Raw genomic sequence first — 115,343 nt, forward strand, 5'->3', positions numbered from 1 at the left:
AGAGCAAATTCCATAATAATTTAAAATTAAATTTATTATGGAATTTATTCAATAATTTTGATAATAACTGTCCGTAAGTCAGGATTTTGGATTCATAAATCCTGCTGCAGTGTCAAAATTAAATACTATTGCCTTAAAGGATGGAGAACTTCTAGCTGTTCTTCCACAAGAACATTCATTAGCAAAAGAAAGTTCAGTCACATTGAAACAGCTTGCAACTGAATCTTTTATTCTATTGGAAGAAGGGGCTCTCAATGAAGCTTTAGATGCTTTTCATGAACAAGATCTTCATCCAAATATCAAAATGTGTATTCATGATGATTATTCTATTCTTTCCATGATTGAAGAAGGCTTAGGAATAAGTATTTTGCCTGAATTAGTTCTAAGACGAGTGAGCTATGATATAGCTAAAGTTCCAATTAACCCACCTGTGACACGTACCATAGGAATTGCTTATAATAATCTAAAAACAATTCCTATAGCAAGTAGGTATTTTATTAATTACTTAAAGGAACATATTCCTGATTAATTATAGAGAATCAATTCTATATGGAGTTGGTTCTCCTTCTTATTTTTTCTAGAAAAAAGTTTGTGATAAATCCTGTTAATATAAAAATAATCATATAAACTTTTGATATTGACATATATAGTTCAACTATATATAATACAAATATACAGTTAGGCTATATATTTGAGCTTTATAGTAAAGGAGTAAAAAAATAAATGAAAAGAAATAAAAATTTACCACTTACAGAAACAGTTTATTATATTCTTTTATCTCTATTAGAACCAGCACATGGATATTTAATCATGCAAAAGGTTGAAGAATTAAGTGACGGAAAAGTAAGAATAGCAGCAGGAACATTATATGGTGCTATTGAAAATTTGCTAAAATTAAAATTTATTGAACCTGTTGAAAGTAACGATAGTAGACGAAAGGTTTATATTATAACGGATGAGGGAAAGAAGATATTACTTCTTGATTTTGAAAGAATGAAACATATAATTAATATTACTACGAATAATTTGAAATAGATTGGAGGGTAAATATGAAAAAATTTAGATTTTATATAAATTTTAATAAAGAAGAAAAATGGTTAAATGAAATGGGAAAATTAGGTTGGGAATTGAGTGATAAAAATATAAACTATGAATTTAGTAAAACTTCACCTCAAAATACTGTTATAAAAATTGATTATAGAAATTTTAAGTCAGATAATTACTTTCAAGATTATATTTTAATGTTTAAAGATTTCGGATGGGGACATATTGCTGGGAAAAAAAATTCTGGAAAGCAATATTTTAAAAAAATAGATGATAAAGCAGGAGCGGATATTTTTTCTGATGTGAATTCTAAAGCAGAACGTTATAAGAAATTATCTAATATGTGGTTAACATTAGCAATGTGTTATGTTCCAATATTCATAAGCCTGATTACAACAAAAGTTATTAATGTAGCTGCATTTTTAAATCCTAAATTATTTTATTATACGTCTGGATTATGGGAAAAAACAGGTGAACACTTTTGGAAAGCATTTTTATTTGAAACACCTTTTGTAATTATGAGAGGATTTTTCTGGTTGTTTTTTCCTTTGATAATTATCTTATATAGTCTTTTTGCATTAAAAGCACAAAAGTATTATAAAAAGACCAATATCAGAAATTGACTATAAGAATTATTGGATAATTACTATTCATAAAACTAGAAATATTAAAAAAAGATGTACTAAAAGAATTATCAATTGCTAATGATACATTGAACTGTACCATAAATAAATGAAGTTTTTAACCTTAACCATCTAAATTACTTGGTTAAGGTTATTTTTTATAGGTGAGAATTACTTTGTAAGACTGATCTTTAAGCAATAGTAATTTTTTATATGACAAAAAACAATTACAGGTCGGAGTAACTAAGATGAAATATCTTTTAACTACAAAGTATATATCCAGATAAACAAAATTAAAAGAGATGTTTAATTAATAAAAAGTAAGCGCATAGTATTAAAGTGATATTTAGGAGAAGATATATATATAATTTAAATAATGGTAACCAATTTCTTTACCAATGAACAAAAAGATTATCTATTTGCTATAATGGTTTAAATAAATGAACGAAAGGCAGGAAATGTACTCATGAAAGAGCATATTATTCAAGTAGATAAAAATCTTTGTATTGGTTGTGAGCTTTGTAAAGGTGATTGTCCAGTAAATAATATTATCATTAAAGAAAAAAAGGCAGTAATTAAAAATCAGGAGTGTATTAAGTGTGGACATTGTGAAGCAATTTGCCCTAAAGGTGCTGTTACTTTAACTGGATTTAGTGAAAAAACAATGGATATTACAGATAAATCTACACTAAATCAAAAAGATTTATTAATAGCACTTAAAACAAGAAGAACTATTCGTCAATTTAAAAATAGCGAAGTTCCTTTGGAAATTATACAGCAAATTATTGAGGCAGGACGAGTAACTCCAAGTGCTAAAAATGCTCAAAATGTATCATATATTGTTTTAAGTAAAGATAAAGAGAAGTATGAAGAAGTTGCAGTGAAATTTTTTAGAAAAATTCAAGGTTTTGCAAAACTTTGGATGAAGGCTGCAAGAGAAGTTGTAATTGATGATAATTTCTTTTTTAAGAAAGCACCAATTGCAATTATGGTAGTAACTAAAGATAAAGTTAGTGGTTCTCTTGCAGCAAGTAATATGGCTTTAATGGCAGAATCTTATGGTTTAGGAGTATTGTATAGTGGATTTTTTACAAGTGTAGCAAACTATTCAAAAAAATTGCGTAAAATTTTAAACTTGAAATATAGTGATCATGTAGTAACAACTTTAGTAATTGGGTACCCAAATGTGAAATATAGAAGAACAACTAAAAAAGAGGAAGCTATGATTAGATATTTATAAATATTAGGAGAGAAAGTATGAAAAATGAATGTAATGAACGATTAGAGGAGATAGCATCAAAATTTAAAATGTGCGGTGAAGCTATTTATGCTATAGGAGATGAAACTAGACAATTAATTTTACTTACTCTTTTAGAAAGTGATTTTAATGGAATCAGAGTAGGCGAAATTTCAAAGAAAACTCATCTTTCTAGACCCGCTGTTTCTCATCATCTGCAAATATTAAAAAGAGCAGAAATTGTAAATGTCCGCAAAGAAGGGACAAAAAATTATTATTATCTTGATTCAAATGAATCTCAATGGAAAAATATAAGAGAACTAATAAACCTTATATTTATAGGCATACAACATATTAGTGCAGATGATAAAAGAAAAGAGGAATAAGCTTTTTAAAATAATCAAAGAGTAAGCACCTGTATTAATTATAGATGCTTCTTTGATTATCGATTAATATATAATTCTATAATGTACAACTATTTTGGTTATTTTTAGGATTTCCTGAATAATTAAATAATGGAGAACTTAATTCAAATTCAAAAGATTCTCTATTAACTATTCCAAGTACCTTGTTACTATCATATAATTTTAATAAAAAATCAGCCATTTGTTTACTAGTATGATAAGTAGCAAAAGACTTCTCATAATCATATTTTTGTACATTATTAGCTATTTTCCCGAAGTTTGTCTTTGTAGCTGCTGGTGCAAGTACTTTTGCTTGTAGTTTTGCATTACAAGCTTTTAACTCTCTTGCTAAGCCTTCAGTAAATATACTTACAAAAAATTTACTTGCACAATATGTAACAGCATTTGGTACAATAATATATCCACCACTAGAAGAAATATTTATAAGTTGTGTATTATCAATATTTTTATAATCATGTACAAATAGTGAGGATAATACTACTAAAGCTTCTATATTTAATCTAAGCATGGTTTCAACTTTTTCTAAATTTTGATTAGCCACACTAGAATAATTACCAAAACCTGCATTATTAACCAATGTTTCAATACAATAGGGTTTCAATTCTTCATAAAGTTTATGTACATTTGATATTACAGATAAATCAACACATTTAATTATTACATCTAATGATGGACTTTCCTGTAAAATTTCTTCTTTTAATTTTTCTAAATTTTCTTTACTACGTGCAACTATAATCAAATTCTTACCACGTTTTGCAAAAACCTTTGCAGTTTCATATCCTATTCCAGAACTTGAACCTGTAATAACTGTATATTTTTGTTTTTTATTCATTTGAACCACTCCCATTTTTATGATATATTGGAATTATATAATCTGGAGTTGACTCTAGGTCAAGTTCTAATTTTAATCCTTAAAAGGAGAATTAAAAATGAATTATTCAATAGGAGAATTTTCAAAGCTTACTAATTTAAGCATAGATACATTACGTTACTATGAAAAAGAAGGCTTAATTACCCCAGAACGTAAAAAAAATGGTAGACGTTATTATAGTGAAAAAGATGTAACATGGATAGCATTTATAAAAAGATTAAAAGAAACTAAAATGCCTATCAAGGAAATTCAAAAGTATGCAAAATTACGAGCTATTGGGAACTCTACTATGTCTGAAAGAATGGATATACTTATAAAGCATAAAACTGTATTAAAAGAAGAAATTACTAAAGCTAACGAAAATCTTCAAAAATTAAATGAAAAAATTGATTTTTATAAATCAGCAATAGATTTTAGTGTATAAAGGAAGGAAAGCTATGAAAAAATATTTAAAAATGCATCCTAAGAACCGAATTAACTCTGTACAAATAAAGTGATGAAGCGTTGTACAGAGAATAGAAGAAAGATTCATCAAAAATTATTATGCCTGGAATAAATCAGGTTTTATTTTGATACTTTTTTGATTGGATATTTTGATATGAAACTTTGTTCATCGTTTTATCGAAGTAGTTATCATAATATTATCAAAGGAGAATAGAATGTTTAGATTAAAAAAACCAATTATTACAATGGAAACAATAAGAGCAATGGAGGATATGTCTTATTTCACTCATGCACTTATATTTGATGATTTACTTATTATTGCACAAAAAGAAACGAATTGCTTTGTTTTAAAAACAACGGATGGATTAATTGTAATAGATGCTATATGGCCGTGTGAAGAGGCATTTAATGCAATTGTTTTTGCAATTAAAGATGTGGGATGGAAACCTGAAGATATAAAAAAACTAGTATTAACTCATGGACATGTAGACCATACAGGATGTGGGAAATGGATTGTAAATGCTTTTCATGCTAAAACATATTTATCAAAAAGAGATGATATCTTTTGGCAGACTGAACCTGCAAAAAAGAATCGACCTGAAACATGGAAAGACTATACAATTGATGTTTATGTGAAAGATGGTGATACAATCACTCTTGGTGATAAAACAATTTATGTTTATGATACTCCAGGACATACACCAGGTGGCCTTAGCTTTATATTTAATGTAACGGAAAACAAGAAGATATATCAGGCTGCTTTATGGGGAGGCTCTAATCCTCCAGCAAATCTACAAGATATTATTCTTTACATGAAGTCATTAGATTACTTCATGGAACAATGTGAAAATAAAAATGTAGAGATAGCACTTAGTAATCATACAGGATTAGATAATGGAATGGAACGTATTGTATATTCACAAAAAAGAATGAGTTATATGCCAAATATTTATTTAATTGGACAGAGCGGATTTCGTAGATATTGTCAGTTATTTCGTAACTTATGTTATGAAAAATTAGAAATGATGAAATAGATCTTATTTAGAAGAACCGTACTATAAATAAGTATATTTTAGCCTTAGACATTTATATAACTTGTCTAAGGCTATTTTTATAAGTGAAAATGGTATATAACAAGTAACGGAGGTTTTTACTAAAATTAGATATTGAAAGATATGAGTTAATTTTATATTGATTTTTACAATGCATATTTATGACCGCCTATATGTAGCTTAAATAGCTAATTATAAGCGGTTATGTTTTTATAATAGTAATTTTATATTTAAAAAATTATATAAAATAAAAAAGTATCGAAAAAGTAAACAGTTTAAAATTAGTTTAAAATAAGATGATAAAATAAATTAGGGTGGTGTTTGATATGATTAAAATATTAATAGTAGAAGATGATAAAAATATAAATAAGTTAATACAATCATTATTAAAAAATGAGAATTATGAAATAGTAACAGCTTTTGATGGTGATGAAGCTTTGAAAAAAATAGATAACGAAAAAGTGGACATGGTTATTACAGATATTATGATGCCGAATATGGATGGATGGGAATTATGCAAGGAGATTAGAGAGTTTAGCAACATGCCAATTTTAATGTTAACTGTGTTGGGGGAAACAAGTCAGAAAGTAAAAGGGTTTGAAATTGGTGCTGATGATTATTTAACAAAACCATTTGAACCACTAGAACTTGTAGTACGGGTAAAATCATTGTTAAAGAGGTATCATTTAAATGAGTCACAATCAATAAATATAGGTAATATTTCTATTGATAAAAAGAATTTTATCCTTAGAGTAGGTAATCAAAACATTACATTGCCATTAAAGGAATTTGAGTTGTTATTTACACTTGCTAGTATGCCAGGAAAGACATTTTCTAGGGATTTATTAATAGAAAATATTTGGGGTTATGATTTTGATGGTAATGAAAGAACTTTAGATGTGCATATTGGGAGACTTCGTGATAGATTTCCTCAAGATGTTTCAGGCGTGAAAATAACAACTATAAGAGGATTAGGTTATAGATTGGAGGAAGTAGATTGTGAAGGATGATAAAGATAGGTTAGCACACCATATTAGAAATACAATTGGAATAATAGTATCTATTATTATTGGATTTTTTGTAATATATAAGATTTTTAATATTAAGGTTAATTTTTATATTATCACGTTAAATATACTAAGTTGTTTTTTAGGAATTGCAATATATTTAGTAGGAATTTATATAATTTATAAACGTGTTGGGCATTCAAAAGATAACTTTAAAATGGTATTTAATGCGCTGGATAGAATATCTAATGGAGATTTTGGGGTTTTTATAGAAAGTGAAAAGTATGAAAATAATCCTCATAATCATTTAATGAAGGAGCTGGCTGAAAAAGTAAATAGTATGGTAAAGCAACTAAGCAATATGGAAATGATGCGTCAAGATTTTGTGTCTAATGTATCTCATGAAATACAATCTCCACTTACGTCTATACAAGGGTTTGCTGTATTATTACAAAATGACAGGTTATCACCTGAAGAAAAGAAATCATATCTTGGAATTATTCAAATGGAATCTAAGAGATTATCTAAGTTAAGTGATAATTTATTAAAGTTATCTGCTTTGGATTGTGAGACAAAGGAATTACAAATCAAAAGTTATGATTTAAGTAAACAACTTAGAAATATTATTTTATCTTTAGAACCTCAATGGTTAGATAAGAACATTGAATTTGTAATAGAATTTTCAGACGTTACTATAAATGCTGATGAAGAGCTTATGAGTGAGGTTTGGATCAATCTGCTAAATAATAGTATCAAATTCACTCCTTATGGAAGCAAAATTTATGTATCAATTAAAAAAGAACCAGATGGTATTGATGTAATAATTAAGGACAGTGGTATTGGTATAAGTGAAGAAGAACAAAAATGCATATTTGAACGTTTTTATATGATAGATAAATCTAGAAAAAGAGAACTTGGAGGAAATGGATTAGGCCTTTCTATTGTTAAAAAAATAGTTGATCTTCACAAAGGAAATATAAAAGTTCAAAGTGATATAAATAAAGGAGCAACATTTATTATATCACTTCCCATAGAAAATTAAATTGGCGTTAAAACTGTGTTTAATCCTGTAACTTTTACAAGATTAAAATACAGTTTTTTATTTTGCTAATAAAATATAAAAATTTAAATACAGTTTAAATTGGTGCGCTAAAATAAATTTGCTTAAGACAACAAGAAAATTGGAAATATAAATATTGGATTTATTAAACAATTATGAAAGAAGTAAGGAAGGAGTATGGTTTAAAAAAATAAGAAGAAATAAGATCTTTTTAGAACTGTGTATCTTATGCATCTATTAAAACTATTTTAAAACATGTTTGATATGAATGGCAAAATGAAAGGATTGATATAAATGAATATAAAAAATAAAAATATTAAAATAATGAGTGAGGAAAAAGTATCTAAAGCTTTATTAAAACTTGGAGTACCTATAATCGTAGGTATGCTTATAACTGCATTTAATAGTGTGGTAGATGCTATGTTTGTAGGCGGACTTGGAACTAGTCAGATGGCAGCAGTTTCAGTAACATTTCCTATAACACAATTAATTACTTCAGTAGGATTGATTTTTGGATGTGGTGCAGCTCCATATATTTCTAGACTTTTAGGAGAAAAAAATTTTAATAAAGCAAATAAAACAGCATCAATAGCGCTTTTTAATAGTTTATTTTGGGGAGTAATTACTATAATATTGACACTGGTTTTTCTAGATAAAATATTAATATTATTTGGAGCCACCAATACAATGTTGCCATATGCAAGAGAGTTCTCCACTATATTTATCCTTGGATCAATTTTAAATATAGTAAATGTAACAATGAGTAATATTGCCAGTGCTGAAGGTTCTACAAAAATAAGTATGACAGCAATGATTATAAGTGCAGTATTAAATATAATTTTAGAACCTATCTTTATATACACTTTTTTACTCGGAATAAGGGGGGCAGCTATTGCTACTGTAGTGGCACAAAGCATTACAACAATTCTTTATATATGGTACGTTTTAAGTAATAAAAGCATCACCAAAATATCTTTTAAACATATTTCATTTGACAAAGTAATATATTCTCAAATGATGAAGGTTGGAATAATTAATTTTATTTTTATGTTACTATCTAGTACAGCTATGGGATTAATAAATGCATCAGCGAGCCATTATGGAGATTATGCAGTAGCTGCAATGGGAATTGTAACTAGAATAATTACATTTGTATCTTATGGTGTTTTTGGGTACTCAAAAGGATTTCAAGCTATGGTGGGATATAATTACGGTGCAAAAAATTATCGCAGATTTAAAGAAACGATTAGTGAATCTTTAAAAATGACTACAGGTTTTTGCGTGATGGCAACAGCTATACTAATTATTTTTTCTAAGTCTATTATTTCAATATTTAGTAATGATGCTAATGTTATCAATATAGGTAGCAGCGCATTAAGGGCAAATAGCATTATGTTTATTTTCTTTGGTTTTCAATCTATTTATACAACATTATTTGTAGCTGTTGGAAAAATGAAAGAAGCTGCAATATTAAGTATTACAAGACAAGGAATCTTCTTTATACCTACTATATTTATTCTGCCAATAATAATAGGTTTAAATGGAATAATTTTTACGCAAGGGATTGCAGATTTGTTAACTCTAATATTAACAGTAACATTAGTTAATAAGCTAAAAAAAGATAGTACTATTTTCATAGGAAAAATTGATGATACTAATGAGGAAAAAACAAGTTTAAAATTAGATGGAAACATAAAGATTAATAATGTTTATGTAAAATAATAACATTTTTGTTTTTAAGTCATACACATAATTTATATTTCAAGTTAATTATATGTATGACTTAAAAATTTATTTAGAAAACGTAGTTAAATATTAATTTCTAATTTAGAATTATATCAATTTGTGTAAAATATATATAAGAATAAAATAGAAAAAATCTCATTTAAAGATTAATTGGCTCAAATCATAGTATAATTTGAGCCATCTTTCTATTTGTTAGTATAATCCAGAACTTATTAGCCTCTTTTTAATTTGAGGTCCAATAAGTGATGCAATTATTATTTTTACTATATCTCCTGGAATAAATGGAAGTACACCAATTGTTAATGCTTTATTGAATCCTATATGTGCTTCATATGCTAACCATGTTGTTCCAAATATATATGTTACAATTGTGCCTAATACCATTCCTAAGAAACACATATAAATCTTGTTTGAGAATTTATCAATGAAAATACCACTGATAAATGCCATAAAAATAAATCCAATTAAATATCCACCTGTTGGTCCAAATAATTTAGCCACTCCTCCAGAAAACCCTGAAAATACCGGTAGTCCTACAAGACCTATGAAAAGATAAACTATATAACTAAGCGTTGCTCTTTTTCGCCCTAGTGCATATACCGCAAAATAAATTACAAGATTAGTTAATGAAATTGGCACTATTCCAATAGGTAGTGATAGTGGTCCTAATATACAAGTAACCGCAGTCATAAATCCAATCAATGTCAATTGACGAGTATTGATTTTTTTTGTTTTTTCCATAATTGATTCTCCTTCTATTTTTGAATATCAAAACCAAGTTTTGTAAGCATAATTTTATCTTGTTCAGTGTTATTTCCTATCTTGTTAAACGTCTTCCATTTATAATTTCTTCAATTAATTTTTCCATATTAGTTCACCACCATGTAAAATTGTAAAAATAAACTTTAAATTAGTATATAATCTATAATTTTAATTGTCAACTTGAATTTATAATTTGGTTTACAATAAAATTATTTAAAGATTATATAGCTTGTTTGCTTTGTAAAAGGAATATATTCTTTGAATAAAAAAAGCTACACAAGTATTACAACTTTGTGTAGCTTTTACGTTATTTATCAATTTGAATAGAAATTTTCAACAAATATTGATTTGGGTTACTTACTGAAAGATAATAGAGTTGATCTTCTTCGTAGGCATTTCCAATGATTTCGTAGCCGTTTTGTTCAATATATTCTTTAAGTTTTCGGTAAGCATCCGGAAGTGTTTCATAAGCACCCTTGTGAAATAACACAGCATAAGTTCCCGCGGGTTTTATAAATAGATATTCACTATTTGTCTTATGATCTATTTTGCTGCAAAAGTACTTTCTCTCAAATAGGCCTTGCTTAAGGTTTTTCAAAAGTACGATTTCACCAATTGGAAATTCATTATAACAATAATTTTTGCGACAGTATGAAATATGTTCTTGTATTTTCATATGGAAAGCTTTTTCGTCTGTATAACTAACTTCTGGTGCGTCTATAACAATATAATACTCCTCATTACAATATTCAATTTGAACTTCATCGCAATTAACTGACAGTGCATGTTCTGTAGTAGCTATGGTATTTTTGATGAGCTTTTTTATTTGATTAAGGCGTTTTTGCTCTTTTTTTAATTGAATTTGTTTTGTTTTTAGAATAGATAAAAAATTAGTTGTATTCTGTTTTTCCATATAGCTTTTAATTTCTTTCAGAGGTGTACCAACCTCTTTAAGTGATTGTATAATATCAAAGGTTGTAAGCTGCTTTGTTGAATAATACCGATACCCATTTTCTGCAACAATTTCTGGCTTTAAAATGCCTAGTTCATCGTAGTAGAATAGGGTGTCTTTTTTTACACCACATAAAGCAGCAAACTCTCCTGCTTTGAAAAAAATTTTTGACATCTTTTTATTCTCCTATTGACTATTGGGTAACCCCATACTTTATAATAGGACTGTTGACATTAAAAGGCAAGGTATTATCATGGCGCCAATGAAATTTCACGGATAAGATGATTTTAATGGTAACTTTTTTAATATAATAATAGTTTGAAAAGAAGAGGTTAATTTTATATGAAACAAGATATGTTAGTTAAACAAAAATATTTAAAAAAAGGAGGAATTATTGCGCTTATTACTGTGCTGAGTATGGCTCCTATGTTTTCAGTTGATATGTATCTGCCTGCACTTCCATATATGAATGCTTATTTTGCAGCTTCTGATTCAGTAATGAATTTAACGCTTGTAGGCTTTTATATTTTTATGGCTTTAGGACTTTTAATTTTTGGACCTTTTAGTGACAAGCATGGTCGTAAACCTATTTTAATTATAAGTTTGTTTTTATATGTAGTTTTTAGTGGTCTTTGTGCTATCTCTACAAATATTTGGCAACTGATATTTTTTAGAATTATTGAATCTATTGGTGCTGGTGGTATGTTAGCAATTTCAATTGTTCTGATTAAAGATTCTTTTAAGGGAAAAGCTATGGGTACCATACTTGCAGTTGTTACGTCTATTTCTATAATTGCTCCTATGGTTGCACCTATTCTAGGAGCATTTATATTGCAGTGTTTTAATTGGAGAGCAATTTTTGTAGCTTATGCGATTATAGGAATTATATGCTTAATAGCTTCATTTCTACTATCTGAAACATTGTCTGCTTCCAAAAGATTAGATGGAAAGTTAATAAATACAATGGGAAGACTTGTAGTTGTAGGAAAGAATAAGGGATTTACATATTTATTGATTATTGCATCCTTGTTTGCAGCACCTTATATGGCTTATGTTGCCGTATCTTCATATGTTTATATTGATTTTTTTGGACTATCTGCAACTGCCTATAGCTATATCTATGGTATAAATGCGGCAGTTTCAGTTTTAGGACCACTTATCTATATAAAGATAAATGGAAAAGTTGATCCAAAAAAAATTACATGGTTGTGTTTTGTACTAGCTGTTTTTAGTGGAATGGCGCTTATTATTTTAGGACGTCTTTCACCTGTATTATTTCTATTTTCATTTATTCCATTTGCTTTTGTAGAAAGCATTATGAAAGTATTTAGTACGGATATCTTACTAAATCAACAGGAAGGAGATAGTGGATCAGCATCTTCTCTAATTAATTTTACACAAACAATATTAGGAAGTATTGGTATGGTCATGGGTGCTTTACCTTGGTCTAACTATATAAGTGGACTTGGAATATGTGTCTTAGGCTTCATCATAATTGGTATAATTAGCTGGATTGCATTACTAAAGTCCAATATCTATATAAAAGGTTTAAAAGAAATTCAAAATAGAAAATATTATGAGAAAAGTATATGTAATGAGCATAATCTTAAGGTAGAATAAAATTTCATAGCATAATGATAAGAAGTATCTAAAGGGGTACTTCTTATTTTTTATTGGTATTAATAAATGCTTCATAAACCAGGTGGACATCCTTTTTAATCACTAATGAATAACCAATTTTTTCTTTTGGCCATTAAGATCTATTAGAATTATGATAATATAAAAATATATCTATTAGGTTAAATAATACGCCATGTTTTAAATGAATATTGATATTGTAGTATAAGGGCGAACTGGCATTGGAATATCGACACGTCCTTAAAACATAGCCAAATAATAAAAATTAATTACACAAAGATATGTATAATAAAGGGGAAAACATTATGCAAGTAAATAGATTATTTGAAATTATATATATTCTTTTAGAGAAGAATATTGTAACTGCAAAAGAGTTAGCAGAAAGATTTGAAGTATCACAAAGAACTATTTATAGAGATATTGAAACACTGTCTACAGCAGGGATTCCAGTATATATGAGTAAAGGAAAAGGTGGGGGTATATCTATATTGCCAGACTTTATATTAAATAAAGCTATATTAACAGAAGAAGAAAAGTCAGAAATATTATCATCTATAAGAGCTGTTAATGCTGTAAGTTTTAGTGATCCAGAGCCTGAAAATGTTCTTAGAAAGTTAAATAATATATTAGGTGACAATGATACTGATTGGATAGAAGTTGATTTTTCAAATTGGGGAAATGCAGAAATGGAAAAAGAAACTTTTAATAATCTTAAATCTGCAATATTAAGTAAAAAAGTAGTAAAGTTTGATTATAGCAGTGGTAAAGGTGAAAATATTAGTAGGGAAGTATGTCCCTTAAAATTGTATTTTAAAGGTCAAAGTTGGTATATGTATGGATATTGTAGAATACGAAATGATTATAGATTTTTTAAATTAAGAAGGATAAAGGATTTATGTATTTCTAAAGAGAGTTTTAATATTAAAGCACCAAAAAATATAATGAAGGAAGATAATATTTTTAATGATGAATTTATCACTTTAAAAATGAGAATTTCTTCTAAAATGGCATATAGAGTGTATGATGAATTTGAAGATTTTAAAAAGTTAGATGATGGTAGTTTTATTGTTACTATTGAATATCCAAAAGGAGAATGGCTTTTTAGCTATATATCTTCATTTGGAGAAGAATGTGAAGTTTTGGAGCCACAAGAAATAAGAAAAGAAATTAAAAATAAAATTGAAAAAATGCTTTTAAATTATTCTTAATATGACATATAGTTGTCATATTAAGCCAAGTATAATAACCTTATCAAATATATGGAGGTTATAAATATGAAGTATGAAATTGTTAATTTAGAAGAAAAAATAGTGGTAGGAGTTAGTGCTGTTACAGGTAATGATGATCCTAATATGGGAAAAACTATTGGAGGCCTTTGGGAAAAATTGTATCAAGGTGGTATTAACGAAACAATAAAAAATAAGGTGAATGAATATGCTATAGGACTTTATTCAGATTATCAAGATAATAAGTATTTAGTTACAGCAGGAAATGAGGTATGTAAGGCTGAAAATGAGGGACTTACAATAAAGAAAATTCCTGCAGGGAAATATGCTAAGTTTTCTATTGAAGGACATATGGAAAGAGCAGTTGCAAAAGCTTGGGGTGAAATTTGGCAAATGGATTTAGATAGAAGCTATCAAGCAGATTTTGAAGAATATTTAAATTCAGATTTTGATAATGCTAAGATTGATATTTATGTTTCATTAAAGTAATTATTAAAAGATACAATTATTAGAAGGGAGTTACGATTATATGCATGATGTGATAGCAAAGGGGATACTATCTAGTAATAATGGAATGAATATTTATAGAGGATGTACTCATGGATGTATATATTGTGACTCCAGAAGTCTTTGTTATGGAATGGATCATATTTTTGAAGACATAGAGGTTAAGACTAATGGACCACAGCTATTAGAGGATGCACTTAAAAGAAAAAGAAAAAAATGCATGATTGGAACAGGTGCAATGAGTGATCCATATATTCATCTAGAAGAAAAGCTTCAAAATACAAGAAAATGTTTAGAGATAATTGATAAGTATGGATTTGGATTAGTAATACAAACTAAATCAAATAGAATATTAAGAGATTTGGACTTGCTAAAAAGTATAAATAATAAAGCAAAGTGTGTTGTGCAGATGACATTAACAACTTATGATGAAGAATTATGCAAAATTATTGAACCAAATGTTTCTACAACAAAAGAACGATTTGAAGTTTTAAAGATAATGAGGGATAACAAAATCCCAACAGTAGTTTGGCTAACTCCTATTTTGCCTTATATAAATGATACAGAGGAAAACATAAGAGGAATATTAGATTATTGTATAGAAGCTAAAGTTAAAGGGATTATAGTATTTAGTATTGGATTGACATTAAGAAATGGAAATAGGGAATATTATTATAAGAATTTAGATAAGCATTTTAAAGGTTTAAAAGAAAAATACATAAGACAATATGGAAATAGCTATGAAATAATAAGTAAGAATCATGAAAATTTAATGAAAATTATTAAAGAAACCTGTAAGAAGAATAATATTATTTGTGAGATAAGAGAGGTCTTTAGTTATATGAGAGCTTTTGAAGAAAAAAATAATGAAGTTCAAATAGGTTTTGATATATAGAAAAATAAACCAATGATATTAAAAGTGCCATTGGTTTATGTTATAATTTTTTTAAAGTTAAGAATGTGCATTAAGTAAAAGAAATGGCTTAAGAAGGAATATAGTCAAGCAAATTTATTTAATAGGGTTAGGTTAGGCACAATCAAAAATATAACTGAAAAAGAGGTATAAATTATGATAAAACCAATTGTAAAAGATATATTATTTTTAGGACAAAAATCAGAAGAGGCAACTAAAAATGATATAGTAGTAATTGATGATTTAATAGATACATTAAGAGCAAACTTAGAGCAGTGTGTGGGACTAGCTGGAAACATGATTGGAGTAAAAAAGCGTATATTGGTATTTGCTGTAGGCACCATTATTGTACCTATGATAAATCCAGTTATATTAAAGAAAGAAAAGCCTTATGAAACAGAAGAGAGTTGTTTATCTTTAATTGGCTTTAGAAAAACAAAGAGATATGAAATGATAGAGGTGGAGTATATTGATAGAAATTTTAAGAAGCAAAAGCAAGTGTTTACTGGATTTACAGCACAAATAATTCAACATGAAATGGATCATTTTGAAGGTATAATAATCTAATTAAAAAATTAAGAAGAAATCTTGTTTTTGTCATGTTTTGAAAAAAGATATCAAAAAGATGGGATTTCTTTTATGGACGTATATATTGCTATGGAATCGTAAAATTACTTAGCATTATTAATAGTGAAGAGTACCATAAACAAATGATGTTTTCTTTTAAAGTATTAATATTACTAGCTTTATATCATTTTTAGATATAAAAGAACTATATTATAAGTGAAGTATAAATATTGGGGTGAATAAGAGGGATTATGAATAAATTAGAGTTTTTAGGAAGAGGATCGGGTTATCATACTAAAGAAGGAAATACTGCTGCTTATATAAGAAAAAATGAAACTTTATTACTTATTGATTGTGGAGAAACTGTATTTAAAAGGATTTTAGAAAAAGAATTGGTTGAAGGAATTAAAGAAATACATGTGTTAATCACGCATATGCATTCAGATCATATAGGTTCATTAGGTGGATTTATAGGGTTTTGTCATTGGAAATATAAAATAGTAACTAAGGTTTATTTTAATGAAAAAGAAAAAATAAGTATATTTCTAGAACTTCTTGGATTAAAAGAAGGTGAAAGTTTTATTATAGATGATGCTAATAATAAGCAAATTGACTCATTAGGATTAAAATTTTCAGCATCAATAACTAAGCATGTTAAGAACTTAAATACTTATTCTTATAAACTAGAGTTTGATAATGGAAATGATATTTTTTATAGTGGAGACACATATGAAACAAATTTTGATTTAATTCCGTATTTAGAATCAGGAAATTTAATTTATCATGATACATGCCTTAATGATAATGAGGAAAATGTACACACGTCATTAAGGGTGTTAAGTAAAATTGTTCCTAAAAAATATAGAAATCAAGTTTATTGTATTCATATTGATGGAGAAAATTTTATTGTACAAGCTAAAAAACAAGGTTTTAATGTAGTAGATGTAGTCTAAGCTAGAGATATTAATATGAATTATAAGATAGATTTGCATACACATACTAATTTTTCAGATGGAGCATGCAGTCCAATGGAACTAATATAGGAGAATTAAGTTTAAATTAGTTCTTAAAGTTGATGATCCTAATTATAGTGCGTAGTGGAAGTATATTATACTTTTACTAAGGATGAATACCTTTGCAAAGGAGAACATTAATGGATATCGAAACAATTATAAACACATATGGGAAGTATGTTTTTAACTATGCTGTAAAATTATCTTGCAATCCTTCCGTTGCAGAAGATTTAGCACAAGAAACATTTATTAATGCATGGCAAAAAATTAATACTTTAGAAGATACAAATGCAATTAAAGCTTGGCTTAGAAAAATATGCTTTAATAATTTTCTAATGAAAGAAAGAAAAAATAAAAATTATAGTGAGTTACTTTATGAGGATATTAAGCTTCTTGAAAACGAAGGAGAGTCATTAAGAGATATTATCCCAAAACCTGAAGAGGAAGTAATTGTAGAAGAAACTATTCGTGAACTACAAAATGGTTGTTTTCTTGCGATGGTAAGACGTCTTACATTACATCAACGAATAGCATTTTCATTAATTGATATGTTTGGATTATCTTTAGATGAAGTTTCAGAAATAATAGGTATTTCCCAAAGTGCCACAAAGGGACTTAGATATCGTGCTCATATGAATTTAGACTCATTTTTTAGTAACCATTGTAATCTTCTAAATGTAAATAATCCTTGCAGCTGTAAAGCTTGGATAGAGTTTTCTAAAAACAGAGATAATTTGCAAAAGGAAGCTAATAAACACAAATTAATTGAAAAGTTGGATTACACAAAGTCAAATTATACTTTTAACAATGAAGTACGTAGTAAAATAAATTTTCTATATAAAAGCATGCCAGATAGAAAACCTTTAAAAGAATGGTATGAAGAAGTTATTAACGTAATAAATAAAATACCGCAAGTCATTCCAAAGAAATCCCAAACTGACTGAATACATTAGATTATTGGAGTTTAATTAATATAAATTATTAAAATTTTTATATAAAACGTGACTTTCCTTTTTTTATTGCATCTATATAAGTGAAAACAAATATTTTGTGTTATTAAGAGGAGGAATTGTTATGAATAACTATGAAAAAGCTGTAAAAGAATTAGCACCTTGTGGAAATGATTGTTCAAGGTGTGCTAATTATGAAGGTAGTAAGATTGTACTATTAAGTAAGGAGCTTAATGGAAATTTAGAGAACTTTGAGAATATGGTTGAAAAAATAAAAGGGTTTATGCCTATATTTAATCATTTTGAAGAATTTTTAGCTATCTTAAGGCATTTTTCAAATGGTAATTGTCCTGGATGTCGTTTTATTGATAAGTCTGAGTGTCAATGCAGTATAAATAAGTGTCATAAAAAAGAAAAAGTAAACTTTTGCTTCGAGTGTTCTAAATATCCTTGTAAACCAACAACGTATAATGAGTCTCTTACTAAAATATGGAGAGAAAATAATGATACTATGAAAAAAAGTGGTATTGATGATTTCTATATTGCTCAGAAACAAAAATCAAGATATTAAGTTATATATGTAAAATTTTAAAAACATATATTAGAGGATGCCCTATTCGATTTTAATAGATACTGTTATAAACATTTTGGTAAACTCAATTGCTATCACACTTTTATCTACTATAATTTTATGATAATATTTTTTTATAAATCCATATGGTAAAATTACTCTATAGGTTAGTAAAATATAGTTTATTACTTATGGATTAAATGTATAAGGGAGGAATATATATGAGAGATGTATCAATACTTGCTGTTGTCCAAGGCTCCGTGCAAAGATTGCATGAAAATATAGAACAAAATCTTGTTCGGGGCCTAATTTAGATTAATTTAGGCTAAAATATTTTTGTGCAAACTTTGCTTCATAATTTACAGACTAAATGTAGATAGGAGCAATAGTTATGAAATATGAAAAAGCACAAAATATATTGCCACAAGATATTATTGAATTAATACAACAATATATGGATGGCGGTTACTTATATATACCCAGGAAAAGTGAAAGCAAAAAATCTTGGGGTGAGAACAGTGGTATAAAAAGTAGTTTAAAGAAAAGAAATAATGAAATTTATAATAAATATAGCAGTGGAGTATCTGTTAAAGACCTTTCAAAGCAATTTTATCTTACTGAAGAGAGTATTAGAAGAATAATTAGAGGCGAAAAACAGTTAATATAATTTAAAAGGGTGTTTTTATATTATGTATTCATATGATATAAAAACACCCTTGTTAATTTATTAGTGTCAAAATAGACAAGTTTATTACAGAATCATTTATGAACTGGATAAAGTAGGGGAAATGGAACTATAATCTTACTGTATGATAATAGTAACAAACCCTATAGTAAAAGGAGCTGAGAAATATGAGGCAAGAACCTAATCCTAAAAAGATTTATCCTAGAACAAATGATTTTAGTACAGTTTACTTAAAAAATGTAATAACTAACTCAAATATTATCGTAGATGATTTTACAATGTACAACGATTTTAATAATGACCCAAAGGATTTTGAGAAGAAAAATGTTTTATATCATTATCCTTTTGTTAATAAAGATAAGCTTATTATAGGAAAATTCTGTTCTATTGCTTGTGGAACAAAATTTATTTTTAATAGTGCAAATCATACTCTAAAATCATTCTCATCATATCCATTTCCTATTTTTTATGAGGAATGGGATAGTACAATAAATGTTTGTGAAGCATGGGACAATAAGGGTGATATTATAATTGGAAATGATGTTTGGATTGGATTTGAAGCTGTTATTATGTCTGGGGTGCATATTGGTGATGGTGCAATTATTGGAACAAGAGCTTTAGTTACAAAAGATGTACCACCATATGCTATAGTTGGTGGGATTCCAGCCAAAATTATTAGGAAGCGTTTTGAAGATTCAGTTATAGAGAACTTACTTAAAATTCAGTGGTGGAATTGGAGTACTGAAAAAATATCCGAAAAGCTAACTGCTATTAAAAGCGGAGATATAGCAGCATTAAAATAATTTTATCCAATTCTATGTTGACAAATATACCATATACTACTATACTCTACAGTAGTATAATAAATGGTGGTGATTAAATTGTCTTCAATAAATTTAATAATACTTGGCTATTTGCAAAACAAAGAGAAAAGTGCCTATGAAATGGTTAAAGAATTTGATGTCTGGAATCTTACTAAGTGGCTGAAAATTAGTAATCCGTCAATTTATAAAAATATAATTAAATTATGTGATAATGGATATTTAAATTCAAGAACTGTTAAAGAAGGTGAAATGCCCGAAAAAACATTATATTCAGTGAACGAAAAAGGAAATGCATATTTCAATGAACTGATGGAAGAAAGTTCAAAACATATAGGATATTTTTATTTAGATTTTAATGCATTTTTAGTTAATATAGAGAATTTACCAAAAGAAAAAAGAATAGAATATCTTAAAAATTTCAAAAACAAGGCAGAAGAACGTAGAGCGTTTGTAGAGTCAACTTATAATCAAGAAAAACAGAACAATGAAAAACCTGGTTCTGAATTTCTTATATTAGATTTATATAACGAATTTTATAATATTCTACAAAAATGGTCTGAAAAAGTTTTTGATTATTATAATTAATAATTTAAGGCATATGAAAGAAAATAACGAGCCTAAGATGCGATGTGTATTTTGCGTCAGGAAAGGAAGCAAAATGGTTTAATAGCGAGCTATTAGGCCATTCTGCTGACGCAGCATGACACGAAATAGACTAGCATATTGACTTGTTATTTTTTGAATGTGCCTAATGTCTGTAATAAATCTTTATATTGCAAGACATTTTTTTGCCCAACTACTATACTTTATAGTAGTTTATTATACACTAATATATATTACATTATTATTTAGGAGGTTTGTCTTATGAACAAAAAACATCAAAACATTTCTTTTGTAGCTATTATTTTAGGATTTTTTATGGCATTATTAGATACAACTGTGGTAAATATCAGTTTGCCTAAAATGACCGAATACTTTAACACCACCATGGATCATATTTCTTGGGTAGTAAATGCCTATAATCTAGCTACTGCAGTTATCCTAGTAACTGCTTCAAGACTTTCAGATCAATTTGGCAGAAAAAAACTATTCATTGCAGGAGTATTTTTATTTACTATATCTTCACTGCTATGTGGTATTTCAAATTCCCTTCAAGCACTTATATTATTTAGAACACTTCAAGGACTAGCCGCAGCTTTTGTTGTGACTGTTGCAATGCCTCTTTCTATTGAAATATTTCCACCAGAAAAGAGAAAAACTATTATGGCACTTTGGGGCGCTTTTGCTGGTCTTGCTGCTGCAAGTGGGCCATCTATTGGTGGTATAATAACTCAATTTTTTAATTGGAGATACATTTTCTTTATTAATATACCTATAGGTTGTATTTGTATACTATTAACTATGAAATTTATAAAGGAATCTTATGATCCAACTGCAAGTAAAAGTATAGACTTTGGGGGAATTATAACAATCTCAATTGCTATGTTTTGCTTAACTTTCGCATTAATGAAGGCTAATGAAAAAGGCTGGACTTCAAGCTTCATCCTTTCTTTCTTTGCAGTTTCTGCTATATCCCTTATACTATTTGTTATTATTGAACTAAAAGTTAAGGAGCCCATGGTTCCTCTTAGTTTATTTAAATCTGTACCATTTACAAACGGCTCGATTACTCTATTCTTACTCGGACTTGGTATGATGTCTGGTACCTATTTGCTATCTTTTTTCCTAATTCAGGTTAAAGGATTGAATCAACTGTCAGCAGGACTTATTATTTCAACTATGTCATTAACTTCAATGTGTTTTTCATTATTAGCTCCTATTTTTACAAAAAAAATAGGCAGCAGATTTACTAGTGCATTGGGGATTCTTTTACTTTGTGTCTCTTGCTACTTAAATAGTTCTCTTACTCAAAATTCTTCAAATATAGATATTATTTTAAGATTAATTGTTGCGGGTTCTGGTACGGGCTTAAGTATGGCAACACTAATAGGTTCTGTAATGGCTAACGTTCCTGTAGATAAAATAGGAATAGCTTCTGGAATAAATAATATGACAAGAACACTTGGAACTGTACTTGGAGTTGCCTTATTTTTAACTATATTTACATCAAATATGATTACCCAGATGTATGATGCTAAAGACTCTGCTAAGCAAATAATACAAAATGACACTGTATTTGATGATAAAACCAAAATGCAGATGATTTCTTCTATCAAAACAGGTAGTGGTAAAAGCGTTAGTCTTTCAGAAACATTAAACACAATTGATAAAGAAGAAACTGTTGTGCTAGCTTCTTCTCCAGCAATTGATCAAGATAAAATCAAAGAAAGTTTTGAAGCTAAAAAGAAAGAAATAAAAAAAATAGTACCTAATATCCATGATACATTTTTGACCTATACTGTTAAAGCTTTTAGTTTTACATTTAAAATGAGCTCTATAATTCTTTTACCAGGTATACTTTTTGCATTATTTAGTGATAAAAAGAGAAATCCTGATATAAAGAAGGTGTTTGGTGAAAACATAAATAATTCTTCAGTAAACTAAAATGAAAATTTTATATAATACCAAGAAATTTAATCTTGCTAATTAACTTAGAAATAAAAAGATTATGTTTTAAAACTAATTTAATAATATAGAATACAGATTATTTCTAAAAATCTCCTTTATATATACTTCAAAAAGTGCGTGCAACTTCAGGGTGCGTGCATTTTTTAAAGAGCAAATATAAGTTGGTGTATTTCCCATTTTTTATCAGATACAATATAGATATCAATTGAAGAGGAGGATGAGAAAATGAGTTTTGGACAAAATTTACAGTTCCTTAGAAAAATGCATAAAGGGATGACACAAGAAGAATTAGCTGAAAAAATGGGAGTATCTTGGCAGACAATATCAAAATGGGAGATTGACTCTTCATTCCATGAAATGGAAAAGGCGATTGAACTGTGCAATTTATTTGCCTGTTCTTTGGATGAACTTTTACGTGGGAATATGAATTTAGATAACGAGGCATATACAAATATTCGTGTAGAAAATGTGCCTGCATTCCAATATATAAGATATGCAGTAATTAGTGCAGAGTCGGAAGATGATGCAAAAAATCATATTTGGAATTGGGCAGTTTCCTATGGAATAAAACAACCTAAAATAATTGGGTGGGATTTTCCGTTTGTGTCTCAAGAACAGCACAATGTATACCATATGCAGGGTGATTTAAACTATATTTATATATAATGAGCCTTTAAATTATGTTATGATTATTTAAATTTATTAGAAGGTTTAAATTTTAAAGGTTAAAGCACTATTCTTTGATGAGTACTTTATTTTTTTTGTTATTAGTTTATATATGAATAAAAAAATTATGTTCTTAAAAAATAGACAATATATTGACTATAATAAATTGAAGTGATAAACTTATATAGTCAATATATTGTCAAATAAATAAGATAATTATTAATTTATTAAATAAAAGGAGCTCTTTAATAAAAAAATAGAAAACAATATTATAGGGAGAATGTGATTATGAAAATAGAAATATCTGATATAGAAGCTCTTGTGGTTGAAAAAATAAAAATTAAAGTTATGAAATTAGGCTCAAATAGTAAATTAAGAATTAGCATGAAAATGGAATTACCATGGTGTAGGGGAGAGGAATATTCATCTTATGGAGTATTTATTTCTGATAAAAAAGGTGAAGTGGATTTAGATTTATCTAAGCCTGTAGAAGGTACTTATAAAGCTAATGATAGTATGGGATTAATTTATTCATTGAAAAAGTCTAGAACTGAAGGTAAAAACATTGCAGAAAATATTTCTATTGATGAACCAATAATTATGAATATGGTATTTGAATCTTCTGATGAAAGAAAAGAAATTAACTTAAAAAGGATGTTCAAGACAGAAGAGGTTATTGTGAAGCATATATGTGAAGATGAGTTTAGTGGGGAGCTATTTTATAAAGAAAAATCTAATAACAAAACAGTTTTAATGTTGGGTGGATCAAGTGGGGATGCACAGGCCTTGGCTCTTTTAGCAGCACCACTTGCCTCTAAAGGCTTTAATGTTCTTATGGTTCCATATTTTGCGTCAGAAGGATTGCCAGATAAATTAGAAAAAGTTTCACTAGAATACTTTGAAAAAATATTTAAATGGATTGAGAATAATGAAATTACTAAATCTAAAGAAATATTTTTACATGGAACATCAAAAGGTGGAGAATTGGCACTTTTACTTACTTCAAGATACAAACAAATTAAAAAAGTGGTTGCAGTAGAGCCTCATGCTTATTGCTTTCAAGCACTTAATGGAATGATGGTCGGAAATAATGTCTCATCATGGTCATATAAAGGAGAGTCAATTCCGTATATAGAAGTTGATAATAATATATTTTTTGAAGATCAAAAAAAGGCTATAGAAAAGGGGATTCCATTTGGATTTGCTAGTACTTACAAGAAAAGCATTGAAAGAGCAGTAAATAAAGAAGAAGCAAGAATAAAAGTAGAGAATTCTGAAGCAGATATTCTTATGATTACAGGAAAAGAAGATAATATATGGAATAGTTATGATGGTTGTTTAGAAATACTAGATAATCTAAAAAAGAGCAACTATAAAAACAATGTAGAATTACTAACATGTGATAAAATGGGTCATCCAATCCCAGTTCCATATATTATTCCCATAAGCGAAATCTTATCTATGAATATGATGGGGGGAGTATTTTCTTCAGGGGGAACTATAGAAGGTAATGCAGAAGGACAGTTTAAATCATGGGAAAGAACAATTGAATTTTTAATGGAGCCTTTATCACAAAAACTTAAAAAGTAAAAATGAGTATATTACAATAATCCAAGCATTATTGATATTTCCTCAGTAAAGTTATATAATCTATAGACAATGTATTGACTAAATGCAGAGTCTATAGATTTTAGTTTAAACTTTATGAAGGAGATTTTTAGTATGGATTATAGCAAAGAATTTTATTTATTACATATAATGCAACAGGCATTTTCAAGTCTTTATTCAGTTTCAAATAAACTTCAAATTGTAGGGGATCAGTATTGTGAACCATTAACATCAAGGCAATATATGGCAATGCTTGCAGTGCTTCATTTACCTAAAGATGAAACTACTCTTATTAATATTGCTAAGAAGTTAGGAACAACTAAACAAAATGTAACTCAATTAGTTAAAAATCTTGAAAAGAAAGGGTTTATATCTATCATACCTAGTAAAAAAGATAAGAGATCAGTTAATGTTTGTGTAACAGATATGGGAACGGACATGGTGGTTAAGTGTGGAAGAGATGGGACTATTAATTTCATGGCTGACATTTTTAAAGATTTTACTAAAGAGGAAATAGAAACTCTGTGGAAGCTATTGCTTAAATTATATCGTTTTGATGGTGTAGAAATGGATGGATTTGAAGAGAATGTTCAAATTTCTAATATTGATTTGGAAGAAGAAGTAAGATTGGGATTAGAAAAGTTTTTTAAGAGAAGAAGTGCTAAATAAACCAGCACATGAAATTTATAAAATATTAATAGAAACAGATTAAGAATAAACCTTATCATTTGATGCTAAATGATAAGGTTTATTTTAAATTGAATAACTTAGCATTAATGAGTATAGTTAGAATGTTAACTACTATAAATGAATATAAGAGAAAGCAAGATTTGTATAAAAGACAATCACCTCAAATATTAAATACACTTAAATTAAAGATGTAGCGATTATACAAAGTGCAGAATCAAGAAGGTATTTATACTTCGAATAAAAGGTTGCGTGAAATAATGGATAAGAAAATAGAACCAAGAGATAGAAGTGAAAGTGAGATAGCTGGGTATAGGGATGTATTAAATGCTATTCATAGTGCTTTTGATGCTATACCTATAAAATCGTCTGTATTGAAAATACTAAGGGCAGTAAGAGTGAAAGAATAGAAATGCCTATAGAAGGGAAGTTAGGGTATTTTAAATGAAATAAGAAATATATGTCCAGATGTAGGAGAAGCTACTATAAATAGAGTGTTTGAAAAATTGAAATTTGAAGGAAGAATAGAAGTTGTAGGTAAGGGAAGAAATTTTAAGTGGAAAAAACTATAAGGGAAAAGAAGTATATACTTAAAAAGATAATAAAAACCTCATTTGCAGTGGTTACGGAGAGCCATACCATAAATAATAGTGTATTTACAAAATATGTTATAATAAAATTTGAGTAATAGACAAATAATAAATTGGGAAATTTTAAAAAATAAGTTGAAATACATTTTAAAGCATTATATGATGAATTCAGGCATCGATGTACTCTATTAAAAAGAAGGTAAGTTATGGATATTAATATTGAAATAATACCATCATATAAAATTGCTTATATACGAAGAACAGGTCCTTACGGTTCAGATAATATTCAAATAATGGAACAATTAAAAAGTTGGGCTAAAGAAAAAAACTTATTTAATGAAAATTCAATTATATTAGGAATAGCCCAAGATAATCCTGAATTCACAGAACCTAAAGATTGTCGTTATGATACATGTTTAGTTGTTTCGGATGAATTCAAGGTTGATAATAAGTATATTAATTTTGGAAAAACTATTGGTGGAAAGTATTGCGTATTTAAAATAAGTCATACGGTAGATGCTATGCAAAAAGCATGGCTAGAGATATTTTCGGAGTTATCAAAAAGGAATTATGAATTTGATGATAGAAGGCCTATTCTTGAACGCTATGCAATGCAGATGATAAATAAGCATTATTGTGAAATTTGTGTACCAATATTGTAAAAAAATATTAAAACAAATTCTAATTTATATTATTGAGATTATAATAAATAATACATTTAAGTGCCGTAGTGTAATTAATAATTTAATTATCTATGGCACTTTTTAGTACAAAAATAATACAGAATTATATATGTACTTAGTATTACTTAATAATAAATGATAATATATAAATATATACGATATAAAGGAAGCGTGAAGTGATATGATAAGAAATTTGAAAAATAAAGATATAGATAAAGTAATGGATATATGGATAAAAAGTACCACAAAAGCTCATGATTTTATCTGTAAAGAATATTGGCAAAATAACTATAAAACTGTAAAGAATGTATACATACCTATGTCTGAAACTTTTGTATATGAGGATGAAGAAGGTATAAAAGGTTTTATAAGTATAATAAATAATGAATTTATAGGTGCCTTATTTGTTGATATAGATTTTCAAGGTAGAGGCGTAGGTAAAGAATTAATAAATTATGCAATAAATAAATATAAAAAGTTAAAATTAGCAGTATATAAAGAAAATAAAAAATCGGTAGAATTTTATATAAATAGAGGATTTAAAATAATAGAAGAACAGGTGAATGATGACTCAGGATATAATGAGTATATAATGGAAAAACTTTGTAAGAAGAGTTGAAAATATAGAAAGAATTATAACAAATAACTTATCATATAAAAAGTAATATGATAAGTTATTTGTTATTTATATGAAACATTAAATTTGTTTTTTCTATATTGAGAAGGTGTACATCCTATATTTTTATGGAATATCTCTGTAAAATAACTTGAACCAGTAAATCCGCATTGAAGTGCTATTTCAGTTACTGAAAGCGAAGGAATATTTAGCAATTCAATACTTTTTTCTAACCTATATTCTGTCAAATAAGAAATAGGAGTCTTCTGTAAAATAAGCTGAAAAATATCGCAGCAGCTACTACGACATACATTTCCTGCGGCAGCAATCTCATCTAAAGTAATTTTTCCCTGATAATTCTTCTGTATGTATCCTATCATATTATGCATAGCGTCTAATTTTTTATCATCAGTAGTTTTATGGGCAGAAATATTGTTTTTTATATTGTTATAAAGATTGTAACACAAAGAATGAAAAAGACTCATAATATGTAATTCAAAACCATCTTTTTCTTCATTGCATAATTTATAGATATCTTTCAAAATCTTAATTAGATTTCTTTGCCAAGAAATTTCTGGATGTAATATAAAAAATGGATGAGAAGTATCTGTGCATACTGGCAATACATAAGTTTCCTTAATTCTTGTAATATTAGAAAGAAGAGATGGTGGGATCAGGATACATATAAAGCTACAGTTAGAACCATCACCAGAATATCCATAATGCATCTGCTCGGAATTTATAAAAATCCCTTGTCCTTCTTCTAGTTCATAGCTTTTTCCATTTACTGAATACGACATTTTACCATTTAAGATTAGGGTAAATTCCCAGTCATTATGCCAATGATTAGCAGCAGTCATACCTGGATAGTCCGAAAGTAAAACTTGCTTTGCATAAACAGGAAAATCTAAAAAATTATAAGATATAACTTCTGAATTATCATTTAATAGTTTTATTTTTGACATAGTCTACCTTCTTAAATTTATGATTTTTAATCAATATACGATTGTTATAAAAATATAGCTTATTATTATATTTTTATTATATATTATGGAATATTATTATAATATAGTTAATATAAAAAAGCAATTTTAGATACTGTTATCGATACAAGGTATTGCAGGGGTTATCTCAGGAATGATCTATTCAGCAACTATGAGAAATGGAATAGCATTTTCATTAACATCCACAGTAATTTATAGTACTGTTCTAATCTTAATTACTATTTTTAAATATAAAGTACCTCAAGATGATTAGTAATTAAGAAATAATAAATTAATATATAAATAATTATAAAATATTTAAAAGCTAATTATAGAAATTAATATAAAGAAAAAGAAAAGGAGAATAGAATAATGAATCATAAAGAAAGAATGTTAGCAGGATTACCATATAAAGCTTGGTTAGATGGACTTAGTGAGGAAAGAACAAAAAATAAGTTAAAAATATATGAGTATAATTTACTTCGTCCAGATGAAGTAAATAGGATGGATGAATTGATTAAAGACATCTTAGGAAAAACTGGTGATAATGTTTTTATAGAACAACCTTTTCGCTGTGATTATGGCAAAAACATTGAGATTGGTAATAACTTTTTCGCTAATTATAATTGTATAATATTAGATGTAGGAAAGGTAGTGATAGGTGAAAATGTACAATTTGCACCAAATGTTTCTCTGTATACTGCAGGACATCCAATACATCCTGATTCACGAAATTCTGGATATGAATATGGCATTGGTATAACAATAGGAGATAATGTTTGGATTGGTGGAAATGTTGTTGTAAATCCTGGAGTTCATATTGGAAATAATGTTGTTATTGGAGCAGGAAGTGTAGTCACTAAAGACATTTCAGATAATGTGATAGCAGTAGGAAATCCATGTAAGGTAATCCGTGAGATTACAGAAGAAGATCGTAAATATTATTATAAAAATAACGAATTTGATGTTGACGATTACAATATTTAGTTATATTTCATAAATCAGCAGGTATGAATTAATATAAAAGTTCTATAAAAGATTATAAAGTGAACCACGTTATACTGGCGATTGTTATTATGAACGTTGCATTTTGGATCCAGATGGAAACAGAATAGAAATAACAGAATAAAACTAATACTTAAATTGATATTTAGTAAATGAATTTAAATCTATTATAGATGAAAACACCTTGCTTTCAATAAACCTTATCATTTTATATTAAATGATAAGGTTTATTTGTGTTTTAATATGTTATTTTAATAAAAAACATGATCATTTTAGTTAAAATTAGTATGTTTATGATAGAATGATGTGAAAGAGCAGAAATGGCTATAGAAGCGAATCTAAGCTATATTGGAAGGAGTAGTAAAATGCAAAATCAACTTTTAAAAGTATTAGAAGTAATAAAATTAGGAGAAAAACTAAAATTTGAGATGAGACATAGTTGGCTATCTAACGGCAGACAGGAAAGTGTGGCAGAACATACATGGATGGTTTCCCTAATGGCTCTTTTAATTGAGCCATATCTTACTCAAAAAGTAGATTCTTCTAGACTGTTAAAAATGATAATTATCCACGATTTAGTAGAAGCAGAAGCTGGAGACATACCCGCTTTTGATACCATGGATAATGATAAGTTGAAAAAATTAAAAGCTGAAAAAGAAATTAAAGCTATTGAAAATATTAGAGATACTCTTGGAAACGGCTTAGGAGAAGAAGTGTACAATCTATGGTTTGAGTTTGAGAATAAAAATACTTATGAAGCAAAAGTAGCCAATGCTATGGACAAACTTGAAGCACAGATACAGCACAATGAAGCAGACATTTCTACATGGATAGAAATTGAACATAAAATGAGCTTTTTAATGGATAAACATGTCCAGTTTGATTCAAATCTTAAAATATTCAAGGATTTAATTGAGCAGCAAGCAGAGAAAAAACTTAAGGATGCAGGTATAGATACAGAGAAAATCAAGATTAATATAAAATCTTAACTTTAATTACAATTAGATTAAAAACACTTTAGAGACTTAATATTGCTAAAGCTATTAATATTACTTAGTTTTATAAATCAAGAATTATATATTTTTCTATACATAAAAAATCCACTTCGTGCACTATACTCATAAAGTTATCCTCACATTTAACTACGTTATAATTTTCTATAGAATAAAAAATAGGACTTACTATAATAAAGTAAGTCCTTAATACAGCTTTTAAGAACATTTGGATTTAACTAATATATTATATCTGATATAACCAAACCATAATTGGCATTGTTATAATACATATAATAGTTGTAACTACATTTATAACACTAGCATATTCTCCATTCTTCTCATATATTTGAGTCATTTGTGTAACTGTTGATGCAGATGGTGTGATTGTTGCAAGTAGACTTATAAGCAAAATCATCTTCCCATTTGATAATAAATTTGCCATTTGGCTATATTTAAGTATAAGAAGAATTATAACAGGACATACTATCATCTTAAGAAAAGTAACTATGTAAATTCTATTATAAGCAAATATCTGTTTAAAACTCATATTTCCAATCAGCATTCCCACAACAATCATACAAATAGGACCAATCATAACACTTACTGATTCCATGGTTTTCGTTATAATATCAGGAAGTTGTAATCTTGTAATAAACAATAAAATTCCAAAGAAAATGGTAATCATATTAATATTTAAAAGAATCTTTTTTAAATCTACTTTTTGTTCTTCACAAAGCAACATTTTTCCATGAGTCCACAAAAGAATTAACTGCACAGATATAAAAGCACTAGAGTAAATAACCCATTCCTTTCCCAGTATAGACGTCACTATTGGAATGATCAGATTTCCAGCATTTGAATATATTATAGATGCCTTTTCAACTGCATCTAAGTGGAATATTTTTTCAAGTATTTTTACTAAAATTAATAATACAATATGAATTAGCACTGCTGCTATGAAAGCAAGAATCAATCCGTTACGTATGCTTTCTGTATATTTAACCTGAAAAGCATTGATAATCACGCAAGGCATTACCAGATAAAGAGCAACTATTGAAAGACTTTTGCTATCTTCTGCTTTCAATAAATGTGTTTTCACTAATACGAATCCCATAAGCATAACTAAAAAAAGTTGAGCTATCTGTTTCATTAATAATAAGCTAATCAAAATTTCACCTCCGTAATTTTAAGAGAAAAGTTATACTATAAATACAACCATTCACAATGAATTCTAATTTTATCCTAAGAAAAGCCTGTCCATAAACTGTAACAATTGAATTTAATTATACCATTATGTTACATTAAATTGAAATTAAGGCTATGTTTTAAGTGAATGTTGATATTTGTAGTATAAATAGAATTTTTATCATCAGATAAAGCTTGTTTTTGGCTGATGGTTAGAAGCCATTATCCATGAGTGTTTATTTGTTATGAAATTACAGATACTAGCTATTTTGGATAAAGCTAATGGACAGAAATTAACCAATAGTTAATTTTCATTATTAAAATATGAAGATACTTCAATTGTTTAAATTATATAGCTTTGATATCATTTAGTTAATTAAGCACTAAGTTATTAAATTTACAAACAAACGGAGGAGTTAAATTTATGAAAATAGGAGAGGTTATTAGAAAGTATAGAAAAAAGGAAAATCTTACTCAAGAGCAAGTTGCTAATTATTTAAATATAAGTACACCAGCAGTAAATAAGTGGGAGAATGGAATATCATATCCGGATATAACTATTTTACCTCCCCTTGCACGTGTTTTAAACATAGATATTAATACCTTATTAGCATTTAATGAGGTATTAACAGACAAAGAAATAAACGATTTTACAAAAGAAGTTAGTGAAAGGGTATCAAAGCATGGATACCAAAAAGCTTTTGAAAAAGGCAGTGAATTAATTAAGAGATATTTAAACTGCGATAAGTTAGTTATTAATATATCAACAGTATTAAGAATTCATTTAATTGTATCTGAAATTGAGGAAAAAGATAAATATGAAAGAAAAATTATTTCTTGGTTTGAACTCGTAGCAGAAAGTAGTAAAGAAAAGATAGCTTCTGAAGCAAAATTATCATTATCAGCAATTTACATAGAAAGAAAAGAATATGAAAAAGCTCAAGAACTATTAGATAGAATTCCAGAAATAGATGTTAATAAAAAATTTCAGCAAGCATTATTATTTGAAACTAGTGGGAAATTTGATGAGTCTTATGGTATTTATGAGGGAATGATATTAAAAAATTCTAATGAAATATTAAGTGTTTTATCTCTTATAATAAAGCAGTTGTGCAAAGAAAATAAATATAGTGAAGCAGAAGAATTCTCAGAGCGTGCCAAAAAACTTATTGAAGTATTTGATTTAGGTACATACAATAAATATTTATTAGATTTGTATTTAGTAATAGAAAATCAGGATAAAGAAAAAACTATAGAAACAATTATAAATATGGTGAACAAAGCAAGTAGCATGAATGATTTTATGAAGTCTAAATTATATACACATATGGAATTTAATAATAATCATAGTATAAGCAAAAATGAATATAAAAGAATTGTAAAAATGTCAATTAAAAAAGATAAAACTCTTGATTTTGTAAAAGATGATCCTAGGGTAAAATTTCTGTTAGAATAATAATAAATTTAATAAAAGGTGAACTTATCTTTTTCTAATGAATAAAACTATATTTAATATTACTGGAAATTTTTATTTCCAGTAATATTTTTATACTTTCAGTAAATGTTTAAATTATATTTTATATCATATAAATTAAGAGATTTCTTAGATTTTCAATCATTATCTTTACCATCTATCATAATGAACTCTGGATTTATTAAATCTATCTACTGATTCCTTTTGCTCATCTGGATATCCAACAGGTATTATTGATAAAGGGATTACACTATCTGGTAAATTTAAAAGTTTTTTTATTGGATCGATTCTATCTGCTATTGGATAAACTCCTAACCATACAGCACCTAACCCCTTATCTTCAGCAGCTAATAATATATTTTCTGTAGCGGCTGAGCAATCTTGTACCCAAAAGCCTTTAAATTTTTCTTTTGATTCATCTCCACAAACTACAATTGCTACATCTGCATTTAATAGCATTCTTGAATATGGATGTACCTCAGTTATTTTTCTCATAATCTCTTTATCTCTTAAAACTATGAATTCCCAGGGTTGTTCATTTCCAGCAGAAGGTGCTGCCATACCTGCTTTTAATAATTCTTCGATAATCTCATCATTTACATGTGTATCTTTATACTTTCTTATACTTTTCCTATTTAATATTGTATCCATTTTTAAATCCCCTCCTAATAGATTATGTTTTAAAATATCCCTATCCAAAACATATAAATTTTGTTATTTATGGTATTATTGTACAAAACAAAATTATAGATAACAAGTACTTATTATTTTATTCTTATTTAAAATTATAAATTTTATCATAAATTATATAATTTTTAGAGTGGTTTAATAATATTATTGTACTGTTTTTTAGTGTAATAAAGATAATATACTATTAAAGTAAAGTTGGTTTCATAAGCTATACAGCAGTATAAAAAATAATTTATTTTCAATTGCTAGGAGTTTGTATACAAGATGAAAATATTGTAATTTAAATACCCCTTATCATTATTAGAATTAATGATAAGGGGTATTTGTGTTTTGATAAAATGAGGTGAAGAAGTAGAAAATTCTATAGAAGGAAGATATATTATTTTATTAAAAATAAAATAACTATATGTTCAGATATAGTAGAAGCTACTATAAATAGAGTATTTAAAAATAACTTTTTACTTATTAGAAAGGTGTTTTAAAAACAATCTAAACTAAATCAAGGAATTATTATTTTCATACATTTTAATTTTCAGATAATCAAAAAATTCATCAAATGTATGAAATTCATTATTATATAAAGCATATGAAAAATTAAATTTTATTTTATAAGGTTTATTAGAGCGTTTATTGTAAAGATAAATGGTTTTATTCATATTAAAAATTAACATATCTAATTCATATTTATCTACAGAGTGTATTAATATCAAAAATTCATTTATATCTGTGCGTATTATAATACCTTTTTTTAAAAATGATTTTTTTAATAAACGTGCAGTATTTATCAACATTTCATCACCAATAGCATGTCCTAATTTATTATTTACAATTAATAAATTGATTAAATTTATTTTAATAGCAGCTAAATTTTGATTAGATTCCTTATTCTTATTTAATTTATTTATATATTTATAAAAGAATGTTTTGTTAAAAGTATCTGTTAAGGAATCTTTTTCAGCTAAATCTGATTGCATAAATAAATAAGATAAAGCTAGAAATATACTTATAAATGTCCATAATATTAGATAATTCGGAAAATTTATTTGTAGTATAGCAAGAAAGAAAATTATTATAATAAAGCTTTTAAAAAATATTAATAATTCAATAGGTAATATTCTATCTTTATTTTTTACTATATATGCTAATGTATAAATAAAATAAATACTACTAAGTATAAATGGACTTAAGAAAAACTTGCCTTGTACATATGAATAAGTGACAGTGTCTATATAAAAGAGTATTTTATATCTAAGATTTATTAAACAAATTATAATGTTAAAAAGTATTGGTATAAAGAATAATTTATTCAACATAATAGGACATTTGTAATCTTTATCAATCCAGAGCATAATGAACTTATATAGTAGATATGAAACTATTGGATATAAAGAAAAACTAAAAGTATTAATTAATTTATGTATAAAAAATAATTTGATAGGATAATAGTCTAAAAATACATTGAAAATTTCACAAAGTAATATAAATGAAGTTAATATTAGTAAGGTAAAAAACACTCTTCCAATATTTTCAATTCTATTCAACTTATTACGTGAATACATTATAAGAATCATAAGTATAAAAAAAGAAATTAAATTAACTTGTATGTGCAAAAGTAGATTCATACTTTGAAGCTCCTTTCATTATGCTTAAATCTATATGGTATAATTATATCATATATACAAAAATATCAAAATAATAATTAATTTGAATAAAACGTTAAAATTTACAATAAATTTGTAGAAATACATTAAAGTATTATATAAAAGTTTAGAAAATTAAAGTATTAAAAAGTTCTTAATTTAAATACAATATATACTAAGTAAATTTTTATTTGAATTTAAAGAGTAAGCTTTTAATATAGAAAGGAGAAAAATATGATAAAGCCTAAACCTTTAAAACCTGGGGATAAAATAGCATTAATAGCTCCTTCAAGTCCAACTACTGAAGAAAAAGTAATGTTATCAATTAAATCTATGGAAAACTTAGGTTTAAAAGTAGTAGTTGGTGAAAGTTGCAAATCACATTATGGGTATTTATCTGGAAGCGATGAAATTAGGGCAAGAGATATAAATTATATGTTTGCAGACAAATCAATATCAGGTATTTTTGCAATAAGAGGTGGATATGGAGCTGTACGACTTTTAGATAAGCTTGACTATAAAATGATTAAAAATAATCCCAAAGTATTCTCTGGATATAGTGATGTGACTGCTATTCATAATGTATTAAACCAAAAATGTGACTTTATAACTTTTCATGCACCTATGCCGGCAACTGAATTCTGTAAGGGATTAGATGAATATACTTTAGAGTATTTTAAAAAGAATATATTTAAATCAGAACCATTAGGAACTTTAAAAAATATTGAAGAAGTAAAAATGAAAACTTTATATAAAGGAATTGCAAATGGAAGATTAATAGGTGGAAATCTTTCAGTAATTTGTTCTACTATTGGAACAGAATATGAAATAGATACTAAAGGAAAAATTTTGTTTTTAGAAGATGTAGACGAATATTTATATAAAATCGATAGAATGATTCTACAATTGAAACAATCTAACAAATTTAAAGAAGCAAATGGAATTATTTTAGGTTCATGGAATGATTGTGTAGCACCAAAGGGTAAAGAAAGCTTAACATTAAAAGAAATTTTTGAAGAATTAATAGTACCAGAAAATAAACCTATTATTTATGATATATGTTGTGGTCATTCTTTGCCAACAATGACGCTTCCACTTGGTGCAAAAGTTAAAATGGATGCAAATAGACAGGAAATTAGAGTATTAGAATAAAAAAATATAAATTATATTACTTTATGAAGATTAATAAGGCAATTAATAAGCTGTGTATAGATAAAAAATATTTATATCAATATCCTAAGAATTATCTATTTAAGATATTCTTTTAAGTCTCAGATGAAGTTTAAATTTTATTTGAGACTTAAAAATTTTTATAATTAATTTTATTTGTATAGTTTGAAAAATACATAAGAATAGCACTAATACAAGTAGTTATTCCAATGATTAACCAAGCATCACTTAATCCTATGCTATTAATAAGTTTTCCCATGATAGTTGGACCCAATGTATAACCACTACCATAAATTAAAGGAAGTAAAGAGTTCATTCTTCCTCTATGAGATGAAGGAGTAAGATTATTTATAAAAGTACCGGAATTTGTAGCAATAAATACTTCGCCTATAGTCATAATTACTACAATTATAAAAAATGCAGAAAGCTTAGATATAAATGAACAACAACCAAATGATATAGCATATAAAATTCCACCAGTTGCAATTATAGATAATAGATTATATTTCTGAGTTAATACTGTAATTAGTGGGGTGAAAAGTAGTACTATAATTCCGTTACAACTTCCTAAAAATCCAAAATATTGGGCTCCATTATCACCAAAAAGAGTTTCTAATTGTATAGGAATAGCAAAGCCCCATTGAGAATAAGCAAATTGGAATATTAGCATTAATAAAGAATAACTTATTAATATTGGTCTTTTTAAAATAACTTTAAAGATAGAACCATGTTCAGCTTTTTCTAAAGTATAATTTTTTCTATAAGTTTCTTTAATAAAATATCTGATTAAGATAATTGAGATAAGAGTAGTGAATGCATCACCTATAAATAGTATTTTAAGATGATTTTTAAAAAGTAATCCTCCAACTAAAGGCCCAATAGCAAATCCTAAATTTAAGCCCATATAAATTAATGAAAAAGAAGCTTTTCTATTTTCTTTAGTTGTAATATCTCCAATAATTGAATCGTAAGCCGGATTTGCTATAGAATAAAAGCAAGATGCGCACATAATAAATTTTGCTAAAGTATATGAAGGATTTAAGAAACCACAAATAATAAAACAAAAAGCACCAAGAGTTTGAAAGATTAAAAGAACTTTTTTTCTACCAATAGTATCAACTAATTTACCACCCAGTAGCATACAAGGTGCTTGAAAAAAAGCTGTAAATGTTACAAAAAATCCAGCATCTTCTATAGAAAAACCTATTTTTTGAGTTAGAATTAAAGAAAGTAGAGGATATACAAAAGCACCCATACAATTTATCATTTTACAAATAAAAAGTATATATACTTCTACAGGTAGTCCACTATATGTATTTAATATAAGTTTTATTTTATTATCAATTAACTTCATAAAATCCCCCTATTTTTAAGAATTAATCATATTATTTGATAATATACTAAAAAATGTAATAGTTCAATATTAAAAAATGTGATTTTTATACTAATAAAATTTTGATATTTGAGCAAACTTATAGTATTAAAGGAAATTAAAAATAGTTTTTGAAAGGAGAAAATAATATGAATAAAGTAGGAAGCGGTATAAGAGAAAAAGTTAAAAAAGTAGCAAATGAACTAAAAGAAACAACTAAAGGAATAAAAATTAAAATGAAAGAGGAAGGACAAATAATAAAAGAACATGCGAATAATATAAAAAATTCATTATAATTAATAATAGGAAACATACAGAAATTATAATATTTAAAATTATAAAGAAAGTTCTTAGTATAGGGTTAAATTTAATTTCGGTCTTATACTAAGAACTTATTATTTTTCTATTTATTATTGCATGTAAAATAATAAGGATTATAGTAATTAAAAGATTTTAAATATCGATTAAGTACAATAAATATATTCATTTAGATATAAAAATACACATAATAGTATAATGTGTAAGAAAAAAGTAAATATTTTTATATAATTAGTGTATACCTATGGAATTGTCTTATGCCTCAATATAGAATATAATTAAATAATGATAAAGAATTTTAAGAGGTGTTATAATGATTAAGGTAACAGTTAATATAAATGGGATGGATTATAATTTAAAGGGAGATAAAAATGAACAATATTTAATTGATTTAGCAGAATTTGTGGATGGTAAAGTTAAAGAAATAATGGCTAAAAATTCTAGATTAAGTACAAGTGCAGCTACTGTTTTAGCCGCTGTAAATATAGCAGATGAATTATATGAATGTGATTTGAATCTACGTAATTCCGTAAATAAGAAGAAGACTTTAGAAAATGATAATTCTGAATTAATCAAAAAAGTAGATAAGCTTAATTTAGATCTTCAACAATGTTTATTAGAGAAATCTAAAATTCAAGAAGATTTAATAAATAAAGAACAATCTTTAAAAGAAAAATATGCAGGAATAGAAGAATCGTTTAATAAATTAAAAGAAGAATTGAATAAATTTAAGCAAGAAAATGAAATGCTTACTAATGAAAATGAAAAATTAGATAAAAATTTAAAAGAAATAAAAAATTCAAATAATATTTTAGATAAAGAACTTATAGATATTAAAGAGAAAAATAAAGTTCTTTATAAAAAGATAGAAGAACATATAAATCTTGAATTAAACTTAAAAGGTCAATTAGAGAAATCAAAAGAAAATGTTAAAAATGTAGAAAAGAAAGTTATTAATTTAAATAATGAAAATGAAGAATTAGGTAAAAAAATTAAAGAGTTAAATACAAAAACTATAGAGACAAGCTCAAAATTAGAAAATGTTATAAAGACGAAAAGAGCGTTAGAAGAAGAAAATCTAAAATTAAAAGGAAATACACATTCTTTAAAAGAACATACCTTAGTTTTACAAAAAAATATAGATGATTTAAAATTATCTTTATCTGATGAAAGAACTAAAAAAGAATTACTTCGAGATGAATATAAAAAATGTCAAGAAGAATTAGAACAAATAAATACTTATTATTATGAAACTGATAATGAACTTCAAAAATGTAAACAAAAGATTAAAGAATTTACTGTAACAAATGATGATTTAAATAAAAAAATAGAGATTGAAAATAATAAGAAGCAATCTTTAGAAAAAGAAATACAAAAATTAACTAATGAAATTAAATCTATAAAAGATAATAATATAAAGCTTATAAATAAAGATACTGAGAATAAACAAACTATTAATATAAAATATAAGGAAATTGAAGAACTAAAAGGTAATTTAGAAAATAAAAATAAATCATTAACAGAAATAAAAAATGTTTTAGAATTTAAAGAAAAATCATTTGTGAAGTTAAAAGAAGACTTAGAGATTAAAGAGAATTCTTTAAAAGATTTAAGTGATAAATTAAATAATAAAGATAAAATGCTAATTGAATTAAATAATAAGATAGATGATTTAACAAAACAAAGGACTACTCTTATTGGAAGAAGCAAAGATATAAATGATAAGCTTAGAACATCAAAATATAAAGTTATGGAATTACAAAACAAGTTATTAAATGTAGAAATAGAAGTGGCAACCTTAAAGAAAGAAGAGTTTGAAAGAAATAAGGTACAATTAGCACCACTTGCAAAGAAAAATAGATAATAAGAGCAATTTTGGTAATAACTATTAAAGGAAATTAAAAAACTGCTATTTTTTGATAGCAGTTTTTCCATGAGTGAAAGACTATATTTGCGGAAAATGTTCATATTGCAGTATAAAGCTCATAGACAGAATTCAAATAGGAAACTTGACTAATGCACATTTGTCAAGTACGTTATAGAAACAAAATATAAAATTGCACTCTGTGAAAGTTAGAAGAACCCAATATTAAATTTGGATTCTCATTTTTGACTTTACTTATAAAAAAAGAAAAACTTATAATTACAATAATACTTAGGAGGAATCTAATGAAAAAAATAGAATTATTAGCACCTGCGGGAAGCAAAGAAAGTTTAATTGCTGCTATAAATAGAGGAGCAGATGCTATATATCTTGGAGGAAATAAATTTTCAGCAAGAGCATATGCTTCAAACTTTGATAATGAGATGATGATGAAGGCAGTAGACTATGCTCATAGTTATGGTGTTAAAATATATGTTACTATTAATACATTATTAAAAGAAAATGAACTTAAAGAAGCTTTGAAATATGTTGGTTATCTTTATGAAATAGGGGTAGATGCCTTAATTATTCAGGATGTTGGACTTATAAATTTAATAAGAAGTATATATCCAGATTTTGAACTTCATGCTTCTACTCAAATGACAGTACATAATGGTGAAGGCGCATTATACTTCACTGAAAAAGGTTTATCAAGGATAGTATTATCAAGAGAACTTTCTTTAAATGAAATTAAATATATATCAAAAGACTTAGGAATAGAGACAGAAATATTTGTTCATGGTGCACTTTGTGTATGTTATTCAGGACAATGTTTAATGAGTTCTATGATTGGTGGAAGAAGTGGAAATAGAGGCAGATGTGCTCAACCATGTAGAATGCAGTATACTTTAATAGGAGAAAAAAGTGGCTCAAAAAAGGCTTATTTATTAAGTCCAAAAGATATGTGTTTAATTGATGATATCCAAGGTTTAGTAGAGAGTGGAACATCTTCTTTAAAAGTTGAAGGTAGGATGAAAAGAGCGGAATATGTTTCAGGAGTTGTAAACATATATAGAAAAGCTATTGATAAAGTAGTAGATAAAAAGAAGTTTGATTTAAATAAGGGAAGAAATGATTTATTTCAACTTTTTAATAGAGAAGGTTTTTCTAAGGCATATCTATATAAGAATGTAGGAAAAGATATGATGAGTTATAATTTTCCTAAAAATACTGGAATCCTAATAGGAAAAGCTTTAGACAAAGGTGAAGTATTATTAGATGGAAATGTAGCTATTGGAGACGGTATAAGATATGGAGAAGAAGGATTTGTATTGAGTAAAATATTACTTAATGGAAAAGAAGTAAAGGAAGCATTTAAAGGTGATAAAGTTAAACTAATTCCTAATGGATATAAAAAGGGAAATAGCATATACAAAATGTCTGATAAAAAGATGTATGATGAGTTAAAGGAACATATAAAGCTATATAAAAGAAAACTTTCACTTATAGGAGAGGTGGAATTTAAGGTTGGATTCCCTATACTTCTTAAAACAAATTTCAATGGAAAAGAATATGAAGTTTTAGGTGAAAATGTTGAAAAGGCTACTAATTCACCATTAAATATAGAGAGGGTAGAGGAAGCTTTAAAAAAATCAGGAGAAATTCCATATAAGTTTGATAAAATATTATTTAATGCGTTTGAAGATGGATTTATTAGAATATCTTCTTTGAATAATTTAAGAAGAGAATTATTCGAAAAGATTTTAAAAGAAGAAACATCTTCATTTAGACGAAAGAGAATTCAAGGATCCAAAGAAGATAAAAAGTTAAAGTTAGGAGAATGTTTAGGAAATATATATAGTTGTATTACTAAAGAGCAGTTAAAAGCGTTAATAGAAGATGATAATGTTAAAAATATAGCTTTAGATATTTCTTATGGTAAACATAAAGATGCTTTAAGTTTAGAAGATTTTAAAAATATAAAAGATAAGAATTTATATTTTATGACTCCTAATATAATAAAAGAAGAGTTTAATAATGTAGTTAAACAGATAGAAGAAGTTAGACCATATATAAAAGGGATAATAACCTCAAATGTAGGAATAATCAAGTTATATAGGGATAAATTATTTTTAATAGGAGATTATAAATTAAACATATTTAACAAAGAGGCATTAGATTTTTATCGTGAAGATATAGAGATGTTAACTTTAAGTTTAGAGTTAAATAGAAAAGAAATAAAAGAACTTATGAAAAATGTTGATTTTAATGCTGCAGTTGGTGTATATGGAAAAACTGAATTGATGGTAAGTGAATATTGTCCTATAGGAAGCACATTTGGAAATAAATCAAGCAAAAAACAATGTAATGGTGCTTGTATGAAAGATACATTTACTCTAGTAGATAGAAAAAATGAAGAATTTAAAGTATTAGGAGATAATAGTTGTAGAACTCATATTTTAAATTCATTACCATTAAATTTAGTTGAAGAAATTGATGAATTAGAAGGGTTTGGTATTTCAACATTTAGAATTGATTTTAAAGATGAAAGTTATGATGAAGTAAAAATAATTTTAGATGAAGTTAAAAATAATAAAAAAAGTGATAATAGAACTTATACTAAGGGTCATTATAGACGAGGTGTAGAATAGAGGAGAGAATTGGTAGATGAATGAAAGATCTTTAAGAGTTTTAGAATTTAATAAAGTTAAGGAAAAACTTAAAAAATATGCACATAGTAGTGTAGCAAAGAAAAAAATAGATGAATTAGAGCCTTTTGATAATGTGTATGAAATAAATAATAATTTAAATGAATCTAATGAGGCATTAGAAGTTCTAATGAAAAAAGGAACACCTCCTTTAGAAGGATTATTTGATGTTAATGAATCTCTTGAAAGAGCTAAAAAAGGTGGAACTTTGACTCCAGAACAACTATTAAAAGTTGGTGGAATGCTTAGAGCAACTAGAAAAATGAAAGAATTTTTTAAAAGAGAAGAACAAGAAGAAGCTTATGAAAGATTAGAAGATTTAGCTTATATTTTAGCCCCTGTTACTGATTTAGAAAATGAAATAGAAAAAGCTATAGTTTCAGAAGAGGAAATAAGTGATAAGGCTAGTACGACATTATACAATATAAGAAGAAGCCTTAAAGAAAAAAATTCTTCTGTTAGAGAAAAAATAACTTCGATTGTTAAAAGCAATGCAAAGTACTTACAAGATTCATTATATACTATGAGAGGGGATAGATATGTAATTCCTGTAAAAGCTGAATACAAGAGTGCAGTACCTGGTCTTGTTCACGATCAAAGTTCAACCGGTGCAACATTTTTTATAGAGCCTATGAGTTTAGTAAATTTAAATAATGAAATAAAAGAACTTATGTTAAAAGAAAAAGCAGAGATAGATAGAATTCTTACTGCATTATCATTAAAAGTTAAAGATCATTCAGATGAATGTGAAAGTAATTTTAAAGTACTTATTCAGTTTGATTTTATATTTGCAAAAGGTAAATATGCTTGTACGTTAAATGCAATAAAACCAAATGTAAGAGAGGATGGGATATTTAATATTATACTAGGAAGACATCCTTTAATTGAAGCAGATAAGGTTATTCCTTCAGATATATATTTAGGTGAAGAATTCAATACATTAATGATAACAGGACCGAATACAGGAGGAAAAACTGTTACATTAAAAACTGTAGGATTATTACATATAATGGCATTAAGTGGGCTTTTAATACCAGCAAAAGATAATTCATCAATAAGTTTTTTTAAAGAAGTATTTGCAGATATAGGTGATGAACAAAGTATAGAGCAAAGTCTTTCAACATTTTCATCACATTTAACTAATATTGTTAGAATTATAGAAAATGCTGATGATAAATCTTTAATATTATTTGATGAATTAGGAGCAGGAACTGACCCAGCAGAAGGTGCAGCGCTTGCTGTATCTATTTTAGAGACTTTAAGAAATAGAGGAGCAAAACTTATAGCTACAACTCACTATAGTGAGCTTAAAGCATATGCTTTAAAGACTCAAGGTGTTGAAAATGCTTCAGTGGAATTTGACATAAATACATTAAAACCTACATATAGGTTATTAATAGGTGTACCAGGAAAATCTAATGCATTTGAAATTTCTAGAAGATTAGGTTTAAATGATGAGGTGATCAAATCTGCAAAGGAATATATGTCTAATGAAAATTTACAGTTTGAAGATTTAATTAGAGAACTTCAAGAGAAAAGTATAATAGCTAAAAAGGAAGCTAGAGATGCAAAACTTATTAGAAGTGAAGCTGAAGAATTAAAAAGAAGTTATGAGCAAAAACTTGCAAAACTGGATCAAACTAGAGATAAAGTGTATATGGAAGCTAGAAGTGAAGCAAAAGAAATAGTTGCAAATGCGAAAGATGAAGCAGATGAAATATTAAAAGCAATGAGAGAACTTGAAAAGTTAGGGATATCAACTGGTGGAAGACAAAGATTAGAAGAAGAACGTAAAAAGTTAAAAGACAGTTTAGAAGAAAGAGAAAAGAAATTACATAGAATAAAAGAAGATAATGGAGAGTTAATAGAAAAAGTTACATTAGGAATGGAAGCATTTTTACCTTCACTAAATCAAACTGTTGTAATTATTTCTATGCCAGATTCTAAGGGCGAAGTACAAGTAGAAGCTGGAATTATGAAAATTTCAGTAAAACTTAAAGATTTAAGAAAAACTAAACAAACAAAAGCTGAAAAAGTTAAAAAGAAAAGAGAAGTAAAATTAAATCTTAGTAATGTTGAATCTAGAATAGATTTAAGAGGACTAGATGCGGAAGAAGCATGTTACAGGGTTGATAAGTACTTAGATGATGCTTATATGTCTAACCTTGGAGAGGTTACAATAGTTCACGGAAAAGGAACAGGGGTACTTAGAAAAGCTATAAATGACATGTTAAAGAGACATCCACATGTTAAAAACTATAGATTAGGTGGTTATGGAGAAGGTGGAGATGGAGCAACAATAGCAGAACTTAAATAAAATGCTATGTTTTAAATTTAAAATAGACTAACGTAAATATAGTTTCTATTAAAAATAGAGGTGATTTTAATGTATGTAATCAGTGCTTGCTTATGTGGAGTTAACTGTAAATATAATGGGAAAAATAATTTTGATGAAAGTTGTGCAAAGTTATTTAGACAGGGGAAAGCTATATTAGTATGTCCTGAACAGTTAGGTGGACTATGTACTCCAAGAACTCCTACTGAATTGCAAAATTTATCAAGCAACATATTAAATGGAAAAGGAAATGCTATTACAAGTGATGGAATTAATGTGACAAATCAATTTATAAAAGGAGCTTATGAAACTTTAAAAATTGCTAAGGATATAGGAGCAACAAAAGCTATATTAAAAGAAAATAGTCCATCATGTGGAGTAAATAATGTTTATGATGGAACGTTTCAAGGCAATAAAATTGAAGGAATGGGTATAACAGCATATTTATTAGAAAAAGAAGGAATAGAAGTATTTTCTGAAGAAGACTTAGAACCTAACAGGGATAAACTTATATACTTGGATGAATATAGTAAGCTTAAGAAGCATAAAAGAAAAATTCTTAAATTAAAAAATGAAAATGAAGAAGAATTTGGAACGTTAAATTTAACAGATAATTTAGGAGAATTTTCTGATTTACCAGAAAAGGTTCAAGATAATGTTAAAAAACTTATGATTTCACTAGCAGAAGATTTAATGGGATTCACAGATATTGATGAAATAGCAGAAGCAACAGGTCTTAGTATAGAAGAAGTTATGGAAATAAAAAATGATAATAAATAATAAAAACCATTTGTTTGAAAAATATTTTTTAGACAAATGGTTTTTTTATAGAAAACTTAAAAAATATGATTTGTTTGACATATTTTTTTTAATATGTTAAAAGAATATATGTAATAAAAAATTTGACAAATTAACATTTACTTTCGAGAAAAATTATGGGATTATTTTCAATTTTTTTCTATGAAATCGTATAAAATATTAAATAAGGTATTTTTTATTATTTATAAGTATTGTATAATGATATAGATATTGAGTGAAAAGTGGGAGGAATTTAGATGAATTACAAAGAGAAGTATAACTCATGGCTTAATTCAGACAGCATTAATGAGGAAACAAAAAATGAATTAAAAAATATAGCTGATGAAAAGGAAATAGAAGATAGATTTTATAAAGATTTAGATTTTGGTACTGGTGGTTTAAGAGGTGTAATAGGCGCTGGAAGTAATAGAATGAATATATATACTGTATCAAAAGCCACTCAAGGTTTTGCAAATTATTTAAATGAAAATTTTAATAAACCTTCAGTTGCAATAGCATATGATTCAAGAAATATGTCTAAAGAATTTGCTACAGCAGCAGCACTTACTTTATGTGCAAATAATATAAAAGTATTTTTATATGAAAGTTTAAGACCAACTCCAGTATTATCTTTTGCAACAAGAGAATTAAAATGTAATGGTGGTATTGTAGTAACTGCTTCACATAATCCAAAACAATACAATGGTTATAAAGTGTATGATGAATTCGGTGGACAAGTGACAGATGAGAAAGCAAAGAAAATAATTTCTTGTGTAAATTCTATTGAAGATTTTTCGCAAATTAAAAATATTAATGAAAAAGAAGCATTAGAAAGTGGACTGTTACAATATATAGGAGAAGATATAGATAAATTATATGTTGATAGGGTTAAAGGATTAACTATAAGAAAAGAATTGGTTGATAGTAAAGCTGATACTTTAAAAGTTATATATACTCCGATTCATGGTTCAGGAAATGTTCCAGTAAGAAGGGTATTAAAAGAATTAGGATATAGTAATGTAGAAGTTGTTAAAGAACAAGAGGCTCCAAATGGTAATTTTCCAACAGCATCTTATCCAAATCCAGAAAATCCAGATGTATTTGAATTAGCTTTAAAAATGGCTAATACTTCAAATCCGGATATTATATTTGGTACAGATCCAGACTGTGACAGAATAGGTGTAGTTGTTAAGGACAGTAATGGAGAATATAAGGTATTAACAGGTAATCAAACAGGGTTATTATTAACACATTATATATTAAGTTCTTTAAAAGAAACTAATAAATTACCAGACAATGGTACTGTGATAAAAACGATCGTAACTACAGAGGGTGCTAGAAGTATAGCAGAAGATTTCAATATAAAACTTATAGACGTATTAACTGGATTCAAATATATAGGTGAAAAGATTAGAGAATTTAAAGAATCAGGAGAAAGTACTTATTTATTTGGATTTGAAGAAAGTTATGGATATCTTGCTGGAGATTTTGTGCGTGATAAAGATGCTGTAATAGCTTCAATGCTAATCTGTGAAATGTGTTTATATTATAAAGAACAAGGAAAAAGCTTATATGATGCTTTAATTCAGTTATATGAAAAGTATGGATATTTCAGAGAAGCTCTTGTATCTTTAGAATTAGCTGGCAAGGAAGGTCAAGAAAAAATAGCATCATGTCTAGAAGCTATGAGAAATTCTGATATAGAACAAATTGGTAATGTAAAAGTAGTTACTAAGTTAGATTATAAGTTAAGCGTTGAGCAAAATATGTTAGATAAAACTCAAACTGAAATTAAATTACCTAAATCAAATGTATTAAAATTTATGCTTGAAGATGATTCGTATTTTGTAGTAAGACCATCAGGTACTGAACCAAAGATGAAAGTTTATTTAGCAATAAAGGGTAGTAGTTTAGATGGTGCAATAAAAGAAATAGCAGAGTTTAAAGAAAAAGTAATGAATTTAATAAATGATAAATTAAATTAATGATAAATTAATGAATTTAATTTATTTAAGAAAAGCTGTTTTAAATGATCAATTGACCATTTAAAACAGCTTTTAGTTAGTTATATTTTAAATAAATGTGTATATTATAGTAGAAAACTTATGGACAAAATTAAAATAGGAAACTTGACTTATATACATTCATCCAGTAAGTTCTATGTTGTTATGTATTGACAATATAAAATTATATGTTTTTAATATATAGTGGTATAATAATTTTTTAAGATAGACTATCATTAATTATGAAATAAGGATATAATTACAAGATGTTTAATAAGTTAATTTAGGTGGTGCAATAATAACTATGGATTATAAAACAATGTTTAAAGACAAATTAAGTAAAATTTTATTTTTGGAGATGGATAAAGAAGGATTTAAAAAGACTTTAAAAATCCCTGAATATGTTACATTTAATAATGATGATTTATATATGCCAATAAGTTCTGAGTATATTACTTCAAATGTGAATGATGAAATAAAAATGAAGAATTTACCAATATATTACTTTATTGAAGGCATGTTTATATCATTTGGGTGTGATGAAAAGTTAAGATATAATGAAGATTACGGGGTGGTATTAACATATATTCCTAATGCTGAAGAATGCGTTAAAAGCCTTATTGCAAATAGAGTGAAAGAAGAAAGACTAGAAGACGCTTATGTATTGTTAAGAGGGTTATATAGATACAACAGAGAAGAAGAAGTGTTTAAAAATCTTTTATTAACAGGAGAAGCTATAAGAGAAAAAGATTCTAGTTTTAATGAAATTTTATTAGAAGATATTGAAGAAGGAAAAATTAAGTTTAATAAGATGCCAGAACCTTATCTTTATAATGCATTAATTTTAAGAGATAAGGGAGATTATATAAATGCAAAAAATGAAATAGATAGCTATTTAAATAAAGGTGGAATAAAAACTGATGAGATATCACAAATAATAAATGACATTAATAATATAGGGCAATACGAAAACGCGATTGAACTATTAAATGAAGAGCCAGAAAAGGCAATAGAAATGTTGTTACCATTAAGTGAACAGTTTGAAAAAAATCCACTTATTTATTATTATATTGCTATTGGATATAGAAATTTAGAAAATTATGAAAAGGCAATATATTATTTAAATGAAAGTTTAAGTCTTGAATCAGGAATACTTGAAGTAGTTAATGAACTTGGAATAAATTATGCTTGTATGAAAAATTACGAAGAAGCAATAAAATATTTTAAGAAGGCATTTGAAGCATCTAGAGATGTTGTGATTTGTACTAATATTGTAATGTGTTATATGAACTTAGGAAATAATGAAGAAGCAAAATTACATTTAGAAATTGCTAAAAAATTAAATCCAGATGATGATATTGTAAAAGAATTAGAAAAAACTTTACAAGTGTAAATTAAAAGCACTATCAAATAGTTGCGTTTATAATTTTTATGCTTTATTTTTAAATATGTTTATATTGTAGTATAAATAAAGTTTATTAATCTGAGAAGGAACGTGTCTTTAATAGAGGATTAAAAATTGTTAACTAGTATCTATTATGAATTTATAGACATTAGTTATAAAGTTCATGGATATGATTGAAGTCCAATTCCAGCTTGATTTTATACTCAATATTAACATTAATTTAAATATAGTAATAATAAAAATTATTAATATATGCTTTGATAGTGTTTTTTATATATTCATATAGAAATATTTGAATATAAAGGAAGCTATTATATGATATAATAGTTGAATAAAAGATAATAATAACCAATACTGAAAGGAGAAGTTACTAAAATAAAAAGTTTAGAAAATTATTATGTTACTAAACTGGGATTTTTTAAGTAACAAATATTATGTTTACAGAAATACTTAACTTTAAAATTTTTAATAAAAGCAAAGTTGAATTACTAAAATACATAAAAAGTTATGAAAAGGTTAATATTATATCAGGTAATCCAGAAGTATTGTTTAATGGATTAAATGATGAATTACTCAATAAAAGTTTTAAAAAAGAAAATAGTATTATAATACCAGATGGTGTTGGAACAGTGATAGCATCTAAAATATTAAAAAAGCCTGTTGAAGAGAAAATAGCAGGAATAGATGTTATGAAAGAAATTTTAAAAATAGCACATTTAGAGAAAAAATCAATATACCTTTTAGGTGCTAAAGAAGAAATTTTACGAAAGTGTTCAGAAAATATAAAAAAAGAATTTCCAAACTTAATTTTATCAGGTTTACATAATGGTTTTTTTGATTTAAACAATTGTGAAGAGATATTAGATGATATAAGAGAAAAAAAACCATGGGCTATTTTTGTGGCAATGGGATGTCCTAGACAAGAGTACTTTATTGAAAGCAATATGGAGACATTACCATGCAAAGTATTTATGGGCGTTGGAGGAAGTTTTGATATTTTTTCAGGAATATCAAAAAGAGCACCTAAATGGATGATAAATTTAGGATTAGAGTGGTTATATAGAGTAGCTAAAGAACCTTGGAGAATTAGAAGATTAACTTCAATTCCTAAATTCTTAATAACAGTGATAAAGTATAACAAATAGGTGATAAGATGAGGCAGACTAGTTTATTAAAATCAACTTTTATAATAATGATAGTATCATGTATAAGTAGAATTATAGGATTTGTTAGAGATATGCTTATTGCTAACAATTTTGGAGCAGGTATGTATACTGATGCTTATAATGTAGCTGTAACTATTCCAGAAACAATTTTTATGCTAGTTGGACTTGCTATATCTACTTCTTTTTTACCAGTGCTTAGCAAAATAAGAGCAAAGAAAAATGAAAAAGAAATGTATAAGTTTGCCAATAATGTAATTAATATATTATTTATTATTTCAATAGCAATTTTTATAATAACAAGTATTTTTTCAAAAGAGATAGTGGGATTATTAGGACATGGATTTGATGATAATACAACTTTAATAGCAGTTAAATTAACTAGAATTACTTTAATAAACCTTTTATTTATGTCAATTAATGCATGTTTTACAGCATTACTTCAAGTAAATGAAGATTTTGTTATACCTTCAATTTTAGGTCTGTTTTTTAATTTGCCGATGATTGTATATTTACTATTTTTCAAGAATTATGATATTATGGGATTGACTATAGCAAATGTTATAGGAAACTTTTTGAGAGTAGTAATTCAAGTACCTTCCTTAGTTTCGCATAGATATAGATATAAATTTTTTATTAAATTTAAAGATAAAGAATTAAAAGGTATCTTAATATTAATAATTCCAGTAATTATTGCAGCAGGAGCTAATTCTTTAAATGTTATGGTAGACAAAGCTATTGCTTCATCTTTTTCAGAAGGATCAATTTCTGCATTAGGATATGCAGAAAAGTTGATATTTTTTATAAACAGCATAATTACAACATCTATTTCAAGTGTTGCTTATCCAATGCTATCAAATGCAAGAAATGATGGTAAGCATAAGGAATTTATAGGAATATTGAAACAATCAATAATATATTTAGCGCTTCTTTTAATTCCGATTACAGTTGGAATTATAGTATTTAAAAAAGATATTGTTAGCATTATATATGAAAGAGGAAAATTTGATGAAGATGCAGTAAAGTTAACAGTATTAGCTTTATTTGGTTATTCATTTGGAATATTTTTTACTGGGATGAGAGATATTTTAAATTCAACTTTATTTTCTATGGGCAAAACCAAGATTACAACTTTAAATGGTATTATAGGGGTAACTATCAATGTAATACTTAGCATTACTTTATCAAAATATATGGGTATTGCTGGAATAGCATTAGCTTCAGCTATAGCAATGATGATAACGTCAATATTACTTTTTAGTAGTATTATTAAAATAGAAAAGAACTTTAAACTTAAAGATATAATAAAGAAAATAGTCATTATTGTTTTTAATTCAATTTTAATGGGAACAGTAATTATTATTTTTGTTAATTTTATAGAGATGAGAATATCGAAAATATTAGTTTTATTTTTTGGTACTATAATCGGTATTATAGTATATATTATATTATGTTATGTATTTAAAATTAAAGAAATTACAGAAGTAAAAAATTTAATTTTAAGAAAGGTTAAAAAATAGGAGGACAAATGAAAATACTATTTATTGCATGCTATTCTCCATTAATAAATAATTCAGCTGCTATTGAGACTTTACAGTATTTAAATAAGCTAAGTGAGATTAATGGGAATGAAGTACATCTATTAACAGTTAATTTCCCTAAAAATTCAATATATTATGATGAATATTTATTTTCTATGATGGATACAAAAATTAAATGTCATTTAATAGGTGGAGGGCCTGTTTTTAAAAAATTGATGCCAAGAAAATCTTCTGAAGATTTAAAGACAAATGTAGGAAAAAGAAAGAAGATTTTAAGAAAAATAAAGAATTCTTTAGTAATTCCAGATATGTATTATGGATGGGCGAAGAAAGCATCAACCTATGGTATGAATCTTATGAAAAATGAAAAATTTGATGTGATATTTTCTATGCATGAACCACCATCTTCTCATTTATGTGCCTATTATATAAAGAAAAAATTTAAAGATATACCGTGGATTACATATTGGAGTGACCCATGGCTTAAAGATTCAACAAGGCAAAAATCATTTATAGTAAAAAAAATTATTGAAAGTAAAATGGAAAGGGATGTTGTTGATTTAGCAGATAAATTTATTTTTGTTACAGAAGAGAATAGAAAAGACTATATAAAAGAATATACTTTTTTAACACAAAAACAAACTTATGTATTAAACAGAGGGTTTGATAAAGGACTCTATGAAAAATTATCATTAGAAGAAACACCAAATCTTATAAATAACAATAAAGTAAATGTTGTTTATGCAGGAGAAATATTTTCAAAGTTAAGAAATATAAATCCGTTTATAGAGGCTTTAGAAGAATTGAAAAATGAAAATAAAGAGTATTATAATATGCTTAATGTTTTATTCTTTGGTAATATTGATGATGTTGAAGGCAAAAAAAGGTTGGAAAAATTAGATATAGCAAAAGTTTCATCAAGAATACCTTTTAATGAAGCATTAAAATATATGCTGAATTCTGAAGTTTTACTTTTATTTGGTAATAAAAATTCTAAGCAAATACCAGCAAAGATATATGATTATTTCGGAACTAATGGAAAAATATTTATAATATATGGTGATGAAAATGATCCAATTAAAGATGTAGTAGAAAATCATGAAAAATGTATTACTAGTATTAATTCATCAAAAGATATTAAAAATAATCTTTATAAATTAATAGATCTTTATAAAGCTGATAAGATAACTTCTAATCCAGATTATAGATATGAGTGGAATAGTATAGTTAATAAATTAAATAATATATTAGAAGAGAAGTGATAATTATGCACATTATGGTAATACCATCGTGGTATTCATCTCCTCGAAATAAGGTTCATGGAAGTTTTTTTAAAGAACAATTTAAAGCACTATCAAATAGTGGAGAAAAAATCACAGTTGCTTATAATGAAATTTGGCCAATTACCTTAATCGGAAAAACTCATGAAAAAAGAAAAATAAACTTTAATATAGAAGAGGGACTTAGAACATATAGATATAAAGATTTTAACTATTTTCCTAAAAATCCCATTATGTTTAAAAGTTTTAATAAAAGAATGGAGAAGTTATATAAAGAAATTGTTAGAAAAGAAGGCAAGGTAGATATAATACATGCTCATTCTGCAATGTGGGGAGCTATAGCAGCATCATATATAAGTGAAAAATACAATATACCACTAGTAATAACAGAACATTCATCTTTAGAATATGCAAAATATTTAAAAGAAAGTTATAAAAAATATATTTATGAGGCTTATGAAAAAGCAGCCTGCTTAATAGCAGTAGGCAATGGTTTGAAAACTGAACTTAATCAGTATATAGATAGGGATATAAAAGTAATACATAATATGGTTGATTTATCTTTATTTAATATAAATGATAAAATGAAGGAAGATAAAGTTGAATTCAAGTTTTTTTCGTGTGCATTTCTTGAAGAGGGAAAAGGAATGGAACTTTTACTTAAAGCTTTTAAAGAAGCATTTAAAGGTCAAAATGTTACTTTGAATATAGGTGGAGATGGTTCACTTAAACCACTTTTGGAAAAAATTATAATAGATTTAGAAATGAAAAGTCAAATAAATCTTTTAGGTGCATTATCAAGAGAGGAAGTAGCATATGAAATGAAAAATTGTGATGTTTTTGTGTTACCTTCAGAACATGAAACTTTTGGTGTAGTATATATTGAAGCACTAGCATGTGGTAAACCAGTTATAGGAGCTAAAAATGGTGGAGCTGAAGATATTATAAAAGAAGATAATGGTTTAATTATTGAAAAAAATAATAAAGAAGAATTGGTTTTTGCATTAAAAAATATAAAGAAAAACTATTATAAATATAATAAGGATAATATAAGGAAAAATGCTGTTTTTAATTATTCAGAGAAAGTATTAGTTAAGAATCTTAAAGGAGTGTATAAAAAAGTATATGAGGGAAGTACTAGGTAAGATATATGAAGTTATAGATAATAGATTGTACTTTAGATTATTATATTTATTTGTAAGTATGAGTTTTGTTACTATTCTTTCATGTATACCAGGAATAAAATTATTAAATACCTTGGCGTTAGCATGGGGAATGTTATTGATATTATTTATGATATTTAATGATTATAAAAGAAGAAAAATTTATAAATTTGATATACCTTTAGCAGGGTTTATCATTATTACATTGATATTTAACTTAACTGTTTATAGAGATAGTGAGAACATAAAAAAATGGTTGTTTAATATTATATTATTAATGTCAATATATACAATTGATGTATTTAAAGATAAGAAGATAAATATTAAAGAGATGAATATTATAACTTATTTTTATACAATAATTATGTTTATATTATCATTAGGGTCATTGTTTATGCGTTTTTCAGGAAAAACTATAAAAGTTGGAGAAATTCTATTTGGTTATACTAATGAATATACGAATGGACTTTTTATAAATGAAAATGCATTGTCAATAGCAGCTGCATTAGCAATTGTAATGAGCATATATTTAAACTCAAAAAGTAAAAGTGGTAAAATTAAAATATTTTATGTTGTTAACATAATAGTACAAATAATTTCTATGATTGAGGCAAGAGGAAGAAGTGCTTATTTAGTTGTTATTGCTATAGGATATTTATTTTTATTTGTATATTGTAAAAATAAATATTTTAGAACTGCACTTATAATTATTCCTTTATTATTAGGAAGCATAGGATTTACATTTAATGAAACTAAGCTTCATAAGATTACAACAGGAAGAAATATATTATGGAAATCAGCTAGTTTGGTAATAAAAGAGCACCCTTTAACTGGAGTAGGATATAGTGATTTAATAGAGTCAGTTAGAAATGTAAGGGAAGTTGAATATTTACCTGGAATTGAAGGTGGAAGATTACATAATATTTATATTGAGATTGCAACTGTTAATGGAGTGATTTCATTAGTATTAATATTTATTTTTTTAATAGGTATAATAACTTTTATAATAAAAAAACTAGATAAACTAAAAAGAAAAGAAAAATTTCAAATGACAACAATAACTTCTATGATTGTTGGAATAGTAGCAGTAAATGTATTTGAAAGTAATTTAGTATATATAGTTAGTTTTATATCAATTATATTCTGGATATATTTAGGATATTTGGTATCTATATTGGATAATAAAAATATAAGTTAAGAATCTTACTGGATTTTAAGTGAATGTTTATACTATAATATAAATACTATTTTGAAACATAGAGACAAAATTACAACTAGGGGGCAAAAGTAATGGAATTTTATAAAGAAACAATTAAAGAATTTGTAGAAAATGTATCAAGTGATGCACCATCACCAGGTGGTGGAAGTGTAGCTGGGTTAATAGGAGCATTATCAGGAGCATTAAATTCTATGGTATATTCTCTGACAGTTGGTAAAAAGAGTTATGAAGCTTTAGATGAAGATATTAAGATTATGATAAGAGGATTTCAAGAAAAATCTAAACAATTTACTAATAATGCGTTAGAAATGATGGAAGAAGATAGAAAAGAATTTTTGAAATTAATGGATTCATATAAATTACCTAAAGAAACTGATGAAGAAAAGAAAATAAGAACTTTAACAATAAAAGAAAATACAAAGAAAGCTATGATGCCACCATTAAATTTAGCAAGAGAATGCATGGATTTTTATAAAAATTTAAATATAATGAGTAAGTATGGAAATAAAATGCTTCTTTCGGATTTGGGAATGTCAGCTATATTACTTCATTGTGCAATAGAGAGTTCTATAATTAATGTAAAAGTTAATTTAAATTCTTTAAGAGAGGATAAAGAATTCTTTGATAAAATAAAAGAGGAACTAGATACTATGTTTAATAATTCTTTAATAGAAAAAGATGTAATAAGCAGAAAAGTAAATTCTTATATTTTCCCTGAAGATTAATATGATTATTTAGGTGTTGAAGTATATTTTTTAGTCTCAATATATTTTATAATAAGCATATATAAAATAAATAAACTTTATATAAATACATAATATAAAATAACATTAAAGGAAGCTAATTAAGGCTTCCTTTAATGTTTAACATGTTGATTATTATAGCTATTAATCTGTTGGAAGATCATCTAAAGATTTAAATTCATATCCTTCAGATTGAAGATCTTTTATAACAGTTTCTAATATTTTAGTATTAGTGTCAGAAACAGCATGAAGGAGCATAATGCATCCAGGATGAGCACCATTTGTTATTTTTTTAATTCCATAATTTTCAGTAGGTTGATTTTTAACTAACCAATCTTTATAAGCAAAACTCCAAAATATAGATTTATATCCTAATTCTTTAGTTATTTCTAATGATTCCTTTGAATATTTTCCCATAGGTGGTCTAAAATATTTAGGCATATCTTTTCCAGTAACTTCTTTAAATGCTTCTTCTACTTCAGTAAATTCCTTTTCAAATTTTTCTTTATCATGAATTTGTGGCATTGATTGGTGATGAGAACTATGATTACATACAAGATGTCCTTCATCTACCATTCTCTTAATTAATTCAGGTTCAGTCTTAATGTAAGGTTTAACAACAAAAAATGCGGCAGGTACATTAACTTCTTTTAATATATCTAAAATTTTACCAGTGTTACCATTTTCGTATCCTTCATCAAATGTTAGATAGATTACTTTTTCAGAGGTATTTCCTAAAAAATAAGCATCATTTTCTTTAAGAAAACTTAAAGATTCTTTTGGTCCTTCTGCAATTTGATCTTTTCCACGTCCAACAAAATACCAATTAAGTTCACCTTTTTCTGAAAATAAAGAAAAAATATCTCTTATTTTTGGATCATCAAATTCTTGGAATACTTCAAATTCTTTGATTTCTTGCATATTATCCTTATTTAACTTTTTACTATTTGCATTAGCTTTAAAAGGAAGAAAGTTTACTATTAATGTAAATACCATAAAAGCTAAGATTATTTTTTTGTAATAAATTTTCATTTAACCACCTTCAATCTAAAATTATATCTACATAAGTTAGTATTTGTAGTTTATTAAGTATTAACCATGGTAATTTATATATTTTTAATGTTATATATTAACTTTAAATTAAAAGAAGTAGTTCTCCAAATGCTTTATTTTGTATGCTTTAGTTGAAATAAACAACTTTCTAGAGTATAATTTTTAAAGGTGTAGTAAATGTAAGAAAGGACTGTACATAAATGAAGTTAGGAATTGTAGGTTTACCTAATGTAGGTAAAAGCACATTATTTAATGCAATAACAAAAGCTGGAGCAGAGTCAGCAAATTATCCATTCTGCACAATTGAACCAAATGTAGGTGTTGTTAGTGTTCCCGATAAGAGATTAGATGTTCTAGAAAAGATGTATAATACAAAGAAAAAAGTATATACAGCAATAGAATTTTATGACATAGCAGGATTAGTTAAAGGTGCTTCAAAAGGAGAAGGTTTAGGAAATAAATTTTTATCTCATATAAGAGAAGTTTCATCAATTGTTCATGTTGTTAGGTGTTTTGAAGATGGTAATGTTGTTCATGTAGAAGGTTCTGTTGATCCAATAAGAGATATAGAGACTATAAACTTAGAATTAATATTTTCAGATTTAGAAGTTTTAGAAAGAAGAATGGAAAAATCAGTAAAACTAGCTAGATCAGGTGATAAAACTGCTAAAGTAGAATATGCATTAATGGAAAGAGTTAAAGCACATTTAGAAAAAAATCTTCCGGTTAGAACATTAGAAGTAGATGAAGATGAAGCGGCATTTGTAAAAAGTTTATTTTTAATTACTTCAAAGCCTGTATTATATGCATGTAATGTATCAGAAGATGATATTATGAGTGGAGATCCACGTAATGAATATGTTAAAAAAGTTGAAGAATATGCAAAACAAGAAAATTCAGGTGTTATGATTGTTTCTGCAAAAATTGAAGAAGAATTATCAGGATTAGATGATGAAGAAAAAAGTGAAATGCTTGCTGAATATGGATTAAAAGAATCAGGATTAGATTTATTAATTGAAGCTTCATATAAATTATTGGGCCTTATGAGCTTTTTAACAGCAGGAGTTCAAGAAGTAAGAGCATGGACAATTAAACAAGGAACAAAAGCTCCAGCAGCTGCAGGTAAAATACATTCTGATATTGAAAGAGGATTTATTAGAGCAGAAGTTGTTGGATATGATGATTTAGTTGAATGTGGATCAGAAGCAGCAGCTAAAGAAAAAGGTAAATTTAGACTTGAAGGAAAAGATTATATAATGAAAGATGGAGATGTAGTTAACTTTAGATTTAACGTATAATAAGTTTTTAGAGTATATCTAAAGTTAAATAAAAAATTATATAATTATTTATTTAAAATCACGCACAATAATGATATGCTTCTTTTATAGTAGACAGTTGAAATAATAAAACTGTAACTATAGAGGGAGTATATCAGAATAATGCGTGATTTTTAATTATCTAAAAATAAGTTTTATTATGTAAGGATAAAATTAAAATATTATTAATATAAATACCTTAAGAGTTTTAATAAGGAGTTTATAATTATGAAAACAAAAAGTTCATTACGTAATTTAACATTTTGGATAATTTTATCAGTTCTATTTAATATTTTTATTTTTTATACCAGGGGTGATAGAGCAGCAGTTGAATATTTTGGTGGTTATATAATAGAAATGTCTTTAAGTCTTGATAATTTATTTCTGTTTTTAATGATATTTTCGAATTTTGGAATATATCCACAGTATCAAGAACGAGTATTATTATATGGAGTTCTTGGAGCTATGATATTGAGATTAATTTTTATCTTATTAGGAGTAACTATAGTAAGTAAGTTTCATTGGGTACTTTATGTATTTGGATTAGTCTTATTATTCAGTGGATTTAAGATGATATTTTGTAAAAATGAAAGTGTAGAATTTCATAATAATTTTGCTGTTAAAATATTGAAAAAGATTATGCCAGTTACCAATAATATTCATGGAGAACATTTTTTTGTTAAGAAAAATAAAGTTCTTTATGCTACTCCATTATTTGTTGTCTTATTAATAATAGAATTTTCAGATGTTATTTTTGCATTAGATTCTATACCAGCAATTTTTTCTATTACAACAGATACATTTATAGTGTATACATCCAATATATTTGCAATACTTGGCTTAAGAAGTATGTATTACATTTTAGCTCAAATGAATAATATGTTTAAATTTATGAAATATGGGGTAGGATTTATACTAATGTTTACAGGTATAAAGCTTGTAATTATACATTTTGGTATAGAAATATCAGCTTTAATTTCTGTTTTAATTATAATGATTATTTTACTTAGTAGTATATTAGTATCATTACTATTTGAATAAAATTTTTTAGTAATATAAAATATAGTTTATTTTATTAATGCTATAAGTTTTAACAAAATTTTTTAATTAATTCAAATATTAGGATATTTATAAATTTTATGACTTATCAGTATAGTAAGAAGTTTGTATAGAAAATTCATGATATATATGTTTTAAATTATATACTATTAATTCAGCACATAATTTTCTATAAGAATTTTATAAAAGAGTATATAAAGTAATAACTTAATTAGAATATATATTTTTTAATAAAAACAATTTACTTATAATATAAAAAAGTGTATTATATATTAAAAGATAATAATTATTATTTAATATATGATATCTGAAGGAGCGTTGTTAATATGAAGATTATTGTAATAGGATGTACCCATGCAGGGACTGCTGCTATAGTTAATTTAAAAGAACTTTATCCAGAAAGTGAAATTATTGTTTATGAAAGAAATGATAATATTTCTTTTCTATCTTGTGGTATTGCATTAAGTATTGGAGGAGTTGTTACTGAAACAGAAAAACTATTTTATAATTCTCCAGAAAATTTAAAATCCATTGGAATAAAAACTAATATGAAACATGAGGTATTGGATATAGATTTTGATAAAAAGAATATTAAAGTTAAAAATTTAGAAACAAATGATATCTTCGAAGATAATTATGATAAATTAGTTCTTACTTTAGGTTCATGGCCAATAGTTCCAAAGTTTGAAGGTGGAAATTTAGAAAATATCGTATTGTGTAAGAATTATAATCATGCTAAAGTTATAGAACAAAAATGTACTGATTCAAAAAATGTAATAATAATAGGCGCAGGATATATAGGTGTTGAACTTGCAGAAGCATTTGAAATGAAAGGTAAAAAAGTAACTTTAATAGATGCTGAAAATAGAATAATGGCTAAATATTTAGATAAAGAGTTTACAGATATAGCTGAATCTGAATTTAAAAAACATAATGTTAATTTAGTTTTAGGAGAGAAAGTTAAATGCTTTAAAGGGAAAGAAGGAAAGGTATCACAAGTCATAACAGATAAAGGAGAGTATCAAGGAGATTTAGTTATATTATGTATAGGTTTTGCACCAAATACTAAATTGGTAAAAGGAAAATTAGATACATTACCAAATGGTGCTATAATAATTGATGAATATATGAAAACAAGTAAAGAAGATGTCTTTGCAGCAGGAGATTGCTGTGTAGTTAGATATAATCCGGCAGGAGATACTCGCTACATACCATTAGCAACTAATGCTGTTAGGATGGGAACATTGGTTGCTAACAATATAATTAAACCAACTCTTAAATATATGGGAACGCAAGGTACTTCAGGAATAAAAATATATGATAAGTGTATAGCATCAACAGGTTTAACAGAAGAAGTAGCAAAAAGTACTACATCTTTAAATATAGAGTCAGTAGTAATAAGTGATAATTATAGACCAGAATTCATGCCAACATTTGAAGAAGCTCTATTAAAACTTGTATTTGATAAAGATACAAGAAGAGTACTTGGAGGACAGATACTTTCAAAAATAGATCTAACACAATTTATGAATACACTTTCAGTAGTAATTCAAAATAATATGACTATAGAAGAACTTGCAATGACTGACTTCTTCTTTCAACCACATTTTAATAAACCTTGGAGTTTGTTAAACATAGTTGCATTAGCAGGAATAAAAAAATAAATATGTTTATAGTTTTTGATATTAATACTATTTTAAAGCATTTAAAAGAAGGTAAGGCAAAAAGTTTGCTTTACCTTCTTTTAACTATATAGATATATTTAAGAAATAAATTATTAATACGGATGAAACTGCAACAATAAGTAAATTTTTTTCGAAGTATGCTAAGATTATTGCCACTAATGTTCCTAATATTGAATAAAAAATATTTTCTGTACTATAGAAAATACTTGGAAATGTCATAGCACCTAAGACTGCATAGGGCATATAACTTAATAGGGATTTTAAAAATACAGATTTAATTTTTTTATTAAAAATAGTTAATGGAATTACTCTAGGAATATAAGTAATTAAGGCCATTATTAGTACACATATAATTATATACATTATAAGTCCTCCTTTATAGGAAAAAAGTAAGCACCTATTGCAGATGCTATTAAAGAAACAATAATAACAACAAATCCAGAAGAAATTTTATTTAAAAGAGGTAAATATTTAAATAAACAACTAAAAATAATAGCTATGATTACGACTAAAAATATAGGCTTTGATTTTTTAACTTGAGGTATTATTAAAGCTATAAACATAGAATATAAAGCTATACCTAGAGAATCTTGTAAGGAATATGGAAGAATTTTAGTTGTTATAGCACCTATAAAAGTTCCTAATGCCCAACCTAAATAAGGAAGTGTAATTAATCCTAACATAAATTCTGCACTTAATTCTCCTTCTTCAAGAGATGCTAATGTAAAAGTCTCGTCTGTTACTCCGAATGAAATTATAAGTCGTTTAAATAATGGTATTTTATCATACATTTTTTGAGAAAGAGATAATGACATAAGCATATATCTGATATTAATAATAAAAATAGTTAATGCTATTTCTAGATAGGAAGCTGTATTAAATATGAGATTAATGCCAGCAAATTGTCCGGCAGATGTTAAATTGGTCATTGATATTAATAGAGCAATAAAAGGATTGAGTCCCCCTCTAACAGCCATCATTCCAAATGTTATTGAAACAGAAAGGTATCCTAACCCTATAGGAATTCCTTTTTTTAATCCATATTTATATTTAACTAAATTACTAGTTTTTTTATTTTTATTAATATTTTGTTCCAAAGTTAATCCCCCCAAAAAAAGATATAAGGCATATTTAAAAAAATTATAACAAATAAGAAAAGAAAAATATAGAAAAAATAGGGAATTTGTTTTTAGATATTTAAAGTATTTTTTTAAAAAAATAAAAATAATATATATTAAGGTAATATAATTGGAGGGAAAACAGTGGACTTAGTATTAGTATTTTTAGTTACAGCAATAGTAACTTGGAAAAGCATATATACGATTAATTTAATTTTAAAATTTTCTAAAGAAAAAAATAAAAAGGAAAAGTGGATTAATATAATATTATTTAATGGATATATAATATATTTTTATTTTTTGTTTAAAGCTGCAACAAATTCTATAGTATCTCCACTTGAAGGACCTATTTGGTTAATTGTAATTTTTATAATTCTTGCATTTTGTAATCTTTTATATGATTTTAAAAATGGTAAGTCAGGATAATAAAATGTAGATTTATTAAATATATTTATAAAAAATCTTAATTAAATTAAAAAATGTATATCGTATAGGAGGAAAAACTATATTTTTATAGAATAAATATAGTAAAGTGGTTTAAAGTGGTTCAAAGTGGTTGAAATAGAGTTTAAATTACTGTAAATTATTAAGGTAGGAGTAAAATGATGTTTATTGGAGAATATCAACATTCATTGGATTCAAAAAATAGAATGATTGTTCCGTCTAAACTAAGAGAAGACCTTGGAGATAAGTTTGTTATAACTAAGGGACTAGATGGATGTCTTTATGCTTATCCGATAGATGAATGGAAAGTACTAGAAAATAAACTAAAAACTTTACCTTTAACAAACAAAGATGCTAGATCATTTGTAAGATTCTTTTTTTCAGGAGCTTGTGTAATTGAATTGGACAAACAAAGTAGGGGATTAATTCCACAAAATTTAAAAGAATATGCAAAAATAGAAAAGGACATAGTAAGTATAGGAGTATTATCAAAAGTCGAGATATGGAGTAAGGAACAATGGATCAATTATAATGAATCAGATATTGATTTTGATTTAATTGCAGAAAAAATGAATGATTTAGGAATATAAGGAGTTTTTATTATGGAATTTAAACATGTTTCAGTTTTATTAAATGAATGCATAGATGCCTTGGATATAAAAAAAGATGGAATTTATGTAGATTGTACATTAGGAGGAGCCGGGCATTCATCACATATATTAAAAAAATTATCTAAAGAAGGTTTATTAATAGGTATAGATCAAGATAAAGATGCTTTAAAAGCAGCAAAAGAAAGACTAAAAGATTTTGAAAATGTAACTTATGTTCATAGTAATTTTTATAACATAGATAACATTTTGGAAAATTTAGAAATTCCTAAAGTAGATGGAATACTAATGGATCTAGGAGTGTCTTCATATCAACTAGATGAAGGAGAACGTGGGTTTAGTTATATGAAAGATGCTCCACTAGATATGAGAATGAATAGAGAAAATGATTTTTCAGCTTATGAAATAGTAAATAAATATAGTGAGGAAAAGCTTTATAAAATAATAAAAGAATATGGAGAAGAACGATTTGCTAAAAGAATTGCAAATTTTATAGTTAATAGAAGAGTAGAAAAACCAATAGAAACAACACTAGAGCTAGTTGACATAATTAAAGCTGCTATTCCAGCTAAGGCTAGAAGAGAAGGGCCACATCCAGCAAAGAGAACTTTTCAAGCTATTAGAATAGAAGTAAATTCAGAACTTCAGATATTAAATAAAACCATTGAAGATGGAGTAAATAGATTAAATCCAGGTGGAAGAATGGCAATTATAACATTCCATTCATTAGAGGATAGAATAGTAAAACTTAAATTCAGGGAACTTCAAGATCCATGTACTTGTCCGAAAGAATTTCCTATTTGTGTTTGTGGTAAAAAATCTAGTGTAAAATTAATATCTAGAAAAGGGATCGGACCTAGTAAAGAAGAAGTAGAAGAAAATCCAAGAAGTAGAAGTGCAAAGTTAAGAATAATTGAAAAACTATAAAAATAATTTTTGTTATGTTATAAATTAAGTGGGGATGTGAATAATTTGGTAGAAAGAGAATATGATTATATTAAAGGTAGTACAGCAGTAAAACCATCTAGAAAAAGTATAGTAACTACACCAAGAAGAAGTAAATATAATTTACGCAAAGTTAAAAAGAATGCAAACAAAAAATTAAAAAATCAAAGTATAGAAACAAGAAAAAATGTACTTATGACATCCGTTATGATATTTTGCATAGGTGTTATGGTTATTACTGGAGATGCAAAAGTTTATAATATGCAACAAAAAGTAACTGAAGTGGATGGTCAGATTAAAGTTGCTCAGGAAACCAATGAAGCGTTAAGAGTTAAACTTTTAAAATTCTCATCTTTACAAAATATTAAGAACATTTCAGAAAATAACTTGGAAATGGTAGTACCAAATAAAAGTGATATAGTTAAAATTGATTTTTCTGAAAACTATTTTGCAAATTTAGAGAATACTAATGATGAGGGAAATAAAACAAAAAAAAGTTTATTTTCTAGATTTAAGGATGCCTTTAAATAGTGCATCCCTACTTGCTTTTATCTAAAAGAAATTAGATGGAGGAATTAAACAGTGAAAAAGCCAAATTATAAAGATAGAGCAAAAATGCGAAAGAGATTGACAATTGTAGTTGTAGGATTAAGTTTTATTTTTTTTATTTTAACATTTAGATTATCCTATATAATGATAGCTAAAAGACAAGAATATGCTGCACGTGCAGAGGAACAATGGACAAGTGAAGTAAAGATAGATGCAAGAAGAGGAAGAATTTTAGATAGAAACGGAAAAGAATTAGCTGTTTCTGCTAATGTTTATAGAGTTGATTTTGATTTAAACTCTATAAGATCATATTTAAATCAGGAATTAACAGAAAAGAGAATTCAACAATTAAATAGTATAGGAATAAACGTGGATTCAAGTAGAGAAAAGTTAACAACAGATGATATTGCACCAGTAATAGCAAAAGCTTTAGATTTGGAAAATCAAAAGGTTAAAGAAAAGCTTGAAACTAAATTACCAAGTGGAGCAGATGCTGGTTCTGCAACTCTTATAAGAAGAATAGAGAAAGATGTGGCAGATAGGGTAAGAGAATTAAACATAAGTGGAGTTTTAGTATCGCCTGATACAAAAAGATATTATCCTAATAATAATTTCTTAGCACATGTACTTGGAAGTACTAATATAGATGGACAAGGTTTAACAGGTATAGAACTTCAGTATAATAGTTACTTATCAGGGGTTCCGGGAATGAAAATTGCTGAACTTGATAGAAAGAATGGAGAATTACCTTATACAATTTCTCAATTTACTCCACCAGTTGATGGAAAAGATGTTACTTTGACAATTGATGAGAATATTCAATTTTTTGCAGAAAAAGCAGCAGAGCAAGCATATGAAGATAATAAAGCTAAGGCTGTATCTATATTAGTTATGGATCCTAAAACAGGAGAAGTTTTAGCAATGGTAAATAAACCGGATTTTGATCCTAATAGTCCATATAAAGGAACTGAAAGTTTTGAAGGAGCAAATGAAACAGAAAAATTACAAAAAATGTGGAGAAATAGATTAGTTAATGATACGTTCGAACCAGGATCTATCTTTAAGGTTGTGACGGCTATTACAGGATTAGAAGAAGGTATTGTTAATGCAAATACAGATTTTTCATGTGCTGGAGGATTACATTTTGGCAATCGTTATATTAAATGTTGGAGAACTCAAGGACATGGAGCACAAAAATTCCCTGATATAATTCAAAATTCATGCAATGTAGGATTTATGAAGTTAGGAGAAATGATAGGAAAAGAAAAATTATGTGAGTATATAGATAAATTTGGTTTTGGAAAAGTTAGTGGAATTGACTTGCCGGGAGAAGCTAAGGGTATAGTTAAGAAAGTAGATACAATTTCTGAAACAGATCTTGCAACAATAGCATTTGGTCAAACTAATACTGTAAATTCTGTTCAATATATGACTGCATTTAATGCGATTGCAAATGGTGGTACTTTAATCCAACCTCATATAATGAAAGAGGTTACACATAATGATAATAGTGGAGTTAAGGTTGTTGATGATAAGTTTAATCCTAAAAATTCTCAAGTAGCAAGCAAAGAGAAAACAGCAGAACTTAGAAGTTATCTTGAAAGAGTTGTAACTGGAGGATCAGGTGCAGGAACATTTATGGAAGGGTATCATATTGGTGGTAAAACAGGTACAGCGCAAAAAGTTAATAATGGAACTTATGGAGCGGGAAAATATATATCTTCATTTGTTGGTATGGCACCAGTTGATGATCCGAAAGTTACAGTTATGGTTACAGTAGATGAACCAAGTAACGGAGCATATTATGCAGGACAAGTATGTACGCCAGCAGCTAAAATGGTATTTTCTGATATATTTAATTATTTAGATAGTAAATTTTCAGATGAAAATTCAAGTCAAATATCAAGAGATGTTGTAATACCAGAAGTAAGAGGGTTAAAAGTAGATGAAGCTCAAAAAATATTAAAAGCATCAAAATTAGATTTTGTATTAGAAGATTCAGGTGACGTAGTTATAGACATAAAGCCATATCCAGGATATGCAGTAAAAGAAGGCTCAAAAATAAATCTTTACACTGGAAATAATGGGTCTTATAATAAAAATGTTGTAATGCCAGATGTTAGAGGATATTCTAAATCTGATGCATCTAAGTTATTAACTAGTCTTGGAATAAATATAACATTTGATGGAGATGGAATAGTAACAAATCAGAGTGTTAATCAAGGTGAAGTTATAACTAAAGGAATGTCAGTTAAGTTAACTCTAAATTCAGATTATAAAGACTAAGTGATTTTGGATAAATTTTACAACTTTATTTAGAAGACTTAGTAAATTACTAGCATGTGGGTTTTACTCACATGCTAAATTAATGTAAAATTGAAAATCAAAAATAGTATTTAAAAAAGCTAAAAAGCATATTATTTAAGGAGATGGTTAAAAATGAACCTTAAAGATATTTTAAAGGGGATAAATTATAAAGTTATACAAGGAAGTTTAGATAATGAAATAGTATCAATTAATTATGATAGTAGAAAGATTAGAAAATCAGATTTATTTGTTTGTATAAAGGGATTTGCAACTGATGGTCATAAGTATGTTCAAAGTGCGTTAGAAAATGGTGCTAAAGCTATTATAATTCAAGATGATATAGAAGTTTCAGATAAGAATATTGCTTTAATAAAGGTTGATGATAGTAGAAAAGCATTGGCTATTATGGCAGGAAATTATTATGATAATCCAAGCAAAAAAATGAAGATGATAGGTATAACAGGTACAAATGGAAAAACCACTACAGCTTTTATGATAAAATCAATTTTAGAATCTAACGGAAAGAAAGTTGGTTTAATAGGTACTATAGCTAATTACATAGGAAAAGAAAAAATTGATACAGAAAGAACTACTCCAGAATCATTAGAATTACAAGAATTATTTAATAATATGGTAAACAAAGGTGTAGAATACTGTGTAATGGAAGTATCATCGCATTCATTAGAATTAGATAGAGTGTATGGAATAGATTTTGAAGTTGGAATATTTACTAATTTAACTAGAGATCACTTAGACTTTCATAAAACATTTGAAAATTATTATAAAGCTAAATTTAAATTATTTAAAAGAAGCATTATAAGAATTGTTAATATTGACGATTATTATGGAAAACAAGTAGTAAGTGATTTAACTAATCTTAATGCAAATAATATATATGATTACTCAATAAAAGAAGATTCTTATTTTAAATCATATGATGAAAAAATGGGAAGTAAAAATATAAAGTTTAAAGTGAATTTATCAGAAAGTGAAGAATTTGTTTTATCAATTCCAGGAGAATATAATATCTATAATGCACTTGGTGCGATAGGAGCATGTTATAAATTAGATATACCAGTTTTGGATATTAAAGAAGGTATTAATAAAGTAATAGTTCCAGGCAGATGTGAAAGAGCTGTAGTAGAGTATAATTTACCTTATGATATAATTATAGACTATGCTCATACCCCAGATGGTTTAGAAAATATTTTAAAAACAGCAAGAGGATTTACAAAAGGAAGATTAATTGCTTTATTTGGTTGTGGAGGAGATAGGGATAAAGTAAAGAGACCTCAAATGGGTAAAATAGGTACAGATATAGCTGATATTTCTATAATAACTTCAGATAATCCAAGAAGCGAAAAACCAATGCAAATCATAAAAGATATTGAATCAGGAATAGATAAGGATAATTATATAGTAATAGAAAATAGAAAAGAAGCTATAGAAAGAGCTATAGAAATAGCAAAAGAAGATGATGTTATAGTAATTGCAGGAAAAGGACATGAAACATATCAAATATTAAAGGATAAAACTATACATTTTGATGAAAGAGAAGTTGTAAAAGAAATATTAGATAATAAATAAGAGGTGAACTAATTATGGATTTAACTTTAAATGAAGTTATTGAAGCTAGTAATGGAGAAATATTATTTAAAAATTGTGAGGGTATTTTTAATAAAGTTTCAACAGATACAAGAAAAATTGAAAAAGGAAGTTTGTTTATTGCACTTAAGGGTGAGAATTTTAATGGTAATGATTATGTAGTTGAAGCTATAAAAAAAGGAGCTTCAATTGTTATTGTTGATGAGGTAAAATTTGATTCAAAAGATTTAAATAATAATGGTGTAGTTATAAAGGTAGGTGATACAAAAGTAGCACTAGGAGCTATAGCAAAATATTATAGAGAAAAGTTAGGGATAAAAGTTGTAGGAATTACAGGTTCTACAGGAAAAACATCTACAAAAGATTTAGTAGCAGCTTTTTTAAGTGGAAAATACTCAGTATTTAAGACTAAGGGAAATTTTAATAATGAAATAGGTTTACCTCTTATGATATTAGAATTGGATTCAAGCTATGAAGTTGCAGTTTTAGAAATGGGTACAAATAATTTTAACGAGATTCATAGATTGGCAAATATTGCAATGCCAGATATTGCTACAATTACTAATATAGGAGTATCGCATATAGAAAATTTAAAAACAAGAGAGAATATACTTAAGGAAAAGCTAAGTATAACTGATTTTTTTAAAGAGAATAACCCATTAGTTATAAACAATGAAAATGATATGCTTCAAAAAATAAAAGAAGATAATAGATTTAAATTAGAAAAGATTGGCTATAATGAAGAATGTGAAGTGTATGCTAAAAACATAGATTTAACTGAAAAAACGACATCTTTTGATGTAGTGACTAAAAGTGGTGAAAGCTATAGATTTACATTAAATATGGTTGGAAAGCATAATGTGTTAAATGCTCTTTTAGGTATACAAATATCAAGAGAACTTGGAGTTACTTTTGAAGAAATGAATGACGGACTTAAAAATTTACAAGCAACTTCAATGAGATTAGAATTTATAAAAAAAGGTGATTTTACAATAATTAATGATTGTTATAATGCTAGTCCGGATTCAATGAAAGCTGCATTAGATGTGTTAAAGACTTATTCAGGTAAAAGAAAAATAGCAGTATTAGGTGATATGGGTGAACTTGGAGACCATTCTAAATCATCACATAAAATAGTTGGAGAGTATGCATTAGAAAAAGCAGATATAATATTATCAACTGGTAAATTTAAAGAAGATTATAAAGAGGGATTTGGAAAAGATACATTAATATTTAATTCTAAAAATGAACTTATAGAATCTTTAACAAGACGAATTAAAAAAGATGATGTGATTTTAATTAAAGCATCAAGATCGGCAAAATTTGAAGAAATAGTAAAATATATAGAAAATTTATAATATAACAAAGGAGGTGAACTGCCTTAATAGGGCAGTATTAGATGGGGGATATAGTAAAAGAATTAATAAATCCAATAATTTTATCAGCATTATTAATGGGGTTTGTATTTTCAATGATTTTAGGACCAATATTTATTCCAATATTACACAAGCTAAAATTTGGTCAAAATATTAGGAAAGAAGGTCCTAAAAGTCATCAAAAAAAATCTGGTACTCCAACAATGGGAGGTATTATATTTTTTATTTCAGTAACTGTTACAATGTTAATTATAGGATATAAGCCTACAGACGAAGCTATGGTAATATTATATTCATTGATTGCTTTTGGAATAATTGGGTTCTTGGATGATATATTAAAGATAATTCATAAGGATAATCTTGGATTAAAGGCATGGCAAAAAATGTTATTATTAATTATGTTTTCAGTAGCATTAGCTTATTATGGTTATGTAAATATAGGATCAGAAATAATAGTTCCGTTTTTAAATAATTACCAATTAAATTTAGGAATATTGTATATACCTTTAGCAGTTGTATATTATTCAGCGGTAACTAATGCTGTTAATTTAACTGATGGGATAGACGGCCTTGCGACATCTGTTACAGTTATTGTGCTAACATTCTTCACAATAATAGGGTTTAAAACAGGGCATTATCAAGTGGGAGTATTTTCTATTGCTCTTGCAGGAGCTTTATTAGGATTTCTTAGATTTAATGCTTTTCCGGCAAAAATTTTTATGGGTGATACAGGGTCATTAGCACTAGGAGGAGCTATAGCAACAATAGCTTTGATATTAAAAATGCCACTATTTATAATTATAGTTGGAGGTATATATGTTCTTGAAACTTTATCAGTTATAATGCAAGTTGCTTCATTTAAGTTGACAGGAAAAAGAATTTTTAAAATGGCACCTATACATCATCATTTTGAACAATGTGGCTGGAGTGAAGTGAAAATAGTTACAGTATTTGCTACTATAACATTAGTTTTATGTATTATAGGATTTATAGCACTTTAGCTGTATTGACAAATTAAACTTATTAATTGTGATTTGGAGGATTTGTGTATGAGGGTTGGCAAACTCAAAAAAAGGAAAATGGGTCAGATGGACTATGGTATATTTTACAGTGTAGTTTTATTGTTAGCAGTAGGAGTTGTTATGGTATACTCTGCAAGTTCTTATTATGCTATGTTTAGAAATAATGATAGTATGTATTTTTTGAAAAGACAGTTGATATGGGCAATTTTAGGAATGGCAGTAATGTATATTATGATGTCAATAGATTATCATAAAATAAAAAGATATACTTTTGGGATAATGATTGCTAGTATACCATTATTATTATTAGTGTTTTTATTTCCTGGAGTAAATGGTGCACAAAGATGGATACAAATAGGACCTTTATCATTTCAACCATCAGAATTAGCTAAATATGTAGTAGTATTATTTTTAGCTAAAAGTATAGAGCTTAAAGGTGATGGTGTAAAGAAATTTAATACAGGTATAGTACCATATTTAGGAGTCTCAGGAATATACGCTGCATTAATATTAGCAGAAAAAAACTTAAGTATAGCATCTGTTATAATGATAGTTACATTCATAATACTTTTTTCTTCAGGTGGTAGAATAAAACACTTATTTGGAATAGTAGCTCCTCTTATGGTAGCAGCGGCTACTATATTTACATTAGGAGAACCATATAGAAGGGCTAGAATGTTAAATTTTATAAATCCGTGGAAAGATCCAGCAAAAAATGGATATCAATTAATACAGTCATTTTATGCTCTAGGAGCTGGTGGGGTTACAGGGCTTGGGTTAGGTCAATCAAGACAAAAAACTTTATATATGCCAGAACCACATAACGATTTTATTTTTGCTATAATTGGAGAAGAATTAGGGCTTATAGGATGTATATTGATCATAACGATTTTTATGGTATTTATATGGAGAGGGATTAAAGTTGCAATGACAGCAAAAGATACCTATGGAACATTGTTAGCAGTGGGTATTACATCTGTTATAGCAGTACAATCACTAATAAATATAGCAGTTGTAACGGGATCAATGCCTGTTACTGGGGTTCCACTTCCATTTATTAGTTATGGAGGAACGTCGCTAGTAATAAATATGGCTGCGATGGGAATCCTTTTAAATATATCTCGTCAAACAGAAGGCAAAATAGATACGTAACTATTAATGAATAAAAAGCTATGGTTTTTTAAAATCATAGCTTTAATTATATTTGTAGATATTTTAATGATATGATTTAAGTAAACGTTATTATTTTAAAATCAATCCTTAATTTATTAAATTATTATTAATTATGTAACATATATTAAAAAAATGATGAAAATATGTTGTCAAAGTGGTATTATTATATAAGATAATTTTAGTAAAAAATGATTTATTAAATTATTTTGTATAAATAAATATTTATTGAGATGAATAAGGAAATAGGGATGTGTATGACAAAAAAGGAAAATAAATATATTCTAAGAGCTAAGCGTAAAAGATTTATAAAGAAGTTGATAGTTATACTTCTTTTTTTAGTTATAGGCGTTATAATTTTTATAACAAAATCAGGAATCTTTATAGTAAGAAAAGTTGCAGTTACAGGGAATCCTATAATAACTGGTGATGATGTTAAAAAAAGATGTGAAAAGATTTTAGGTGATAATATTTTTTTTGTTAATAAAAAAGACTTAATAGAAGAAGCTAAAAAAAATCCTTATGTAGATACAGTAACTATAAGTAAAAAATTCCCGAAACAAGTTAATATAAACATAATAGAAAAAGAAGGGATTTATTATATAAATAAGGATAATAAAAAATATATTTTTAATAATAAATTAGTCTTATTAGAAAAAACCGATGATCTAAAAGGTAGGAATTTATTAGAACTAAAAGGAATTGAATTTGAAGATACTGAAATAGGTAATAAGGTGTTGGATGATCAAAGAATAAATACTATTTTAGAAGAATTTTATGAAATAGTAAAAAATAACCCTACAGAATATAATATCAACTGTATCAATCTTGAGGATTTGACAAATATTAAGGTATATATGGGAGAAGTAGAAGGGAGAATAGGGAATGATGAGGATTTATTTAATAAAATGAATAAAGTTTTACACATCATTTCTAATCCTGAAATTGGAATGAAAAAAGGGTATATAGATGTTAGCTTTCAAGGAGCGCCAGTATATTATAGTGAATAGAAAGGTAGATAAAAATGAGGGTATCTAGATCACAAATTTTTGTAGCACTAGTATGTGCACTTTTAGGCTTTTTATTAGCTTATCAATTTAAGTTATTATCAAATAAAAACGCTCAAAATCAAATTAGTAATTATGATAAAAATAATATTATTGCTGAAGTAGAAAGTTTAAAAAAAGAAAAGGAGGAACTAGAAAAATCTAATGCTACTTTATCTGAAGAACTTAAAAATTTAGAAGAGTCTGCTGCAAAAGATGGAGATTTAGGAAAAGAGATAAAAAACACTCTTGATAATGCTAGAATGCATTTAGGAATAGTAGATGTTAAAGGGCCAGGAATAGTAATAACTATATCACCTAAGACTTCTATATTTTCATCAAATCCATCAGATAGTGGTAGAAATTTAGGTGAAGAAGAACTGGTTCATATTGTGAATTTACTTTGGTATTCTGGTGCAGAAGCCATTTCAATAAATGATATTAGAATAACACCTCAAACAGGAATAAAGGTTGCAGGTAATGGTATTTCTATAGGTTCATCAGGTAGAATATATCCTAATGATAAAATTATAATAAATGTTATTGGGGATAAAGGAAGATTGAATGTTGGTATATCTTTTCCAGGATCATTAGATTATGGAGCACTTCCAAATTATACTTGTGAAGTAAAAACAAGTGATGATATATTAATTAAAAAAACAACACAATCTATAAAAAATGAATATATAAAGTCTGTAAAAGAATAAAGGGGGTATAAGTTTGATTGCAATAATTGGATTATTAATAGGAGTAATATTAGGATTTGTATTTGATGTTAACATTTCAGAAACATTTTCACCATATATGTCAGTTGCCATACTTGCATGTTTAGATTCAGTTTTTGGTGCTATTAGAGCAAATTTATCTAAAAATTTTCAAGCAGATATTTTCATATCAGGCTTTTTTGGAAATGCACTTCTTGCAGCAGGGCTAGCATATTTAGGAGATAAATTAGGTATACCTATATACATAGCAGCAGTAATAGTTTTTGGAGGAAGAATATTTGATAATTTTGCAATAATAAGAAGACTCTTATTAGAAAAAGCTAAATCGCGTTAAGAGGTGAAGATTGTGAAGAACAATAAGCAATTTTACTTTGTTTTTCTTGCAAGCATAATTTTAGGAGTTCTAATATCAACAAATTTTAATTTGGAACAAATAGGATCTTTTACAGAATTAAATGCGAAACAATATAAAGACGCAACAGAAGAAAGAGCTAATTTATATAAAGAAATAGGAAATTTAAAAGAAAATAATATTGAAACTAAAGATAAAATTAATGATTATATGAAAGAAGATGAAAAGAATGAGAAGATTCTTCAAGATATGAAATCTCAAATAGTAGATTACGAATTATTTACAGGTTTGAGTAAAGTAGAAGGTCCTGGTATAGTATTAAAAATAAAAGATGGAAATATAAATTTGGAAGAAGATTCAGAATATGAAACAAAAAGTAAGATTTTTCATGACAATGATATGGCTTTAGTTTTAAATGAGCTACGCAAGGCTGGTGCAGAAGCCATTAGTGTTAATAATCATAGAGTAGTACCTTGGACAGGTGTAATATGTAGTTGGGCATTTATTGGATTTGATGATAATAGTATGGAATCAGCTCCATTTAATATATATGCAATTGGTGATCCAGAAAAACTTAAAACGGCACTATTAGAGGATGGTAGCCATGTAAAAGAGCTTATTATTAGAAATTTATATGTAGAAATTGAAGAACGAGATAATATAACTATATTGCCGACAACAAACAATAAAGAATCGCAATTTATGAAAAGATATGAAAATAATTAAAAAATTTTAAATAAATATTAATTTACTAATATTTTTTTGAAGGAAATTTGATTTTTTTAGAGAATAGTATTTATAGATGGGATGTAATGACTAATTAGAAAAGGAGTTAAGCTATGAGTATTAAAGAAAATATAAATAAGCTCAGATTTGAAATTCCTGAAGGCGTGGATCTCTTAGCTGTTTCTAAGACAAAACCCATAGAAGATTTAGAAGAAGCGTACCAAGCAGGAATTAGAGATTTTGGTGAGAACAAAGTTCAAGAACTTCTTAGTAAAGAAGAAGAGTTCCATAAGGATGTAAGATGGCATCTTATAGGAAAACTTCAAACTAACAAAGTCAAATATTTAGTAGATAAAGTATATTTAATACATTCTTTATCTAGTCTTAAGCTTTTAAAAGAGGTTGAGAGAGTATTTAGAAATGCTGATAAAATAGCGAATACATTAATACAAATCAACATCGGAAGAGAAGAAAGTAAAAGTGGAATATTAGAAGAAGAGTTATTTGATTTAATTAATGAAGTTGAAAAGTGTAATCATGTTTTTGTAAAAGGAATTATGGTTATTATTCCTAAAGGAAATGATGAAGATAACCGAAAATACTTTAGAAGAACAAAAAAAATATTTGATGATCTTAAACAAAAAGATTATAAGAATATTAAAATGGAAATACTTTCAATGGGAATGACACATGATTTTAAAGTAGCAATCGAAGAAGGTTCTACATTAGTGAGAGTTGGACAGGGAGTATTTGGTGAAAGAGACTATAATATATAATAAATTAGGAGGAAAAAGTCATGAGTGATATGTTAACTAAAATGAAATCATTTTTAGGATTAGGGGATGAAGATTACGACGATTACGATGAATATGATGAAGAATTAGAAGATGATGAATTAGAAGAAATAGAACCAGTAATTACTAATAAAAAAAATAGCAAGGTTGTAAATATACACACATCTTCATCTATAAAAGTAACAATTACTAAACCTGTTGATTATGAAGAAGCAACTGAAATTTGTGATGCATTAAAAAATAGAAGAATAGTTTTAGTAAATACTACATTATTAGAATTAAAAATTGCTCAAAGATTATTAGATTTCATAAGTGGTTCTTGCTATGCTTTAGGAGGAGAGTTACAACAAATAGAAAAAGGTGTATATATACTTTCACCTTCAAATGTAGAAGTAACTAATGAATTAAAGAATGAATTAAGTTCAAAAGCTTTATTTAATTGGTCAAAATAGGAGGCAAATATGTCATATATTATTGGTAATTTTATTAGTATACTTTTTAGAATATTAGAATTTGCTATACTAATAGAATGTGTATTTTCGTGGGTATCTCCTGGTAAACAAAATCAGTTTATGAATTTAATAAGCAGTTTTACTTATCCTGTATTAGAACCATTTAGAAAATTACAATATAAGTTTATGCCAAATATGCAAATAGATTTTTCTCCTATCTTTGCAATATTTGCAATGGATATAATTAAATCTGTAATTTTAAGATTTTTATATTGATTTATTATGAAAGAACAAATAATTAAAGTATTTGTAGAAGAAGACAGGGTAGATGCACTGAACCTATATGATAAATATATATTATCACTAAATAAAAATATTACAGTTTTTGGAAATGACTTTTATCCACCAAATATATGGAGATGGTTTGAAAAAAATTGTATAAATAATAACGTTAAAGTTGAGAGTAATGGGATATTTGAAAGTTCTGAAAGAAGAATGATAGTATTTAATAACATATATCAATCTTCTTTTCCCATGAAATTGTTTAAAATAGAAAGTAAATCTAAATTTTCAAACTTAAAACACAAAGATTTCCTAGGTGGAATTTTATCACTTGGAATTGAGAGAAACAAAATAGGTGATTTATTAGTAGAGGATAATATTTGTTATTTTCCAGCACATGAAGATATAGGGAATTTTTTATTGTATAATTTAGAGAAAATTGGTAGAATGCCTTGCTTGATTAAAGAAGTTAATGAACAAGGAGAATTTCCAGAACTTAAATTAGAAGAAAGTATTATTTTAGTTTCTTCATTAAGAATCGATGGAATAGTTTCTAAAATAGCTAAACTACCAAGATCAAAAGCTCAAATATTAATTGATCAGGGACAAGTATTATTAGATTATTCAAAAATTAAAAATAAAAGTTATGAAGTTAAACAAGATGAAAGAATCACTATAAAAGGAACTGGTAAATTTATAGTAGGAAATGTTATTGGTAATAGCAAAAGTGGAAAATACAAAATGATAATAAAAAAATATACATAATTGAGGTGAGGGTATGAAATTAACACCAATGGACATAACTAATAAGGAGTTTAAAAAAGGAATAAGAGGTTACAATATAGAAGAAGTTGATGAATTTTTAGAAGAAATAGTTAATAATTACGAAGAACTATATAAAGAAAATTCTAATTTAAAAGAAAAGTTAACAAATATAAATGAAAAAGTAGAGCATTATTCAAAGATTGAAAGTACTATACAAAACACATTAGTACTTGCACAAAATGCGGCAGAACAAGCTAAGAGTTCAGCACAGAAAGAAGCAGAATTAATCCTTAAAAATGCAAATGAAACAGCTCAAAAGGTACTTGATAAATCTCATAATGATGTAATTGCAATAAATGATGAATACGAAAGAGTAAAACAAGAATTTATTAAATTTAGAGCTAAATATAGAAATTTTATGAATACTCAATTAGAAACATTTGATGATTTAGAAAAAGATTTTATTAAGAATTATAATGTTTCAGATCCAGTTGAAGAAACTGAAATACAAGAAAAGGATATTGATTTAGAAGAAAAAGAAGTAAAAATATCTGATAAAAATATAGGTAATTATGATCAAAAGTCAATTGCTGAAGATTTAAATGAAATAAAGAGTTTTTTTGCTCAAGATTAGTAGATTTATAGCTATAGTAATAAAAATACCTTTAAATTGTAATTATAATTACTTTTTAAAGGTATTTTTATTCTTGATATCACAATTTACTAGTTTATTTTTTATCAAAACATGAAAGTTAAATTTAATATAGAATTAAAAGTGTTTTTAAATAAATAATTTATTATAGTTATTTATTTTAGTATAAGCTAATTATCAATTTAAATAATGTGTTGAGATAAATTAGTTATTATATTATAATGTTGAGAGAATATGCATAGAAAGGGTACTAATCTATGGAAAAAAAAGTTTTTATAGTAGATAAAGAAGGAACCAGAATAGATAAATATTTGAGTGATGTTTTAGAGGGAAAATCTCGTTCTTTTATTCAAGGTCTTATTGAAAAAGAAAATATTAGTGTAAATAATAATTTAGTTAAAAGTAATTATAAATTGAAACTGAGTGATAAGATAGAAGTAATTATACCAGAACCAGAAATTTTAAAAGTTACTCCAGAAGAAATAAAACTTGATATTTTATATGAAGATAAAGATATAATAGTTGTAAATAAAGAACAAGGTATGGTTGTGCATCCAGCTCCAGGAAATTATAATGGAACATTAGTAAATGCATTGCTTTTCCATTGTGATGATTTATCAAGTATAAATGGTATTATAAGACCCGGAATAGTGCATAGAATTGATAAAGATACATCTGGAGTGTTAGTAGTAGCTAAAAATGATAGTGCTCATAATAAACTTGCAACTCAACTAAAAGATCATTCAATGAAAAGAGAATATTATGCTTTAGTTGAAGGTAGATTAAAAAATGATTTGGGAACTATTAATAAACCACTCGGAAGGGATAAAAAAAATAGATTAAAGATTGCTATAACTGAGGATGGTAGAAAAGCTATAACACACTATGAAGTTTTGGAAAGATATAATGCGGGTTATACGTTAATTAAATGTATTTTAGAAACAGGAAGAACACATCAAATAAGAGTACATATGACATCTTTAGGACACCCATTGGTTGGTGATCCACTTTATGGTTTTAAAAAGCAAAGATTTAAACTTGAAGGACAAATGTTACATGCAAAAAAATTAGGTTTTATACATCCAACTACAAAAGAGTATGTGGAGTTTATAACTGATTTACCAAACTATTTTAAAGAAGTACTACAAAAGTTAAAATAGATGATTGATATATAAGTTCCAATAAAGTTTTAGGAGGTATTTTATGAGTTTAAAAGCTGTTTTATTAGATGATAAAGCTATAAAAAGAACGTTAATTAGAATTTCGCATGAAATAATAGAAAGAAATAAAGGGATAGAAGATGTAGTATTAGTTGGGATAAAAAGAAGGGGATATCCTATTGCTCAAAGGATTGCTGCATATATCGAGGGAATTGAAGGAATAAAAGTAGATGTTGGATCTGTAGATATAACTTTATATAGAGATGATCTTACAATAGTAGATAAAGAACCTAAAGTTAAGAATTTAGATTTAGGAGTTAGTATAAAAAATAAAAAGGTTATTTTAGTAGATGATGTATTATATACATGTAGGACTTCTAGAGCAGCTATTGATGCCATTATGGATGTGGACAGACCACAATGCATACAACTAGCTGTATTGATTGATAGGGGGCATAAAGAGCTTCCTATAAGGGCAGACTATGTAGGTAAGAATATTCCTACATCTAAAAATGAAGTTATAAAGGTAATGGTAGAAGAAATTGATCAAGAAGATTCAGTGAAAATATATGATCCAGAAGATAAATAAAAATAAGATTTTTCATTTAACCGTTTTATAGAAGGAGTAGAATATGTACAATTTAATTGCAACAAGTACTTTTGGTATTGAAAGTATAACAGCTAAAGAATTAAAAGCACTTGGATATGAAGATTTAAAGATTGAAAATGGTAAAGTAACATTTGAAGGAGATGAAATGGATATAGCAATTGCAAATGTTCATTTAAGAACTGCAGATAGAGTTCTAATAAAAATGGCTGAATTTGAAGCAAGATCTTTTGAAGAACTTTTTCAAGGAACAAAAGGTGTAAAGTGGCATGAAATAATACCTAAAGATGGAGTAATGCATGTTGTTGGTAAATCTGTAAAATCAACTTTACATAGTGTACCAGATTGTCAATCTATAGTAAAAAAAGCTGTTATAAATAGTATGAGTGAAAATTATGGAATTAGTGAATTTAGTGAAAGTGGACCAGTATACAAAATAGAAGTAGCTATATTAAAAGATGTTGTTACTTTAACTATAGATACAACAGGTCCAGGATTACATAAAAGAGGATATAGAGAATTAGCAGGAGCTGCACCTTTAAAAGAAACTTTAGCTGCATCAATGCTGTTAATTTCAAGATGGAGAGATGATTTTGAATTAATAGATCCATTTTGTGGTTCAGGTACTATATTAATTGAAGGAGCTATGATAGCGCAAAATATTGCACCAGGTTCAAATAGAAATTTTGTTTGTGAAACTTGGTCTGATCAAATGAAAAAAACATTTGATATGGTACGTGAAGGAGCTAAAAAAGCAGAAAAGAATAAAGAGATTAGTTTAATAGGATATGATATAGATTATAGGGTACTTAAAGTAGCTATGGAGAATGCTAAAAAAGCAGGTGTAGATAAGTATATAAAATTCCAAAAAAGAGATTTTATGAACTTTTCAAGTTCTAAAAAACATGGTTTTATAGTATCTAATCCTCCTTATGGTGAAAGATTAGGTGAAAGAGAAGCTTTAGGAATTCTTTATAAACATATGGGAGATATTAAAAGAAAACTAGAAGGCTGGGATTTCAATATCTTAACTTCTATTGAAGGTTTTGAAAAATTTCTTAATATAAAATCTACTAAAAATAGAAAACTATATAATGGTAAAATTAAATGCTACTATTATCAATATTTTAATAATGATAAAATTAAAAATCCTGGAGATACATTAATAAATGAATTAATGGATTAATTAAGTTAATATTTTAAAACAAAAAAGAACTGTCTTATAAGATAGTTCTTTTTTGTTTTGAAATCTTGATATTGTAACACATATTTTATTTATTAAATTCTAATTTATCAAATTCTTTAGGATCAACTATTACAGTTTTATTAGTATGATAAATCACCATACCTGGCTTTGAACCATTTGGCTTTTTAAGCTCTTTTACTTTTGTATAATCTACCGGTACTTTAGAAGAATTTTTTCCTTTACTATAATATGCAGCAATTATCGCGGCTTCTTCTAATGTTTTATCTGGTACATCAAATGAAGCAATTATAACATGAGAACCTGGAATATCTTTTGTGTGTAACCAAAGATAATTTCTGTTCGCAAATTTTAAACTTAAATAATCATTTTGTAGATTATTTTTACCTACATAGATATCAATACCTTCACTAGATTTAAAATGATGAGGTTTTGAAGTTTTGTTTTTCTTGCTATTCTTATCAGATTTTCTGAATTTTATATATCCTGTTTCAATAAGCTCATTTTTTATATCTGAAATTTCTTCATAGCTTTCAACATTTTGAATATTTGTAAGAACTGAACTTAAATATTCTTCTTCTTTAGAATTTTTATCAAGCTGCTTTTTAGCATATTCTTCAGATACTTTTAATTTATTGTATTTTTTATAATAAGCTTGCACATTCTCAGATGGAGTTTTAAAAGGGTCCAATCTTATCTCCATATATTCTTCATTTTCACTATAGTAATTTAATAATGAAACTCTAACATCACCTTTTTTTATTGTATATATATAAGAAGTTAAAAGATCACCTTTAATTCTTAATATCTCTTTTTCAGAACATTCATTTAATGTTTGAATAAGAATTTTTGATTTCTTTTTACATCTATCTATATTTGTAGATACTAATTTTTCAAGATTATTAGCCCTGCTATGTAATCTATCTTGCATATCTTTTTTGAAGAAGAAATCATCCATTAGAAGGTTAGGGTTATCATAATATATATTTGAATAATCATTTTCTAAAGAGGAAAGCTTTAAAAAATAGAAGTCTTTAAAAATTCCTGATTGATTTGTATAGATATTATAAGAAATATTTTTATCTAAAGTAATAATAAAATTATTAAAAAATTTAAAAATTTCTTCTCTAGTAGGTGATGAATTAGATTTAATAATGTTATAATATAAATCTAAAGACAATAATTTACTAACACCTGTAAAAGATTTAGAAAAAAATGTCTCATCAAAAGTGATTGAATTATTACTAATAAAATTATTAAAATCTTCATAAGCAAATGAAAAAGGATTTAATTTATTGGAGTTAGGTGGATAAACATAGTTAACTCCTGGATAGAGAACTCTAAAAGTATTTATATCTGGGGTGATATGTTTAATAGATTCCATAACTTTATTATCACGTTTTCTAACTAATGTTATATTAGAGTGTCTACCCATCAATTCTATTATTAAAGAATATACACTATCAAATCCTAATTCATCTCGATTTTCTATATCTATTATTAAAATTCTATCATTGTTTTTTTGAGTTAGTTTAGTAATGCGACCACCTAATATATATTTTCTTAGTACCATTAAATACATAGGAGCTTTAATAGGATTATTTTTAGTTAAATTTGTTAAATGTATTCTAGCAAACCTTGGAGAAGCAGATATTAAAAGTTTTATATTTTTGCGATCTTTTCTTAAGGTTAAAATAATTTCGTCTTTTTCAGGTTGATTTATTTTATCTATTTTTGAATCTAATATTGATTTTTTTAAATCATTAACTAAACTATATAAGTAGATACCGTCAAGTGCCATTATAATTCGTCCTTTCTTAGTAGGTATAAGACATTAAAAATTAATGTCTTGCAAATAGTATAACATTATAAATGTAATATTATCAAATATACATATTATATAGTAGTTATAGTAAAATAGGATATGAATTAATCTTTATTTAATATATGTTCTAATTAGATTAATACATTTATAATCTTTTATATCATTTTTATAAAGAGTTAAATCTTTAATTAAGAATATCTAGTTATAAGCATATATATCACAAATTATATATATAAGTTCCTTACTATACTAGTAAGCAATATTAGTTATAAATATTCTAACATTTATATTAATCAACAAATTTTTTTGAACTTATATATTTAGAATAAATTATTTAAGAGAAAAAATATTTATAAAGATTTTTATGGTATTGTTAATATAAAATATGCAAAACTAATAAAATAGGAGGGATATTAAAATGGAATTTTATAAAATGCATGGGGCAGGAAATGATTTTATTTTTATTGAAGATTTTAAGTATAAAATAAAAGAAGAATGTGATTTAGCCAAAAAACTTTGTGATAGGCATTTTGGAATTGGTGCAGATGGATTAATTATTGTTAGAGATTCAGATAAAGCTGATGCTAAAATGATTATAATAAATTCTGATGGCTCGAGAGCAAATATGTGTGGAAATGCTATTAGATGTTTTGGAAAATATGTTTATGAAAATAAAATTATAAATGAAACTAAATTTTTAGTAGAAACAGGAGATGGAGTTAAAGAAATTGAAATAATATTAAATAACAACAATGTAGAATATGTAAAAGTATATATGGGAGTTCCATCTTATAATGGAATAGATATACCTTTAAATGATAAAAAACAGCTAATAGATACTGAGGTTAATATTAGTGGAGAAAGTTACAAAATGACTACAATATTAATGGGAGTTCCTCATACTGTTATTTTTGAAACTGATAAAGAATATGATGTTAAAGAAGGATATAAAATAGAAAAATTTAATTTATTTAAAGAGGGAACTAATGTTAACTTTGTTAAGATTAAAGATAAGAATCACATAAGAGTGAATACCTGGGAAAGAGGTGCAGGAGCAACTCTTGCTTGTGGTACTGGATGTTGTGCATCAGTAGTTGTTGCCAAACATTTAGGATATGTAGAAGATGGAAAAATTTTTGTTAAGGCACCAGGTGGAGAATTAATTATTGAAGTCTTAGAAAATGGTGTATACATGAGTGGACCGGCAGAATTTATATGTAAAGGGACTGTTATTTAAAATAATTACTTAAATAATATGAGGGAATAAAAATGAGCATATTTAAAAATAAGAGTTTAAAGTTTTTAGCTTTGATTGTTTTTCCTCTGTTTGTATTAGGATGTTCAGGTAATAAGTCTAATATTTCTAATAAGGCAGAGGAAATAAAGTTAAATTCAGGGGCAGTATTAAAGAGTGAAGATTCATCATATGGTTTATACAATTATAAAGACGGAAAATATGAAAAAGAGCAAATGAATGATATGGTAGTTACTTATGATAAAGAGAGTTCAAGTTATATATACATGCAGGATGAAAAACATTATATTGTACATAATGGATATAAAATGGAAGTTAAGGATAAAAACTATAGCAACATAAAAATGTCACCTAATGGAGAGTATGTATCATATTTTATAGAGGATGATGGATTAAAATTAAAAGTTTTCACTAATATAAATGATAAAGAAATACACCTTAAATCTAATGTTTCTATATCAGGAACTTTATATGATTGGTATGACAAAAATACTCTTGTTTATTATGGTATAAGTAATGAGGGTGTAAATGGTATATTTACTTATAATTTAGAAACAAACAAAGAAGAATTATTATATAAAATACAAGAAGGTTTTTTATCTTTTATAAAGGCATCGAAAGATAATGTTATTTTTTTACAAATAGATTTAGAAAATAAGAAAAGTTTAATGATTATTAATAAAGTAAGTAAAGAGGTGACTTTATTAAATGATAATATAGAAATAGTATCAGATGTAGTTATTCAAAATGAGGATATATATTTTACGGGAAGAATTAATGGTGATAAGGAATCTCTTTACAAAATAAAAGGAGATAAAGCAAAAAGAGTTATTTTTGATTTTCCTAATGTAGTAAAAATTGATAAAGGGCTATGTACTGATGAAAAGAATAATATATTATTTATTGGTTCTAATGAATCTTTAAATAATGAGAGCATATATAGTTTTTCGGAAGATGGAACTATAGAATTAGTATCTAAGCCAGCAAAAGAATATATTTTTTTAGATTATATAAGCTGAAATAATTATAAATAAAAAGATGTTAAAACAGAAATTAGTGTTTTAACATCTTTTTATTTTTTGTTATGTTTAAATTAATGTTAATAGTATAGTGTAAAACAAATTCAAATACAAGTTCGTTCTTATATTATAATATAATCAGTATTTTAAAAGATAGCCTTTTATTTTTAAAAATTTTCAATAAAAGTGAATAAATTTATATCTAATAGGTGAGAGTAAAAATATAAATGGAAAATAATGTAAAGGAGGAGAGGGAGATTAGTGAGTATGGAATAAGGGATGTGGATATAAGTATTGCTAGGAAAGTAAATGGTGATATATGTGAAAAATACAATATAATTCCTTTGAAGAAACAAGAAGAAAAGACTCTAGTTTTAAGTTATAATGCATTAGAAGAATCTAAACATTATTTAAGATTTATTTATAATACAGACATTATATTAAAAGAAGTAACAAAGGAAAATTATGAGTATTTAAAAGATGTAATATTTAAAGTAGACAGTAAAAATTTAGATGAATATCTTATATATAATGCAGTTGATAGAGGTGCTAGTGACATACATTTTGAACCAAGACAAAATGAGGTTGATATAAGATATAGAATTAATGGAAGTTTAGTTTTAGTTCATAAAATATTTCTTTCAGAATATCTAGCTTTGTCATCTAAAATAAAACTTAAAGCTAATATGGATATATCTGAAAAAAGAAAACCACAAGATGGAAAGATTGTGATAAATCATAAAGGTGTTAAGTATGATTTAAGACTTTCATCTATACCGTTGGTTTATGGTGAAAAGTTAGTTATAAGAATATTGTATTGTGAAACTTTTAATTATAAGTTAGAGAGTTTAGGATTTTCTAAAGATAAAGTAGAAGTTATTAGAAAGATGATGGCATTAAATACTGGGTTAATAATTGTCACAGGACCAACTGGGAGTGGAAAATCCACTACATTATATACAATTTTAAAGGAAATAAACAAAGAAGATGTCAATATTACAACATTAGAAGATCCTGTAGAAGCAGTAATTCCTAATATAAATCAGATGAGTTTAAATAAAAAACTTGATATTAATTTTTCTACAGGGCTAAAAAACATTTTAAGACAAGATCCAGATGTAATTATGATAGGAGAAGTTAGGGATGAAGAAACAGCACATATGGTTGTAAGAGCTGCAATAACAGGACACAAAGTATATACAACAATTCATACTGCAACTCCAAGAGAGGTATTTTTTAGATTAGAGGACATGGGGGTTAAACCTTACTTAATTAGAGATTCTCTTATAGGAATTATATCTCAAAGGTTAGTAAAGACCTTATGTAAAAAGTGTAAAAGAGAAGATAAAGAAACTTTTTATAAAGGAAATAAGGTTTATAAAAAGGTTGGATGTAAATCATGTAATTATTCAGGTTACAGTGGAAGAAAGCTTGTAAGCTCTGTATATTTTTTAGGAAGAGAATATGGAATAGAAAAAATTTATAATGATAGAAAATATTTATCAAACATTAGTATGAAAAATGATTTAGAAAGTTTAATGGAGAATGGAGAAATACCTTATGATGATTATTTGAAATTTATAGAAGGCGAGGGATTAAGTGAGTGTATTTAAATTTAGAGAAAATTTTATTAAAAATAACTTTAGCAAGGTCAACTATAGAGAATTGAGTTTAATATCAGGAAATTTAGCTCATCTTTATAAAGATGGAATTCCAATAAATGATGCAATAGGTTTAATTAAAGAAGTAACTTTAAATAGATCTTATAAAGAAAGTTTAGAAAAGGTAGTAGATTTAATACAGGAAGGAAAAAGTTTATCTGAAGCTTTTGGATACATGCCAGAATTTTATCCAAAGTTTTTTATAGGAATAATTTCAATAGGAGAAAATAGTGGAAAGTTATATGAAGTTTTATGTACGTTAAAAAATTATTACAGTAAAAGAGTTTCTATAAAAAAAGAAATTATAAATTCAATAACATATCCATTAATTATTTTGACATCAATTATATTTCTTGTCATATTTATGATGCTAATAGTAATTCCTAATTTTTATGAAATTTATTTATCTATAGGAACTACGCCTCCTTTAAGTTGTTCTATATTATATAAAATTAGTGTCTATTTTAAGAGTAATATTATTCTTAGTGTAATTAGTATAATATGTTGGTTTATACTTGCACCAATTATAGCTATTAAGGGATTAAGTAATACAAAAAATGTATATATGTTTAAAAATATAAAAATTATTAATGATTTTTTTGAATATATTATTGTTTTAATACTTTCCATTATAGTTAATAGTGGTGTTAATATATCCTATGGACTAAAGTATTGTTCTGAAGGTATGAATTTAAATTATCTAAGTAATAAACTAAATCATATTAATAAAAATATTCTAACAGGAGAATCATTAACAGAAGCATTAATTGATGCTGAAGGGTTTTCTAAATATACAGTTGCTATAGTTAGAATACGGGAAGAAAGTGGATCTATTGGAGAGGGACTTAATGAACTAAGCATTTCCCTTCAGGAAAATTTAAGCAAAAGAATAAATAAATATCTTAGCTTTTTACAACCGTTTTTAATAATTTTTATGTCAATCTTAATTACAATATTTTTTATAGCATTTATATTGCCATTATTTGATGCGTTGAAAAGTGGAATAAGATAGATGAGGAAAAAAGGTTTTACCTTAATAGAATTGGTTATAAGTATAGCTATAATTACTATTATTTTTGCTGTATCTATATCTTTAAGTAAGATGAATTCTAGGATTTATAATGATATAAGATATGAAAGTTTACTCTATGAGATAGAAGATATTATATCTTATTCTAAGGCATACTGTAAAAATAATAATACGTCGGGAGAAATACAGATAGATAATAAGCTTAATGAGATTTCATTCTCCCAAAATGATGATAAAAAAATAAAAAAGGTTACTCTACCTAAAGACATAAATCTGATTGTGAAAAATGAAATCTTAAATATAGGTTCAAATGGACATATAAAGAATGGATTGTGTATAAGTGTTGAAGATAAATATCATGAATGTTATGACATTACAATAAGAGTAGGTGTAGACTTAGTTACCATAAAGAAAAAATAGTTAAGTATTTTTAGGTGATGAAAGGGATAGTATTTTGAAAAGAGAAGGTAATATTTTAATTGAAGTTATGGCTTCTTTATTTATACTTAGTTTAATTATGCTTTTTGGAATAAATACTTATATTTATAGTAATAAAGTTTTAAAAGAAAGAAAATTAGCAGAAGAGGTTGATAGGACAATTTATAATTTAATAAATGAAGTAAAATATAATTCCACTATGGATGAGATGAAGAAATTGTTATTAAATAAAGAGCTTGGATTTAAATTTAATAAGAATATTTCAAAGGAATTATTAACTAAAAAACTTGAAAATCTTACTAAAGGAAATGATATAAAAATTTCTTTAATAAAAGAAAATAACTATGAATTAGAAATGCAAGCAGTGGTATTAGTTGAAAGTGATAATTTTATAATTAGTAAAGAAAAGAATTTTAGTAAATTGTGGTGGATGGAATATGCAAAAGAATATTAAAATTAGAAAGAAGAAGGGATTCACAATCATTGAGTCAATAGTATACATTTTTTTAACAACTTTAGTTTTGCTTGAAGGAATAAGATGCATGACTAATTTTTATAAAGGATATATAGAAAGCAAGAATATAAGTATAACTTATGACAAAATGCAAACGTTTTATTTGAATTTAGATTCAATTTTAAAAGAAGATCAAAAAGAAAATATTGAAGTGCATGATAATTACTTATTAATTTATAGAGATATAGAATCAGAATTGAAAAGCAAAATGATAATTAAAGAAAAAGATTCTTTGGTTGTGAAATATTTTGAAGGAGAGAATCCAAAAGGAAAAAATACCTTACTTTTAAATATAAGTGATTTTAAAGTTATTGAAAAAGAAAACTTAATTTATACAGTAATAGTTGATAAAGATGGAAAGGAATTTATTAGATGTCTGTAAAAAAGAGTGGAAATGTTTTAATAAGTACAATTTTAATATTATCATTAATAATTATTATAGGTAATTGTAGTTTTAAAATCATGAAAAATAATAAAGAGATACAAAATCTTTATTGCAATGATGGTGGTATTTATGATTTTAGAAGTAAAGAAAAAAAGCTATTAATTAATTTTATGAAAAATTTTAATAAAAGAGATATAGATGAATTATTATCAGATGATTTTAAAGAAAATTATAAAGAAGATTCTTTAGTTTATAACAAAGAGAAAGATATATTTTATTTATCTACATATATAAATAAACATTTAAAAATAGAAAGAGAAGTAAATTACATGGTAAAGAATAATAAGATATTGTTTATTCCGACATACAAAACAAAGATTATTATTTAAAATTCTAAGACTGTGTTTTAAATAATAGTTTATATTTTATGCTATGTTTTAAGTGGATGTTGATATTGTAGTATAAAGCTCATGGACAGAATTGAAATATGAAACGCTACTCATGTACATTCGTGGAGTAAGTTCGAGTAGCAAAATATAAAATTTTGACTCTTACTTAAGAGTTGTAAAAAGCAAATTCCAATGCTAGTTCAGGCTTATACTACAATATCAACACTATATTAAAATATAGCTATATTTTAATATAAACACTTAATAGAGAGATAGTGGAAAGTATAATTTATAAAGGAGTGTTCGTTATTAGAAAGTCAGTTTTAACAATTAATAAACAGAGTTTTATATATAAGAGAAAAGAGTATTTATTTAATGAGTTTAGAGATGTAAAGAATCTGTTAAGTAAAAATAGGGAATTCATTATAATGGAGGAAGAATTATATGCAAGGCACTTTAATGAGAGCATACGAGGAAAACACATTTATGAATTTATTGAAACTAAGTTGAATAATGAGTTTCATAAAAATGATGATATACTCTATCATTATGAATATGATAAAAATAGAAAAATTGTATCTATATACTCTATAAAAGGAGGAAAAAGACTAGAAATATTATCAGAAGAGGCAAATAATATTTTAATTAAGCCAATTCAATTTATATTAAAAGATATAATGATAGAATTGTTTAAAGAGAAGGATTTAAATTTAAAATTTATTATATTAATTGATGAAATATACTATTATATATCATTAAAACAAGGGAAAGTTTATGAAACTTTTGTAGAAAAAGAAATCCAACCGTTATTAAATAGACTAAAAAATATAGAGTTAAAATTAATATTAAATGAAGAAAAAAGCCTAGGATATCTTAATAAGAAAATATCTGATTTTTATAGAAAAATAAATAATAATATTTCTACTAATATAAAGTTAATAAGTATAAGTTGTGGAGATGATATAGATGCGATATATGAGAAACAAGGATTTTATTCCAAGAAAGTTTTATAGTCAAAAGAGTAAACAGGAACAGAATGATAAAAAAAGAATAACAATACTTTTTATAATGTTAAACATTTTAATTTTACCTGTTACTTTAAAAAATTTGCATGAATTTAAAAATACTTATCTAGATAATACCGAAATTATAGAAACAGAGAATGTGTTGGAAGATAAAGTTGATACTAGAGACATAGAATGTTGGGTAGAAAATTTATTTATAGATCAAGTTGAGTGGGCAAAAGTTACTAAAGATGGTGGAGAAATTGAAGTAAATGATTTAGAAGTGTTAAAAAATAAAAAAATAAAAGAAAATGTCAATGTTAAGTGTTTAAATTCTAACAATAATGGAAATTATATATTAGGAGTAGATTTAAATTGAAAAAATATAAAAATAATATATTTATTATAGCAATTATTGCACTTTTCTTCACTCAAGTTTTAGGAATATTTTATACAAAATTAAATAGTCAATCTAAAGAAGTTGATAAATATTACAAAACTATAAGTAAAAATAAGAAATATAAAACACTAGAAGAATTTGATTGTGAATTAAAAAAAATAGATAATATTAATATATTAGAGGGTAGCAAGCAAAATGGAAAGTGGTGTATGAAAGTAAATATAGATGGAGAAAAACAAGAAATTTTAGAATGTCTATCTTATTTAAAAGGATATGCTATAAATGATTATATAATTGAGCATAATAAAGGTAAAAGTTCATTGATAATAGAATTAAGCGATGATATGACTTGAGTTCATAGAATAAAATAAAGAACGAAAAATAACTGTTTTGCATTATAAAAATATTTAGTTTTTTATGCAAAATGTAGAGAAATAATTGCAATTATTTCTTTCTTTTGATAAAATATCATTGTTATGTCGAAGTTTATAGCAATTGAACTTTAATAATATCTAAAAGTTAAATTTAGATTGTAATTATTTTATAAATTTTGGAGGGATATTTAATGATATCAGCAGGAGATATAAGAAAAGGTGTAACTTTTGAGATGGATGGACAAGTGTTTGTAGTTACAGACTTTTTACACGTTAAACCAGGTAAGGGAGCTGCCTTTGTAAGAACTAAACTTAGAAACGTAATTTCAGGTGGGGTTGTAGATAGAACATTTAACCCAACTGAAAAATTACAAGAAGCTGTAATAGAAAGAAAAGAAATGCAATACCTTTATTCAGATGGAGAGTTATACTACTTCATGGATCAAGAAACTTTTGAACAAATTCCTTTAAATGAAGAAAAAGTTGCAGATGCAATAAAATTCTTAAAGGAAAATATGTTTGCTGTAATAAAATTCTTCAAAGGAAATGCTTTCTCTGTAGAAGCGCCAAACTTTGTTGAATTACAAATAACATATACAGAACCAGGTGTTAAAGGAAATACGGCTACTAATGCACTAAAACCAGCTACAGTTGAAACAGGTGCTATAGTAAATGTTCCAATGTTCGTTAATGATGGAGATGTTATAAGAATAGATACTAGAACTGGAGAATACATGGAAAGAGTTTAAGACTCTTGTAATGAATTTTCTAAATGTCTTATATAAGTTATTAAGATTATTGCTTAGTAATTTTAGGCACATTTAAAAAATAATAGACCAGTATGCTGGTCTATTATTTTATTTCATGTGCCTTATTTATAAAAGGAAGTGAATAGATATGGAAGATCTTAAAAATCAAATTGAAAATTTAAAGTTAAACTTATCTAATATAGAAAATAAAGAATATCAAAATTATTTTTATTCTTTAATTTCTATTTTAGATACGATGAATGATAAATTAGAAGAACTAACAGTAAATCAAGAAACCATTGAAGAAAATATTAAATTTATGGATGATGATTTAACTGATATTCAAGATGAACTTTTTGAAGAAGTGTCCATAGATGAATTAAATGATATGGAAGAAGAATATACAGAAGTTAGTTGTTGTCATTGTGGCAATATAATTTTTGCAGAACAAACAACTTTAAAAAACAATAGTGAAATTCCATGTCCATATTGTAATAAAAATATAAAAGCATAAAAATATTTTTAATGTCATAGTTTTACTATGGCTTTTTTTATTTTTTAGGAATTTATATATTTTAAAATTTGAGGATAACTTTTAGAATATCTTGTTTTATAGGTATTATAAGTACCACCTAAAGAATAAAAAAATGATCATATCCCGCACCATTATTCCTGCACTATGTTTGGAAAGGGTGCATGGCTAAAAAAATTGTAAATAACATGTATAAAAATGTATTAATTTAATTACAAAATATATATTAATTGATAAAAAAAGAAATATAGGTTATAATAAAGAGAATAAATAAAGAAAGGTTAAAAAGGTAAGTGCCGCTAAAAATTTTGATGTATATATAAATCTAATAGGAAAATTGACTAATTTTGAAGTACGAATATGGTACAATTATCATGATAGAAATATTATTAACGAGATAGATGAATCGTTATCAATAAAAGAACAGGCTAAACAAGCTCATTTTTTAAGAAATAAATATAGGTCAGAGGCTAGGAAATTAATGAAGGATAGAGAATTAGCAGAAAATTTAAATACTAATAACTCTAATAAGTCTTTTGAATATTATGAAACAAAGTATATGGAACAGGGATATAGTAGTAATATTCTTTATAAAAAAATAATAGAGGCTTCAACTAGAAGTAATAAATTGATAAATAAACAGTTTGGATTAGCTTAATAAATATGAATAACTTATAGAATGATAATTATTGACTTAGGGAACTCACAAGGGGTTCTTTTTTTATTTTTAGAGATATGTAATTTTAAATTTACATATCTTTTTTTTTTGTAAAAGTAATATTTTGATTCTTTAATCAATATTAATAAATTAAGAAAAACAATAGAGGAGGAAGTGAGATGAAAGATGAAAATGAAATTTTTAATATTTTTCCAAATGATATAGCTAGTTTACTAAAAGAAAAGGCAAAAAAGGAACAATTTTATGAAATAAGACTTAAAGTAGGAAAACCGATTATCGTTTATTCAAATATAGGAGAGTCTATTGTCTCATATAAACCATCTAAAGAAGATATAAAAGGGGTCATTCAGAAGATATCTAATTATTCATTATATGCTTATGAAGAAGATATAAAACAAGGTTTTATAACAATTAAAGGTGGTCATAGAATTGGAATTGCAGGAGAATGTGTCATGTCTGATGGTAAAGTTAAAACCATTAGAAATATATCATCTATAAATATTAGAATTTCTAGAGAAATAATAGGATGTTCAAATAAAGTAATGAAATATATAATATCTGGAAATAGAATTTTTAATACTATTATTATTTCACCACCTAAATGTGGCAAAACTACTATTTTAAGAGACATTGCTAGAAATATATCAACTGGAATTAAATCTTTATCATTAGAAGGTAAGAAAGTTTCAGTAATTGATGAAAGAAGTGAAATAGCATCTTGTTATTTTGGTGTTCCTCAAAGTGATTTAGGAATAAGGACAGATGTATTAGATAACTGTTTAAAAAAAGAAGGAATGATTATGTCAATAAGAAGTCTTTCGCCTGAAGTATTAATTTGTGATGAAATTGGCACTAAAGGTGATGTAGAAGCGCTAATGATGGCATTTAATTCAGGAGTTAATATAATTACAACAATTCATGGATTTACAATTGATGATATTTATAAACGTAAAGTTTTTAAGGATCTTATTGATAATCAAATACTAGAAAGAGTAATTATATTAAGTTCAAGAGAAGGGGTAGGTACTGTTGAAAAGGTTTATGCACTAAAAGGAGAGGAAAGAGTATGTTTAAATTAATACTTATTTTTATGCTCTTTATTACAAGTTCATATATAGGATTTATATATGGTGAGACATTTAGAAAAAGATATGATGAACTTAAAGAGATTTTAAAAAGTTTAATAATTTTGCAAAATGAAATTTTGTATGGAAGTACTCCTCTTCCAGAAGCATTAGATAATGTTAAGTGTAAGGTTAATGCACCAATAAGTGAACTTTTAAATAAAACAAATAAAAAACTAATAGAAGGGGAAGTAGAAAGTGTTTATAAGGCATTTGAAGAAGAATTTTTGAACTTAAAAGAAAAATTTTATTTGTCAGAAAGTGATAAAAGGATTTTAAAGGATTTTTTAAAATCTTTAGGGGAATCAGGAACATATGGACAAGAAAAAATATTTAATTTGGTTATTGAAAATATAAAAGCAAATTTAAAAGAAGCAGAAGAAGTCTCAAAGAAAGATATAAAAGTATATAGATATTTAGGTATATGTTTTGGTGCAATGATTGCAATATTTTTAATTTAGATAGGAGGATAGTTATGCATGATATAAGCATTCTTTTTAAGATTGGTGGAGCTGGGATATTACTTGTAATACTGGATAAGGTTTTAACTAGTAGTGGAAAGGGAGATATTGCAGCAATCACAAACATTGCAGGCGTGGTAATAATTTTACTTATGATAGTATCTCTTATTGGAAATCTATTTAATACAGTAAAAACAATGTTTGTTATGTAGGTGATTTTATGTTGATGATAAAAATTGCAACATTAGCTTTTGTTGGATTATTCCTAACTTTACTATTTAAAAATAGTAAATCTGAAATAAGTGTTTTTATTTCTTTAGCTGTAAGCGTATTAATATTACTTTTAATTATAAGTCAAGTACAAGAAATAATTACCTTTTTGAGGAGTGTAGCTGATAAAGCTAATATAGATACAGTTTATATTGGAATCGTATTGAAAATTTTAGCAATAGCTTATTTAGCTTCTTTTACAAGTGAAATATGTAAAGATGCAGGAGCTTCAAGCATAGCTACAAAGGTGGAGTTTTCAGGAAAGATAATGATTTTGGTATTAGCAATTCCAATACTTATGGCTGTATTAAACTCTATTTTACAGATAATGTAGGTGTAATTATGAATATAATAAAAAGATTTACAATAGTTTTGTTGATAAACGTTATTATAATATCCATAGTGAGTTGTGTTTTTTTTGAAAATAACATGGCTTATGGAGCAGAGATAAATAATATAAGAAATACTAAAAATAATACACAAATAAATCAATCTTCAGTAAATGAAGTTAATATAGATGATTTAGATAGCAACACCAAAGGACAAATTAATGTTTTGTATGATTATATAAACAAGATGAAGACAGATGTAGAGCTTATGAATAATTTAGATCCAGTAGAATACATCAAAGAGTACGTTAAAGAAGGAAAAGGAAATATTTCGATAAAAACTATAAGTAAAGCAGTAATAACTATGCTTTTTAGAGAAGTCAAAAGTGTATTAAAGCTTGTAATTTCAATAGTTACAATAGTTATAATTTGTTCACTAATTAAAAATTTACAGTCAGCATTTTCTAACGATTCCGTTTCGGAAATAGCTTTTTATGCTTGCTATGCTTTAATTATCATGATTTTATCAAAAAGTTTTATTATTTCTATTAATGTTGCAAGAGAAGTTATAACAAATATTTCAGATTTTATGGCTGCACTATTACCAGTACTTATAACAATGATAGGAGTAGCTGGGGGGATGACTCAAGCAGCTACATTAGATCCTATTGTATTTGTAGGAGTAATATTTATACCTAGAATATATTCTAATATTATAATTCCACTTATTTTAATGGGATTTGTATTGGAATTTGCAAATAATCTTTCTAATGAACATAAAATAACAAATCTTTGTAAATTATTAAAGCAAAGTATTCTATGGATGCAGGGGATTATAATTACTGTTTTTATAGGAATATTAACAATAAGAGGAATAACTTCAAAAACAATAGATGCAGTAACTTTAAAAACAGCAAAATTTGCAATAGATAATTTCATACCTATTGTTGGTAAAACATTTTCAGATGCAATAGCATCAGTTGCAGGATATTCATTAATAATAAAAAATGCAGTAAGTTCAATAGGATTAGTAATTATTGTTTTAATACTTTTATATCCAGTAATAAAATTAATTCTTATGACACTTATATATAAATTAGCTGCTGCACTTATAGAACCTATAAGTGATTCTAGAATAACAAATTCAGTAGCAGCAGCAGGAACTTCAATGACACTTATTATATCATGTGTTTTAAGTGTAAGCTTAATGTTTTTTATTTTGATAGCCATTATCGCATCTTCAGGATTATTTGTAGTTGGGGGGTAGATTATGGATACATTAAAAGGGTTTGCAATAACTTTAGTGACAGTTCTAATATTTATAACATCAGTAGAACTTATAGCACCAAATAATAGTATGAAAAAATATCTAAAATTCATATTAGGATTGATTTTAATAACTGTAATCTTAAACCCAATAGTAAAGGTTATTTCAAAAGGAGAAGAAAATTTATTTCTTAGTATTAGTGATTATGAAGATGTTTTATCTAAATATGATAATAAAGCGAAAAATAGTGATAGCAACATTGTAGAAAATGATAATACAGATATTAGAGAAAAAACATTTAAAGAAAACTTTAATAAAAACTGTGAAAGCTTATTAAAGACTGAATATCCTAATAAAAGTTTTAAATGTGAAGTTGATTGTGAAGCAAATTTTGCAGATATGAGTTTAGATATAAAAAAGCTTAAAATAGGTGTAAGTGATAAAAAAATAAAGAAAATAAACAAGATAAATAAAATAGCTATTAAAGAGAATAAAGATGACGAAAAGGAAAGTAGAAAAAATGATGAGTATAAAGAGATAGTTAGATTTATATGTGGACAGTTAAATCTTTCCAAAGAGAAAATAGAAGTGTATGAATTAGAGGAATAGGAGATGAGTGAATGGATAAGGATAAATTTAAAGAACACTTAAAAAAAATATTATCTGAAAAAAAATTAAGCAGTCTTATTTCAATATGCTTAATACTAGCATTTATACTTGTGTCCATGAATGTATTAATGCCTAAAAAGAGCATAATAAATACAAAAATGAATAGTAGTAATAATAATACTAACCAAAATCCTAGTATAAGTGAAGAAAATAAAAATACTTCAGGTAGTATATCAAATGAACAAAGAAATTATGAAGAAAAACAAAAAACAGAATTAAAAAATATTTTAAAGAAAATCGATGGTGTTGGTGAGGTTGATGTTATGATTTCATTTGAAAGTGGAGAAGAAAAAGTCCCTGCATATGATAAAACAGCACAAACATCAACAACTCAAGAAACTGATACTGAAGGTGGAAAAAGAGTAAATAATCAAAAAAATGATGGATCAACTGTTGTAATGACAAGCAATAATGGAAATAATGAACCTTTTATATTAAGAACATATAAACCAAAAGTTATTGGTGTTGTAGCAGTAGCAGAAGGTGCTGAAAGTAGTAAAACAAAATATAATATTGAACAAGCTGTATCAAAATTATATAACTTAAGTTTAGATAAGGTTAATGTATATCCAATGAAGAAGTAGCATATAATTTAAAAGAAAAAGGATGGGAGGAAAAAATATTATGAAAAGGAAACAATTAGGTATAATCTTTACTCTACTAGCATTAATTTTATGTGTAGGTGTGCTAGCAGCAAAACTAAATAATGGAGGGTTAAATGATCCCACAGATTTAAGTGCAGTACTGTCAACTGAAAATGTTATAGGTAATACTACTGAAGAAACTTCAGAGGTAGCAGATGCAAGTGAGGATCAAGCAACTTTAAATCAAAACGAAAGCTTTTTTAAAGTAAGAAGTGAAAGAGAACAAAATGATTCAGTAACAATTCAAAATTTAAAAGCTACAATAGATGATGCCAATACATCAAAAGAAAGAAAAGATGAAGCAAATAAGGAATTAATTAAAAAAACAGTTACTCAAGATAAACAAGCTAGAATAGAATTGAACATAAAGAATAAAGGTTATGAAGATGCTTTGTGTATGTTAGATGATAAAAAAGCAACAGTAATAGTTAAATGTCAAAATGGAATTGAAGAAAAAGATAGTGTAGCGATACAAGAAATAGTTCAAAATGTATCAAATATTAAAGATGTAATAATACAAGTTGAAAAATAAGGCACATGAAAATAAATAATAACTCCAAAGTTGCAATGGATATTTTTCATCAGGCAAGGAGATAAATTACCATCATAGTGTACCTATTAGGTCAATTTGACGATGAGTAGAGAACCAAAAGTGATGCTCCAAATTTTATATTTGGTTAGCAGAACTTTCACACAGTGCAATCTATGATTTTGTGTGAATCACTTACTCAGCGAGCGTATGTGAGTCGAGCTTCCCATGATGGGAAATAGGCTGGCAAATGGAATTATTATTTTTTGATTGTGCCTAACATAATTATAGCTTTGAAAAATAATACAATGTCTAATTGTAATGTTAAATTATATTTGATATAATAAACGTAAGATTAGCATGTTTTGTTATTACAAAACCTAGGAGGGTGAAATAGCATGGAAGATTTCAACAAAGAAGATAATGTTGGAGTAGTAAAAATATCCGATGAGGTAGTAAGCGTTATTGCTGGAATTGCAGCACAAGAAATTGATGGCGTTAGTGATTACCAAGTAGGGGTTTCAAATAATTTAACCAATATTTTAAAAGGAAAGAAAGCCCCAGGAAAGTCAACTAAGGTTACTTTGATTGATGATAAAGCAACTATAGAAATGAGTTTAAGTGTTGAGTATGGGATAAAAATCATGGATGTAGTTTCACAAGTTCAAGAAAATGTAAAAAGGACAGTAGAAGCTATGACAGGGTTAGTAGTTGAGGCAGTTAACATATATGTTCAAAACATATATATGCCTAAAAAAGAAGAAAATGAATCTAATTAGTTTTTAGTTTGATTTCACCCTCTGAGTTTCAGAGGGTGTTTCCATGCAAGGCACTATTAAAAAATAATTAATATGTTTATAAAACACTCAAAATAGTAATAATAAAAATATGGAAATAACTTAAATTTTGGAGGACTAAATGAATAGAAAATTATCAAGAGAAAAAGCAATGGAATTATTATTTGGAATGACTTTAAACACAGACAATTGTGAAGAAACATTAGAAAGTTTTATAGATAATTATGAAGGAGATATAAAAGAATTAGATTTAACTTACATAAAAAGAGCATTGATAGGCGTTGAAGCTAATAAAGAAAAGATAGATGAAGCAATCTCTGAAAATTTACATAATTGGAAGATAGATAGAATATCAAAGGTTAATTTATGTATATTAAGATTAGCAGTTTATGAATTATTATATGATGAAGAAGTACCAGGTAAAGTTGCAATAAATGAAGCTTTAGAAGTAACAAAAAAATATTCTGATCAAAAAAGTGTTTCATTTATTAATGGAGTATTAGATAATATTATAAAGAAGTAAGAAGGGGCGATTAAAAATGGGGCAAATAATAAATGGAAAAGAAATAGCACTTAAAGTAAAAGAGGAAATTAAAACTTTTGTTGAACAAAGAAAAAATAACGGTCTTAAAATACCTAAGATTGCATCTATATTAGTTGGAAATGATGGTGGATCAATTTATTATATGGGAAGTCAAGAAAAGGTTGCAACTTCACTTGGAGTAGGATTTTTAAAAGTTGTATTAGAAGAAAATAGTAGCAATGAAGAAGTTATTAAAGAAATTCATAAGTTAAATAATGACGAAGATGTTCAAGGAATAATACTTCAACTACCATTACCTAAACATCTTGATGAAAAGAAAATAGTTAAAGAAATAGATATACATAAAGATATAGATTGTCTTACTTTTGAAAGTCAAGGAAGATTATATATGGGAGAAGCAAATTTCTTACCATGTACTCCTAATTCAGTTGTTACACTACTTAAGAGTATTAACATTGATATGGAAGGTAAAGAAGTTGTTGTTCTTGGAAGAAGTAATATTGTAGGAAAACCAGTTGCACAACTTTTATTAAATGAAAATGCTACAGTTACAATATGTCATTCTAGAACAAAGAATTTAAAAGAAGTTTGTAAAAAAGCAGATATATTAGTTGTAGCAATAGGAAGACCTAAATTCATAACTGATGAATATGTTAAAGAAGATGCTATAGTTATTGATGTAGGAACATCATCTTTTGAAGGTAAGATAACTGGAGATGTTGATTTTGATAAGGTAATAAATAAAGCTTCTTTATTAACACCAGTACCAGGTGGAGTTGGGGCTTTAACGACTACTCTTTTAATAAAAAATTCATGTGAGGCTTTAAAGGACTATGAAGATTAAAACATTAACTGTTTCAGATCTAACTAATTATATAAAGAAAGTAATGGATAGTGACTTTATTTTAAATAATCTCTCTGTAAAAGGGGAGATTTCTAATTTAAAGTTTCATAGTAGTGGACATATTTACTTTTCTCTTAAAGATAACAATGGAAAAATAAATTGTGTAATGTTTAAAAGTAAAGCTAATCTTTTAGAGATTACATTAGAAGATGGAATGGAAGTTGTTATAAAGGGAAGGGCATCTATTTACCCAGCTACAGGTAGTTTTCAACTTTATTGTGATGAAATAAAGAAAGAAGGGCAAGGAGAATTATTTATTAAATTTGAAGCCCTTAAAGAAAAATTATCTAAGTGTGGATATTTTGATGAAAAGTATAAAAAAGAGTTGCCTAAATATTCCAAGAGGATAGGGGTTGTAACATCTGAAACTGGAGCAGTTATAAGAGATATTATTAATGTTACTACACGAAGAAATTCTTTAGTTGACATAATACTATATCCAGCTAAAGTTCAGGGGGAAGGTGCCTATAAGGAAATAATTGAAGGAGTAGATTATTTTAATAAAGATAAAACTGTTGATTTAATAATAATAGGTAGAGGCGGGGGTTCAATAGAAGAACTATGGAACTTTAATGAGGAAGATTTAGCAAAAGCTATATTTAATTCTAAATTACCTATTATTTCAGCAGTAGGCCATGAAGTAGACTTTACTATTTCAGATTTTGTTTCAGATGTAAGAGCAGCAACACCATCTCAGGCAGCGGAAATTGCAGTTCCATTATTAAGTGATATAAATGATAAAATTTATGAAATATCAAGAAAATTAGAAACAACAATAGAGGATAAGCTAAGATATTGTAGAAATGAATTAATGTCAAATGAAAGAATTTTAAAATTACATTCTCCAATGTCTAAGATAGTAAATTCATATTTAGAAGTTGATAAATTAAAAGATAGATTAAATTTTGTAATAAGTGCAAGAATTAAAAGAGAAAGACAAAATATAGAAGGACTAAATAATCTATTATGTGCTAATAATCCAGTGAAAGTACTTAATAAAGGATATGCTATAATAGAGGATGAAAAAGGAAATTTGGTTAAAAGTGTATCTCAATTAACAGATGAAACTACTTTGAATATTTCTCTTAAAGATGGCACAGTAAATGGAAAGTTTATACCTACTAAGTAAGGAGCGTTTAATATGGCAAAAAAAGAAAGTTATGAAGAGATGTTAAATAAACTTCAAGATATATTAAATAATTTAGAAGAAGAGAACATGAGTCTTGAAGATGGAATGAAAGCTTATGAAGATGGTGTGAAACTTGTAAATAAACTTTACAAGACTCTTAATTCCTATGAAGGGAAAATATCTGTAATTAAGGAACAAAAAGAAGTGGAGTTTGACAGTCGAAATGATGATAAATAATATAAAAAATGAAATAGATAATTATTTAAAACAATATTTTGAAGGAAAAGATTCTTATAATAAATCTGTATATGAAGCATCTAGCTATAGCTTAAACATAGGAGGGAAAAGGATACGTCCTATATTATTTTGCTTAGCTTATGGTATATATAAAGAAGATATAAAAAAAGCAATCCCTATGGCAGCTGCAATAGAGATGATACACACATATTCTTTAATTCATGATGATCTTCCATGTATGGATGATGATGATTTAAGAAGAGGGGAACCAACAAATCATAAAGTATTTGGAGAAAATATAGCTGTTTTAGCTGGAGATGCATTATTAAATGAAGCTATGATACTTCTTATGAGAAATTCATTAATTTTAGGAGAAAATGCATTAAAAGCATCTTATGAAATCGCAAATGCTGCTGGTGCTGAAGGTATGATTGGCGGTCAAGTTGTTGATATATTAAGTGAAGGAAAAAAGATATCTAAAGAAGAATTAGAATATATGCATTCAAAAAAGACTGGAGAATTAATTAGAGCTTCTGTAGTATCAGGTGGTATTTTAGCTAATATTCCAAATGAAGATTTAGAAGCTTTAGATGAGTATGGAAAAAAATTAGGCTTAGCCTTTCAGATAAAAGATGATATATTAGATATAATAGGATCATGTGAAGAATTAGGAAAAAATCCTCATAGAGATCAAGAATTAAATAAAACTAATTTTATAACAGTTTATGGATTAGAAAGATGTAAAGAACTTTGCAAAGAGTTAACAGAAGAATGTGTTAATATTTTAGACAAATTAAGTGTAAATTCAAAACCATTAAAAGAATTAACATATGGTCTTTTAGATAGACAAAATTAAAAAAAGGGAATAAGGGAATGGTTAATATGAAGTCATTATTAGATAATTTAAACTTCCCAGAAGATTTAAAAAAGATAAATGAAAATGACACTAAAAAATTAAGTAAAGAAATAAGAGAGTTTTTAATAGATAGCGTATCAAAAACAGGAGGACATTTATCGTCCAATTTAGGTGTTGTTGAAATGACACTTAGTCTTTTTAAAGCTTTTGATTTTAATAAAGACAAAATAGTTTGGGATGTTGGACATCAAAGTTACGTTTATAAAATTTTAACGGGAAGAAAAGATGACTTTGAAAATCTTAGACAGTTTAATGGAATGAGTGGATTTCCTAAGAGAAATGAAAGTAAGTATGATTATTTTGATACTGGTCATAGTAGTACTTCAATATCAGCTGCACTTGGAATTGCAAGAGCTAGAGATTTAAAAAATGAAAAGTATAATGTAATTGCAGTTATCGGAGATGGAGCATTAACAGGTGGTATGGCATTAGAGGCATTAAATGATGTTGGATTTAGAAAAACAAAAATGGTTATTATTTTAAATGATAATCAAATGTCAATTTCACTAAACGTTGGAGGATTATCAAGATATTTAAATAGATTAAGAACTGAACCTAGATATAATAAATTAAAGACTAATATAAATACATCACTAAGTTCATCAGAGTTAGGTAAAAACCTAGTAGATAAAATGAATAAAGTAAAAGATAGTATAAAGCAACTTATTGTTCCTTCAATGTTTTTTGAAAATATGGGACTAAAATATATAGGACCTATTGATGGGCATGATATAAAGGCCATGACTGAAGTATTTACTAGAGTAAAAGAAATAGATGGTCCAGTAATAATACATACAGTAACCAGAAAAGGAAAGGGATACGCATTAGCAGAACAAAGCCCATCAAAGTATCATGGAATTGCACCATTTGACTTAGAAAGTGGAGAAGTAGAAGTATCTTCTAATACTACATATTCAAAAGCTTTTGGTAATTCTTTAATAGATATTGCACAGAAAGACAAAAATGTTGTTGCAATAACGGCAGCAATGCCTGATGGTACTGGACTTAAAGGATTTTCAAGTAAATTTCCTAAAAGATTTTTTGATGTAGGAATAGCAGAACAACATGCAGTAACGTTAGCGGCAGGAATGGCAAGTAATGGTTTAAAACCAGTATTTGCAGTATATTCAACTTTCCTTCAAAGAGGTTTTGATCAAGTAATGCATGATGTTTGCTTGCAAAATTTACCGGTTGTATTTGCGATAGATAGAGCAGGTATAGTTGGTGACGATGGTGAAACACATCAAGGGATTATGGATATAGGTTATTTATCAATAATTCCGAATATAACGATTGTAGCACCTAAGTGCATAGAAGAAGTTGAAATATTATTAAAATGGGCATTTGAAAGAAATGCTCCGGTAGCATTAAGATATTCTAGAGGCACCGATATTATAAATAATATGACGGCTATAAAACAAATAGAATATGGAACTTGGGAAACTATAAGTGAAGGAAATAAGGTTTGTATTATTGCAAGTGGTAAAATGGTACAACATGCTATTTTAGCAAAGGAATTATTAAAAAATAAAAATATAAATCCTAAAATAATAAATGCTACATTTATAAAACCAATAGATAAAAAAGTATTGCAAAAACTTAAAGAAGAAGGATATAATATTTTAACTGTTGAAGATAATGTTTTATGTGGTGGTTTAGGAGAAGCAATATTAAAATATTTAAATGATATAGATTATAAAGGAAATATAAAGTTATTAGGATATGAAGATACATTTGTTCCACAAGGTAGTGTTGAAATACTTTATAAGGAATATAAGATCGATCCTCAAAGTATAAGTGAGGCTGTCATAAAGCTTTATAATTAAAAGGAGAAAAATACATGGCAGGAAAAAAGCAAAGACTTGATTTACTTTTGGTAGAAAAAGGTATAATTAATTCGAGAGAAAGAGCAAAAGCTTGCATTATGGAAGGCAAAGTGTTTGTTGATGGTCAAAGAGTAGATAAAGCTGGAGAAAAGATAAGTTATGAAGCTAATATAGAATATAGAGGTGCAACTCTTCAATATGTAAGTAGAGGTGGATTAAAATTAGAAAAAGCAATGAAGTCTTATGATATTTCTTTAGAAGACAAGGTGTGTATGGATATAGGTGCATCTACAGGTGGTTTTACTGACTGTATGCTTCAAAATGGAGCTAAAAAAGTGTTTTCAGTTGATGTAGGTTATGGACAATTTGCATGGAAACTAAGAACAGATGAAAGAGTAGTATGTATGGAAAGAACAAATATAAGATACGTTACTCTTGAAGATATTGGTGAACCTTTAGATTTTGCTTCTATAGATGTATCATTTATATCATTAAAAAAGATAATGCCAGCAACACTTGGATTATTAAAAGAAGATGGTGAAGTAGTAGCTTTAATAAAACCTCAATTTGAAGCAGGAAGAGATAAAGTAGGAAAAAAAGGTGTTGTAAGAGAAATCAGTACACATAAAGAAGTTGTTTATGGAATTATTGATTTTCTTAAAGAACAAGAATTAAATGTATTAGGAGTAGGATATTCTCCAATTAAAGGACCAGAAGGAAACAGAGAGTACTTAGTTTATTTTACAAAGGATAAAGAAAAAGAAAGTGATTTTAAACTTGAAGATATAGATAAGGTTGTAGAAGAATCACATCAAGAACTTTAAAATTTTTGGAGGGGTTATGAAAAATATAGGGATTGCGATAAATCCATCAAAAGATTGTCAAAATACTATTTTAAATATGGTTATATCTAATATTAAAAAGGTATTTAATGTCGAGAATATTAATGTATATGACAGTTTTGAAGTGAAAAAATTAGACTTAAGTATGATAGATTTACTTATTGTATTAGGTGGAGATGGAACACTTCTTGGTGTAGCAAGAGATTTAGATGAAAATTTTGAAGCTCCAATATTAGGTGTTAATATTGGGAATTTGGGATTTTTATCAAGCACTGAAATATCAGATTTAGATTGTGCATTAAGAAAATTAAAGCTAGGAGAATACAAGATTCACGATAGAATGATGTTAAATTGTGAAGTTGATGGAAAAGAGTACAAAAATGAACTTAAAGCTTTAAATGAAGTAGTGGTTGCAAGAGGAACACTATCTAGAATGGTAAAGTTTAAAATTTTTGTTGATGGAAAGTTCTACTCTACATTTAAGGGAGATGGAATTATCGTATCAACCCCAACAGGTTCAACAGCTTATTCATTTTCAGCAGGAGGACCATTTATACATCCAGATTTAGAAGTGATTACGATAACACCTATATGTCCACATACAAATAGTATGTATACAGTTGTGTTAAAAGGTGATAGTGTTATTAAGATAGTATCAGAAAATTTAAATGAAAAAGTTTATTTAACTTTAGATGGTCAAAAAGCCATTGAAATAGAAGATAAATCTTCTATAACGATAAAAAAGAAAGAAAAATCAATAAAGTTACTTTTATTTAATGATTATGATTATTTTAAAGTAATAAGAAAAAAAGTTTTAAACAATTCTAAAGAATGTGATGGTGATGAATTTTGAAATCAAAAAGGCATACAAAAATATTAGAAATTATATCATCTAAAGAGGTAGAAACTCAAGAAGATTTAGCAGAAGCATTAAAATTAGAAGGTTTTGATGTTACTCAAGCTACTGTTTCAAGAGATATAAAGACTTTAAAGCTTATAAAAGTACAAGGTTCAAATGGTAAATCTAAATATGTTGTATCTTCTGGAGAAGAAAAAAATATAGTAGATAGATTAAGTAATATATTATCTAATACGGTAGTAAGTGTAGAAAATATAGATAAGATGGTAGTAATAAAAACAATAAGTGGTTCAGGATCAGCAGCAGCAGAAGCTATAGACAATTTAGAAGGAACTGATATTGCTGGTACTGTAGCGGGAGATAATACAATATTTATTTTAGTTAGAAGCTTAGAAAAGGCTGAAGAATTAGTCGCAAAAATAAGAAAGAGAATATCACTATAAAATAAGGGATGGATTGAAATGTTAATTCAATTAAATATTAAAAATTTTGCATTAATACAAGATATAACGATGAATTTTAATGAAGGTTTTAATATACTTTCAGGTGAAACTGGAGCAGGAAAATCTATTTTAATAGATGCAATAGATTATGTACTTGGTGGAAAATTTTCTAGAAGTTTAATTAGAACAGGTGAAGAAAAGACATATGTAGAAGCAATTTTTACAATTGGAAATAACACAATAAGAGAAGTATTAATTGAATTAAATATAGATAGTGAAGACGATATATTAATTGTTTCAAGAGAGACCCATCAAAGCGGCAGAAGTTTAATTAAAGTTAATGGAAAGAGTCTTATTGTTTCTCAGTTAAAAAAAATAAGAGAAGGCCTTCTTGATATACATGGACAGCATCATAATCAAGACCTTCTTCAAAGAAGTAGTCATATATTATATCTAGATAGTTTTATAGGAGCAAAAATAGAACCTTTTTTAGAAGAATTTACTTGTTTAAAAGAGGAATTATTAAAAGTTGAAATTAAAATTCAAGAGATCTCAGGAAATCAAGATAGAGAGAAACTTTTAGATTATCTTAAATTTCAAATAGAGGATATTGAAAAAGGTAAGCTAAAAGAAGATGAAGAGGATAATTTAAAAGAAGAATTTAATTTATTATCTAATGCTGAAAAAATAAGTAATGGCCTAAAATTATCTTATGGATTATTAAATGGAGTTGAAGGAGAAAATAGCATTATAAACTCTCTTTCTAAAGTAATTCAAGAACTATCTAATGTAGAAATTAATTTTGAAAAAATTAAAAAAAATAAAGAAGCGATAGAAGAAGCATTTTATTTAATAGAAGAGGCATCTAGAGATATAAGAGATTTAGCAGAAGATGTTGTATATGATGATGATGAATTAGAAAAGATAAATGCAAGAATATATGAAATAAACCAATATAAGAAAAAATATGGAGTTACTATAAAAGATGTTTTAGAATACCATGAAAAGATTAAAATTCAATATGATGAAATAATAAATTCTGAAAAGATTATTGAAGAACTAAAACTTAAAGAACAAGAAATTTTAAAGAAAATGGAAAAAGTATCATTAAAGCTTCATGATTTAAGATGTAGTAAAAGTAAGCAATTAGAAGAAAATATTTTAAAAGAACTTGTTTTTGTAGGGCTTGAAAAATCTAGAATGGAAATAAGTATAAAAAGAGAAGATAAGTTTAATTTAAGAGGATTTGATGATGTCTGTTTTTTAATTTCTACAAATCCAGGAGAACCATTAATGCCTTTAGAAAAAGTATTATCTGGAGGAGAGCTTTCTAGAATTATGTTAGCATTAAAATGTGTATTTGCAGATAAGGATAAAATACCTACTTTAATTTTTGATGAAATTGATACTGGTATTAGCGGAGTTGTTGCACAAAGAGTTGGAGAAAAAATGTATCAAGTATCAAAAAATCATCAAGTGCTTTGTATAACTCATCTTCCTCAAATAGCAATTCTTTCAGATTATCATTATTTTGTATCAAAAGAAGTAAAAGATAATAAAACTTTTACAAAGATTAAAGTACTAACTAAAGAAGAAAAAGAATATGAAATTGGTAAAATGCTTGGTGGAGATGAAGTAACAGAAGCTACATTAAATAATGTTAAAGAAATGATAAGATTAGGTGAAATTAAAAAATTAGAAATTTAAAAAATGATACATATAGCAATATATTTTGGTAAAAATAAAACCATGGATGTCGTGGTTTTATTTTTTTTTATAACAATAAAAAAGATATTTATAAAAAATTAACATGGGTTAAAAATTTTTGACTTTTATAACAAAGTTAATACAGCATAATAGAATTATCTACTGGGAAAATTAAAATCAGAAGCAAAGGAGGAGAGAAATATGAAGAAGAAAATTTTATCAGTAATTAGTTTAATCACAGCTCCAATCTTGATTCTGGTTTTAATGACCACAATAAATATTATAAATATACCTAATATAATTTATACAAATAAGGATATTGCGGTATCATCTATGATTCCGAGAGGAAGTACTTTAAGTAGAATAAAAGATGATCAAAATAAATATCAGATAAAATTATTAGGTGTAATACCGGTAAAATCATTAGAAGTTCAAAAAGTAAAAGATTTAGAATTATATCCTGGTGGAAACACCATAGGCGTTAGAGTTTCTACGCAAGGTGTTCTGGTTGTTGGATATTCTGAGATTGAAATTAATAACCAAAAACAAGAGAGTCCAGGTAAATTAGGTGGAATAGAACTAGGTGATACTATATTAAAAATTAACGGAGAAGAGGTTCAAAATTGCCAAGATTTAATAAACATAATTAAAGGCTGTAATGAAAGTAAAATAAGTGTAGAGGTTTTAAGAGATAATGAAAATTTAATTAAAGAAGTAGAACTTAAAAAAGAAGGAAATGGTGAATACAAATTAGGATTATGGATAAGAGATTCAACTGCAGGTGTTGGAACTATGACTTTTATAGATAAGGAATCTAAAAAATTTGGTGCACTTGGTCATCCTATTACTGATTGTGATACAAATCAACCTTTTTTAATTAAACATGGGGATATATTACAATCATCTATAATAAACTTAAGAAGAGGAGAAAAAGGATCACCAGGAGAATTACAAGGAATATTTACAAATGAAAATGAAGTTAATGGTAAAATAAAAACTAATACTCAAAGTGGTATTTTTGGAACAGTAAAAGATGTAAATATATTAAAAAATAACTCTAAACCTATGAAAGTAGGTTTTAGAAATGAAATTACTGAAGGAAAAGCGAAGATAATTACTACAATAGACGAAAAAGGACCTAAAGAATATGATATTGAGATAGTAAAATTATTAGATCAAGAAACTCCTGGTCCTAAAAGTATGGTAATAAAAGTTACAGATCCTGTATTATTAGAAAAAACAGGTGGAATTGTTCAAGGAATGAGTGGAAGTCCAATCATACAAAATGAAAAGATTGTTGGAGCAGTAACTCATGTATTAATTAATAAACCTGATACAGGATATGGTATATATATAGAATGGATGTTAAAAGATGCAGAAATAATTAAATAATAAAAATTATATATTTAAAAATAATAGACCATTATATTAATATATTTGGTCTATTATTTTGTTTAATGTCTCTAAAAATAATAGTTTTTCGCTAGTGTTGTTATATTTTAAAAAAAATAATAAATATTTATCAAACTATTTTCTATAAAAGTATTTACTTATACTAAAAATAAGGTTATAATTTACAAATAGTGGAATATAAATAAATTATAACAATTAATGCTATAATTATATAAATCATGGTATAATTTATAAGGTGAGATTAAGTTTTTATTAAAAATAAAATGGAAAAAAGTACATACCACTATAATAAAAACAAAATAAAAGAGGATTTTTACTTAGTATTATAGAATTTATTAATAAAACTATGATACTTAAGTGTTAAGTAATCATTTTGATTTATAGAGGTTGGTAATAAATAGTAATATAATGTAAGTTAATGAAGGAGAGAAGAAGCATGGAAGATTCAAAAATATCTGTACTTATTGCTGATGATAATAAGGAGTTTTGTAGTATTTTAAATGATTATTTATTAAATCAAAGGTATATTGTAGTAACAGGAATAGCAAAAGATGGTAGAGAAGCTATAGATTTAATAGTTGAGAAAAAACCGGATTTGGTAATATTAGATATAATAATGCCTCATTTAGACGGATTAGGTGTTTTAGAAAAACTAAATACTATGAATTTAGAAAAAATGCCTAAAATAATAATTTTATCTGCAGTTGGACAAGATAAGATTACTCAAAAAGCTATAACATTAGGTGCGGATTATTATACAGTAAAACCTTTTGATATGGAAGTATTTACAAAAAGAATAAGAGAAATGTTTAGTAATGGAACAGATTGTGAAAATACAAGAAAAACTTCTGCACAACAAATGATTTCATATACAACTGAATCACAAGCACCAAAAGGAACAATGGATTTAGAAACAGAAATTACAAATATAATACATGAAATCGGAGTACCAGCTCATATTAAAGGCTATATGTATTTAAGAGAAGCTATAACTATGGTTGTTAATGATATAGAATTATTATCAGCTGTAACAAAAGAATTATATCCATCAATAGCTAAGAAATACAATACAACAGCATCAAGAGTAGAAAGAGCTATAAGACATGCTATAGAAGTAGCGTGGGGCAGAGGACAAATAGAAGCTATTAATAAACTATTTGGATATACTATCCACAATGATAAAGGCAAGCCTACAAATAGTGAATTTATCGCTATTATCGCTGATAAGCTTCGCTTGAAGAACAAGGTTTCATAAAAAGCTTGGTTAAGCCATTCTTTTCATTGATGATAGCAACAAATTAATAAAAAGATATATGAAAAATGTAAATTAATAACAATAAATATTGATTATAGAACACCTCCAATATATTGAGTTTATCTTGATATGTTGGAGGTGTTTTTTATTGCCTAAAATTACAAAAAAACAAGACGTTAAAGATATTATAGTTATTTATATTGAATATTGCAAATATAAAAATTTAAGTAGTAAGACAATTAAATCTTATTATCAAACTCTTACATTATTTGCACAATATATGGAAGAAGAAAAACAAATAACAGATATATCTAAGTTAAATAAAAAGATTGTAGAAGAATATATACAATTTACTAAAGATAGAGGGAAATATTCTTTTAGTGCAACAGAAGAAGGGGCAAAAAAGGCTAATATAGACAAAAGAACTGATATAGGAAAAGAGATAAGTAATTCTACACTAAATAATTATTTAAGAAATATAAAAGCGTTTGCTAGTTTTTTACAAGATAATAATTTGCAAGATAATGATATACACAAATGTAAGTTCATTAAAACTAAAAGAAAAAGTAAAGAGCAACTAACAGATGAAGAATATAAAAAATTAATTAGGTGTATTGATTGTACAAAATTTCATGAATTTCGTGATTATATAATAATAAATCTAATTTTTGATACTGGTATGAGATTGTCCGAAACTCTCCATCTAACTATTAATGATATCGACATAGTAAGAAGAACCATACTTATACCTGCTGAAATAAATAAAGGTAAAAAAGATAGAGTAGTTTTTTATTCTAACAATATGAGTAAAATGTTACAACGTTGGCTTAAATACAAGGATAGTATACAGGAAACTGAATTATTATTTCCTACACAAAGGACTAATTCATATTTAGCTAATAACAATTTTGAAAGAAATTTTAGAGTTTACTTAAAAAGAGCAAAGATTAATAAATTAATTACACCTCATTCACTAAGGAATAACTTTGCTAGAAGATTTTTACTTGCTTCTAAAGGTGATATTTATACATTAAGCCGATTACTTGGACATAGTTCAGTTACCGTAACTGAAAAGGCGTATTTAGATTTACAAGATGAAGATTTAAGGAAATGTTATCAAAGATATTCTCCATTAGAAAATTTAAGAAAGTAAGGTGTTAAATATGAAAGTTGATGTAAAAAGAACTAAATATGATGAATTTATACAAGCTACACTTACGGTTAATTGTGCAGAATTTACAAAGATACAACTTGCACTTAAACATTATAAAAAAGAACTTGAAAAATTAAACATGACCGAAAAGGTTAATGCAATAGATAATATTCTAAAAGAATTTAAATAAAAAAAATAGAACGGTAATTGACGGTTACCATTCTACTCTAAAACTAAATATCGTTTTATAAACTTTTGCAATCTCTCAAGATTACAACCCAAATCACTAACTATATTGTAATCGAAAAAAAGAGAGATTGCAATAGGTTTATTTCCTATACCCTTTTTTACAAAAGTTCTTAAAGGACTTTAGTAACTAAAATTTAGCGTTTTGGGAATTCCAATCGCTAAAGTATAGGTTATGATGGGTGGAAGCTGACACCATCCGATAAACAAAACAAGGTTTAACTAGCCAATGCAAGTGAAATAGTTGCTCTTATATATTCATGATTAAATTACTCTTATTATAGGTCATGTAAGGTAATATATAAGTGTAGGTGCGTGACGACCAATAACCTTAAACAACAGTTACGGTGGTATTTTGGCTCGATAATTCGAGGGTAAAGCTAAGTAATTCAACATCTAGGACAAGATATGGATGGTAAAACTTAGTGCGAAAGCGTAATAATAAGAGTTTAAAGCGATTCCTATTCAACTCAAAACATTAGCTTTATAGTTATTTTACTTATGAGTTATCAAGAATTATTTGTTATTAACAATTATTCTCGGTAACTTGTAGGTAAAATAATTTTTTGGCTTAAACCTTTCAATCTAAAACATTATCCCTTGGCATAGCTTAAAGTCAAGTGTATAACTTAAAAAATACTTACTTAAACTAAAAGATAAGACAGTATAGAGGATAAGAGATAGGAGGTATAAAACAACCTTTGGTAAGACACTTAGGAGTATACACTTAAAGATAATAGATAAGGTAAATAAACCGATATTAACGGAAGTATATACTATAGTCAATCCATATAAACTAGACAAATCGTATAGGGTTAAAGCCCTGTTTTTACGAAGTTTTAATAAGACCGATAGGAAGGGTAAAATAGGAACGCTCAATTTTGAGCCTGTACTCGACATGATGTCGAGGACTCTTCAAATATAAGAAATTCAGATATAGTGATTAACGACTTCCGAAAATTAAAATCTCCAAACAGTCCTCAAATATATTGTAATAAATGTGCAAAAGAAAAAGAATTAGAAAAATATAAAAAATATAATAAAAAAAGAAAAAACCACTAAAGTAAAAACTCTGTAACCCAGTATTCATGCGTGTTTGAAAGTGGTTACAATTTTAACCAAATAAACAAAAATGGCTCAACCAAGCCGTTTATAAGGATTTTGAAAATGTATAAATGGAAAAGAACAAGAGGGAGACCTCGTAAAATATCAGCACAATGTTTAAGTGTGTATTAAGGAGGGTGAAAATCCTCCTTAAAATTTACCAAACAAAATAAAGAGAGTTACCTTAGAATTAAGGAAAACGTAAAGTAATGTAACCCTAGTCATATCAACGGATCACAAAGGTGATACGATTTTTCTTATAATGGAGGAGAAAAGAAAAAATAGGAATAATTGTTTGAAATAGAAAACCCAGTAAAATACGCATGGTTGAGCCATTTATAGGTATTTTATTAAATCTTAATAAAACAAGCAAAACCTTACAAAGCTAGTGATACCAACGGTTTGCAAGGTTTTAAGTTTAGGGATGTATGGTAGAGGGTATTTTTCTACTGAAATATTTTAAAAAAATACTTAAAAATATGGATTTTGGAATGGGTGTTAAATTTTAATAAACCGTTAAAATCCTTGGTATATCTAGGATTAAAGTATGTTAAAAATAAAAAAATCTTGGGAGTATAGGAGAAGAGCAACTTTTCAAGATTTTAATAAAAAAAGAAAGAACAACCACTAAAGTAAAAACTCTGTAAACCAAGTATTCATGCGTGTTTGAAGGTAATATTTTTTGAAAAAATACTGTGGTAATTATGGTAGGGTTATTGGTATCACTAGGTTTGAAGGTGATTTTAAGATTATAGGTAAGGGAAGGATAAAATCTTTCAACGTTGAAATATATTAAAAATTGCAAAGTGA

General features: G+C 26.4%; 118 protein-coding genes. 106 read left to right on the top strand and 12 right to left on the bottom strand.

Annotated features, from left to right (window positions below):
* Positions 1-94 precede the first annotated feature (94 nt).
* From KYD98_RS12135 to KYD98_RS12155, 5 genes are all read left to right on the top strand, one after another.
* On the top strand, positions 95-529 hold the full coding sequence (locus KYD98_RS12135; protein WP_308462457.1) for a LysR family transcriptional regulator substrate-binding protein: 435 nt from the start codon (positions 95-97) through the stop codon (positions 527-529).
* 194 nt (positions 530-723) lie between these two features.
* On the top strand, positions 724-1,035 hold the full coding sequence (locus KYD98_RS12140; protein ID WP_219780314.1) for a PadR family transcriptional regulator: 312 nt from the start codon (positions 724-726) through the stop codon (positions 1,033-1,035).
* Positions 1,036-1,049: 14 nt separating this feature from the next.
* Positions 1,050-1,667 (top strand): DUF2812 domain-containing protein, encoded by a 618-nt coding sequence (locus KYD98_RS12145; RefSeq protein WP_219780315.1) that lies wholly within the window; start codon positions 1,050-1,052, stop codon positions 1,665-1,667.
* 466 nt (positions 1,668-2,133) lie between these two features.
* Positions 2,134-2,907, top strand: coding sequence for a nitroreductase family protein (locus KYD98_RS12150; RefSeq protein WP_219780316.1), 774 nt, complete (start codon positions 2,134-2,136; stop codon positions 2,905-2,907).
* Positions 2,908-2,924: 17 nt separating this feature from the next.
* Positions 2,925-3,290, top strand: coding sequence for an ArsR/SmtB family transcription factor (locus tag KYD98_RS12155; protein ID WP_219780317.1), 366 nt, complete (start codon positions 2,925-2,927; stop codon positions 3,288-3,290).
* Between the two features lie 76 nt (positions 3,291-3,366).
* Here the strand turns inward: KYD98_RS12155 and KYD98_RS12160 are convergent, their stop codons facing one another.
* Positions 3,367-4,161: an SDR family NAD(P)-dependent oxidoreductase gene (locus KYD98_RS12160; protein ID WP_219780318.1), complete on the bottom strand. Its 795-nt coding sequence runs from the start codon at positions 4,159-4,161 to the stop codon at positions 3,367-3,369.
* Between the two features lie 97 nt (positions 4,162-4,258).
* On the opposite strand from KYD98_RS12160, the gene KYD98_RS12165 reads away from it, so the two are divergent.
* The 5 genes from KYD98_RS12165 (at position 4,259) to KYD98_RS12185 (ending at position 9,485) form a co-directional block, all read left to right on the top strand.
* Positions 4,259-4,624 carry a MerR family transcriptional regulator gene (locus KYD98_RS12165; RefSeq protein ID WP_219780319.1) on the top strand — a complete coding sequence of 122 codons (366 nt, stop codon included), beginning with the start codon at positions 4,259-4,261 and terminating at the stop codon, positions 4,622-4,624.
* Positions 4,625-4,859: 235 nt separating this feature from the next.
* Positions 4,860-5,678, top strand: a complete 819-nt coding sequence (locus tag KYD98_RS12170; protein WP_219780320.1) for an MBL fold metallo-hydrolase — start codon at positions 4,860-4,862, stop codon at positions 5,676-5,678.
* 344 nt (positions 5,679-6,022) lie between these two features.
* Entirely contained in the window at positions 6,023-6,706 is a 684-nt protein-coding gene (locus KYD98_RS12175; RefSeq protein ID WP_219780321.1) for a response regulator transcription factor, read from the top strand.
* Positions 6,696-7,745, top strand: a complete 1,050-nt coding sequence (locus tag KYD98_RS18430) for a sensor histidine kinase (RefSeq protein ID WP_219780322.1) — start codon at positions 6,696-6,698, stop codon at positions 7,743-7,745. Before KYD98_RS12175 ends, KYD98_RS18430 begins: the two co-directional genes overlap by 11 nt.
* Positions 7,746-8,057: 312 nt before the next feature.
* Positions 8,058-9,485, top strand: coding sequence for an MATE family efflux transporter (locus KYD98_RS12185; protein ID WP_219780323.1), 1,428 nt, complete (start codon positions 8,058-8,060; stop codon positions 9,483-9,485).
* Positions 9,486-9,701: 216 nt separating this feature from the next.
* On the opposite strand, the gene KYD98_RS12190 is transcribed toward KYD98_RS12185, so the two are convergent.
* Both KYD98_RS12190 and KYD98_RS12195 read right to left on the bottom strand, forming a co-directional pair.
* A complete protein-coding gene (locus KYD98_RS12190) occupies positions 9,702-10,250 on the bottom strand; it encodes a biotin transporter BioY (protein ID WP_219780324.1) in 549 nt (182 codons plus the stop codon).
* Positions 10,251-10,578: 328 nt separating this feature from the next.
* Positions 10,579-11,397 (bottom strand): MerR family transcriptional regulator, encoded by an 819-nt coding sequence (locus KYD98_RS12195; RefSeq protein WP_219780325.1) that lies wholly within the window; start codon positions 11,395-11,397, stop codon positions 10,579-10,581.
* Between the two features lie 168 nt (positions 11,398-11,565).
* Between KYD98_RS12195 and KYD98_RS12200 the strand changes: the two genes are divergently transcribed.
* The 18 genes from KYD98_RS12200 to KYD98_RS12285 all read left to right on the top strand — a co-directional run bounded on the left by KYD98_RS12200 (position 11,566) and on the right by KYD98_RS12285 (position 27,538).
* The gene (locus tag KYD98_RS12200) at positions 11,566-12,843 is read left to right on the top strand and encodes an MFS transporter (protein ID WP_219780326.1); all 1,278 of its coding nucleotides are present in this window, start codon (positions 11,566-11,568) and stop codon (positions 12,841-12,843) included.
* 323 nt (positions 12,844-13,166) lie between these two features.
* A complete protein-coding gene (locus KYD98_RS12205; protein ID WP_219780327.1) occupies positions 13,167-14,069 on the top strand; it encodes a helix-turn-helix transcriptional regulator in 903 nt (300 codons plus the stop codon).
* 66 nt (positions 14,070-14,135) lie between these two features.
* A complete protein-coding gene (locus tag KYD98_RS12210; RefSeq protein WP_219780328.1) occupies positions 14,136-14,576 on the top strand; it encodes a GyrI-like domain-containing protein in 441 nt (146 codons plus the stop codon).
* A gap of 40 nt (positions 14,577-14,616) precedes the next feature.
* Positions 14,617-15,489: an SPL family radical SAM protein gene (locus KYD98_RS12215; protein ID WP_219780329.1), complete on the top strand. Its 873-nt coding sequence runs from the start codon at positions 14,617-14,619 to the stop codon at positions 15,487-15,489.
* 174 nt (positions 15,490-15,663) lie between these two features.
* Positions 15,664-16,074, top strand: a complete 411-nt coding sequence (locus KYD98_RS12220; protein ID WP_219780330.1) for a peptide deformylase — start codon at positions 15,664-15,666, stop codon at positions 16,072-16,074.
* A 251-nt stretch (positions 16,075-16,325) separates the two neighbouring features.
* Positions 16,326-17,027, top strand: coding sequence for an MBL fold metallo-hydrolase (locus tag KYD98_RS12225; protein WP_219780331.1), 702 nt, complete (start codon positions 16,326-16,328; stop codon positions 17,025-17,027).
* A gap of 200 nt (positions 17,028-17,227) precedes the next feature.
* On the top strand, positions 17,228-18,031 hold the full coding sequence (locus tag KYD98_RS12230) for an RNA polymerase sigma factor (RefSeq protein ID WP_219780332.1): 804 nt from the start codon (positions 17,228-17,230) through the stop codon (positions 18,029-18,031).
* Between the two features lie 130 nt (positions 18,032-18,161).
* The gene (locus tag KYD98_RS12235; protein ID WP_219780333.1) at positions 18,162-18,608 is read left to right on the top strand and encodes a DUF3795 domain-containing protein; all 447 of its coding nucleotides are present in this window, start codon (positions 18,162-18,164) and stop codon (positions 18,606-18,608) included.
* A 391-nt stretch (positions 18,609-18,999) separates the two neighbouring features.
* Positions 19,000-19,275, top strand: a complete 276-nt coding sequence (locus KYD98_RS12240) for a CD3324 family protein (protein WP_219780334.1) — start codon at positions 19,000-19,002, stop codon at positions 19,273-19,275.
* Positions 19,276-19,460: 185 nt separating this feature from the next.
* Positions 19,461-20,096: a CatB-related O-acetyltransferase gene (locus KYD98_RS12245; RefSeq protein ID WP_219780335.1), complete on the top strand. Its 636-nt coding sequence runs from the start codon at positions 19,461-19,463 to the stop codon at positions 20,094-20,096.
* A gap of 78 nt (positions 20,097-20,174) precedes the next feature.
* Positions 20,175-20,702: a PadR family transcriptional regulator gene (locus KYD98_RS12250; protein ID WP_219780336.1), complete on the top strand. Its 528-nt coding sequence runs from the start codon at positions 20,175-20,177 to the stop codon at positions 20,700-20,702.
* A gap of 279 nt (positions 20,703-20,981) precedes the next feature.
* Positions 20,982-22,661, top strand: a complete 1,680-nt coding sequence (locus KYD98_RS12255) for an MFS transporter (RefSeq protein ID WP_219780337.1) — start codon at positions 20,982-20,984, stop codon at positions 22,659-22,661.
* A gap of 249 nt (positions 22,662-22,910) precedes the next feature.
* Positions 22,911-23,351, top strand: coding sequence for a helix-turn-helix domain-containing protein (locus KYD98_RS12260; RefSeq protein WP_219780338.1), 441 nt, complete (start codon positions 22,911-22,913; stop codon positions 23,349-23,351).
* A 288-nt stretch (positions 23,352-23,639) separates the two neighbouring features.
* Positions 23,640-24,941, top strand: coding sequence for an acyl-CoA thioesterase/bile acid-CoA:amino acid N-acyltransferase family protein (locus KYD98_RS12265; protein ID WP_219780339.1), 1,302 nt, complete (start codon positions 23,640-23,642; stop codon positions 24,939-24,941).
* Positions 24,942-25,073: 132 nt separating this feature from the next.
* Entirely contained in the window at positions 25,074-25,628 is a 555-nt protein-coding gene (locus KYD98_RS12270) for a MarR family winged helix-turn-helix transcriptional regulator (RefSeq protein ID WP_219780340.1), read from the top strand.
* Between the two features lie 278 nt (positions 25,629-25,906).
* A complete protein-coding gene (locus KYD98_RS18255) occupies positions 25,907-26,056 on the top strand; it encodes a hypothetical protein (RefSeq protein ID WP_258049798.1) in 150 nt (49 codons plus the stop codon).
* A 386-nt stretch (positions 26,057-26,442) separates the two neighbouring features.
* Positions 26,443-26,898 carry an AraC family transcriptional regulator gene (locus tag KYD98_RS12280; protein ID WP_219780341.1) on the top strand — a complete coding sequence of 152 codons (456 nt, stop codon included), beginning with the start codon at positions 26,443-26,445 and terminating at the stop codon, positions 26,896-26,898.
* Positions 26,899-27,100: 202 nt separating this feature from the next.
* A complete protein-coding gene (locus tag KYD98_RS12285; protein ID WP_219780342.1) occupies positions 27,101-27,538 on the top strand; it encodes an N-acetyltransferase in 438 nt (145 codons plus the stop codon).
* Between the two features lie 62 nt (positions 27,539-27,600).
* On the opposite strand, the gene KYD98_RS12290 is transcribed toward KYD98_RS12285, so the two are convergent.
* Positions 27,601-28,500, bottom strand: coding sequence for an AraC family transcriptional regulator (locus KYD98_RS12290; protein WP_219780343.1), 900 nt, complete (start codon positions 28,498-28,500; stop codon positions 27,601-27,603).
* Positions 28,501-28,890: 390 nt separating this feature from the next.
* Here KYD98_RS12290 and KYD98_RS12295 point away from each other — a divergent pair, with 390 nt between their 5' ends.
* Positions 28,891-29,505 carry a sugar O-acetyltransferase gene (locus tag KYD98_RS12295; RefSeq protein WP_219780344.1) on the top strand — a complete coding sequence of 205 codons (615 nt, stop codon included), beginning with the start codon at positions 28,891-28,893 and terminating at the stop codon, positions 29,503-29,505.
* A 383-nt stretch (positions 29,506-29,888) separates the two neighbouring features.
* Complete coding sequence (locus KYD98_RS12300) at positions 29,889-30,512, top strand: HD domain-containing protein (RefSeq protein ID WP_219780345.1); 624 nt, start codon at positions 29,889-29,891, stop codon at positions 30,510-30,512.
* Between the two features lie 250 nt (positions 30,513-30,762).
* Here KYD98_RS12300 and KYD98_RS12305 read toward each other — a convergent pair whose 3' ends face one another.
* Positions 30,763-31,686, bottom strand: coding sequence for an AEC family transporter (locus tag KYD98_RS12305; protein WP_219780346.1), 924 nt, complete (start codon positions 31,684-31,686; stop codon positions 30,763-30,765).
* Between the two features lie 441 nt (positions 31,687-32,127).
* Here KYD98_RS12305 and KYD98_RS12310 point away from each other — a divergent pair, with 441 nt between their 5' ends.
* Positions 32,128-33,159: a helix-turn-helix domain-containing protein gene (locus tag KYD98_RS12310; protein ID WP_219780347.1), complete on the top strand. Its 1,032-nt coding sequence runs from the start codon at positions 32,128-32,130 to the stop codon at positions 33,157-33,159.
* A 168-nt stretch (positions 33,160-33,327) separates the two neighbouring features.
* On the opposite strand, the gene KYD98_RS12315 is transcribed toward KYD98_RS12310, so the two are convergent.
* A complete protein-coding gene (locus KYD98_RS12315; protein WP_219780348.1) occupies positions 33,328-33,828 on the bottom strand; it encodes a nitroreductase family protein in 501 nt (166 codons plus the stop codon).
* Positions 33,829-34,361: 533 nt separating this feature from the next.
* Positions 34,362-34,841 carry a GGDEF domain-containing protein gene (locus KYD98_RS12320; protein ID WP_219780349.1) on the bottom strand — a complete coding sequence of 160 codons (480 nt, stop codon included), beginning with the start codon at positions 34,839-34,841 and terminating at the stop codon, positions 34,362-34,364.
* A 900-nt stretch (positions 34,842-35,741) separates the two neighbouring features.
* Between KYD98_RS12320 and KYD98_RS12325 the strand changes: the two genes are divergently transcribed.
* Entirely contained in the window at positions 35,742-36,659 is a 918-nt protein-coding gene (locus KYD98_RS12325) for a S66 peptidase family protein (RefSeq protein ID WP_219780350.1), read from the top strand.
* A 148-nt stretch (positions 36,660-36,807) separates the two neighbouring features.
* On the opposite strand, the gene KYD98_RS12330 is transcribed toward KYD98_RS12325, so the two are convergent.
* Positions 36,808-38,031, bottom strand: a complete 1,224-nt coding sequence (locus KYD98_RS12330) for an MFS transporter (RefSeq protein WP_219780351.1) — start codon at positions 38,029-38,031, stop codon at positions 36,808-36,810.
* Between the two features lie 167 nt (positions 38,032-38,198).
* On the opposite strand from KYD98_RS12330, the gene KYD98_RS12335 reads away from it, so the two are divergent.
* From KYD98_RS12335 to KYD98_RS12395, 13 genes are all read left to right on the top strand, one after another.
* Positions 38,199-38,345 carry a hypothetical protein gene (locus tag KYD98_RS12335; protein ID WP_219780352.1) on the top strand — a complete coding sequence of 49 codons (147 nt, stop codon included), beginning with the start codon at positions 38,199-38,201 and terminating at the stop codon, positions 38,343-38,345.
* Between the two features lie 335 nt (positions 38,346-38,680).
* Positions 38,681-40,231 (top strand): cell division protein ZapA, encoded by a 1,551-nt coding sequence (gene zapA / locus KYD98_RS12340; RefSeq protein ID WP_219780353.1) that lies wholly within the window; start codon positions 38,681-38,683, stop codon positions 40,229-40,231.
* 305 nt (positions 40,232-40,536) lie between these two features.
* Positions 40,537-42,882 (top strand): U32 family peptidase, encoded by a 2,346-nt coding sequence (locus tag KYD98_RS12345; protein ID WP_219780354.1) that lies wholly within the window; start codon positions 40,537-40,539, stop codon positions 42,880-42,882.
* Between the two features lie 16 nt (positions 42,883-42,898).
* A complete protein-coding gene (locus KYD98_RS12350; protein WP_219780355.1) occupies positions 42,899-45,256 on the top strand; it encodes an endonuclease MutS2 in 2,358 nt (785 codons plus the stop codon).
* 69 nt (positions 45,257-45,325) lie between these two features.
* Complete coding sequence (locus KYD98_RS12355; RefSeq protein ID WP_219780356.1) at positions 45,326-46,054, top strand: 2-thiouracil desulfurase family protein; 729 nt, start codon at positions 45,326-45,328, stop codon at positions 46,052-46,054.
* Between the two features lie 275 nt (positions 46,055-46,329).
* The gene (locus tag KYD98_RS12360) at positions 46,330-48,057 is read left to right on the top strand and encodes a phospho-sugar mutase (RefSeq protein WP_219780357.1); all 1,728 of its coding nucleotides are present in this window, start codon (positions 46,330-46,332) and stop codon (positions 48,055-48,057) included.
* 322 nt (positions 48,058-48,379) lie between these two features.
* A complete protein-coding gene (locus KYD98_RS12365; RefSeq protein ID WP_219780358.1) occupies positions 48,380-49,468 on the top strand; it encodes a tetratricopeptide repeat protein in 1,089 nt (362 codons plus the stop codon).
* A gap of 446 nt (positions 49,469-49,914) precedes the next feature.
* A complete protein-coding gene (locus KYD98_RS12370; protein WP_219780359.1) occupies positions 49,915-50,625 on the top strand; it encodes a WecB/TagA/CpsF family glycosyltransferase in 711 nt (236 codons plus the stop codon).
* An 8-nt stretch (positions 50,626-50,633) separates the two neighbouring features.
* Entirely contained in the window at positions 50,634-52,163 is a 1,530-nt protein-coding gene (gene murJ, locus KYD98_RS12375) for a murein biosynthesis integral membrane protein MurJ (protein WP_219780360.1), read from the top strand.
* Positions 52,164-52,171: 8 nt separating this feature from the next.
* Positions 52,172-53,446, top strand: coding sequence for a glycosyltransferase family protein (locus KYD98_RS12380; protein ID WP_219780361.1), 1,275 nt, complete (start codon positions 52,172-52,174; stop codon positions 53,444-53,446).
* Positions 53,447-53,451: 5 nt separating this feature from the next.
* Positions 53,452-54,609, top strand: coding sequence for a glycosyltransferase (locus KYD98_RS12385; RefSeq protein WP_219780362.1), 1,158 nt, complete (start codon positions 53,452-53,454; stop codon positions 54,607-54,609).
* Positions 54,590-55,825 carry an O-antigen ligase family protein gene (locus KYD98_RS12390; RefSeq protein WP_219780363.1) on the top strand — a complete coding sequence of 412 codons (1,236 nt, stop codon included), beginning with the start codon at positions 54,590-54,592 and terminating at the stop codon, positions 55,823-55,825. Before KYD98_RS12385 ends, KYD98_RS12390 begins: the two co-directional genes overlap by 20 nt.
* Positions 55,826-55,917: 92 nt before the next feature.
* Complete coding sequence (locus KYD98_RS12395) at positions 55,918-56,571, top strand: cyclodeaminase/cyclohydrolase family protein (protein WP_219780364.1); 654 nt, start codon at positions 55,918-55,920, stop codon at positions 56,569-56,571.
* 162 nt (positions 56,572-56,733) lie between these two features.
* Here the strand turns inward: KYD98_RS12395 and pdaA are convergent, their stop codons facing one another.
* Positions 56,734-57,510 (bottom strand): delta-lactam-biosynthetic de-N-acetylase, encoded by a 777-nt coding sequence (gene pdaA, locus KYD98_RS12400; protein ID WP_258049814.1) that lies wholly within the window; start codon positions 57,508-57,510, stop codon positions 56,734-56,736.
* A 332-nt stretch (positions 57,511-57,842) separates the two neighbouring features.
* Between pdaA and ychF the strand changes: the two genes are divergently transcribed.
* The 3 genes from ychF to KYD98_RS12415 all read left to right on the top strand — a co-directional run bounded on the left by ychF (position 57,843) and on the right by KYD98_RS12415 (position 61,681).
* Complete coding sequence (gene ychF, locus KYD98_RS12405) at positions 57,843-58,940, top strand: redox-regulated ATPase YchF (RefSeq protein ID WP_219780366.1); 1,098 nt, start codon at positions 57,843-57,845, stop codon at positions 58,938-58,940.
* Positions 58,941-59,186: 246 nt separating this feature from the next.
* Positions 59,187-59,999 carry a TerC/Alx family metal homeostasis membrane protein gene (locus KYD98_RS12410; protein WP_219780367.1) on the top strand — a complete coding sequence of 271 codons (813 nt, stop codon included), beginning with the start codon at positions 59,187-59,189 and terminating at the stop codon, positions 59,997-59,999.
* 344 nt (positions 60,000-60,343) lie between these two features.
* Positions 60,344-61,681, top strand: a complete 1,338-nt coding sequence (locus KYD98_RS12415) for an FAD-dependent oxidoreductase (RefSeq protein ID WP_219780368.1) — start codon at positions 60,344-60,346, stop codon at positions 61,679-61,681.
* 84 nt (positions 61,682-61,765) lie between these two features.
* On the opposite strand, the gene KYD98_RS12420 is transcribed toward KYD98_RS12415, so the two are convergent.
* Together KYD98_RS12420 and KYD98_RS12425 are read right to left on the bottom strand one after the other, a co-directional pair.
* Complete coding sequence (locus tag KYD98_RS12420) at positions 61,766-62,065, bottom strand: AzlD domain-containing protein (RefSeq protein WP_219780369.1); 300 nt, start codon at positions 62,063-62,065, stop codon at positions 61,766-61,768.
* Positions 62,065-62,799 (bottom strand): AzlC family ABC transporter permease, encoded by a 735-nt coding sequence (locus tag KYD98_RS12425; RefSeq protein ID WP_258049800.1) that lies wholly within the window; start codon positions 62,797-62,799, stop codon positions 62,065-62,067. Before KYD98_RS12425 ends, KYD98_RS12420 begins: the two co-directional genes overlap by 1 nt.
* 165 nt (positions 62,800-62,964) lie before the next feature.
* Here KYD98_RS12425 and KYD98_RS12430 point away from each other — a divergent pair, with 165 nt between their 5' ends.
* The 21 genes from KYD98_RS12430 to KYD98_RS12530 all read left to right on the top strand — a co-directional run bounded on the left by KYD98_RS12430 (position 62,965) and on the right by KYD98_RS12530 (position 81,593).
* Positions 62,965-63,246, top strand: coding sequence for a hypothetical protein (locus KYD98_RS12430; RefSeq protein ID WP_219780370.1), 282 nt, complete (start codon positions 62,965-62,967; stop codon positions 63,244-63,246).
* 179 nt (positions 63,247-63,425) lie between these two features.
* Positions 63,426-63,854 carry a division/cell wall cluster transcriptional repressor MraZ gene (gene mraZ, locus KYD98_RS12435; RefSeq protein WP_219780488.1) on the top strand — a complete coding sequence of 143 codons (429 nt, stop codon included), beginning with the start codon at positions 63,426-63,428 and terminating at the stop codon, positions 63,852-63,854.
* Positions 63,855-63,866: 12 nt separating this feature from the next.
* The gene (rsmH, locus tag KYD98_RS12440) at positions 63,867-64,799 is read left to right on the top strand and encodes a 16S rRNA (cytosine(1402)-N(4))-methyltransferase RsmH (protein WP_219780371.1); all 933 of its coding nucleotides are present in this window, start codon (positions 63,867-63,869) and stop codon (positions 64,797-64,799) included.
* A gap of 36 nt (positions 64,800-64,835) precedes the next feature.
* A complete protein-coding gene (locus KYD98_RS12445) occupies positions 64,836-65,348 on the top strand; it encodes a cell division protein FtsL (protein WP_219780372.1) in 513 nt (170 codons plus the stop codon).
* 51 nt (positions 65,349-65,399) lie between these two features.
* On the top strand, positions 65,400-67,652 hold the full coding sequence (locus tag KYD98_RS12450) for a stage V sporulation protein D (protein WP_219780373.1): 2,253 nt from the start codon (positions 65,400-65,402) through the stop codon (positions 67,650-67,652).
* 153 nt (positions 67,653-67,805) lie between these two features.
* A complete protein-coding gene (locus KYD98_RS12455; RefSeq protein WP_219780374.1) occupies positions 67,806-69,260 on the top strand; it encodes a UDP-N-acetylmuramoyl-L-alanyl-D-glutamate--2,6-diaminopimelate ligase in 1,455 nt (484 codons plus the stop codon).
* A 14-nt stretch (positions 69,261-69,274) separates the two neighbouring features.
* Complete coding sequence (locus tag KYD98_RS12460; RefSeq protein ID WP_219780375.1) at positions 69,275-70,636, top strand: UDP-N-acetylmuramoyl-tripeptide--D-alanyl-D-alanine ligase; 1,362 nt, start codon at positions 69,275-69,277, stop codon at positions 70,634-70,636.
* Positions 70,637-70,677: 41 nt separating this feature from the next.
* The gene (gene mraY, locus KYD98_RS12465; RefSeq protein WP_219780376.1) at positions 70,678-71,655 is read left to right on the top strand and encodes a phospho-N-acetylmuramoyl-pentapeptide-transferase; all 978 of its coding nucleotides are present in this window, start codon (positions 70,678-70,680) and stop codon (positions 71,653-71,655) included.
* Positions 71,656-71,703: 48 nt separating this feature from the next.
* Positions 71,704-72,828, top strand: coding sequence for a stage V sporulation protein E (spoVE, locus tag KYD98_RS12470; protein ID WP_219780377.1), 1,125 nt, complete (start codon positions 71,704-71,706; stop codon positions 72,826-72,828).
* 269 nt (positions 72,829-73,097) lie between these two features.
* Positions 73,098-73,856 carry a cell division protein FtsQ/DivIB gene (locus KYD98_RS12475; protein ID WP_219780378.1) on the top strand — a complete coding sequence of 253 codons (759 nt, stop codon included), beginning with the start codon at positions 73,098-73,100 and terminating at the stop codon, positions 73,854-73,856.
* A gap of 14 nt (positions 73,857-73,870) precedes the next feature.
* Positions 73,871-74,599: a DUF881 domain-containing protein gene (locus KYD98_RS12480; protein WP_219780379.1), complete on the top strand. Its 729-nt coding sequence runs from the start codon at positions 73,871-73,873 to the stop codon at positions 74,597-74,599.
* A gap of 13 nt (positions 74,600-74,612) precedes the next feature.
* The gene (locus tag KYD98_RS12485; RefSeq protein WP_219780380.1) at positions 74,613-74,951 is read left to right on the top strand and encodes a small basic family protein; all 339 of its coding nucleotides are present in this window, start codon (positions 74,613-74,615) and stop codon (positions 74,949-74,951) included.
* A gap of 12 nt (positions 74,952-74,963) precedes the next feature.
* A complete protein-coding gene (locus tag KYD98_RS12490) occupies positions 74,964-75,695 on the top strand; it encodes a DUF881 domain-containing protein (protein WP_219780381.1) in 732 nt (243 codons plus the stop codon).
* 113 nt (positions 75,696-75,808) lie between these two features.
* Positions 75,809-76,471, top strand: a complete 663-nt coding sequence (locus KYD98_RS12495) for a YggS family pyridoxal phosphate-dependent enzyme (protein ID WP_219780382.1) — start codon at positions 75,809-75,811, stop codon at positions 76,469-76,471.
* A gap of 20 nt (positions 76,472-76,491) precedes the next feature.
* Positions 76,492-76,941 (top strand): cell division protein SepF, encoded by a 450-nt coding sequence (locus KYD98_RS12500; protein WP_219780383.1) that lies wholly within the window; start codon positions 76,492-76,494, stop codon positions 76,939-76,941.
* 9 nt (positions 76,942-76,950) lie between these two features.
* Entirely contained in the window at positions 76,951-77,217 is a 267-nt protein-coding gene (locus tag KYD98_RS12505; RefSeq protein WP_219780384.1) for a YggT family protein, read from the top strand.
* 6 nt (positions 77,218-77,223) lie between these two features.
* Complete coding sequence (locus tag KYD98_RS12510; protein ID WP_219780385.1) at positions 77,224-77,988, top strand: YlmH/Sll1252 family protein; 765 nt, start codon at positions 77,224-77,226, stop codon at positions 77,986-77,988.
* A gap of 13 nt (positions 77,989-78,001) precedes the next feature.
* Positions 78,002-78,622, top strand: a complete 621-nt coding sequence (locus tag KYD98_RS12515) for a DivIVA domain-containing protein (RefSeq protein WP_219780386.1) — start codon at positions 78,002-78,004, stop codon at positions 78,620-78,622.
* Between the two features lie 275 nt (positions 78,623-78,897).
* Complete coding sequence (locus tag KYD98_RS12520; RefSeq protein WP_219780387.1) at positions 78,898-79,800, top strand: RluA family pseudouridine synthase; 903 nt, start codon at positions 78,898-78,900, stop codon at positions 79,798-79,800.
* Positions 79,801-79,843: 43 nt separating this feature from the next.
* Positions 79,844-80,389 (top strand): bifunctional pyr operon transcriptional regulator/uracil phosphoribosyltransferase PyrR, encoded by a 546-nt coding sequence (gene pyrR, locus KYD98_RS12525; RefSeq protein WP_219780388.1) that lies wholly within the window; start codon positions 79,844-79,846, stop codon positions 80,387-80,389.
* A gap of 43 nt (positions 80,390-80,432) precedes the next feature.
* The gene (locus KYD98_RS12530) at positions 80,433-81,593 is read left to right on the top strand and encodes a THUMP domain-containing class I SAM-dependent RNA methyltransferase (RefSeq protein ID WP_219780389.1); all 1,161 of its coding nucleotides are present in this window, start codon (positions 80,433-80,435) and stop codon (positions 81,591-81,593) included.
* Between the two features lie 85 nt (positions 81,594-81,678).
* Here the strand turns inward: KYD98_RS12530 and KYD98_RS12535 are convergent, their stop codons facing one another.
* Positions 81,679-83,412, bottom strand: coding sequence for an Rqc2 family fibronectin-binding protein (locus KYD98_RS12535; RefSeq protein WP_219780390.1), 1,734 nt, complete (start codon positions 83,410-83,412; stop codon positions 81,679-81,681).
* Between the two features lie 442 nt (positions 83,413-83,854).
* Here KYD98_RS12535 and dapF point away from each other — a divergent pair, with 442 nt between their 5' ends.
* The 37 genes from dapF to KYD98_RS12720 all read left to right on the top strand — a co-directional run bounded on the left by dapF (position 83,855) and on the right by KYD98_RS12720 (position 113,373).
* A complete protein-coding gene (dapF, locus tag KYD98_RS12540) occupies positions 83,855-84,673 on the top strand; it encodes a diaminopimelate epimerase (RefSeq protein WP_219780391.1) in 819 nt (272 codons plus the stop codon).
* A gap of 32 nt (positions 84,674-84,705) precedes the next feature.
* The gene (locus tag KYD98_RS12545; RefSeq protein WP_219780392.1) at positions 84,706-85,710 is read left to right on the top strand and encodes a hypothetical protein; all 1,005 of its coding nucleotides are present in this window, start codon (positions 84,706-84,708) and stop codon (positions 85,708-85,710) included.
* A gap of 227 nt (positions 85,711-85,937) precedes the next feature.
* A complete protein-coding gene (locus KYD98_RS12550) occupies positions 85,938-87,323 on the top strand; it encodes a GspE/PulE family protein (RefSeq protein WP_219780393.1) in 1,386 nt (461 codons plus the stop codon).
* Positions 87,310-88,383, top strand: coding sequence for a type II secretion system F family protein (locus KYD98_RS12555; RefSeq protein ID WP_219780394.1), 1,074 nt, complete (start codon positions 87,310-87,312; stop codon positions 88,381-88,383). Before KYD98_RS12550 ends, KYD98_RS12555 begins: the two co-directional genes overlap by 14 nt.
* Positions 88,384-88,821 (top strand): prepilin-type N-terminal cleavage/methylation domain-containing protein, encoded by a 438-nt coding sequence (locus KYD98_RS12560; RefSeq protein ID WP_219780395.1) that lies wholly within the window; start codon positions 88,384-88,386, stop codon positions 88,819-88,821.
* 34 nt (positions 88,822-88,855) lie between these two features.
* Positions 88,856-89,293, top strand: a complete 438-nt coding sequence (locus KYD98_RS12565) for a hypothetical protein (protein ID WP_219780396.1) — start codon at positions 88,856-88,858, stop codon at positions 89,291-89,293.
* On the top strand, positions 89,277-89,735 hold the full coding sequence (locus tag KYD98_RS12570) for a hypothetical protein (RefSeq protein ID WP_219780397.1): 459 nt from the start codon (positions 89,277-89,279) through the stop codon (positions 89,733-89,735). Before KYD98_RS12565 ends, KYD98_RS12570 begins: the two co-directional genes overlap by 17 nt.
* Positions 89,726-90,127: a hypothetical protein gene (locus KYD98_RS12575; RefSeq protein WP_219780398.1), complete on the top strand. Its 402-nt coding sequence runs from the start codon at positions 89,726-89,728 to the stop codon at positions 90,125-90,127. The genes KYD98_RS12570 and KYD98_RS12575 overlap by 10 nt, the downstream gene beginning before the upstream one ends.
* Positions 90,128-90,402: 275 nt before the next feature.
* Positions 90,403-91,140, top strand: a complete 738-nt coding sequence (locus KYD98_RS12580) for a hypothetical protein (RefSeq protein ID WP_219780399.1) — start codon at positions 90,403-90,405, stop codon at positions 91,138-91,140.
* Positions 91,094-91,510, top strand: coding sequence for a hypothetical protein (locus KYD98_RS12585; protein ID WP_219780400.1), 417 nt, complete (start codon positions 91,094-91,096; stop codon positions 91,508-91,510). Before KYD98_RS12580 ends, KYD98_RS12585 begins: the two co-directional genes overlap by 47 nt.
* Entirely contained in the window at positions 91,507-91,884 is a 378-nt protein-coding gene (locus KYD98_RS12590) for a hypothetical protein (RefSeq protein WP_219780401.1), read from the top strand. Before KYD98_RS12585 ends, KYD98_RS12590 begins: the two co-directional genes overlap by 4 nt.
* Before the next feature lie 212 nt (positions 91,885-92,096).
* Entirely contained in the window at positions 92,097-92,654 is a 558-nt protein-coding gene (efp, locus tag KYD98_RS12595; protein WP_219780402.1) for an elongation factor P, read from the top strand.
* Between the two features lie 148 nt (positions 92,655-92,802).
* Positions 92,803-93,168, top strand: a complete 366-nt coding sequence (locus tag KYD98_RS12600; RefSeq protein WP_219780403.1) for a CD1247 N-terminal domain-containing protein — start codon at positions 92,803-92,805, stop codon at positions 93,166-93,168.
* A gap of 355 nt (positions 93,169-93,523) precedes the next feature.
* Positions 93,524-93,844, top strand: a complete 321-nt coding sequence (locus KYD98_RS12605; protein WP_219780494.1) for a hypothetical protein — start codon at positions 93,524-93,526, stop codon at positions 93,842-93,844.
* A 179-nt stretch (positions 93,845-94,023) separates the two neighbouring features.
* Positions 94,024-94,944 (top strand): stage III sporulation protein AA, encoded by a 921-nt coding sequence (gene spoIIIAA, locus KYD98_RS12610; protein ID WP_219780404.1) that lies wholly within the window; start codon positions 94,024-94,026, stop codon positions 94,942-94,944.
* On the top strand, positions 94,932-95,450 hold the full coding sequence (spoIIIAB, locus tag KYD98_RS12615; RefSeq protein WP_219780405.1) for a stage III sporulation protein SpoIIIAB: 519 nt from the start codon (positions 94,932-94,934) through the stop codon (positions 95,448-95,450). Before spoIIIAA ends, spoIIIAB begins: the two co-directional genes overlap by 13 nt.
* A 14-nt stretch (positions 95,451-95,464) precedes the next feature.
* Positions 95,465-95,662 carry a stage III sporulation protein AC gene (spoIIIAC, locus tag KYD98_RS12620; protein WP_219780406.1) on the top strand — a complete coding sequence of 66 codons (198 nt, stop codon included), beginning with the start codon at positions 95,465-95,467 and terminating at the stop codon, positions 95,660-95,662.
* 8 nt (positions 95,663-95,670) lie between these two features.
* Positions 95,671-96,054: a stage III sporulation protein AD gene (gene spoIIIAD, locus KYD98_RS12625; RefSeq protein ID WP_219780407.1), complete on the top strand. Its 384-nt coding sequence runs from the start codon at positions 95,671-95,673 to the stop codon at positions 96,052-96,054.
* A gap of 8 nt (positions 96,055-96,062) precedes the next feature.
* Entirely contained in the window at positions 96,063-97,316 is a 1,254-nt protein-coding gene (gene spoIIIAE / locus KYD98_RS12630) for a stage III sporulation protein AE (protein WP_219780408.1), read from the top strand.
* A 3-nt stretch (positions 97,317-97,319) separates the two neighbouring features.
* Positions 97,320-97,925: a stage III sporulation protein AF gene (gene spoIIIAF, locus KYD98_RS12635; RefSeq protein ID WP_219780409.1), complete on the top strand. Its 606-nt coding sequence runs from the start codon at positions 97,320-97,322 to the stop codon at positions 97,923-97,925.
* A gap of 11 nt (positions 97,926-97,936) precedes the next feature.
* Complete coding sequence (gene spoIIIAG / locus KYD98_RS12640) at positions 97,937-98,569, top strand: stage III sporulation protein AG (RefSeq protein ID WP_219780410.1); 633 nt, start codon at positions 97,937-97,939, stop codon at positions 98,567-98,569.
* Positions 98,570-98,609: 40 nt separating this feature from the next.
* The gene (locus KYD98_RS12645) at positions 98,610-99,161 is read left to right on the top strand and encodes a SpoIIIAH-like family protein (protein ID WP_219780411.1); all 552 of its coding nucleotides are present in this window, start codon (positions 98,610-98,612) and stop codon (positions 99,159-99,161) included.
* Positions 99,162-99,556: 395 nt separating this feature from the next.
* Complete coding sequence (locus KYD98_RS12650) at positions 99,557-99,937, top strand: Asp23/Gls24 family envelope stress response protein (protein WP_219780412.1); 381 nt, start codon at positions 99,557-99,559, stop codon at positions 99,935-99,937.
* 139 nt (positions 99,938-100,076) lie between these two features.
* On the top strand, positions 100,077-100,478 hold the full coding sequence (nusB, locus tag KYD98_RS12655; RefSeq protein WP_219780413.1) for a transcription antitermination factor NusB: 402 nt from the start codon (positions 100,077-100,079) through the stop codon (positions 100,476-100,478).
* A gap of 16 nt (positions 100,479-100,494) precedes the next feature.
* Complete coding sequence (locus KYD98_RS12660; protein ID WP_219780414.1) at positions 100,495-101,343, top strand: bifunctional methylenetetrahydrofolate dehydrogenase/methenyltetrahydrofolate cyclohydrolase; 849 nt, start codon at positions 100,495-100,497, stop codon at positions 101,341-101,343.
* The gene (gene xseA, locus KYD98_RS12665) at positions 101,333-102,532 is read left to right on the top strand and encodes an exodeoxyribonuclease VII large subunit (protein ID WP_219780415.1); all 1,200 of its coding nucleotides are present in this window, start codon (positions 101,333-101,335) and stop codon (positions 102,530-102,532) included. The genes KYD98_RS12660 and xseA overlap by 11 nt, the downstream gene beginning before the upstream one ends.
* Before the next feature lie 12 nt (positions 102,533-102,544).
* A complete protein-coding gene (locus KYD98_RS12670) occupies positions 102,545-102,769 on the top strand; it encodes an exodeoxyribonuclease VII small subunit (RefSeq protein WP_219780416.1) in 225 nt (74 codons plus the stop codon).
* On the top strand, positions 102,756-103,625 hold the full coding sequence (locus KYD98_RS12675; protein ID WP_219780417.1) for a polyprenyl synthetase family protein: 870 nt from the start codon (positions 102,756-102,758) through the stop codon (positions 103,623-103,625). Before KYD98_RS12670 ends, KYD98_RS12675 begins: the two co-directional genes overlap by 14 nt.
* 26 nt (positions 103,626-103,651) lie before the next feature.
* The gene (dxs, locus tag KYD98_RS12680) at positions 103,652-105,511 is read left to right on the top strand and encodes a 1-deoxy-D-xylulose-5-phosphate synthase (protein WP_219780418.1); all 1,860 of its coding nucleotides are present in this window, start codon (positions 103,652-103,654) and stop codon (positions 105,509-105,511) included.
* 14 nt (positions 105,512-105,525) lie between these two features.
* Positions 105,526-106,335, top strand: a complete 810-nt coding sequence (locus KYD98_RS12685; protein ID WP_219780419.1) for a TlyA family RNA methyltransferase — start codon at positions 105,526-105,528, stop codon at positions 106,333-106,335.
* A gap of 16 nt (positions 106,336-106,351) precedes the next feature.
* The gene (locus KYD98_RS12690) at positions 106,352-107,206 is read left to right on the top strand and encodes an NAD(+)/NADH kinase (protein WP_219780420.1); all 855 of its coding nucleotides are present in this window, start codon (positions 106,352-106,354) and stop codon (positions 107,204-107,206) included.
* Positions 107,203-107,655, top strand: coding sequence for an arginine repressor (locus KYD98_RS12695; protein ID WP_219780421.1), 453 nt, complete (start codon positions 107,203-107,205; stop codon positions 107,653-107,655). The genes KYD98_RS12690 and KYD98_RS12695 overlap by 4 nt, the downstream gene beginning before the upstream one ends.
* 18 nt (positions 107,656-107,673) lie before the next feature.
* Positions 107,674-109,362 (top strand): DNA repair protein RecN, encoded by a 1,689-nt coding sequence (recN, locus tag KYD98_RS12700; RefSeq protein WP_219780422.1) that lies wholly within the window; start codon positions 107,674-107,676, stop codon positions 109,360-109,362.
* Between the two features lie 201 nt (positions 109,363-109,563).
* Complete coding sequence (gene spoIVB / locus KYD98_RS12705; RefSeq protein ID WP_219780423.1) at positions 109,564-110,754, top strand: SpoIVB peptidase; 1,191 nt, start codon at positions 109,564-109,566, stop codon at positions 110,752-110,754.
* Positions 110,755-111,211: 457 nt separating this feature from the next.
* A complete protein-coding gene (spo0A, locus tag KYD98_RS12710; protein WP_219780424.1) occupies positions 111,212-112,030 on the top strand; it encodes a sporulation transcription factor Spo0A in 819 nt (272 codons plus the stop codon).
* Positions 112,031-112,178: 148 nt separating this feature from the next.
* The gene (locus KYD98_RS12715; protein ID WP_219780425.1) at positions 112,179-113,183 is read left to right on the top strand and encodes a tyrosine-type recombinase/integrase; all 1,005 of its coding nucleotides are present in this window, start codon (positions 112,179-112,181) and stop codon (positions 113,181-113,183) included.
* Positions 113,184-113,193: 10 nt separating this feature from the next.
* Complete coding sequence (locus KYD98_RS12720; protein WP_219780426.1) at positions 113,194-113,373, top strand: hypothetical protein; 180 nt, start codon at positions 113,194-113,196, stop codon at positions 113,371-113,373.
* The last annotated feature ends 1,970 nt before the right edge of the window (positions 113,374-115,343 follow it).

This window comes from Clostridium weizhouense, from assembly GCF_019431045.1.
In the GTDB taxonomy this organism is placed as follows: domain Bacteria; phylum Bacillota; class Clostridia; order Clostridiales; family Clostridiaceae; genus Clostridium; species Clostridium weizhouense.

Excerpts from the sequence above, each read along its gene's own strand:
- murJ (WP_219780360.1), top strand. The coding sequence starts at position 50,634 with ATGAGGCAGACTAGTTTATTAAAATCAACTTTTATAATAATGATAGTA.
- spoIIIAB (WP_219780405.1), top strand. The coding sequence starts at position 94,932 with ATGTTTAAATTAATACTTATTTTTATGCTCTTTATTACAAGTTCATAT.
- KYD98_RS12685 (WP_219780419.1), top strand. The coding sequence starts at position 105,526 with ATGGCAGGAAAAAAGCAAAGACTTGATTTACTTTTGGTAGAAAAAGGT.
- spoIIIAC (WP_219780406.1), top strand. The coding sequence starts at position 95,465 with ATGCATGATATAAGCATTCTTTTTAAGATTGGTGGAGCTGGGATATTA.
- KYD98_RS12170 (WP_219780320.1), top strand. The coding sequence starts at position 4,860 with ATGTTTAGATTAAAAAAACCAATTATTACAATGGAAACAATAAGAGCA.
- spoIIIAF (WP_219780409.1), top strand. The coding sequence starts at position 97,320 with ATGGATACATTAAAAGGGTTTGCAATAACTTTAGTGACAGTTCTAATA.
- KYD98_RS12380 (WP_219780361.1), top strand. The coding sequence starts at position 52,172 with ATGAAAATACTATTTATTGCATGCTATTCTCCATTAATAAATAATTCA.
- KYD98_RS12145 (WP_219780315.1), top strand. The coding sequence starts at position 1,050 with ATGAAAAAATTTAGATTTTATATAAATTTTAATAAAGAAGAAAAATGG.
- KYD98_RS12235 (WP_219780333.1), top strand. The coding sequence starts at position 18,162 with ATGAATAACTATGAAAAAGCTGTAAAAGAATTAGCACCTTGTGGAAAT.
- KYD98_RS12260 (WP_219780338.1), top strand. The coding sequence starts at position 22,911 with ATGAGTTTTGGACAAAATTTACAGTTCCTTAGAAAAATGCATAAAGGG.
- spoIIIAG (WP_219780410.1), top strand. The coding sequence starts at position 97,937 with ATGGATAAGGATAAATTTAAAGAACACTTAAAAAAAATATTATCTGAA.
- KYD98_RS12420 (WP_219780369.1), bottom strand. The coding sequence starts at position 62,065 with ATGTATATAATTATATGTGTACTAATAATGGCCTTAATTACTTATATT.
- dxs (WP_219780418.1), top strand. The coding sequence starts at position 103,652 with ATGAAGTCATTATTAGATAATTTAAACTTCCCAGAAGATTTAAAAAAG.
- KYD98_RS12210 (WP_219780328.1), top strand. The coding sequence starts at position 14,136 with ATGAAGTATGAAATTGTTAATTTAGAAGAAAAAATAGTGGTAGGAGTT.
- KYD98_RS12505 (WP_219780384.1), top strand. The coding sequence starts at position 76,951 with ATGTCATATATTATTGGTAATTTTATTAGTATACTTTTTAGAATATTA.
- KYD98_RS12510 (WP_219780385.1), top strand. The coding sequence starts at position 77,224 with ATGAAAGAACAAATAATTAAAGTATTTGTAGAAGAAGACAGGGTAGAT.
- KYD98_RS12300 (WP_219780345.1), top strand. The coding sequence starts at position 29,889 with ATGCAAAATCAACTTTTAAAAGTATTAGAAGTAATAAAATTAGGAGAA.
- KYD98_RS12200 (WP_219780326.1), top strand. The coding sequence starts at position 11,566 with ATGAAACAAGATATGTTAGTTAAACAAAAATATTTAAAAAAAGGAGGA.
- KYD98_RS12245 (WP_219780335.1), top strand. The coding sequence starts at position 19,461 with ATGAGGCAAGAACCTAATCCTAAAAAGATTTATCCTAGAACAAATGAT.
- KYD98_RS12390 (WP_219780363.1), top strand. The coding sequence starts at position 54,590 with ATGAGGGAAGTACTAGGTAAGATATATGAAGTTATAGATAATAGATTG.
- KYD98_RS12475 (WP_219780378.1), top strand. The coding sequence starts at position 73,098 with ATGTGTATGACAAAAAAGGAAAATAAATATATTCTAAGAGCTAAGCGT.
- KYD98_RS12255 (WP_219780337.1), top strand. The coding sequence starts at position 20,982 with ATGAACAAAAAACATCAAAACATTTCTTTTGTAGCTATTATTTTAGGA.
- spo0A (WP_219780424.1), top strand. The coding sequence starts at position 111,212 with ATGGAAGATTCAAAAATATCTGTACTTATTGCTGATGATAATAAGGAG.
- KYD98_RS12270 (WP_219780340.1), top strand. The coding sequence starts at position 25,074 with ATGGATTATAGCAAAGAATTTTATTTATTACATATAATGCAACAGGCA.
- KYD98_RS12370 (WP_219780359.1), top strand. The coding sequence starts at position 49,915 with ATGTTTACAGAAATACTTAACTTTAAAATTTTTAATAAAAGCAAAGTT.
- KYD98_RS12410 (WP_219780367.1), top strand. The coding sequence starts at position 59,187 with ATGAAAACAAAAAGTTCATTACGTAATTTAACATTTTGGATAATTTTA.
- KYD98_RS12325 (WP_219780350.1), top strand. The coding sequence starts at position 35,742 with ATGATAAAGCCTAAACCTTTAAAACCTGGGGATAAAATAGCATTAATA.
- KYD98_RS12335 (WP_219780352.1), top strand. The coding sequence starts at position 38,199 with ATGAATAAAGTAGGAAGCGGTATAAGAGAAAAAGTTAAAAAAGTAGCA.
- KYD98_RS12205 (WP_219780327.1), top strand. The coding sequence starts at position 13,167 with ATGCAAGTAAATAGATTATTTGAAATTATATATATTCTTTTAGAGAAG.
- KYD98_RS12345 (WP_219780354.1), top strand. The coding sequence starts at position 40,537 with ATGAAAAAAATAGAATTATTAGCACCTGCGGGAAGCAAAGAAAGTTTA.
- KYD98_RS12290 (WP_219780343.1), bottom strand. The coding sequence starts at position 28,500 with ATGTCAAAAATAAAACTATTAAATGATAATTCAGAAGTTATATCTTAT.
- KYD98_RS12675 (WP_219780417.1), top strand. The coding sequence starts at position 102,756 with ATGATGATAAATAATATAAAAAATGAAATAGATAATTATTTAAAACAA.
- KYD98_RS12350 (WP_219780355.1), top strand. The coding sequence starts at position 42,899 with ATGAATGAAAGATCTTTAAGAGTTTTAGAATTTAATAAAGTTAAGGAA.
- KYD98_RS12545 (WP_219780392.1), top strand. The coding sequence starts at position 84,706 with ATGAGCATATTTAAAAATAAGAGTTTAAAGTTTTTAGCTTTGATTGTT.
- KYD98_RS12720 (WP_219780426.1), top strand. The coding sequence starts at position 113,194 with ATGAAAGTTGATGTAAAAAGAACTAAATATGATGAATTTATACAAGCT.
- KYD98_RS12520 (WP_219780387.1), top strand. The coding sequence starts at position 78,898 with ATGGAAAAAAAAGTTTTTATAGTAGATAAAGAAGGAACCAGAATAGAT.
- KYD98_RS12160 (WP_219780318.1), bottom strand. The coding sequence starts at position 4,161 with ATGAATAAAAAACAAAAATATACAGTTATTACAGGTTCAAGTTCTGGA.
- spoIIIAE (WP_219780408.1), top strand. The coding sequence starts at position 96,063 with ATGAATATAATAAAAAGATTTACAATAGTTTTGTTGATAAACGTTATT.
- KYD98_RS12190 (WP_219780324.1), bottom strand. The coding sequence starts at position 10,250 with ATGGAAAAAACAAAAAAAATCAATACTCGTCAATTGACATTGATTGGA.
- KYD98_RS12480 (WP_219780379.1), top strand. The coding sequence starts at position 73,871 with ATGAGGGTATCTAGATCACAAATTTTTGTAGCACTAGTATGTGCACTT.
- KYD98_RS12645 (WP_219780411.1), top strand. The coding sequence starts at position 98,610 with ATGAAAAGGAAACAATTAGGTATAATCTTTACTCTACTAGCATTAATT.
- KYD98_RS12265 (WP_219780339.1), top strand. The coding sequence starts at position 23,640 with ATGAAAATAGAAATATCTGATATAGAAGCTCTTGTGGTTGAAAAAATA.
- efp (WP_219780402.1), top strand. The coding sequence starts at position 92,097 with ATGATATCAGCAGGAGATATAAGAAAAGGTGTAACTTTTGAGATGGAT.
- KYD98_RS12315 (WP_219780348.1), bottom strand. The coding sequence starts at position 33,828 with ATGGATACAATATTAAATAGGAAAAGTATAAGAAAGTATAAAGATACA.
- mraZ (WP_219780488.1), top strand. The coding sequence starts at position 63,426 with ATGTTTATTGGAGAATATCAACATTCATTGGATTCAAAAAATAGAATG.
- zapA (WP_219780353.1), top strand. The coding sequence starts at position 38,681 with ATGATTAAGGTAACAGTTAATATAAATGGGATGGATTATAATTTAAAG.
- KYD98_RS12535 (WP_219780390.1), bottom strand. The coding sequence starts at position 83,412 with ATGGCACTTGACGGTATCTACTTATATAGTTTAGTTAATGATTTAAAA.
- recN (WP_219780422.1), top strand. The coding sequence starts at position 107,674 with ATGTTAATTCAATTAAATATTAAAAATTTTGCATTAATACAAGATATA.
- pyrR (WP_219780388.1), top strand. The coding sequence starts at position 79,844 with ATGAGTTTAAAAGCTGTTTTATTAGATGATAAAGCTATAAAAAGAACG.
- KYD98_RS12500 (WP_219780383.1), top strand. The coding sequence starts at position 76,492 with ATGAGTGATATGTTAACTAAAATGAAATCATTTTTAGGATTAGGGGAT.
- KYD98_RS12395 (WP_219780364.1), top strand. The coding sequence starts at position 55,918 with ATGGAATTTTATAAAGAAACAATTAAAGAATTTGTAGAAAATGTATCA.
- KYD98_RS12330 (WP_219780351.1), bottom strand. The coding sequence starts at position 38,031 with ATGAAGTTAATTGATAATAAAATAAAACTTATATTAAATACATATAGT.
- KYD98_RS12660 (WP_219780414.1), top strand. The coding sequence starts at position 100,495 with ATGGGGCAAATAATAAATGGAAAAGAAATAGCACTTAAAGTAAAAGAG.
- KYD98_RS12140 (WP_219780314.1), top strand. The coding sequence starts at position 724 with ATGAAAAGAAATAAAAATTTACCACTTACAGAAACAGTTTATTATATT.
- KYD98_RS12650 (WP_219780412.1), top strand. The coding sequence starts at position 99,557 with ATGGAAGATTTCAACAAAGAAGATAATGTTGGAGTAGTAAAAATATCC.
- KYD98_RS12355 (WP_219780356.1), top strand. The coding sequence starts at position 45,326 with ATGTATGTAATCAGTGCTTGCTTATGTGGAGTTAACTGTAAATATAAT.
- KYD98_RS12670 (WP_219780416.1), top strand. The coding sequence starts at position 102,545 with ATGGCAAAAAAAGAAAGTTATGAAGAGATGTTAAATAAACTTCAAGAT.
- spoVE (WP_219780377.1), top strand. The coding sequence starts at position 71,704 with ATGAGGGTTGGCAAACTCAAAAAAAGGAAAATGGGTCAGATGGACTAT.
- pdaA (WP_258049814.1), bottom strand. The coding sequence starts at position 57,510 with ATGCAAGAAATCAAAGAATTTGAAGTATTCCAAGAATTTGATGATCCA.
- KYD98_RS12150 (WP_219780316.1), top strand. The coding sequence starts at position 2,134 with ATGAAAGAGCATATTATTCAAGTAGATAAAAATCTTTGTATTGGTTGT.
- KYD98_RS12585 (WP_219780400.1), top strand. The coding sequence starts at position 91,094 with ATGCGATATATGAGAAACAAGGATTTTATTCCAAGAAAGTTTTATAGT.
- KYD98_RS12225 (WP_219780331.1), top strand. The coding sequence starts at position 16,326 with ATGAATAAATTAGAGTTTTTAGGAAGAGGATCGGGTTATCATACTAAA.
- KYD98_RS12530 (WP_219780389.1), top strand. The coding sequence starts at position 80,433 with ATGTACAATTTAATTGCAACAAGTACTTTTGGTATTGAAAGTATAACA.
- KYD98_RS12155 (WP_219780317.1), top strand. The coding sequence starts at position 2,925 with ATGAAAAATGAATGTAATGAACGATTAGAGGAGATAGCATCAAAATTT.
- KYD98_RS12280 (WP_219780341.1), top strand. The coding sequence starts at position 26,443 with ATGGATATTAATATTGAAATAATACCATCATATAAAATTGCTTATATA.
- KYD98_RS12310 (WP_219780347.1), top strand. The coding sequence starts at position 32,128 with ATGAAAATAGGAGAGGTTATTAGAAAGTATAGAAAAAAGGAAAATCTT.
- KYD98_RS12185 (WP_219780323.1), top strand. The coding sequence starts at position 8,058 with ATGAATATAAAAAATAAAAATATTAAAATAATGAGTGAGGAAAAAGTA.
- KYD98_RS12690 (WP_219780420.1), top strand. The coding sequence starts at position 106,352 with ATGAAAAATATAGGGATTGCGATAAATCCATCAAAAGATTGTCAAAAT.
- KYD98_RS12365 (WP_219780358.1), top strand. The coding sequence starts at position 48,380 with ATGGATTATAAAACAATGTTTAAAGACAAATTAAGTAAAATTTTATTT.
- KYD98_RS12240 (WP_219780334.1), top strand. The coding sequence starts at position 19,000 with ATGAAATATGAAAAAGCACAAAATATATTGCCACAAGATATTATTGAA.
- KYD98_RS12165 (WP_219780319.1), top strand. The coding sequence starts at position 4,259 with ATGAATTATTCAATAGGAGAATTTTCAAAGCTTACTAATTTAAGCATA.
- nusB (WP_219780413.1), top strand. The coding sequence starts at position 100,077 with ATGAATAGAAAATTATCAAGAGAAAAAGCAATGGAATTATTATTTGGA.
- xseA (WP_219780415.1), top strand. The coding sequence starts at position 101,333 with ATGAAGATTAAAACATTAACTGTTTCAGATCTAACTAATTATATAAAG.
- KYD98_RS12570 (WP_219780397.1), top strand. The coding sequence starts at position 89,277 with ATGCAAAAGAATATTAAAATTAGAAAGAAGAAGGGATTCACAATCATT.
- KYD98_RS12575 (WP_219780398.1), top strand. The coding sequence starts at position 89,726 with ATGTCTGTAAAAAAGAGTGGAAATGTTTTAATAAGTACAATTTTAATA.
- spoIVB (WP_219780423.1), top strand. The coding sequence starts at position 109,564 with ATGAAGAAGAAAATTTTATCAGTAATTAGTTTAATCACAGCTCCAATC.
- KYD98_RS12385 (WP_219780362.1), top strand. The coding sequence starts at position 53,452 with ATGCACATTATGGTAATACCATCGTGGTATTCATCTCCTCGAAATAAG.
- KYD98_RS12600 (WP_219780403.1), top strand. The coding sequence starts at position 92,803 with ATGGAAGATCTTAAAAATCAAATTGAAAATTTAAAGTTAAACTTATCT.
- spoIIIAD (WP_219780407.1), top strand. The coding sequence starts at position 95,671 with ATGTTGATGATAAAAATTGCAACATTAGCTTTTGTTGGATTATTCCTA.
- KYD98_RS12195 (WP_219780325.1), bottom strand. The coding sequence starts at position 11,397 with ATGTCAAAAATTTTTTTCAAAGCAGGAGAGTTTGCTGCTTTATGTGGT.
- rsmH (WP_219780371.1), top strand. The coding sequence starts at position 63,867 with ATGGAATTTAAACATGTTTCAGTTTTATTAAATGAATGCATAGATGCC.
- KYD98_RS12175 (WP_219780321.1), top strand. The coding sequence starts at position 6,023 with ATGATTAAAATATTAATAGTAGAAGATGATAAAAATATAAATAAGTTA.
- KYD98_RS12320 (WP_219780349.1), bottom strand. The coding sequence starts at position 34,841 with ATGCAATCAGATTTAGCTGAAAAAGATTCCTTAACAGATACTTTTAAC.
- KYD98_RS12295 (WP_219780344.1), top strand. The coding sequence starts at position 28,891 with ATGAATCATAAAGAAAGAATGTTAGCAGGATTACCATATAAAGCTTGG.
- KYD98_RS12460 (WP_219780375.1), top strand. The coding sequence starts at position 69,275 with ATGGATTTAACTTTAAATGAAGTTATTGAAGCTAGTAATGGAGAAATA.
- KYD98_RS12220 (WP_219780330.1), top strand. The coding sequence starts at position 15,664 with ATGATAAAACCAATTGTAAAAGATATATTATTTTTAGGACAAAAATCA.
- spoIIIAA (WP_219780404.1), top strand. The coding sequence starts at position 94,024 with ATGAAAGATGAAAATGAAATTTTTAATATTTTTCCAAATGATATAGCT.
- KYD98_RS12285 (WP_219780342.1), top strand. The coding sequence starts at position 27,101 with ATGATAAGAAATTTGAAAAATAAAGATATAGATAAAGTAATGGATATA.
- KYD98_RS12495 (WP_219780382.1), top strand. The coding sequence starts at position 75,809 with ATGAGTATTAAAGAAAATATAAATAAGCTCAGATTTGAAATTCCTGAA.
- KYD98_RS12360 (WP_219780357.1), top strand. The coding sequence starts at position 46,330 with ATGAATTACAAAGAGAAGTATAACTCATGGCTTAATTCAGACAGCATT.
- dapF (WP_219780391.1), top strand. The coding sequence starts at position 83,855 with ATGGAATTTTATAAAATGCATGGGGCAGGAAATGATTTTATTTTTATT.
- mraY (WP_219780376.1), top strand. The coding sequence starts at position 70,678 with ATGGGGGATATAGTAAAAGAATTAATAAATCCAATAATTTTATCAGCA.
- KYD98_RS12560 (WP_219780395.1), top strand. The coding sequence starts at position 88,384 with ATGAGGAAAAAAGGTTTTACCTTAATAGAATTGGTTATAAGTATAGCT.
- KYD98_RS18255 (WP_258049798.1), top strand. The coding sequence starts at position 25,907 with ATGGATAAGAAAATAGAACCAAGAGATAGAAGTGAAAGTGAGATAGCT.
- KYD98_RS12455 (WP_219780374.1), top strand. The coding sequence starts at position 67,806 with ATGAACCTTAAAGATATTTTAAAGGGGATAAATTATAAAGTTATACAA.
- KYD98_RS12230 (WP_219780332.1), top strand. The coding sequence starts at position 17,228 with ATGGATATCGAAACAATTATAAACACATATGGGAAGTATGTTTTTAAC.
- KYD98_RS12550 (WP_219780393.1), top strand. The coding sequence starts at position 85,938 with ATGGAAAATAATGTAAAGGAGGAGAGGGAGATTAGTGAGTATGGAATA.
- KYD98_RS12515 (WP_219780386.1), top strand. The coding sequence starts at position 78,002 with ATGAAATTAACACCAATGGACATAACTAATAAGGAGTTTAAAAAAGGA.
- KYD98_RS12415 (WP_219780368.1), top strand. The coding sequence starts at position 60,344 with ATGAAGATTATTGTAATAGGATGTACCCATGCAGGGACTGCTGCTATA.
- KYD98_RS12215 (WP_219780329.1), top strand. The coding sequence starts at position 14,617 with ATGCATGATGTGATAGCAAAGGGGATACTATCTAGTAATAATGGAATG.
- ychF (WP_219780366.1), top strand. The coding sequence starts at position 57,843 with ATGAAGTTAGGAATTGTAGGTTTACCTAATGTAGGTAAAAGCACATTA.